We start from the raw sequence: 101,982 nt of genomic DNA, 5'->3' as shown, positions 1-101,982 counted from the left end.
TCGCGGGTATAGGTTTTTCGCTCTTGCATGGAACCTCCTGAATTGGGCGAATCATATCGCCCTTAAGAGGTGTCCGGGATCATTAGGCCAGTTCAAGCGCGCTCCTACAGATTCCGGGGGCGACGTGACCTGTGCATCTTCCCTAACCCATCGCCCAACAAAAAGCCCGCATCACTGCGGGCTTTTTTGTTGGGCGTGGCCCTTAGAAGCGGAACACTTCCAGATCGGTACGGATCGGCGAGGCCATTGGGATCTTTGGCTTGTCCTGATCGGTGCGGGTCTTGGCGGGCTGGGCGGACTTCTTCGGCTCGTCAGCGACCAATGGCTGCGCAGCCACCGGCTTGACCGCAGCACTCAACTGCTCGGCCAGACGCTGCAACAGCACGCCCTGAGCCTTGACCTGAGCAGCGGAAGTGCCGGCATGCGGCTCTTCCAGGTGCACCAGCTTGCTGTCACGCACGGTGCCGCGACGGTCCAGCAGACGCCATTGGGCATCGAGCACCGCAGGCTGGTTCTCGCCGGAGTCCAGACGGGTGATCGACAGCACCACCTGCACGTCAGGCGTGAAATTGGCCGCAGCCGGCGCCATCACCACGCGCTGGCTGTCGAGCTTCCACGCCAGTTGGCGCAGCAGCAGTTGGTCGATGTCGGCAGACAGACTGCCGGCCCAGCGGCCATCCTTCGAGGCAGTCAGGCTGCCATCGGGCTGACGCTGAAGTAATGTTTCCCGTTGCAGGTAATCAGCAACGGAAACCGGCCCGAGCACAACAGCCACGCCGGCACTTTGTTTTGGCTGGCCTGGTTCGCCGCTGTCCAATTGATAGAGCGAAGTAGGCTGATGAACACTGCACCCGGCCAAACCCAGAACGCCGGTTAACAACAGAACAAAAGGAACGCGTAGAAAATTCATCATTCCGTCCAAGTGGGCACCACACGACGGGCCCACAATGTCAAATACTCAGAGAACATAAAGGCACTCAGCCACGCTGGCGCCAAAGGACGTCATATCATCCGTGAATATGCCCGATGACTCCAGCGATTCTGCGTCGATCTTGGTGACAATACGAAGATCGATCGCTGAAAACGGCCGTTTACGTAGCGCTTTCCACTAACAATGCATCAACTCGCTGGAATCCGCGTGGTAGCTTATTGCCACGTCTGCCCCGCTCCCCTTTGTAATGCTCAAGATCGTCGGGTTTCAGAGACAGCGTGCGCTTGCCTGCCTGGAGCACCAGGGTGGCGCCATCAGGAATGACCGCAAGGTCAGTCACGTATTCTTCGCGGCTGGCCACGCGATCGCCCGGAATACCGATGATCTTGTTGCCCTTGCCCTTGCCCAGTTGCGGCAGGTCGCTGATCTTGAACACCAGCAGGCGGCCTTCGGTGGTCACCGCCGCAAGCCAGTTCTGCTCACGGTCCGGCACCAGGCGCGGCAGGATCACCTTGGCGCCCGCCGGGAGGCTCACCAGCCCCTTGCCCGCCTTGTTCTTGGCCTGCAAGTCTTCGCCCTTGACCACGAAACCGTAACCGGCGTCGGAAGCGATGACGTACAGCGCATCGTCGTCCGGCAGCAATACGCACTCGAAGGTTGCGGCTGGCGGTGGCGTCAGGCGTCCGGTCAGCGGATCACCCTGCCCACGGGCCGACGGCAATGTATGGGCCGCCAGCGAATAGCTGCGGCCGGTGGAGTCGATGAACACCGCAAACTGGTTGGAGCGACCGTTGGCCGCAGCCTTGAAGCCGTCGCCCGCCTTGTAGGAAAGACCAGTGGCGTCGATGTCATGGCCCTTGGCGCAGCGCACCCAGCCTTTTTCCGACAGCACGACCGTCACAGGTTCGGTCGGCATCAGTTCGTTTTCGGACAGCGCCTTGGCTTCGGCGCGCTCGACGATAGGCGAGCGGCGATCATCGCCATAGGTTTCCGCATCCTTGAGCAACTCGGTACGCACCAGTTTGCGCAGCTTGGCTTCGCTACCCAGCAGGGCCAGCAGTTTGGCCTGCTCCTTGAGCAACTCGTCCTGCTCGCCACGCAGCTTCATCTCTTCCAGGCGCGCCAACTGACGCAGACGGGTGTCGAGGATGTAGTCGGCCTGGATCTCCGACAGCTCGAAACGCGCGATCAGCTCGGCCTTCGGGTGCTCGGCGGTACGGATGATGTGGATCACTTCGTCCAGGTTCAGGTACGCAGTGAGCAAGCCTTCCAACAGGTGCAGGCGCTTCTCGACCTTGTCCAGGCGGAACTGCAGGCGACGACGCACCGTGGTGATACGGAACTGCAGCCATTCGCTCAGCAGTGCCTTGAGGTTTTTCAGTTGCGGCTTGCCGTCCAGGCCGATGATGTTGATGTTCACCCGGTAGCTGGATTCCAGCTCAGTGGTGGCGAACAGATGCTGCATCAGCTCTTCGGGATCGACGCGGTTGGAGCGCGGGATGATGACGATGCGGCACGGGTTCTCGTGGTCCGATTCGTCACGCAGGTCGGCGACCATCGGCAGTTTCTTGGCCTGCATCTGCGCGGCGATCTGCTCCAGCACCTTGGCCCCGGACACCTGATGAGGCAGCGCAGTGACCACGATGTCGCCGTCTTCGACGCGATACACGGCGCGCATGCGCACCGAGCCACGGCCGCTTTCGTAGATTTTCAGCAGGTCATGACGCGGCGTGATGATTTCCGCTTCGGTCGGGTAATCCGGGCCTTGAACGTGCTCGCACAGCTGCTCGATGGTGGCCTTGGGCTCGTCCAGCAGGCGCACACAGGCTGACGCGACTTCACGCAGGTTATGCGGCGGCACGTCGGTCGCCATGCCGACCGCGATGCCGGTGGTGCCATTGAGCAGGATATTCGGCAAACGTGCTGGCAACACGGCCGGTTCATCCAGCGTGCCGTCGAAGTTCGGCACCCAGTCCGCCGTGCCCTGCCCCAGCTCGGTCAGCAGCACTTCGGAGTAACGGGACAGACGCGCTTCGGTGTAGCGCATGGCCGCGAACGACTTGGGATCGTCCGGCGCACCCCAGTTGCCTTGGCCATCGACCAGCGTGTAGCGATAGCTGAAGGACTGCGCCATCAGCACCATGGCTTCGTAACAGGCCGAGTCGCCGTGGGGGTGGAACTTGCCGAGCACGTCGCCGACGGTACGCGCCGACTTCTTGTGCTTGGCGTCGGCGTCCAGGCCCAACTCGCTCATGGCGTAGACAATACGCCGCTGTACAGGCTTCAGGCCGTCGCCGATGTGCGGCAGGGCACGGTCCATGATCACGTACATGGAGTAGTTCAGATAGGCCTGTTCGGTGAAGTCAGCCAGCGAGCGGCGTTCTACGCCGTCCAGGCTGAGGTCAAGGGAGTCGCTCATGCGGGCCTCATCATTTTGTCGTCTGGCGCAGCAGCAAGGTGCCGCCGCGCTGGGTGAATTCGAGTTGTTTGATGGCGCTCATACCCAGCAGCACCTGATCGCCGTCCAGACCGGGCACCACCAGGGCGCGCACGTTGTCCAGGACGATATCGCCGATCTGCAGCCTGTTCAGCGTGGCCCGGAACGCCTCGGTGCGGCCATTGGCCGTGCTCACCTCGACCCGGGCACCACGCTCCAGGCGTAATGCGTCTGCCACCGCTTGCGGGATCGCGACGTTGGTCGCACCGGTGTCGAGCATGAACTGCACCGGGCGGGCATTGATCTGCCCCGTCATGACGAAATGCCCCTCGCGATTGCTCACCAGTTGCACCTCGACGTAACCGTCACCGTGCGACGAACTGACGCTGCTGTTCGGGTTTTCCTGACGCTGCTCCCACTCGCCGAAAAACCGCGTCGCCAGGAACAGCGCTGCGGCCCAGACGATGATCAGCATCAGGCGCCCGGCGCGCTTGCCGGGAGGTGCCTGGGTCAAGGCCTGGCGCTCCAGCCACCCTCAGGCGCCGCAAAGCGCCAGACAATGGGGCGTTTTTCGCCATCGGCGCGAGCACCGAAGTTGTTGTCAGTCCCGACCCAGGCGCCCTTGTCGTCAACGATCAGCGCCTCGGTCAGGCCGTATTTCTGATCGTAGAGCCGGTTGGGTTTCAATCCCTCCTTGGCGAAGGACCAGCAGGTTTCCAGTTGCCCGGTTTCCAGGGTACGCCGACAGATCCGGTACGCCGCCCGCTCCAGGGTGTACAGCTTGCCCTTGTACAGCGAGATGTCGGAGAAATCCTTGGCGACCGATTTACCGCCCAGTTCAGGCGGCAGGATGTCGTTGCCGGACTCGACCTTGAGGATGCAACTGGCATCACATTCCCAGCCGTCATTACCCAATTTCGCAGTCAGCAGCCCGCGCTTCTCGCGCTCGGCGGCCAGCCACAGCCGGTCGCCGGCAGGGTTGATCGCGATGCCTTCGAAAATGGCGTTGAAGTGCTGCAGCATTCCCGCCGACTGCGCCTCCTCGACCAGCGCCCTGGGCAGGTCGAGCCAGGTCGGCGCGCCGTCCACGGGCACTTTCAGCACCGTGGCATAGGCCTCGCTGACCAGATAACGGTTGCCGGCAGCGTCACAGCTCACGCCCTCGAAATCCAGATCGCCGCCACGCACCAGCGCCGAAGCCTTGGCCATGCCGCGCAGGGTCGCTGACAGGCCGCTGTCGGGAATGGGCGGAATCTCGAGGACCTGCGCCCGCGCCTTCCACACCGTCGCCGAAGTGTCGAGACGGTACAGCAGCGTGTCGTCGCGGTCGGAAACCGTCCACAGCACGCCATCGCACGAGGCCAGCCCCGAGAGATTGCCGCCCACCATGTCGTCCACCGGATGCTCGGACAACAGCTTGAGCTCCGGCAGCGGCGCGGCGAACGCGGGAGCGGCGGCCAGCAACAGGGCGGCCAGCCAGCCTCGCCTCAAACCATCACCTCGGCCAGGTTGCCTTTGGATTCAAGCCACGCCTTGCGGTCGCCCGCGCGTTTTTTCGCCAGCAACATGTCCATCATCTGCGACGTGGCTTCGATGTCGTCCAGCGTCAGTTGCACCAGGCGCCGGGTGTTCGGGTCCATGGTGGTCTCACGCAACTGTGGCGGATTCATCTCGCCAAGGCCTTTGAATCGGGTGACCTGTGGCTTGCCGCGCTTCTTCTCGGCCACCAGGCGGTCGAGAATGCCATCACGTTCGGCTTCGTCCAGGGCGTAGTAGATGTCCTTGCCCAGGTCGATGCGGTACAGCGGCGGCATGGCCACGTAGACGTGACCGGCCTCGACCAGCGGGCGGAAGTGCTGGACGAACAACGCACACAGCAGGGTTGCGATGTGCAGGCCGTCGGAGTCGGCGTCGGCCAGGATGCAGATCTTGCCGTAGCGCAACTGGCTCATGTCAGCCGCGCCCGGATCGACCCCGATGGCCACGGCGATGTTGTGCACTTCCTGGCTGGCAAGCACTTCGCCGCCATCGACTTCCCAGGTGTTCAGGATCTTGCCGCGCAACGGCAGGATGGCCTGGAATTCCTTGTCCCGCGCCTGCTTGGCCGAACCACCGGCCGAGTCACCCTCGACCAGAAACAGCTCGGCGCGCATCGGGTCCTGACCGGCGCAGTCCGCCAGCTTGCCCGGCAGCGCCGGCCCTTGGGTGATGCGCTTGCGCTCGACCTTCTTGCTGGCCTTCAGGCGACGACCGGCGTTGTTGATCGCAAGCTCGGCCAATTGCATGCCCATTTCAGGGTGCGCGTTGAGCCACAGGCTGAAGGCGTCCTTGACCACACCGGAGACGAATGCCGCCGCTTCGCGAGACGACAGGCGCTCCTTGGTCTGGCCGGAGAATTGCGGCTCCTGCATCTTCATCGACAGCACGAAGGCGATGCGTTCCCAGACGTCTTCGGGGGCCAGCTTCACGCCCCGTGGCAGCAGGTTGCGGAATTCGCAGAACTCGCGCATCGCATCCAGCAGTCCCTGACGCAGGCCGTTGACGTGGGTGCCACCCTGGGCGGTCGGGATCAGGTTGACGTAGCTTTCCTGAACGCTGTCGCCACCCTCGGGCAGCCACAGCAGCGCCCAGTCCACCGCCTCCTTGTTGCCGGCAAACACGCCGCAGAAGGGCTCTTCAGGCAGGCGCAGGAAGTCACTGACCGAGTCCTGCAGGTAGGAGCGCAGGCCATCTTCGTAATGCCACTCGACCTTCTCGCCGGTGCCTTTGTCTTCAAAGCTGACGGTCAGGCCCGGGCACAGCACGGCCTTGGCCTTGAGCACATGCTTGAGGCGGCTGACCGAGAATTTGGGGCTGTCGAAATACTTGGGGTCCGGGGCGAAATAGACGCTGGTGCCGGTATTGCGCTTGCCGACCGTGCCCACGACTGCCAGTTCGCTGGCCTTGAAGCCGTCGGCAAAGGACATTTCGTATTCGTTGCCGTCACGCTTGACCCGCACCCGCACCTGGGTCGAGAGCGCGTTGACCACGGAAATCCCCACGCCGTGCAGGCCGCCGGAGAACTGGTAGTTCTTGTTGGAGAACTTGCCGCCCGCGTGCAGCTTGGTGAGGATCAGTTCGACGCCCGAGACGCCCTCTTCCGGGTGAATGTCCACCGGCATGCCGCGGCCATCGTCGGCGACTTCCAGGGAGTTGTCGGCGTGCAGGATGACCTGCACCGATCTGGCGTGTCCGGCCAGTGCTTCGTCGACGCTGTTGTCGATGACTTCCTGGGCGAGGTGGTTCGGCCGCGTGGTGTCGGTGTACATGCCCGGCCGCTTGCGGACCGGGTCGAGGCCCGAGAGGACTTCGATGGCGTCTGCGTTATAAGAGCTAGCGCTGGGATTGGCCATGGGGTCTCGTCATCAAGTCGTTCATGAAATTTCGGAGTGACGCTATTGTTCCAAGCGTGTTCTACATATTTGTTGCAGCAAAGGCTTTGATCGGTCGCACATTCACAACGACGACAGATCGATGGCCTGGAGCAGTTCCGGGGCAAACCCGGCAAAGCTCAACAGGGTGGGCAGTTTATCGGCAAACCCCTGGAAACTGTGATCGCCACCGGCCTCGATGCGCAGCGCGCACGCCCGGTAGAAGGCCTGGGCGCGGCGGTAGTCCAGCGTTTCGTCACCCGTCTGCAGCCACACCTGGATACGCTGGGGGTCCTGCGGCGCCGGCACTTCTATCTCAGCCAGCGCAGCCACGTGATCGTGGGTCAGCTCCCAGGTTTCGCCGGTGTACAGGTTCTGTTGCGTGCCCAGGAAGCCGTCGAACAACTGGTGCGGATTGACCGCGGGGTTGATCAGCACCGCCTTCAGACCATGCCGCTCGGCAAGGTGAGTCGCATAGTAGCCGCCGAGCGAGCTGCCGACCAGTAATGGCCGACCGCCTAGTTCCTCGATGGCCGCCTCGAGCTGGGCGATGGCCTGGCGCGGGTGATGGTGCAACTCCGGCACGCGCAATTGCTCGCCAAGCCCCAGCGTTCGCATGAGGGAGGCCAGTTGCGTGGCCTTTTTCGACATCGCCGAGCTGTTCAGGCCGTGAATATAAAGCAGAGTCGAATGTTGCGGGTTCACGGGATCGTCTCCGTAAGCTGCGATTCAAGGGGCCGCCTGGGGCTGCCTCACACGGCAAAGCCACGCAGTTTACAGGGACAACGGCGTGAACACTCGTTTGTTGGCGGTGTGTGGCGAATTCAGGATGTTTCCTTCAATACCCGGCGCCACTCAGATCGACCTCGAACAGGTCCGGATCGATGCGCGACACACCGGTTTCAATCTGCCCGTCGTCGAACAGCCGCAGCCAGCGATACCCCGGAGCCTTCGCGTCGAGGGCGAAGTCTTCGCTGTTCGGCGCGAATTGAATGCAGGTCGAGGGCGAAGCCATCAGGCGCAGCCCATCGCGCATCTGGTCGAATTCCTGATGCACGTGGCCCCAGAGCAAAGCACGGGCCTGGGGAAAACGTTCCAGTACCGAGAACAGGGCATCCGGGTTGCGAAGACCGATGGGCTCCATCCACGCCGCGCCAATGGGCACCGGATGATGATGCAGACAGATCAAATGATGGCGTTGCGGCGCCTCGCTCAGGGCCTGGGCCAGCAGTTGCAGTTGCCTGTCTTCCAGATAACCGGGCACAGAACCCGGCACGGCGGAATCCAGCATCGTCACCCGCCAGTTGCCGATATCGACAACGGGGTCGAGCACGTCGCTCTGCTGCGCGGCAATCGCCATCTCCTTCAGTTCATCGTGGTTGCCCGGCAACCAGCGCTTGGGCGCATCCAGCCGCTCGCTCGCCTGGCGAAACGCCTGATACGACTCCACCGTGCCGTCCTGGGACAGATCGCCGGTGGCCAGCACCAGATCGATCTGCGGCTGCTCGGCCAGCACCCGGTCCACGACCGCCGTGAGGCTGTCGCGCGTGGTCATGCCCAGCAGCGCGCCGTCCGCTTCGGCAAACAAATGGCTGTCGGACAGTTGCACCAACAATACAGAGGACGAATGTGAGGATGCGCTCGGCAAAGGCCATCTCCTTGAGCGGGTATGGCCGGATTATGGTGTTTGATTGGAGCAACGGCAAACCCGGAAACAGGGTTGCAGTTCTCATTTGTGCAAGACAGAGCACGGCGCATGGGTGTAATCGGCCCCGTAGCAGTCCGGCTTGCCGACGACAGCGATCTTGAGGGCGCCTCGCCGGCAAGCCGGACTGCTACAGGGCGGTGGGGTGCTTTGGATTTTGATTTTGATCTTTGTGCGCGATGGTGCAGGCGACGCCGAACGCGACGTAAAGGCGCCAGGCCGAGCGCAGGTGTCGTGGAGGGGGATGAGCGGCAGGAAGCCGCGAAAGCCGTGCGGGCCATGGATGGCCCATCATGGCGTGCCCCCGGAACGACGCCGGAGTCGAGGGAAGTCCGAAGGACCCCAGCCAGGAGCAAATGGTTTGCCTACTTTCCCGAAAGAAAGTAGGTCGCCCGTAAGGGGCGAAACCCTCAGGTCCAGTGCACTCGATAACGGATCTGCCCCCAGTGGTAGTGGTCCAGATTCTGGTGAGCATATCCGTTCGCGATGTCGACTCGGAATCACCTTTGCGCCTTTACGGCGCGCTACTTTGTTTCGGCAAAGTAGCCAAACCATTTGCGACAGGCTGGGCCGCGACTTCGTCCCGGTTCCCTCACTCCGGCGCCGCTCCGTGGGTCCGCCGTGATGGGCCATCCATGGCCTGCACGGCTTTCGCGGCTTCCTGCCGCTCAACCCACTACGCGACACCTCCGTTCGGCCTGGCGCCTTGACGTCGCGTTCGGTGGCGCCTGTACCATCGCGTAAGAAGATCAAGATCAAGATCAAGAGCTTTGGTTGTACACCGCCCCGTAGCAGCACGGCTTGCCGGCGGGGGCGGTGTGTCAGGGACAGATGGGTTGACTGACACACCGCTCCCGCCGGCAAGCCGTGCTGCTACGAGAGAGAAGTGCGGATAAGGAATGCTCAGCGAACCGCTTCGAACTCGTGTCCGCAGGCCAGGCAGTGGCTCAGCCATTCGCCGAGGAAGATGTTGAGCTGGGCCTTTTCGTCGGGCTGGTGCATGTCGGCGTTGGGGTACGGGTAGATGCCGCGGAAACGCCGCGCGTGCTGGGCGCCGATGACTTCGGCCATGCGCGCATCGTGGTACACCTGCACTTCCAGGACAGGCACCGGCAGCCACGGCAGGCTGTGTTCCTGACGCACCAGCAGCGTCGAGGTGTACGGGCAGTTCTGCACGACTTCGACCGACAGCACGCCCAGCATCTGATCGCCCTGGGTGACGGCCACCCGGCGGGAGCGTTGTTCGTTGCGCATCTCGGGTAAAAGACGCATCAAGCGCGCGTAGTTCGCCTCGCAGGCTGCCTGCAGCCCGGCAAGGTCGACACGGTAGCGCTCGCGCAAAAGATTCACGACCACAGCCCCCTGATTTCGGCGCGATTGAGCGCCAGCCACTGTATTGCGATGATAGTTGCAGCGTTGACGATGCGTCCGTCTTTTACGGCTTGCATCGCGTCGTCGAACGACCAGACCGACACACGGATGTCTTCGGCCTCTTCTTCAAGCCCGTGGACGCCGCCCGCCCCCTCACTGTCGCATTTGCCCAGGTACAGGTGAACGAATTCATTGCTGCCGCCGGGCGACGGAAAGTATTTGGTGATCGGCCACAACGCGTTGAAGACAAGCCCAGCTTCCTCCTCTCCTTCGCGGTGAGCAACCTCTTCAGGCTGCTCTTTTTTGTCGATCAGGCCCGCGACCATTTCGATCAGCCAGGGGTTGGGGTGCTTGCCGATCACACCCACCCGGAACTGCTCGATCAACACCACTTCATCGCGTTTGGCGTCATATGGCAAGACACACACGGCATCGTGGCGCACGAACAGTTCGCGGGAGATTTCCGGGCCCATGCCACCGTCGAACAGCTCATGGCGCAGGTGCAGACGGTCCAGTTGGTAGAAACCCTTGAAGCAGGTTTCGCGCCGGGTGATTTCATGCTTTGTGGGCGTCGATTTCGCGGTATCGGTCATAGGTTTCTCACTGCAAGGCGCTCAGTTCATGGCCCCATCCTAACGTGCTGACGCGCCGGATGCAGCCCTTGCCGGGCGTTCAGACGCGCAAATCCGGCTGTAAAGGTAGACGACGGCAACCGAAAGGCACTCTAATCCGCCCAGTGGCGAACTGATTGCGCCAGACGCAGTCGAAGCCTGTTGCCGTTGCACCCAAGTGATGGCCCTTTATGTCAACGTCAAGGATCACCATGTCGTTTCTGAAGATCATTTCGATGGCCTGCCTGGCCCTGGTTCTGGGCGCCTGCCAGAGCCTGTTCCAACCCAACATGCGCAGTCCGCTGACCGTTCAGCGTGACGCCTCGGAGCTGGTCAAACCCGGCTGCACCGCCAGCGATTGCCCGCTGGTCAATATCGATACCGTGCATTTCCCGGACGAAGCCAAGCTCGATGCCATCGTGCAGCGCACCCTGCTGCAACTGACCCGCAGCGACACCGACGGCCCGGTGCCGCCGACCCTCAAGGCGTATCAGGAACAGTTCCTGGCCACGGCGCCGGCGCGCTACAGCAGCTATTTGCAGGCCAAGGTACGTGAGCAGCATGACGGAATCGTGGTGGTCGAGCTGTCCAGCTACCTGGACACCGGCGGCGCCCACGGCAATCCGGGCCGCGCGTTCATCAACTATTCGCGCCAGCAACAGCGCGTACTGACGCTGGCCGACATGCTGGTGCCAGGCCAGGAAGCAGCGTTCTGGGCGAAGGCTGAAATGGCGCACCAGGCCTGGCAGGTCAGCACCAAGCTGGACAAGGACACCGAGTTCCAGAAGATGTGGCCATTCAAGCGAACTTCAAACATCGCCCTGACGTACGGTGCAGTGATCCTGAAATATCCGGTCACCACCATCGCCCCGTACGCCATGGGCCACATCGAGCTGAAGATTCCTTACCCTCAGCTCAACGGCATCATCAAGCCGGAACTGTTCCCCGGCCGGAGCTGATCGCCTTGCCCAGGATCAGTTGCAACACGCCAGCGACGATCAGCGCTGGCAGTGTTGCGCCGATGTCCGGGTAGAGATTGGCCAGCAGGTGATAGGTGGAAATCCCGCCCAGCCAGGCCAGCAGCGTCATCCAGCGTAAACCCTCAGTCGCGGCGCCATGGCTGCGACGACGCAGGATGAAGTGATCCACCAGTACCACGCCAAACAGCGGCGCGAACACCGAGCCGATCAGCAAGAGGAAGTTCTGGTACTGCGCCAGCGGCGCGAGGCAGGCGATCAGCGTGCAGATGACGCCGATGGCCAGCGCCAGATGCTCGACCTTGATCTTCACCAGAATCCCGCTGGAAACCGCTGCCGAATGGATGTCGGCAAAGGCGTTTTCCGACTCGTCCAGCAGAATCAGCAGCAGCGGAATGCCCATTCCAGCACCGGCCAGCGCCAGCAGCAGCGCATTGGCTTCGCCGCTTGGGGCGAAGGCCAGGGTGTAGGCAACGCCCAGGGTCATCAGCCAGAAATTGCCGATGAAGAAACCCAGCACCGTGCCGCCAAACACGCCGGTAGCGCGCTTGCCGAAGCGTGAGTAGTCGGCGATCAGCGGCAGCCAGGACAGCGGCATGGCGATGGCAATGTCGAAACCTACGGCAAACGGCATCGAGCCATCTCCGGCCCGGGCCCACAGCGCCGCCAGATCAGCCTTGCTCAGCAGGTTCCAGGTCAGCCAGGCGCAAGCGGCCAGCAGCAGCCAGATGCCCCACTTGCGCAGGATCTGCCGCACGAAGGTCAGCGGGCCGCTGACGGCAAGCAAGGTGGCCAGGCCGCCGAACAGTAGCGTCCAGAGCAGCGGGCTTGTCCACAGGCTGCCTTCGGCAAAGGCGCCAGCGCTCAGCAGCGTGGCCGCGTCGCGCATGACGATGATTTCGAACGAACCCCAACCCACCAGTTGCAGCAGATTGAGGATGGCCGGCAACGCCGCGCCCTTGGTGCCAAGGCTCAGCTTGAGGGCGGCCATGGACGACAGCCCGGTGTCGCTGCCGATCACGCCAACGGCGGCCAGCAGCAGAACGCCCACCAGGGTGCCGAGGAAGATGGCCAGCATCGAGCCGGACAGCCCCAGCCCCGGTGCAAGCAATGCGCCGGTTTGCAGGACCATCAGGCCCACGCCCAGGGAAAACCACAGGGAAAACAGATCCCGACCGCCGAACACCCGCTTGGCAGCGGGGACGGGGATGTCGGGGGAGTAGGTGCCGGGTGTGTTCACGTTGTTATCTCGGAGGAGCATTGTTATTGGATTCATGCGCAAAGCCCCCTGTAGGAGCGCGCTTGCCCGCGATGGCGTTGGGTCAGAAACATCAGGTGTCAGACCCACCGCCGTCGCGGGCAAGCGCGCTCCTACAGAAGGGCGGGTGTGGTGTCAGACCTTCTTGTACAACTGGCTGCCTTCCTGCTTGAACCGCTCGGCCTGCTCGCGCATGCCTTCGGCCACAGACAGGTCCACCGCTTCGATCTTCTGGTTGGCCGCGTACTCACGGACTTCCTGGGTGATCTTCATCGAGCAGAACTTCGGCCCGCACATGGAGCAGAAATGCGCGACCTTGGCCGAATCCTTCGGCAGGGTTTCGTCGTGGTACGAACGCGCGGTGTCCGGGTCCAGGCCGAGGTTGAACTGGTCTTCCCAACGGAATTCGAAACGCGCCTTGCTCAGGGCGTTGTCGCGAATCTGCGCGCCCGGATGGCCCTTGGCGAGGTCGGCTGCATGGGCGGCGATCTTGTAGGTAATGATCCCGGTTTTGACGTCGTCCTTGTTCGGCAGGCCCAGGTGCTCCTTGGGCGTGACGTAGCAGAGCATCGCGCAGCCGAACCAGCCGATCATCGCCGCGCCAATGCCCGAGGTGATGTGGTCGTAACCCGGCGCAATGTCGGTGGTCAGCGGGCCGAGGGTGTAGAACGGCGCCTCGTCGCAGCACTCCAGCTGCTTGTCCATGTTCTCCTTGATGAGCTGCATCGGCACATGGCCCGGGCCTTCGATCATGCATTGCACGTCGTGTTTCCAGGCGATCTTGGTCAGCTCGCCGAGGGTTTCCAGCTCGCCGAACTGCGCTTCGTCGTTGGCGTCGGCAATCGACCCCGGACGCAGGCCATCGCCCAGCGAGAAGCTGACGTCGTAGGCCTTCATGATTTCGCAGATTTCGTCGAAGTGGGTGTAGAGGAAGTTTTCCTTGTGATGCGCCAGGCACCACTTGGCCATGATCGAACCGCCACGGGAGACGATCCCGGTGACGCGCTTGGCGGTCAGCGGCACGTAGCGCAGCAACACACCAGCGTGAATGGTGAAGTAGTCGACGCCCTGCTCCGCCTGCTCGATCAGCGTGTCGCGGAACAGCTCCCAGGTCAGGTCCTCGGCAACGCCATTGACTTTTTCCAAGGCCTGATAGATCGGCACGGTGCCGATGGGCACAGGCGAGTTGCGAATGATCCACTCGCGGGTTTCGTGGATGTGCTTGCCGGTGGACAGGTCCATGACCGTGTCCGAACCCCAGCGAATGCCCCAGGTCAGTTTCGCCACTTCTTCTTCGATGGACGAGCCCAGCGCGCTGTTGCCGATGTTGCCGTTGATTTTCACCAGGAAGTTGCGGCCGATGATCATCGGTTCCAGTTCGACGTGGTTGATGTTGGCCGGAATGATGGCGCGGCCGCGGGCGATTTCCTCGCGCACGAACTCAGGGGTGATCTCGTTGGGAATGCTGGCGCCGAAGCTGTGGCCGGCGTGTTGCTGCTTCAGCAGGCCGGCAGCGCGGGCCTCCTGCAGCTTCATGTTTTCGCGGATGGCGACGTATTCCATCTCGGCGGTGATGATGCCCTGACGCGCATAGTGCATCTGGCTGACATTGGCGCCGGCCTTGGCGCGGCGCGGGTTGCGCACGTGGGCGAAGCGCAGTTTGGTCAGTTCGGCATCGGCCAGGCGTTGTTGGCCGAAGTCGGAACTCAGGCCGCCCAGGCGTTCGGTGTCGCCACGGTCGTCGATCCAGGCCGAGCGCACGTCGCCCAGGCCTTTGCGCACGTCGATGATGACGTTGGGATCGGTGTAAGGGCCCGAGGTGTCGTACACGCAGACCGGCGCGTTGATCTCGCCACCGAAGTCTGTGGGGGTAACATCCAGGCTGATTTCACGCATCGGTACGCGGATGTCCGAGCGCGAACCCTGGACATAGATTTTCTGCGAGCGGGTGAACGGCTGCACCGACCCCGAATCGACCTGGGCGGATTCACTCAGATTGGCGTTTTTTAGTTTTGTACTCATCAACAGGCTCTCCGGACATCATGGTGCAGCGCATGGATTGTCGGAGCTTGAGCCTGAATCGAACGGACGGATGCACCCTGTGAGAATACGGATGCCGAGAATCGAAAAACGAGGACTGTTCAAAAAATGAACAAAAAAGACCCCGGACGATACTCAAGAGGACTCGCCGGGAGACGAGAAATCTTGTTCCCTACGCAGGCGCTAACCTGATCAGGTTCAACGGGATCCGGATTATCCGATCTCAGCCTCATAGCAAGGCACCCCGACAAGAACGGCGTCAGTCTAGACGCCACACCCGGCAAACGCCAAGCGCGGAATTCAAACGCTCGTTAAATGGCGCATCTGTCGGATTGTTGTCGCGATCTTGTGGAACTACACTCGCAACCGGCGCAAAGCGATCTTGCGGCCACGTCTTCACACAGCTGAATTACTAGGGAATGTCTATGCTGCGCAAACTCTCACTGGCCATTGCCGTTTCATGCGCATCCAACGCGATGGCCACAGCAGCGGATTTGCCACTGCCGACCAAGACCGGTCTGGTCAGCGTCTACCAGGAAGCTGTGAACAACAACGCCGACCTCGCCGCCGCCCGCGCCAGCTACGATGCGCAGAAAGAGATCGTGCCCCAGGCCCGCGCCGGTCTGTTGCCGAACATTTCCGGCGGTGCCGACATCAACAACACCCGCACCAAGATCGACGAACCTTCTGCGGTCATCAACCGCAGCGGCACGGTCTACCGCGCCACCCTGAGCCAGCCGATCTTCCGCGCCGACCGTTGGTTCCAGCTCAAGGCCGCCAAGGACGTCAACGAGCAGGCCATCCTGCAATTGTCCGCGACCGAGCAGAACCTGATTCTGCAAAGCGCCGAGGATTATTTCTCGGTGCTGCGCGCCCAGGACAACCTGGCCTCGACCAAGGCCGAAGAAGCCGCGTTCAAGCGGCAGCTGGATCAGGCCAACGAGCGCTTCGACGTCGGGCTTTCCGACAAGACCGACGTGCTTCAGGCCCAGGCCAGCTACGATACCGCCCGGGCGGCGCGGATCGTTGCCAAGCGTCAGGTGGACGATGCGTTCCAAGCGCTGGTGACCCTGACCAATCGCGAATACAACTCCATCGAAGGCATCGTCCACACCCTGCCGGTGCTGGCGCCGTCGCCCAACGATGCGAAATCCTGGGTCGACACCGCCTCACAACAGAACCTCAACCTGCTGGCCAGCAACTACGCCGTCAGCGCCGCCGAAGAAACCCTGCGCCAGCGCAAGGCCGGACACGCCCCCACCGTCGATGCCGTCGCCCAGTACCAGAAAGGCGACAACGACCCGCTGGGCTTCACCAACCCGAACTACACCGGGCAGGACTTCCACGGCAGCGTCGAGCAACGCACCATCGGCCTGCAGGTGAACATCCCGATCTACAGCGGCGGCCTGACCAGTTCGCAAGTGCGCGAAGCCTACGCTCGCCTGGGCCAGACAGAACAACAGCGCGAGGGCCTGCGCCGCCAGGTGGTGGAGAACACCCGCAACCTGCACCGTGCCGTGAACACCGACGTGGAACAGGTGCAGGCGCGCAAACAGTCGATCATTTCCAACCAGAGCGCGCTGGAAGCCACGGAAATCGGCTATCAGGTGGGCACGCGCAACATCGTCGACGTGCTCGATGCGCAGCGTCAGTTGTACGCATCGGTGCGTGACTACAACAACACCCGCTACGACTACATCCTCGACAACCTGCGCCTCAAGCAAGCGGCCGGCACGCTGAGCCCGGGGGACTTGCAGGATTTGTCGCGCTTCCTCAAACCCGATTACAACCCGGACAAGGACTTCCTGCCGCCGGATCTGGCGAGGGAAGCGGCGAAGAATTTCGAGCGTCCTTCAGAGCGGTAGATTCCCCCGTAGGAGCGCGCTTGCCCGCGATGACGTCGGCCCGTGACATTGATGGCGCCTGACCGAACGCGGTCGCGGGCAAGCGCGCTCCTACAACGGTCGCGTCTTTGAAAAAGCCGTGCTGCTCCGGAATCAGATCAACCGACCAATCCCGTCCAGCAACTTCTGCAACGCGCCCTGATTGGCCTTCATCACCGCCAATCCCGCATCGGCCATGGCTTTCGCCTGCTCAGGCCCCTCGATCAACCGCTGCACCACCGCTGCCAATCCCGCCGCATCGCTCACCTCCTCCAACGCCCCGGCACTGCGCAGCATCGCGGCGATTTCGAGGAAGTTGAACAGGTGCGGGCCGCTCAATACCGGCTTGTCCAGCGCCGCAGGCTCCAGCAGGTTGTGCCCGCCGTTGGGCACCAGGCTGCCACCGACGAAGGCGATGTCAGCCAGCGCATAGAGAAACAGCAACTCGCCCATGGTGTCGCCCACCAGCACCGAGGTTTCACGGGTGACCGGCTCGGCGGTCGAGCGACGGACACTGGCAAAACCCTCCTGGCGGCTCAACTCGAACACGCTGTTGAAGCGCTCGGGGTGACGCGGCACCAGGATCAGCAAGGCTTCGGAATGCTTTTTCAGCACCTCGCGGTGGGCCGCGAGAACCACTTCATCCTCTCCGGCATGGGTACTGGCAGCAATCCACACCGGCCGCCCGGTGGTTTGCCAATCCGCTCGTTGCTGCGCCGCACGCGCCAGCAATTGCGGGTCGATGGTCAGGTCGAACTTGATCGAACCGGTGACGGTTACGCACTCAGGGCGAGCACCCAAGTCACGAAAACGCTGGGCTTCAGTTTCGGTCTGCACGGCGATCAGGCTCATCTCGGCGAGCATCGGCCGCGTCAGGCTGGCGAACTTTCCGTAACCCCGCGCCGAACGCTCCGACAGACGCGCGTTGGCCAGAACTGTTGGAATACCCCGCATCGCACATTGATGAATATGGTTGGGCCACAGCTCGGTCTCCATGATCACGCCGACCCTGGGCTGGATATGATCGAGAAAACGCCCCGCCGCCCACGGAAAATCATATGGGAGGTAGCAATGCTGAATGCGCGGCTCGTTGGCGAACATCGACTGGATGCGTTCGGACCCGGTGGGCGTCATGCAGGTGATGGTGATCGGCAGCTGTGGATAACGTGCCAGCAGCGCGCGGATCATCGGCGCGGCAGCGATGCTCTCGCCCACCGACACGGCATGCACCCAGATGCCGCCCTTCTGCATGGGCGGCAGCCCGCGAGCGAACCGTTCACCGATACGTTGTGCATAAGCAGGGGCCTTGCGGGCCCGCAGCCACAGGCGCAGGGCAATCATCGGCAGGCCAAGATGAAACAGCAATGTGTAGAGAGTTCTATTCATGGGCGCGGAGTTTATCAGCCAATGGCCTTCAAATGATGGGTGAAGCATTCGGCCAGCCAGCGTGCGGCAGGCCCCAGGGGTTCGTCGCGGCGCCAGACCATTTCCACCACCAGCGCAGGCGGCGTCCATTCGCTGCTCAGTTCGATCATCTGGTTCTGATAGGCCGGGTATTGCACGACGTGGCGCGGCAGCCAGGCCCAGCCCAGGCCGCGCATCAGCAGTTCGGCCATGACGTAGAAACTGTCCGCGCGCCATACCTGCGGGCTCAACTGCTCGCCGCCGGGATAGCCACTCTGTTGCGGCGCGATGAGCAACTGCCGGTGCCGCGCCAACTGCTGGCGGGTGACCACCGGCGCGCTCGCCAGGGGATGATCGACAGCGCAGACCGTGACCATTTCCACACTGCCCAGCACCCGCCGCTCCAGGGCTTCGGGCATCTGGTCGTGATGAAACAGCAGGCCCAGGTCGGCCCGACGCTCCACCAGCTTGCGCGCCACATCGCCCTGCGCGCCGCTGGCCAGTTGCACCTCCACGCTGGGGAAGCGTTGATCCAGCGCGTCCAGGCTGTCGAGGACCGGCTGGTAGGGCATGGCTTCGTCATGGGCCAGGCGCAACCGTGCTTCCTGGCCGCGCATCAACGCCAGGGCGCGACCGTCCAGCCGCTCGCACTGGCGCAGCAGTTCCCGCGCCTCTTCAAGCAAAGCGCTGCCCGCTTCAGTCAGGCGCGGCTGGCGACCGCTGCTGCGATCGAACAGGCTCACACCCAGGTCGGTCTCCAGCATGGCAATCGCACTGCTGACCGCCGACTGCGCCCGCCGGGATTCTCGCGCTACGGCGGAAAACGAACGCTGCTCGGCGACGCTGACGAACAGCCTGATTTGTTCAAGGCTCCATTCCATGACTCGGCAACCTATCAGCCCCAGAGATAGGTAATGACTTTACCCCATCTGAGCGATCGCTAGAATCGGCAGCCATTGAAGACGTATCTGCAAAGAGGACTTTCATCATGTCTGCCTACTACCTGCTCGCCATCGCCATCTGCGCCGAAGTCATCGCCACTGTTTCGATGAAAGCCGTCAAAGGCCTGAGCACGCCACTGCCGCTGCTGCTGGTGATCGTCGGTTACGCCGTGGCGTTCTGGATGCTGACGCTGGTGGTGCGCAGCATCCCGGTGGGCGTGGCCTACGCGGTCTGGGCGGGCATGGGCATCGTCATGGTCAGCATCGCGGCGCTGATCATCTACGGTCAGAAACTCGACCTGCCTGCCATCGCCGGCATGGCGATGATCGTCGCCGGGGTGGTGGTGATTCAGCTGTTCTCGAAAACCGCAGGGCATTAAGCAGGTTACTCAAAAGCCTGTTCCCCTATAATGGCGCAATTCGTTTCGCCATTTGAGGTGTTCATGTCTTCCGCAATTTCCACTGACGTCCTGATTGTCGGCGCAGGCGTTGCCGGCCTCTGGCTCAACGCTCGCCTGCGTCGGCAGGGCTTCTCGACAATCGTTGTGGAAAACGCCAGCCTGGGCGGCGGGCAGACGGTCAAATCCCAGGGCATCATCCATGGCGGCGCCAAATATGCACTGCACGGCGCGCTGTCCGGCGCTTCGGAAGCCATCGCCGACATGCCCCGCCGCTGGCGTGAGGCGCTCGCAGGCAAAGGCGAGTTGAACCTGTCGGGCGTGCGGTTGCTGTCCGAGGCGCATTACCTGTGGTCGCCGGGCACCCTGGCGGGCAATCTCACCAGTTTCTTCGCCAGCAAGGCGGTGCGTGGCCGGGTCGATCAGGTCAAGGGCACGGACCTTCCGCCTGCACTGCAGGATCCGCGCTTCAAGGGCAAGGTCTACCGCCTGGCCGAGCTGGTCATCGACGTTCCCAGCCTGATCGAGAAACTGGCTGAACTGGCCGGCGACAGCCTGCTGGCGGGCGAGAAGATCGAGCCTCTGCTGCACGAGGGCGAACTGGTCGGCCTGCGTGTCGATGGCCGCGACATCCACGCCCAGCGCGTGGTGCTCAGCGCCGGCGGCGGCACGGCGGATCTGCTCAAGACGCTGAACGTCAGCCATCCGGCCATGCAGCGTCGTCCGTTGCACATGGTCATGGTCAAAGGGCCGACGCTCAAGCCGCTGTACGCCCACTGCCTGGGTGGCGGTCCCAAGCCGCGCATCACGGTCACCACCCATCCAGCGGCCGATGGCCAGTGGGTGTGGTACCTGGGCGGCGAAATCTCCGAAGCCGAGGGCGTGGCCCGCGAGCCTGCCGAGCAGATTGCCGCGGCGAAAAAGGAACTGACTCACCTGCTGCCCTGGATCGACCTGAGCCAGGCGCAGTTCGCAACTTTGCGCGTGGACCGCGCCGAGCCTCAACAAAGCGGCCTGGTGCGCCCGGACAATGCCTTCCTCGACGTCCAGGGCCGGCTGATGGTGGGCTGGCCGACCAAGCTGGCGCTGGCGCCGGACTTCGCCGATCGGGTATTGGCGTCACTGTCGCGGGATGACATCCACCCGATTCCACAACCGGCGCGCAAAGACCTGCCCCGGCCGGCGCTGGCCAAACCTGTGTGGGACGTGCTGCTGCCATGAAGACTCTGCACGATCTGCATCGCCCGCTGGGCGGCCTGGGCATCGACGTCTCCCCTATCGGCCTGGGTACGGTCAAGCTGGGCCGCGACCAGGGCGTCAAATACCCCAACGGCTTCACCATCCCCGATGACGACGAAGCGCGGATGCTGCTCAAGCAGGCGCGGGACCTGGGCATCAATCTGATCGACACCGCCCCCGCCTATGGCCGCAGCGAGGAACGCCTGGGCCCGCTGCTGCGCGGCCAGCGTCAGGACTGGGTCATCGTCAGCAAGGTCGGCGAAGAATTCGAGGCGGGTCAGTCCCGCCATGACTTCAGCCCGGCGCACACGCGCCTGTCTGTGGAGCGCAGCCTCAAACGCCTGGAAACCGACTTCATCGACCTGGTGCTGGTGCACTCGGACGGCAACGACCTGCATGTGCTCAATGAGTGCGGGGTGTACCAGACGCTGGCCGAGCTCAAGCGCGAAGGCAAGATTCGCGGCTTCGGCTTCTCGGGCAAAACTGTCGAAGGCGGCCTGCTGGCCTTGCAGGATGGCGACTGCGCCATGGTCACCTACAACCTCAACGAACAGGGCGAAAAGCCGGTGCTGGACTACGCTGCTGTTCACGCCAAAGGCATTCTGATCAAAAAAGCGCTGGCCAGCGGGCACGTTTGCGCAGGCGCAGGTGTCGATCCTGTGCAAGCCAGTTTCGAACTGCTGTTCGCACATCCTGGCGTCACCGGTGCTATCGTCGGGACCATCAACCCGCTGCACCTGGCCCATAACGTGGCAACCGCTGCCTCCGTGATCCGCCGTCAGAACTGAACGGGCGGCCGACCCCAACGCAAGAAGGAGCCGATATGCCGCGAACGCTGATCCGCAAGAACCCGAGCAACTTCAAGACCCTGCCGCTGTTCGTCGAAGCCACTCCCGAAGGCCTGAGTTACCAGAGCGTCGGGATGCCGCTGAATTTTTCCCAGACGCTGCAACGTCGTCGCAAGATCGAGGTGCAGGACAGCGAGCGGTTCTCCACTGAACTGGCCAACCTTGGGGTCTCGGTGCGCCTGACCCTCAACTGGCAGAACCGCGATTACTGGGTGCTGGTGCGCCAGCGACGCCAGGACCGTGGCGATGTGGTGCTCAAGCTGATTTCCGGTTACGTGCCGGCCCACGAGCTGAACCTGCCGCTGCACACGGCGATTCAGGAAGTGGCCGAGGAATGCCTGATCGAGACGCCCCAGGGCTGGCTCGGCGGGCGCTTCAACGACACCTGGCTGCCTGCGCCCTACGCCGCCGCCCTGCACTACCGCGAGGCCATGCCCTTTCGCCTGAGCCCGTTGTCCGGTGCTGCGCGCCCCGTGCGCTGCGGCAGCATGACCTTGATCGAACGCCCGCGCGCCTATGTGCACCTGCCGACCGCTTCGCTGCAGTTGATCTACGACATGCGCCTGGAAGTGCCCCGCGAAGCTCGGCCGCTGAGCCTGTTTCACGTCGATGAGACGCTGGAGAACGACCAGTTGGTCGCGAGGCTCAACCGCAGCAAGCCTGACCTTTACCTGATGCCGCTGGAAAATGGCGTGCCCTTGCCTGAGCTGTATACGCTCAAGAACGACAAGCTGTCACCGGCGGGCACCCGTGGTTTGTACCTGGCCGAAAGCTTCGCGGCGCAGGAAGGCTGGGTAGTGCGTGAGGAGCGGATTCGCTGGAAGGACTGGCTGATGGCGCAGGGGCTGACGCCTGCGAAAGCGAAGATGCCGGGCATCAAGCGCCGCTTGAAGGTGGGCGCCAAACAGCTGCTGCGCATGGCGCGCAAGACGCTGCATAAAACCTGAAATGCGGTTGGATCACGCGCTGATATCGGCTTGCCGGCGGGGCGTATTCAACTTCGCCACCGCCTGTAGGAGCGCGCTTGCCCGCGACGGCGGTGTGTCAGATATATGAATGTTGACTGACACACCGCCGTCGCGGGCAAGCGCGCTCCTACAGCGGTACGTGGTTTTGCGTTACTGCCCGCGGATCTTCTCGACAATCGCGGTGGTCGAGCTGTTCTCCACCAACCCCAGTACGCGCACTTCGCCGCCGTAGGCCTGGACTATCGGCGCGCCTACCACCTGATCGACGCTGTAGTCGCCGCCCTTGACCAGCACATCGGGCTTGACGTGGGTCAGCAGGTTTTCCGGTGTGCCCTCGGGGAAGCTGATCACCCAGTCCACCGCGCCGAGCCCGGCGAGGACCGCCATGCGCCGGTCGACGCTGTTGATCGGACGACCCGGCCCCTTGAGGCGGCTCACCGATGCGTCGTCGTTGACCGCGACGATCAGCCGGTCACCCTGGGCGCTGGCCTGTTCCAGATAGGTCACGTGGCCGGCATGCAGGATGTCGAAACAGCCGTTGGTGAACACGATCGACTCGCCGTGGGCCCGCGCATCTTCGACGGCCAGCAGCAGTTGATCGAGGGTCAGCACCCCACGTTCCGAACCTTCGGCACGCTGGATGGCGCGACGCAGTTCAGGGGCGCTGATGGCAGCGGTACCCAGCTTGCCGACCACGATGCCGGCGGCCAGGTTGGCCAGGGCCACCGCGTGGGGCAGCTCTTCACCGGCGGCCAGGGCGGCGGCCAGGGTGGAAATCACGGTGTCACCGGCGCCGGTCACGTCGAACACTTCCCGGGCGCGTGCCGGCAGGTGCAGGGCCTGCTGGTCGGGGCGCAGCAAGGTCATGCCGTGTTCGCCACGGGTGACCAGCAGCGCGCCCAGTTCGAGATCGGTCATCAGCTTCGCGCCCTTCGCCACCAGTTCGGCTTCGTCGACGCAATGGCCAACGATGGCTTCGAATTCGCTGAGGTTCGGGGTAATCAGGCTGGCGCCGCGATAGATGCTGAAATCCTTGCCTTTAGGGTCGGCGACCACGGGAATCCCACGGTCACGGGCGGACTTGATGAGCACCTGATGGTTTTTCAGCGCGCCCTTGCCGTAGTCGGACAGCACCAGCACCTTGACGCCGTCCAGCAGGGAGTCGACTTCCTCGCTCAGGGCGATGGCGTCGGTCGCGAAGGGTTCTTCGAAATCGATGCGCAGCAGTTGCTGGTGACGGCTCATGACCCGCAGCTTGACGATGGTCGGCTGGTGGGCAACGCGCTGGAAGCGGGCTGTCACGCCTGCGGCCTTGAGGCTGTTGTTCAGGCTGATGGCGGCTTCGTCTTCACCGGTCACGCCGACCAGCGAGGCCTTGGCGCCCAGGGCTGCGATGTTGAGCGCAACGTTGGCTGCGCCGCCCGGGCGATCTTCGATCTGGTCGACCTTGACCACCGGCACCGGGGCCTCAGGGGAAATTCTGGAGGTACCGCCATGCCAATAGCGGTCGAGCATGACATCGCCCACTACCAGAACTGGTGCCTGATCGAAACGCGGCATGGACAACTTCATCGAACAACCCGTAACTAAGAATGAACAAGGCCGGAATCTTAGCACAGGGTTTGGAAAGGCTTGAGGCCTTGGGGAAAAGTCGGCGTAACAGAACGTGAGGATGCCTGTGCCGGCCCCATCGCCAGCAAGCTCACTCCTACAGGTCTTGCGCAAATCCTGTAGGAGTGAGCTTGCTCGCGATAGGCGTCAAAGGTGATGCGTCGGAAAATCTGCTGCTATACCGCCCCGACCGGTGCGGGCTCATCCAGGCCCATGGCGTGCAGGCGCGAGTAGTAGCCGTTCTGTGCCAGCAACTGGGCATGGGTGCCGCGCTCGACGATACGGCCCTGATCCATGACAAGGATCAGGTCGGCGCGCTCGATGGTCGACAGACGGTGAGCGATGACCAACGTGGTGCGGCCTTTCATGACGTGATCCAGCGCCGCCTGAATGTGCCGCTCCGACTCGGTGTCCAGCGCCGAAGTCGCCTCGTCGAGGATCAACAATGGCGCGTTCTTGAGCAGCGCGCGGGCAATCGCCAGGCGCTGGCGCTGACCGCCGGAGAGCAGTACGCCGTTCTCGCCGACCTGGGTATCGAAGCCTTCTGGCAGTTGCTCGACGAACTCCTTGGCGTAGGCATCGGCTGCCGCCGCTTCGATGTCGCTGCGCGGCGCACCGGCCAGGTCACCGTAGGCGATGTTGTTGGCAACGCTGTCATTGAACAGGGTCACGTTCTGGTTCACCTGGGCCACGTGGCGGCGCAGGTTACGCAGGCGATAATCCTCGATCTCCACGCCATCGAGCAGGATCTGTCCGGCATTGTGGTGATAAAACCTTGGAATCAGGTTGGCCAGGGTGGACTTGCCACTGCCTGAACGGCCCACCAGCGCGATCATCTGCCCGGGCGCCGCCGAGAAGCTGATGTCGTGCAGCACCTCGCGCTCGGTTTCCGGGTAGGTGAAGCTCAGGTTGCGCACTTCCAGATGGCCCTTGACCCGATCCAGCTCCACGGTGCCGGTATCGACTTCAGGCTCCACATCCAGTTGTTCGAAGATGCTCTCGGCACCGGCGACACCCTTCTGGATGGTCGAGCTGACTTCCGACAGCTGGCGAATCGGCTTGGGCAGCAGGCCGGCGGCGGTGATGTAGGCCACCAGGTCACCTGCGGTTGCATCCCCGCGCAGCCACAGCACCAGGAACATCAGCACCGCCATGGCGGTATAGATGACCAGTTGCAGCATCGGCGTGTAGATCGCGCCGGTCTTGGTCATGCGCAGTTGTTTGTCGGTGTTGCTGGTGCTGGCGTTGGCGAAACGCTCTTCTTCGTACTTTTCGCCACCGAAGCTGCGCACCACCCGATAGCCCTGGATGGTTTCCGAGGCAACGTGGGTCACATCGCCCATCGCCACCTGGATCTTCTTGCTCTGCTTGCGGAATTTCTTGCTCGAACTGCCGACCATGACCGCGATCAGCGGCAGGATCGCCAGCATCACGATGGTCAGCTTCCAGTTCATCCACACTAGGTAAAGGAACAGGAAGACGATGGTCAGGCCTTCACGGATCACCACTTTGATCGCGTCGGTCGCAGCGCCGGTGACCATGGTCACGTTGAAGGTGATCCGCGAGATCAGGTGCCCGGAGTTGTGGGTGTCGAAATAGCGGTTGGGCAGCACCAGCAGCTTGTTGAACAGTTGCACGCGCAGGTCGTGGACCAGCCCCAGGGAAACCTTGGCCAGGAAGTAGTTGCCCAGGTAAGAGCCCAGCCCCTGCCATGCGGCGATCAGCACGATCAGCAGCGGCACGGCCTGCAGCAGCTGCAGGTCCTTGAGGTAAGGAGTGTTGGGGAACAGCGCAGCTTCAGGGTTGGTCAGGCCATCGACGAAGTACTTGAGAATGCCTGCCAGCATGGGCTGGGTGGAGGCAAAGATAACGAAGCCAACGATGCTGAGCAGGAAAATGCCCACGTAGGGCTTCACATAGTTCAGCAGTCGAAGATAGATCTTCAGACTGGAGCTCTGTCCTTTATCGGACCCTTTGTCACTCATCGTAAAGCTCACTGGTTGAATTGAACGCGGGATTTTACCACAGCATGGCGCGGCGCCCTTGCCCATACCAGAACGCAGGCCAGGCCGATCGGCAACCAGCTGATGAACCATTCGGCCCGGGGCGACCCGGTCAGGCTGGCGGCGTCGAACTGCATGGCCAGGGTCGAGAACACCCAGACACCGACCAGGCAGCGGCCCAGATCGGTATCCCGCGCTCGCCACGACTCCCACAGCACCGTCAGCCAGATGCCCGCCCACAACAGCATCCCTGGCAGCCCCAGCTCGATGGCGGTGTGGGTGAACAGGTTGTGGGAGTGGTCGAACTTCAGGCCCTCAGCCACGAAAACGTTGTACGGACTTCCGAGCCCCAGGCCGCCCCATGGATGCAGGCTGATCATCTTGATGGCCGCAGCGAAAATCTCGGGACGGAAGGAAGAACCGCGCGCCATCATCAACGCTTCCATCAGCCAGAAACCTGCCAGCGCCGCGATGATGAAACCGGCTGAAATCATCAGAGCGCGCCGGTCGCGCCACCAGACCGGCAGCAGCACCATCGTCAGCACCAGCGCCAGAACCGCTCCACGGCTCTGGGACATCACCACGAACGCCGCCGAAAACAGCAACCCCGCCGCCCACGCCACCTGCATCAGTCGCCCGCGTGGCGGCAAGAGCAGCGTCCAGACCGCCACGACGCCAATGACATAGGCGCCGAGAATCGGATGACTCAGCTCGCCGAGTCCTTCGGCCCGGGCAAACCAGGGGTTGTGACGAATCACGAAGAACTGGATCAGCGACACCAACGCTGCCAGCGCCATGCCAGCACCGCTCCACTGCAGCAAGCGAATTATCCGCTCTGGGCAACTCGCGGCCAGAATCGGAAAAAACAGGATAAAGACGGCGATGTACAACGTACGCTTGAACTCGCGGCTCAGATCATCGGCCTGGCTCCAGGACAGACTGATCGTCGCCCACGCCATCAAGAGCAGTAATAGCACGCACATGACACGCTGCCCGCGCCAGTATTCCCCGATCAGTGTGCGGGCAGGCCAGGCCAGCACCAGGGTCGGCAACCATACCAGTGCCACCAGCCCTTGCTGGTAGATCTTGTTGGCAGGAGCAAATGCAATAGCCAGTACAAACCAGAGAAAACCGAACGACAACAAGGCCTGGAGCCAGCGATTTGAATGCATCTTTTCTCCTTAAAATTTTTCGACCAGCCAGACCCGGCAATGGTTAAAACGCTCACTTTTGGGCATCATGGCCCGTCAATCCGCTCGCAATTTCCACAAGGCTGTCTACTGATGCAATGCTCTCGGCTCTCTGAAGCCGCCTTAAATCAACTGATAATCGGCGCCCAAGTACTGGAAGCCGACAGCTATGGCGCGAAAGTGTACAGGTTGCAGGACGGCAATATCCTTAAACTCTTCAGACGCAAGCGCTGGTTTTCGTCCGCCCTGCTGCGCCCCTACTCCAAGCGCTTCATCGATAACGCCAGCCAGCTGGAAAAACTGGGCGTACCGACGCTGAAAGTGGTCAGCTATCACACCCTGGATCAGGCAGGGATGACCGCCGTGCTCTACAGCCCGCTGCCGGGCGAAACCCTGCGCCACCTGGCGCAAAAGCCGGGGTTCAGCTGGGCACAGGCGCTCCCCGCGCTGACCGGACTGATCCGCGACCTGCACCGCTCAGGAATATATTTCCGCTCGCTGCATCTGGGCAATATTGTCGTCACACCCGATAACAAGCTGGGCCTGATCGACGTGGCCGACATGCGTTTTTTCAAGGCGCCGCTTTCCGAGAACCTGAAGAAACGCAACCTTCAGCACTTCGCCCGGTACATCGCGCGGGAAAAGCTCGACGACCATTTTCCGTTACAGGATTTGCAGAGCGCCTTGCTGAACGGCTGACCGCACGGTCAGCGCAGAGGAGACAACAACGCTCTGGAGTTCGTGCAGAACTGCTGCCACACCTGCTCCGGGGCCAGCGCACGATACTGTGATGTGGAAATTGCATCGCCCGACTGATCGGCAAATCGATCGATGGCCGCAGCCCAGGCCGAAACGTCGTCAACCGGGATGTAATGGCCGGCCGCCCCCAACTGCTCGCGAAACACTTCAAGATCACTGGCCAGCACTGGTACTCCGGCGATCACCGCCTCCTGCAGTACCAGCCCCAGCCCCTCTTCCCGCGAGGGGATGACCACCCAGTCGAAGCCGCGGTACAACTGCGCGAGGCCGGGTTTGTGCCCGGGCAGGAAGACTTTCCCCTGCAGGTTCAGCTGCCTGATCTTGTGTTCGAGCGCCTTGCGCTCGGGCCCCTCCCCAACGATCACCAGCTTCAGGTCCGGATGGCGTCCAGACGAACGGGAGAAGGCCTCCAGCAGATAGTCGAAACCCTTGTCCGGAACGAGGCGGCCAATAGCCCCGACAATCCGCGAGTCGACATCCGGCAGATCCATCAGGCGGCGAGCCTGTTGTCTCTCATGCAGCTCATGGGAAAACAGCGCGGGATCCAGCGCACTGCGCAGCACCTCGACGGGCAGGCCCAGAGACTGCCTCAAGGACTGGGCAAGCGTCATCGAAACAGCCGCCATCGTCAGTTGCTGCGCAGGAAATTGCTGGTAGAGCGCTTTCTGCTCGTCGCTGAAGCGCGTGGCGCCATGAAAAACCACCACCACCCGAAGCCCGGGCATGTTCTTGAGCACGGGCAACAACACCCGGGACGCGCCAAGGCCGTCGAGCAGCACCACTTCGGCGCGGCTGTCGGACAGGGCCTTGCGCAGGCGCGCGTGCAGGATCGGCATGTAGAGCCGCCAGATGTGGCGCCCCTTCAGTTGCCGCGAGGTGAAACCCCACTCGCGGACCTCACCGGTCGAGCGCGCGGACTCGCTGTGCCTCCCCTTGAGAAACCAGGTCTTGATTTCGGTCGAGGGGTCGAGCTGCGCGACGATCTGTTGGTGAACCTTATGGACTGAAGAAAACGGCGCGCCGCTCGACCACATCACGTTTACGAGGCTCATTTTTCGCCACGTCCCGATGAGTAGGTCGCTACATCCATGCAGACTGAATCAATAAATGGTAAAGCCAATGCGCCCCCCAGGAGAGCAGCTTAATCTTGCGTCACAGACTATCAGCAGCCTGTCATCCCTTGAAATCAGTCAAAATCCTAAAACCGCCCGCACCCGCTCGACCCAGCTCAATGGAGCCCGCTCACGCAACGCTGGTTCGAGCTCGCGCACGATCCGTGCACCGATAGCTGCGAAGCTGAACTGCGACACTGCCAGATCGCGACCATTGACTGCAATACGTGCAGCGCGTGCAGTATCGTTACGAAGTATCGCAAGCTTTTGCCGCAGCTGTGGAATATCGCTGTAGAACACCACGTTCTGCATGTCCTGCAGGCCCAACGCGCGATTTTCCGCATCGCCTTGATCATAGGCAAAGAGCACGCATCCGCATGCCATCGCCTCGAAATTCTTGATCATGTATTCGCCCATGCCGACGTCGGCACTGACGAAGAAGCGAATGCGGTTCAGGGTGTCGCAATATTCCTCACCGGATTTGGTGCGCGTGACCACCAGATTCTCGACCTGGCCCAGTTCATCGAGCAACGCCTTGCGCCCACTGTAGGCAACGCTGTTGGTGCTGCCAACGAACGCAAGCTCGATGTCGCGCTCGCGGCCCTGGTCGCTGAGCAGCGTCTGGTCGTAGCCCTTGGGCACGAAGACCGCGTCGAAACCTTCCTGGCGCAAGCGCTCGCTGACCACGAAGCCCGAGCTCAAGACCCGCACCCACGGCAGCTTGCGATAGTGCGCGCTGAACTTGCCGGTGTATTTGCAGGGGATGTAATTCTGGTAGGCGTCGTGCTCCAGGATCACCAGATTGGGCACGGTGCGAATGAAGCTGGCCTGACGGATCTCCTGCTTGAAGCGCAGGAAGAACACGATGCGGTCGTATTTCGTCACGTCCACGTGTTGGCGGAAATAGCGCCGCAGGTGGCGTTGCTCGTCGGAGCTCAGCCAGCGCAGGTCGCATTCGCAGTTGGCGGCGACCCCTTCATAGAGACGATCCAGAATCGCGCGCTGCTCTTTCTGGACCAGAAATAGAACCTTCATGGGCTTCCTTTTAACACCGGATCTTTGTCAGCCCGGCCGCTCGACTCCAGGGAGTCGAGGGCGATCAGAGCTCTCTGCGCCAGAACAATTCGTGGCGACGCACGGCTTTTCTGAAAAATTCGTTTTCACCTTCCGCAGGCCAGCGTCGGCCCGCAAGGACTTTCTGCAGCCACCTTCGCACGCGACGCTTGAGCGGCGGCGATGGTTGCAGGTCATGCATCATACCCAAGGCCATGGCCTTGTCTCGCTGCTGTTGAACATCGAGTTCGATACTGTAGGGCACCAGCGTCACCGATGCATCGAACACCGGAGGCAGCGCGACACCGCTGTAGGCATTGCCCATGGGCCAGCGGTCATTGTCGTGCAGGTGATTGGCGTAACCCAGGACCGTCTGCGGCTGCCATTCGAGGCCCTGCAACGCCTCGAACACCGCTGCCTGCGAGCAGATGTGGTCCGGGTGCGGGTCGATGGTGGCGTGGGGCATCACCACCACGTCCGGCCTTGCCAGCAGCAACAGGGCGCGCAGGTCGGCGATCAGGTTGTTCCACGTAGGCGCACCGTCGGCGTCACCCGGCAGGGTCATGCTGTTGAATTGGCGAAACAGCCGGGTATCGCTCAGCTCGGCTTCACGAGAGGCGATCGGCTGATCCGGCGCAACCTGCATGGCCGGCAATTGCAGGCAGAAGTAGCCCAGCTGCACACAGCGCGACTCCGGAACGCCCGCCCAGCGCGGCACGGTGATGCTGTCCCAGGCACGCAGGCGGCCCTTGATCCGCGCAGCATCCGCGCGGTTCATGCCCATCTGCTGATAGTGCTCGGCTTCGATTTCGCCGGCGGTCAGCGTGACGATCCAGCTTTCGTCAGCCTGGCTGTACAGGCCGAACGCAGCCAGCTCAGCGTCATCGGCATGGGGTGCGATCACCATCACCCGCTGGCGGCGAGCGTCAGCGTGCTGGAACGACCACAATTGCGGCGTGCCTTGAATCACACAGCGGCGGCCCCGAAGGCGCAACTCCCCGGCGCTCACCTGCGCAGCCAGACCTGTGAGATTGAGATAACGCAGGCCATTCACGCCCCGCTCGAAAGCCTGGCTATCGCTCACGCCGTCGCCTGTCAGCTCGATGGCAGGGTCGAAGAAACGCCCCAGCAGCGTGGCTTTCACGCGCACGGCCAGAACCAGGGTCTGCGATGGATCCTGCGCCAGGGGCTGGTCCAGGCACAGCCGGTCACCTTCAAACCGAACGCCGGGCACCAGGTTGCTCTCGGCGAACCGGTACTGGTAATCGTCAGCCGGCGAGTAGAACAGGTGATCGGAGAACCAGGCTTCGTGGGCAACCCAGCCCAGGATCGCCAGCACCAGCGGCAACCACCAGGCGACCAGAACACCGACCAGCACCAGAATGACCAATGCCAGCAGCAACGCCACCCGCTTGTTGCGGCGGTGGCGCTTGAGCAGCTCCTGTTTGCGGCTCACACCTGAAACACCGGCACGGGGTTGCACCAACGATCCTTGTACTCACGATCGGCGCGACCAAAGGAGAAACGCAGCGTCTTGCCACGGGCCCGGGCATCTTCCCAGGCGCTTTGGGTGTTGAGAAAGCTCAACACGCTGCCGGGGCTGAAGTCGCGGGTTTCGGGGTCAACGCCACCGTTGATGTATTCGATGCTGACCCATTCCGGCGCTTCGACGCGGTAGATCAGTTGAATGGCAATCGGCGCATCGTTGAGGAAGATCACCGAACCGATCAGCAATTCGCGCAGCAGTTCGACCACCTCGGCCATGCGCTCGGCACCCGTGGCCGCGAAGCCCCAGCGGCGCTGGAACAGGTCGCAGTACATGCGCGCGATGTCGGCGCTTGAGAAATCGGTGATTGGCCGCACCACTCCGCCCGCCTCTTCCAGAAGGCGCAGTTCGCGGCGCTGGTTGTAGCGGAATTTCTTCGACAGGTCTTCCGGGGTGCGGGCCATCGCCAACGACTCGGCCTGCGGCTTGAGCTCGGCGAAGCGCCCCTGATTCAACTCCGACAGATAGCGGCTGCGATGGCGCAGCGGTGCCTGGGCATCGACGGCCGCCGGCAGGATCAGCTCGGCATTGCCCAGGTCGAACAGGCCTTTCTTGCCGTGGCTCTTGAGCACGTCCTTGGACAGCGCCAGCGAGCGGCCCCAGGTCGGGATCGCGGCTTTGAGCTCGCCACCCTGTTCAAAACCCAGGTAACGCACGGGGATATCGGCCAATGCCGCCAGACGCTCGACCACCAGCGGGTGAGTCGCGACGCTGCCGCCGAAACGTTGCCAGGCCTGTGCATAAGCAGGCGCGTCGATTTGCGTCCAGCCGCGTTCACGAATGGCTTGAAAACGATTGAACATCAGGACTCCGCAGTCAGGTCGGTGACTTGCGGCAGACGCCAGAACACCTTGCGCACGGCCTCATCGGAGAACCGCTCGCGCAGACGCTCCAGCATCATGTCGGCGCAGGACTGACGCTGTCCGGCATCGAGCCGCGACAGGTGCACCAGGCCCTGGGCCAGATGCTCGGCATCGCCGAGCGGGAACAGGATGCCGACCCCCTCGACCACTTCTTTCGCGCCGCCCGCCGAGGTGGCGATCAGCGGCACGCCGGCGACCATGGCTTCAAGCAGGACCATGCCGAACGGTTCGTGGTCCGAGCTCAGGGCAAAGGCATCGAACGCCTTGAAGTAACGGCTGGCCTCCGGCACCTGGCCCAGCAGCATGACCTGGCGACCGATCGCCAGCTCCATGGCCTGCTCCTTGAGGTCCTGCTCCAGACGCCCCTTGCCCATGATCACCACCAGGCTGTCGGCCGGCAGTTTGGACTGGGCCCGGGCAAAACCGCCGAGCAGCGTGGCCTGGTCCTTGTCCGGATGCAGACGCCCGACGTTTCCGACGATCCAGGCATCCTGCGGCAGCCCCAGCACTTCCCGGGCCTGCTCGCGGGGCAACTGGGTCTTGGCCAGTTGATCGACGTCGATGCGGTTGTACAGCGTCTGGATGCGCCCGGTCGGCCACTTGGGCAGGCACTGGCGCATGTCGTCGCGCACGGCGTCGGACACGCCCAGCAGGCTCAAGCGCTGGCGGAACAGATGGGCAAACAGTTTGCGGCTGCGACGCTGGTAGTCGCCAAAGGCGTGGTGAACGCCGATGACGGGCAAGCGGGTACCGAGCAGCGCGATGTAGATCGGCTTGAAGCGGTGGGCGATGCAGAAGGTGAAGTTGCGCGAAGCGACGATCTTGCGCAGATCGCGGATGGCGCCCAGCTTCAGGCCGCGAATGGCCTTGGAGCTGTACTCCAGGAACAGCACCTCGTCCGAGGCGCAACCGTCCGCCACACCGGCGTCAGCCGCGCCGGTCAGGAATACCGTGGTGACACGGTACCCCTTGCCCGCGAACAGGCTGGCGTATTGACGGGCGCAGTCGAGAAACGGCCCGTCATAGCCGTGGCAGAACTGCAGCACATGACGCTCAGCCGAGCGTGTCATAGGTGTCCGCGCCGTCTTTGACCACCAGGATGTCTTCCATGATCAGGTATTGCAGGTCCGAGCCGAAGAACATGTTCAGCGCGTCGGTCGGCGAGCAGATCATCGGTTCGCCACGACGGTTGAGCGAGGTGTTCAGCGACACGCCGTTGCCGGTCAGGTTTTCCAGCGCTTTCATCATGTCGTAGTAGCGCGGGTTGTATTCGCGCTTGAGCACCTGGGCACGGGAAGTGCCGTCTTCGTGGACGACTTCCGGCACGCGGGTCTTCCACTCTTCAGCCACTTCGAAGGTGAAGGTCATGAACGGCGCCGGGTGATCGATCTTGATCATCTGCGGTGCGACGGTGTCGAGCATCGACGGGCAGAAAGGCCTCCAGCGCTCGCGGAACTTGATCTGATGGTTGATGCGGTCAGCCACGCCAGCCACGCTCGGGCAGCCGATGATCGAACGACCACCCAGTGCGCGCGGACCGAACTCCATGCGGCCCTGGAACCAGGCCACGGGGTTGCCATCGACCATGATCCTGGCGATCTGCTCGGGCATGTTGTCCAGCTTGCGCCACTTCGGCGCGCTCGGGTGACGGGCGCAGGCCGCGATCACGTCTTCGTTGCTGTACGAAGGGCCGAGGTAGACGTGTTCCATCTTCTCGACCGGCACGCCGCGAGCGTGGGAAACATAGGCCGCGGCACCGACTGCGGTGCCGGCGTCACCGGAGGCCGGCTGCACGAACAGCTCCTTGACCTCAGGACGGGCGATGATCTTCTGGTTCAGCTTGACGTTCAGCGCGCAGCCGCCAGCGAAGGCGATCTTGCCGGTTTCCTTGAGGATGTCACCCAGGTAGTGATCCATCATCTGCAAGGCCAGCTTCTCGAACAGCGCCTGCATGCTGGCCGCGTAGTGGATGTACGGCTCGTCGGCGATGTCGCCTTCGCGCTTGGGACCCAGCCACTCGATCAGCTTCGGCGAGAAGTAGAAACCCTTGCCCTTCTCTTTGTAGCGGCGCAGGCCGATGACGTTGGCGTACTCGGTGTTGATGACCAGTTCGCCGTTTTCGAAGCTGGCCAGACGCGAGAAGTCATACTTGCTGGCGTCGCCATACGGCGCCATGCCCATGACCTTGAACTCGCCGTCGAGCATTTCGAAACCCAGGAACTCGGTGATCGCGCCGTACAGGCCACCCAACGAATCCGGATCGTAGAATTCCTTGATCTTGTGGATCTTGCCGTTCTCGCCATAGCCGAAGAACGTGGTGGCGTACTCACCCTTGCCGTCGATGCCCAGGATCGCGGTCTTCTCTTTGAAACCGGAGCAGTGGTAGGCGCTGGAAGCGTGGGCCAGGTGGTGCTCGACCGGCTCGATCTTGATCTTCTTCGGATCGAAGCCCAGTTGCTCCAGGCACCAGACGATCTTGTTACGGTAGCGCTTGTAGCGGCGGTTGCCCATCAGGATCGCGTCCAGCGCACGGTCCGGGGCGTACCAGTAACGCTTGGCATAGTGCCAGCGTGCCTCGCCGAACAGGCTGATCGGGGCGAACGGAATGGCCACTACGTCAACATCGGACGGCTTGATGCCGGCCTGCTCCAGGCAGAACTTCGCCGACTCGTACGGCATGCGGTTCTTTGCGTGCTTGTCGCGCACGAAGCGCTCTTCTTCGGCGGCGGCAACCAGTTTGCCGTCGATGTACAGGGCCGCGGAAGGATCATGGCTAAGGGCGCCGGACAGGCCAAGGATCGTCAATGCCACTAGGGTCTAGCCTCTTAAGTCTGCTGGCAGGCGTCGTGCGCCTGATCAATAAGTGTGCCCGGCACAACGGCGGCGGGCAGCTAAAGGGCGGGATTATAGCGTAATGAAGACCGATATGGCGCTGGGCGAACAAAACCTGCGCCCGCAGCCTGGCAATACATAAGTACCGCACTGACATGACGCGCACGTGATTGATTAGAGGCCAATCACGCGGACCGTTCCGCGCCATACATGCCCATGGCAAATGGGCCCGTCAGGAAGTACCGAACATGCAAACATCTGATCCAGACAACGTCATAACGCTAAGCCCTCCGCAGGATGCCGCAGCCGCGCTGCAATCGCTCAAGCGCTGGCAAACCGAACTGTCCACCGAACTCGCAAATCTGCCAAAGGCGCCCCAGGCGCTGCTCGATGCCTTGAAAGCGAAAGACGCCGGCCAGATCGAAACACAGGTCGAAGCGTTCCTCCAGCAACTCAACGAATTCTGGCTCGCTCCCAGCGCCTTCAACAGCCCGCGGCGCAGGTGGTTCGCCACCTCCCTGGCCCGGAGTTTTCGCGATGAAGTCGCGTTCAAGGCCCATGAACGGGAATTGAGCCGGGACGCCGCGCAGTGCCTGCCCGCTTTGCAAAAGGTCGGGCAGGAACAGCCGCAAGACTCGATAAACAGCCATTCCCTGCACATCAGAGTCAACGACCAGACCCAGGCCGAAATCAAGGGTGCACTGGTCATGAGTGCAGAATCCGGGAAGACCCTGCTGGCACTCCCAGGCAGCGGCCTGATCGAGTTCGCGACCCGAGACGCCATGCTGGAAAAAGTCGTCGCCTGGCTCAACAACCCTGTGCTGCGCTGGGCATTGCTGGTGAATGCCGATCAACGCCATCAGGAAGCCGCCCTGGCGGTGATCGAGGACAGCCAGCTGTTCATTGAGGCCTTCAGCCTGTCAGACGTGCAACTGCAGGCCATCACTGTCGATCCCTATCGTCACGCGCTGGCCCGCCAGGCCAGCAAGCAGCGCAAGGACGTCCGTTACGTGTGCGGCGAAGGGCTGCTCGCCGATGCGGCTCTACATGCCCGCCAGATCGAGAGCGCCGCGGCCATGGACGGGCTGTTCGGCCCCTCGGGCATGCTCGTGCGCTGGCAGCAGGTGCTCGACGAGCGCGAACTGAGCAAGAGCCTGCCGGACTGGATCAAGCTGGCCTCCCTGGATGACCGCAAAGCGTACATGGCCCGCATGGAGCGCTACGACCTGGCGCGACTTGCCCTGTCGGGCGCCCTGAACGGCGCAGGTTCAGCCACTGAGTACGCGCAAGTCACCCTGCGCACTCACCTGGCCAGCGACCTGGGCTACGACCTGGCACCCGAGGCCATCACCGTCAGCACCCACCGCACCCTGCCTGTCACTGGCGAGGACTACGTCGTCAGCAATAACCTGCTGCAACTGGCGCTGCATGGCCTGCATCCCGGCGATGAGCAGCCTGGCTCGGCATTTCTGACGCGAACCACCCTGAGCATCGGCAATGCACCGGCCGATGCCAGCCATCCCGCTCTGACCCCGACCTACATCGCCCGCCTGATCAACCAGCTCAAGCTGCGCGTCAGCTTCGGCCAGTACCAGCGTGCAGCCTACGCGAAGCAAGCCAACCAGACACTGTTGGCCGAGCAGATGCGCCTGCAACTGGGCGAGTCGATCCTCGCTGCAAAACTGCAGGGGCATATCACCCCTGAGGATTTCGAGCACATCGAGCAGTTCACGGCGTCCGCCGGCAAAAGCGCAAGACAGGTGACCGCCGAGCAGATCCGCATCAACGGCACTGACATCATGGGGCGCATGCTGGTGTTCAGGATTGCCGACAGCCAGGGCAATCTCGAACGACTGGTCATGTTCACTTCCCACTCGCCAAAGCAGCAGTTCCATGGCTTCCACAACCAGACACAGTTGCTGCACGAACTGGTCGGCTGGACAGCCAGCCCCGACATGAGTCAGTACCTGCTGCAACAGGCGGCCGCTACCAACCGCCCGGCGCTGGAGGCGACACTTGAATCGCTGCGCAACAAACCCTTCCCCGAAAAGGAATTCCTCGAGCTCGTCCCGCTGGACAGCTACGACGGCGCTTTGCAGGCACAGGTCAATGAACTGATCGGCGTGATGCATTCCAATCAGGAAGCCCACACACCGGACTGGCTGATCACGGCAGACGACGCCCAGCGCCAGGAACTGGTGGCTCTGGAGGATGCGGTCAAAGGCGCAATCGATAACTACGCCGCCAAGCCCCACACCCATGTCGAGGCCTTCGAGGCCTACGTGCACCGGCGCGCCAGCGAGAGCATCAACAGACTGCTTAACACGCCGACAGGCTCAGTGGACCCCGACCAGATCATCATCACCTCGGAACGCGAGACGCTGACCTACACCCAGATGATCCGCGACGGCTACGACGACTCCATCGGCCCGCTCACCCCCACCGCCGACACCGTGGCGACGTTCAGCGGCCCCGAAGGCGTCGATCTCAGCCCCCTGACGCCGGCCATCGTTGCAGGCTCGGTGCGCGGCCGGTGGCTGGCCGACGGCTACATCGAGCACATCAGGAGCACCCTGCTCGATCCCGTCTCTGCCGGCTACCTTTATCGCCGCCAGGCCAGCACCCTGATTACCCAGTTGCAGATGAAGGCCGCAGCGCTGCGCAGCGTTCTCAAAGGGCACATCGATGCAACCCACTACCAATGGCTGCTGCCGTCGCTGCAAAACCTGCACGACGATGAACCGTCCACCCGCGAAAGCCATCCGGTCTACCCGCTGCAGATTCATATCGACAAGCCGTTCATCGCCTCACGTACGCACCTGTTCGAGCATCTGGTGATCCCGGACACCGACCTGAGCTACGTAGAGACTGTGCAAGGTTGCTTCGCCCTGCTGCCGACCAGCATCAACCTGGCGGCCCTGCTCTACACCCCGCAAGCGCCTGACGGGCACGAATTCCGGCTGTTCAGCAGCTTCGAGCAGTCCCTCGCCCAGCCGGGGATGATCGATTACTACAAGGACCGCTGCCGGGTCGACGCGCGCCGCATCCTGTCGTTCTTCCTCAATGACATGAAACAAGGCAACGCCACCAAGGCTCCGCTGCTCAAGGACGCGATTCCGGAGTTTGCCCGGGCGTGCTTCGACCGCCCCCTTGAGCGCAAGCTGCGTGATGTGGCCGACACCACCACCGGCCGCAGCGACATGCTCGAACGCCTGATCTGGAACAGCATCGATGTCATCGCCACTGTCCTGACCCTGCCCTTTCCGCCTGCCAGCTTCGCGGTCGGCATTGCCCTGTCCCTGCGCGACAGCCTGCGTGCACTCAAGGCGCTGACGGGGTCGAATCCCGAAGAGGCCGGCATGCACGTCATCGCTTCGGTCTTAAACAGCGTGGGTGCCATGGGCGACCTTGCCAGCGGCTTGAAAGGCTTTGGTGGCGTCATGCGCAAACTGTCGAGCGAGCCCTCTGCGGCGCCCCTGCCCGTCACGCTGCAACGCGCTTCGAGCCTGCCGACCTATGACGAACTGTTCCCGGTCCAGCTTCAGGATGAAGTGGCGTACGTCACCCGGCCCAACGTCAATCGCCACGTCGAGGTCTACAAACCATTAGGTTCCGGTTCCGACGAGGCCTATGCCACCCGGCACTACGCGGTTATGGATAACAACGGCGCATGGCACCCTCTGGGCCAGGCCCCCGCTATGCCACGCCCCCAGGGGCCGAGGGGGATCAACGCTGACCGTGTAGTGGACATCTCGCTGGAAGGTTTGCCTCGGATCACCGAAGGCCACGCCCGAGGTGTCAGCCTGGGGATCAATGGCAAGTCCTACATCGAGCTGGACGGCCTGGTTTATCAAGTCAACTACGACACTCATCTGCGCAGCTGGTACATCGTCGACCCTGCCAACCCCTATGCCTTTTTCGGTCGCCAGCCGGTGAGCCTGAACGACCAAGGCGGGTGGCATTTGCGCCAGGCCCCGGCGCTGCGCGGTGGCGTCAACGGCAGGCATGGCACCTATCGCGCATTGGCCCAGGACAGCGCTGGCGATCAGGCAGCCGGCGTCAGTCGGGTCGAGTATGAAATGCCGGCCGACGTCCGGCGTGATCTTGATGTGATCCTGAAAACAGTCGAGGACGATCCGCTGGGGTTGGGACTGGGTGAGTTTTTCGCGATCTATTACGGAGAAATGCGCCAGGTCTACGCCAGACTCAAAGGCAATCTCTACCGCGATGCCCAGGCGTTTTTCTCAACACCCCCCGTGCTGGCGCCACGGCCAACGCTGCCTGCCGTCGAACCGTCGACCTCCGTGGGTAGCCTTCTGGAAAACCTGTTTACCCACAGCAACGGCCTGGTGCTCAGTGAGGGGCCCAAGTCCGTTGCCAGCAAACGCCTGCTGATCAGCCACATGCAGACACTGGTGGAGCAACGCGTGGAGGTTATCTACCTGCCGCATCTGTTCACTGACAAACATGTGAAAAAGCTGGCCAAATACCGCGCAAAGGGCAGCAAATTCCGCTCCGGATCCCATGAGCTCAGGAATCACCTGGCCTCCATCAACGATGGAGCGCTGGACAACCTCAGCCAGGAATTCGACTACTACCACCTCATCAAACAGGCGCACCGTCACAACATCGAGATCCGCCCGCTGAGCGCTTCGACGAGCTACCCGGTGGACGCACTGCCTCTCGCTGCCGCCGCCGATGACAGCACTGCGACGCAGAAGATGAGCAACTATTACGCTCACAGGGTCATCAGCGATGATGTCGCCAGCAATCCCGATCGGCGCTGGGTCGCGCTGCTCGAGCACAAGTTTGCCAACACCCGGGATAACGTGCCGGGCGTGGCAGAACTGGAAGGCGCAATCAGCGTCCACATCGCCGACCTGCCTGCCGACAGCGCGACGCTTATCCGCCGTGAAGCCGACCGGGCCCTGCCCGATGGCGGATTGATACGCAGTGACTACACCATAGGTTACGCCCGGTCAGTATCGGCCGAAGCGCCGCAATCCACCCTCGTGCAGGTGGAACACGCCGTGCAAGACACCCGCATCACCGACGGTGGCATGCGCTGGGACGGTATGTCAGGCTGGCAGCGCATCGCGCCTCAGGAGTGGGTACCCGTGGGTCCGCAAACGCCACTGCAACTGTCGCTGGCCGACGCTGCGTACGAAATGCCGGTGACCTCCAGGGACACACTTTACGAGCTCACGCTCTACAACCGCCGCGGTATGGACACCCGCTACATGTCTACCGATGAGCGCCTGCGCATCGTCGAGGACCAGTTCGCCACCTTGCGCGACAAACTTCGCGAAGACGCCGGGCAGGTCCTGACCGTCGAGCTGGCACCTCGCCCGACGATGCCAGTCATCGAGCCGCAGATCAGCACGCCGACCTTCATCGAGCGCCTGTATCAGCAAACCGACGGCATGGTCATCGGCGAGTACCACAGTTCCATCGGCAGCAAGAAACTCATCATCGACAACATGCCGCTGCTGGCTGAGCAGAAAGTCCAGACGCTGTATCTGGAGCACGTGCTCACCGACCTGCACCAACTGGATCTCGACCGTTTCGCCGAGACCGGCGTGATGAACAAGCACCTGCTGCTAACCCTGCAAAAACTCGACACCGGCCATATGACCGATCCGGCCAAGGTGTATACCTTCGAGAGGCTGGTGGTGAAGGCCCGCGAGCACGGTATCGAGGTGCGCGCCATCGATTGCGCGGCCAGCTACCATCTCAAGGGGATGCGCAACGCGACAACGACCGCTCGCCAGGAAATGTTCAGCTACTTCGCCTCACGCACCATCCGCAAGCACCAGGCAACGGTAGGGACGCACAAATGGGTAGCGCTGGTGGGTAACAGCCACAGCAATACGTTCGCCGACACCGTGCCGGGTCTGGCCGAACTGGAGGCTGCAATTGGCGTGCGGGTCAACGATGTGCCCCTCGGTTCACCTTCTGGTGTTTCCGTGGACGCCGGCGAGAACGTCGGAATTCACCTGAGCCTTCAGGAGCAGTTCATCAAGGGGGATTTCGAAGTGCGAGTCGAAGTGATTGAAACGCCCATTCCCGCACCGGTGGACGCATTCGTCAGGGCGCAGAGCAAACTGCCGCTGCCTGGCATGTTCATGCTGGACCGTCAGGGCGATGTGCAGCTCATCGTTCACCGCTCACGGGATCTGGCGATTCATACCACGCCAGTGAAGATTGACGACGCTGGCAAGCTCTTCCTGGACCGCCCGACCTGGACAGCCGTGCATATGCAACCCTATGACGACATCGACGCACTGGTGCAGGCCCTGCAAGGCATGAACCTGACCCTCATCAAGTAACCCACCAGGGTGGCGACCCTCACGGGCGGCCACCCACCCCTCAAGGAGCCTTGGGCAGGCGCTGTTCCAGCAATTGGTGCAGCGCGCTGTCCGCCGGCCAGTTGCGCATGAAGCGTGCGCGATCCCTGGCGAAGGCCGCAGCGAAAGTGCTTTGGGAGCCGTGCTGACACATCGCATCCAGATCGATCAGCGCCCAGCGGTCCTGATGCCAGAACACGTTATGCCCCTTCAGATCGCCATGGCTGATTCGCTCGCGCAGCAATCTCGCGAACAGCTCGTCGAGCGCCTGCAACTCGCTTTCCGGTGCATCGCCCTGTGCGACATAGGGCGCGAAGCGCTCGATGATGTCCGGCCCCGGCAGGTACTCGGTGACCAGGTACGCCTTGCGCCGCAACCAGAAGAATCGCTGTTCCAGCAACGCAAGCGGCCTGGGCGTGGCGATACCGAGAAACATCAGGCGGTTGCCTTCGCGCCAGGAGTGCCAGGCACGGCTGGGGCGCCAGAAACGCTTGAGCCAGTGAGCGAAATTCTTGATGTTGTAGCGTTTGATGACCAGTTCACGCCCGGCCACGTCGGCCTTGGCGACGCTGGCGGCACCGCCGGTCTTGTACAGGTGGCCGCCGTCGATCAGCGCATCGGCCTGGTCGAGCACCGGCAGCATCGCGGGCTCTTCCTCACGGCGAATGGCGCGCAGGGCGAACGGGCCATCGGCCACGCTGAACAGGCTGCAGTCGCGGCCAACCTTGGTCAGGAAATCCTTCAGGCGCCAGCTGCTGACCTTGTCGATCTGCTTTTGCAGGGCCTCGACCGGCAGCGCATGCTCGCCGTTGCCCAGCAGGTAATAGACCAGCAGTTCTTCGGTGAAGGGCTCAAGTGACTTGGGCAACTGAGCGAAAAACACGCCGAGGTTTTCCAGCACCTTCTGCCGGGACAGCGGCTTGCCTGCCGCTTCAGCCCGGATGCCGGCGCCGTCGATCAGGTACAGCTTGCCGTCATGGCGCAGCAGGTTGTCCAGGTGCAGGTCTTCCTGCCACAGGCCCTTGGCGTGCATCTGCGCAACGGCGCCCAATGCCTCGCCAATCACCGCCTGTTGCTCGTCAGCCAGGGGCGGCAACGATTCGACGGACTTCCAGGCATCGCCCAGGCTTTGCGCCTGATCGAGAAACTCGAACAGTAGCCAGCCACCTTCGCCTTCCTGCAACCCTTCGGCCAGCAGCAGTGGCGTGGTCAGGCCTTGCTCGGCCAACAACTGCACACCGGCGCGCTCACGCTGAAAATGCCGGGACGCCTTGCTGCCCACCAGCAGTTTGGCCAGCACCGGGCGACCACGCCAGACACCGGCGCCCACGTAACGCTGCCCCGGCAGTACACGCAGCAAGCTGAGCAGTTGCAACTGCGCAGGACCCGCCGCATCGGCCAGTTCGATGCTCAACGGCAGCGCTGGCGTACGACCGGCGTTTTTCAGTTCAGACAAACGCATCGGCGTCCTCTTCGATCAAACATGAAAGTGACTACGGGCCATTCACAATTTACCCCGTAGCAGCACGGCTTGCCGGCGGGGGCGGCCGCAAGATCGCTCCCGCCGGCAAGCCGTGCTGCTACGGATCGGCGGCGTCAGTCTATCGGCCGCTGCGTTTATGGCTGCCGCGCCTTGCCAGACGCTGCCACCAGGAATCCACCAGCCCGCTGTCACTCGGCGCATGCAGATAAGCGGCGAGCAGTTCGCGGATTTCGGCTTCGTTCCACATCGGCGCCCGGCGCAGCAGCGGCTCGATGTCCTTGACCCGGTCACGCTGGCCGAAGATCGACTTGCGGGTTTTCTCAAGGTCGATCAGTTGCGCCAGGTATGCACCGCCGCGGGCCTTGAGAAAAATGTGCTTGGGATAGAAACAGCCATGCACCTGCCCGGCCTTGTGCAGCGTGCGCGCCAGTTGGCCGCAGGCCTGGAGGATCGCCAGGCGCTGGGTCGCGGACAGTTCGGCCCACTGCGTCAGCAGCGCATCCAGGTCGGTCCAGCCGTCCAGGGCGCGGGTCATCAGGATCGCGCGGCGCTCGCCGTTGACCTTTTTCTCGCCGTAGAACACCGCATGCAGCGCCGGAATACCGAGCTTCTGGTACAGGCTGATATTGCGAAATTCGCGGGAGAACGACGGCTCGCCGAACGGATGATGCAGCGTGTGGGTCAGGTAGTTGCTCTGGCGCTTGAGGTAATACCCCGAGCCCTCGAGCTCCAGACGAAACACGCTGCTCCAGCCGCCACGGCCGGTGTTGGGCTCATCGACGGCATCGAGCTCGACGTCCCACAGTGAATCGAAATCCGCCAGGCCATGGCGCTCCAGCAGCGCACGGTCGGCGTCGGCAATGAACAGGCTCATTCGCGCCCCTCGAAAAAGCTGACGATATGACGAATGCGCTTCTTGTCCGAGTCATTCAGGCGCTCGCGCCCGCGGTATTGCAGATAGAAACGCAGGCGCTGGGTGGCGGACAGGTGATATTTGGCCACCTTGTCCAGACACGCCAGGTCCTTGGTGATCCGGTAGCGCAGCATGAAGCTGACCCAGAAAGCCCCGTTGGGGCAGTCGATCAGGAACACCGTGGACTGATCGTCCACCAGCAGGTTGCGCCACTTCAGATCGTTATGGGTGAAGTGATTGTCGTGCATGGTGCGCGTGTAACGAGCCACCTGCTGACTGATGCGGTTGACCCACGAACGGTCCTTGAGACGCTCATCGTGATGCCGGGCAATTTCCGACAAATCCTCGGTGCGTGGCAATTCACGGGTAATCAAAGCCCCGCGATCATAGGACGCGCCATTGCGCTCCAGCCCCCAGGCCACCACTTCGGCAGTGGGAATGCCCCACTTGGCGAAGCGCTTGAGGTTCTGCCACTCGGACTTGACCCGAGGGCGCCCCAGATAGCGGCGCAGGCCCTTGCCCGCCGCGACGTAGCGCTTGACGTAGTAATTCACGCCACCGCGCTCGACGCGAATCACCTCGGACAGCGGGTCACGGGTCAGGCGCTCGCCCTGCAAGGCAAACACCGCATCCAGCGAGCCGAAGTCCTCGGCGAGCCCGGCGTATTCAGGTTCAAGGTTCCAACCCGCCATCAGAGCGCGTCCCCGTAGCGGAGTTTGCGCTGATACAGCTTCTCGGCCTTGGCCTCCAGCCACACCAGCAGCGCCGACTCCTCGGCGAGGATCTTGCGCAGCGGCTGCTGGAAGTAGCCCTTGAGAAAACGCAGCTTGTCGCGGCGGGTCAGGCCGATGTCCAGCGCCGAGAAATACAGCGCGGCCAGGTCCTTGTTGCGCCAGCGCATGGTGATCGCCGGGCGGGTCTGGGCACGGTGCAGGTCGATCACAGACAGCTTGAAGCTGCCAGGGGTGACCGGCGTGTCGGTGTGCAGCAGAAAGTGGCACAGGTAGCAGTCGCGGTGGTTGACCCCGGCGCGGTGCATCATGCCGACCAGGCGCGCCACTTCGGCAATATAGGCCCGCTTCATGCGCGGCTCGGGCGGCTCTTTGACCCAATTGATGCTGACGTCTTCCATGCTGACAGTGGGCGCCAGCTCTTCGGTGACGATGAACGAATGCTGCGCCGCCGGGTTGCTGCCACGCTCGCCGTAGGCCACGGAGGTCATGGTCGGCACGCCGACTTCGGTGAGGCGGTTGATCGCTTCGAATTCCTTGCCCGCACCCAGCACCGGCAGCTTGGCCGTCAGCAGGTTCTTGGCGACTTCGCCCCAGCCGATGCCGCGATGGATCTTGACGAAATAGCCACGCCCGTCGATTTCGGTACGCAGGGTGCGGCGGTTTTCCAGCTCGCGATAAACCTCGCCCTGCAACTGCTCCACGGCTTCGAACGCATCGCGCCCGGCCCAGAGCGACTTGAAGGGTTCAGCAAGGATCAGTTTCATCCGTTGTGCTCCGCCAGAATCACATCCGCAGCGTGCTGCGGCATGCTGTAAAGATCAGCCGTGTCGGCGAATGCCAGGCCGTTCTGGCCCCAGGCCGTACGCGCGGCATCGTCGGTGAGCATGCGCGCCAGGTACTGGTTGAGCTGGTTCTGTTCGAACGGCTCGTCGAGCACCAGACCGCTGTCGGCTTCGGCGATGTAATGGGCATAGCCGCAGACTGCGCTCACCAGCACCGGCAAACCGGCCACCAGCGCTTCGAGCAGCACGGTACCGGTGTTTTCGTTGTAGGCCGGGTGAATCAGCACATCGGCGCCCAGCAGGAAGCGCGGGATGTCACTGCGCCCCTTCATGAAGGTCACATTGTCACTCAGGCCCAGCGCGGTGCTTTGCAGCTGGAAGACCTTAGGGTCGTCCTGGCCGATGACAAACAGACGAGTGCGCTTGCGCAACGCCTGGGGTAACGCCGCCAGCGCCTTGAGGCTGCGGTCCACGCCCTTGGTCTTGAAGCCCGAGCCGATCTGCACCAGCAGCAGGTCATCGTCGCCCAGCTTGAACTCACGACGGAACTCGGCACGAATCTCGGCGGCATTGGCCGGCGCGCGACGGTCCTGGGAAATCCCCGGCGGCAGCAGATGGAAGCGCGAAAGCGGGGTGTCGTAATGCTTGATGAACAGCGGCTGCTGCACTTCGGAAATCATCAGCACTTCGGTTTTCGCATCCTTGGCGAACACCGCGCGCTCGTAGTCGGCGAAGTGGCGATAACGGCCCCAGTACTTGTACAGGCCGTGACGCAGGTTCTGCGCCTTGTCTTCATAGCAGCCGTCGGCGGCGTAATACACGTCCAGCCCAGGCATCTTGTTGAAGCCGATCAGACGGTCAACCGGGCGCCTGGCCAGGTCGGCGTTCATCCAGTCGGTGAGCTTTTCGTTGCGGCGGTGGTTGAAGATCGCCTTGACCGGCGCCACCAGCACCTCGAAGCCAGGCGGCACGTCACCTTCCCAGATCAGGGTGTAGACGCGGATCGAGTGGCCGCGCTGCTGACACTCCAGGGCGATGCGCATGAAATCGCGCTGCAAGCCGCCGAAGGGAAAGTATTTATAAAGCACGAATGCCAGTTGCATCAGGGATGTTCCTTTGCCGGCAGCAGCGCAACCAGTTCGGTCGCGACGCGCTCGGGAGAAAGGCGAGTGAAGCACAGCGGCCACTCGCGTTCGGTATCGAACCGGCGCTGGTCGGAAGCGTCAGGCCGATAGGTGCATTTCTTTTGCAGGCACGGCGCGCACGCCGGGTAATCGCCTGCCAGGTGAACCTGGGACTTGCCATACGCGCCGCTCAACCCCGGGTTCGTCGGGCCGTAGAGCGACAGGGTCGGCACGTCCATCGCCGCGGCCAGATGGCCAAGCCCGGTGTCCACCGCCACGCAACCCTGGGCACTGGCCAGCACTTTGGCGACGCCGGCCAGGTTCAATTTGGGGAGCACCTGGGCTTTATCAAGGCCCTGGGCGATACGCTCGGCGCGGGCCTTCTCCACCGGGTTGCCCCAGGGCAGGCGCACTTCAAGGCCCTGGGCGATCATGCGCTCGGCCAACTGACGCCAATACAGCTCGGGCCAATGCTTGGTCGCCCAGGTGGTGCCGTGCAGGAACAGCACGAACGGCGCTGCGCGTTCGGCATCCAGCAAACGGCTGCGGTCCAAGCCGTAATCGCCCACGCCCTGGGGCACCTGATAGCCCAGCGCCTGGGCGAATAGCTGGCGGGTGCGCTCAACGGCATGCTGCCCGCGAGCGACTGCATAGGTCCGGTCATAGAACCGCGCGGCCAGTGGCTCGCGGGCGGAATCCTTGTCCAGCCCGGCAATCGGCGCCTTGACGTAGCGGGTCAACCAGGCGCTTTTCAGCAAGCCTTGGGCATCGATCACCAGATCATATCGGGTGTCGCGCAGACGCTGTTTGAACTGGCGCCACTGGCCGTTCTTGAAGGTCTGCCACAGGTTCTTGCGCCAGCGACGGATCGCCACGGGCACCACCCCGGCCACCGCCGGGTGCCAGGTCGGGATCTCGGCAAAGCCCTCTTCCACCACCCAGTCGAACTGGATGCCGGGGATCGCCCGCGCGGCATCGGTCAGGGCAGGCAGGGTATGAATCACGTCACCCAGCGACGAGGTCTTGATCAGCAGTACCCGCAAGTCAGGCAACCTCGACCGGCGTGCCGCCCAACTGGCCCAGCGCGTTGATCACCGAATCAGGCTCCAGCAGGCGCAGGCAGTTGTAGTGGCCGAACCGGCAGGTGCGTTCGAAGCACGGGCTGCACTCGATGCCCAGTTGCACGATCTCGACGTGGTCGGCCAGCGGCGGGGTAAAGCCCGGCGACGTCGAACCGTAGACCGCCACCAGCGGGCGGTTCAGCGCGGCGGCCACGTGCATCAGCCCTGAGTCGTTGGACACCACGGCATCGGCGCAGGACAACAGGTCAATGGCTTCGGCCAGCGAAGTGCCGCCGCTGAGGTTCACCGACTCTTCGCGCAGGCCCGGAATCAAGCGGTCACGGATGCTCTCGCCCACCGGGAAGTCGTTCTTGGAGCCGAACAGCCAGACCTGCCAGCCTTCGCGAATTTTCGCCTCGGCGACCTTGGCGTAGTGCTCGGACGGCCAGCGCTTGGACTCGCCGAATTCAGCGCCTGGGCACAGCGCCAGCACCGGGCGATCCAGCGCCAGGCCGAACTTGGCCAGGGCGGCATCGCGGCTGGCGGTTTCGATCTGAAGGCTGGGTTTGGGATAAGGACGCGGAATCTCGGCGCCCTTGTCATAGGCCAGGGCCATGAAGCGCTCGATCATCAACGGGTACTGCTGTTTGTCCAGGGTGCGCACGTCATTGAGCAGGCCGTAGCGGAACTCGCCGCGCCAGCCAGTGCGTTTGGGGATCCCCGCGAAGAACGGCACCAGCGCCGATTTCAGCGAGTTGGGCAGCAGGATGGCCTGGTCGTACTGGCCCTTGAGCGATTTGCCGATGTTGCGGCGGGTCGCCAGTTCAAGCGCGCCGTGGCCGAGCGGAAAGCTCAAGGCGTTGCGCACCTCTGGCATGCGCTCAAGGATCGGCCGGCTCCATTCGGGGGCCAGCACATCGATTTCGCACTGCGGGTGACGCTGTTTCAGGCACTGGAACAGCGTTTGCGCCATTACCATGTCACCGACCCAGCTGGGCCCTACGATCAGAATTCTCATGCTCAATCCAAAAACCACCAGAAACGAGCAGGGAGGCCTATCAGACTGCGTGACGCTTCCACACAGCCTGACGCCTCCCTGTCATAGCTTTATATAGATCCACATTGTTCGGATCTTGCTTTGGCCCCGTCGCGGGCAAGCGCGCTCCTACAGATACCGCGTTCTACTGTAGGAGCGCGCTTGCCCGCGACGAGGCCCGATGCGTCAACTCAACCCCAACTGCGCCCAGATCCGCATCACCTCATGCCGCTCGTCAGCGAACTGATCGCCACTGACCACCCCCGGATTCTTCTGCAGGGCCTGCTTGTGGGCGGCTGAACGGTACGCCTTGTACACCTCGCGCAGCAGGCTGGCATCGGCGGCGGGCATCAGTCCGACCTGCTCGAGACCTTCCAGAATGCGGATGTTATCGGTGTAACGGGACAGCTCGGGGTGCTCTCTGGACCACGCTAGGGCCGCGTATTGCACCATAAATTCGATATCGACGATACCACCGGCGTCTTGCTTGAGGTCGAACGACGACGTGGCGTCGAAGGCATTCGGGCCTTTGCCGGCCGCCGTACCCTTGGTGCCGAGGTTGTCGCGCATCTTGGCGCGCATCTCGCTGACTTCCACCCGCAGGGTGTCCGGGTCCCGCTCGCGGCCCAGCACGGCAGCGCGCACTTTCTCGAAGCCCTGGCCCACATCCTGGCTGCCCACCAGCACCCGCGCCCGCACCAGCGCCTGATGCTCCCAGGTCCAGGCCTCGTTCTCCTGATAGCGCGCAAAGGCCCCCAGCGAACTGACCAGCAGGCCCGAAGCGCCCGAAGGCCGCAGGCGCATATCCACCTCGTAGAGCTGGCCGGAGTTGGTCTGAGTGGTGATCAGATGAATGATGCGCTGCCCCAACCGGGTGAAGAACTGCGCGCCGTCGATGGGCTTGGCACCGTCGGTCTCGGCCTGGGGGTCGCCATCGTGGACGAACACCAGGTCCAGGTCCGAACCATGCCCCAGCTCGATGCCACCGACCTTGCCATACCCGACAATCACAAAGCCCGGATCGCACAGGGTGCCGTCCGGACGCCGCGGCGCGCCGTGGCGTGCAACGGTGTGTCGCCAGGCCAGCGCCAGCACCTGCTCCAGAATCGCCTCGGCCAGCCAGGTCAGGTAGTCGCTGACTTTCATCAACGGCAGGCTGCCGGTGATTTCGGACGCCGCCACCCGCAGGCTGTGGGCCAGCTTGAAGTGCCGCAGCGCTTCCATCTGCTGTTCCAGATCATCCTCGGGAATGCGCGTCAGACGCTCGCGCAGTTCGGCGCCCAGTTCCAGCGCCTGGGGTGGGCTGAACAGGCGACCTTCATTGAGCAATTCGTCCAGCAACAGCGGGAAGCGGGCGATCTGCTCGGCGATCCACGGGCTGGCTGCGCACAAGGTCAAAAGTCTGCGCAATGCACCCGGGTTTTCGGTGAGCAGCACCAGATACGCCGAGCGCCGGGCCACGGCTTCGACCAGTGGCAACACGCGCTCAAGCACCAGGTCAGGGTCGGAATGCTCCACCGCCTGTGCCAATAACCGGGGAATGAAGGCATCGAGCCGCTCACGGCCCAGACGCTGCATCGAGCGCAGTTGCGAGCTGTTGCGCAGGTTGTTCAGATGATTCAGCGCCTTTTGCGCGTCGGCGAATCCGCCCTGCTGCAACTGACGGCAGGCGCTTTCTTCATTTTGGGATTCTTCCCACAGCGGCAGCCACTCGCCACCGACAACCTCTTCGCCACCGTCCTGAGGATTTTCCTCTTCGTCGGGGTCGGCGATGACCTGGCGGAAATGCCAGTCCACCCGGCCGCGCCAATACATCAGCTTTTCATGGAAGCTGTCCCAGTCGACAAAGCCCATGATCAGGGCAATCCGCGCCTGATCCTGCGGGTCATCGGGCAGCATCTGGGTCTGGCGGTCGGCGATGGCCTGGATGGCGTGCTCGGTGTAGCGCAGGAATTCATAACCTTCGCGCAGCTCGCCCACCACCGCTGGCGGCAGGTAGCCCTGCCCTTCGAGGGTTTTCAGCACTTTGAGCAAGGGACGCTGTTGCAGGCTCAGGTCGCGGCCGCCGTGGATCAACTGGAAGGCCTGGGCGATGAACTCCACTTCACGGATGCCGCCCGAACCCAGCTTGATGTTGGCGGCCATGCCCTTGCGCCGCACTTCCTGCTGGATCAACTGCTTCATGGTGCGCAGGGCTTCGATGGCGGAGAAGTCCAGATAACGCCGATAGACGAACGGTCGCAGCATTTCCAGCAGTTCCGCGCCCTTGGCCTGGTCGCCGCCGACCACCCGGGCCTTGATCATGGCGTAGCGCTCCCAGTCGCGGCCCTGATCCTGGTAGTACTGCTCAAGCGCATTGAAGCTGAGCACCAGCGCACCGGACGAGCCGTAGGGGCGCAGGCGCATGTCGACGCGGAACACAAACCCGTCCACCGTGACCGGATCCAGCGCCTTGATCAGCCGCTGGCCCAGGCGGATGAAGAACTCCTGGTTGTCCAACGGGCGCTTCACGCCCTGGGTTTCGCCGCCCTCGGGGTAGGCGAAGATCAGGTCGATGTCCGAAGACAGGTTCAGCTCCACCGCCCCCAGCTTGCCCATCCCGAGGATGACCATCTGCTGCGGCTCGCCGCTGCGCCGCCCGGCCGGGGTGCCGAATTGCTGGCAATGGCGCTCGTACAGCCATTTATAAGCAAGGTCGATACTGCCATCAGCCATGTCGGAAAGGTCACGGCAGGTTTCGACCAGATCCGCCTGGCGGGTCAGGTCGCGCCAGATAATTCGCACTTGCTGGCGCGTGCGTTGACGACGTAGATTACGCCCCAGCTCATCGTCGCTGGTGGCAAGATCCACTGCCGCGGCGATCTGCCCACGCAACTCCCCGGGCGCGAAACTGCGCTCCAGCTCGCCGGATTCGGCCAGCTCCAGCAACATGTGCGGATCACGGATGATGTGCTCGGCAACAAAGTCACTGGCCGCACAGACGCGGTCGAACGCACCACGGCGCTCGACGGGCCAGGCAGCGAAAGCCGCCTGATCCGAGTCAGTCATGGATTCAAGAGCGACACTAAAGGATTGTTGTGCCCGTGTGACCAACGGCAGCAGGATGGCCGGCAGGTCAGCCAGCAAGGGAAGGCTCATGGTCTATCCTTGATCGGCGTTCAAAAGACTACCCGATGTGGTGGTTTTACCTACATAACAGGCTGGACTGTCGAACAAAGGTTAAAAATTGCTGACTAAAGATATTTATTGGTTGTCAGCATAACGTTTCACTTGATCTGTTTGTTGTTTCAACCAAAATCAGCGATTCGTTTCACAGCTTCACACGAGCGAAAACATCGTTCAGCTGTAGTTTTACTACTGTATATACAAGTCGAAAAGCTGAAACGGCCAAAGATTTGTAGTAAAACTACACAACGCCGGGTACAACGCCGGCGATCCAAGAATTTTTATACCGTCTGCCCACAAGGCCAGTCGCAACAAACTCAGGCGACCGATTCTGGAAGCCTTTCCGCCCTGGAGCAAGCCATGCAAGACCTCGATCCCGTCGAAACCCAGGAATGGCTGGACGCCCTGGAATCGGTTCTCGACAAAGAAGGCGAAGACCGTGCTCACTATCTGATGACCCGTATGGGTGAGCTGGCCACACGTAGTGGTACACAGCTGCCGTACTCCATCACCACGCCATATCGCAACACTATCCCGGTTACCCGCGAAGCGCGTATGCCAGGCGACCTATTCATGGAACGCCGCATTCGCTCGATCGTTCGCTGGAACGCCCTGGCGATGGTGATGCGCGCCAACATGCAAGACCCCGATCTGGGCGGCCACATCTCCACCTTTGCCTCCAGTGCGACGCTGTACGACATCGGCTTCAACTACTTCTTCCAGGCTCCGACCGAAGAACACGGCGGCGACCTGATCTACTACCAGGGTCACGCATCGCCAGGCATCTACGCTCGCGCCTTCCTGGAAGGCCGCTTGAGCGAAGAGCAGATGCTCAAGTTCCGTCAGGAAGTGGACGGCGGCGGTCTGTCTTCGTACCCGCACCCGCACCTGATGCCGGACTTCTGGCAGTTCCCTACCGTTTCCATGGGTCTGGGCCCGATCACCGCGATCTACCAGGCACGCTTCATGAAGTACCTGGAAAACCGTGGCTTCATCCCGGCCGGCAAGCAGAAAGTATGGTGCTTCATCGGTGACGGCGAGTGTGACGAGCCGGAAACCCTGGGCGCCATCTCCCTGGCTGGCCGCGAGAACCTGGACAACCTGATCTTCGTCATCAACTGCAACCTGCAGCGCCTCGACGGCCCGGTTCGCGGCAACGCCAAGATCATCCAGGAACTGGAAGGCGTGTTCCGTGGCGCCGCCTGGAACGTCAACAAGGTCATCTGGGGCCGCATGTGGGACCCACTGTTCGCCCAGGACGAAGACGGCCTCATGCAGCGCCGCATGGACAAAGCCATCGACGGCGAGTACCAGAACTACAAGGCCAAAGACGGCGCCTACGTGCGCAAGCACTTCTTCGGCGACGATCCAGAGCTGCTCAAGCGCGTCGAGAACCTGTCCGACGACGAGATCTGGAAACTCAACCGTGGCGGCCACGACCCGTACAAGGTCTACGCAGCGTACCACCAGGCGGTCAACCACAAAGGCCAGCCTACCGTCATCCTGGCCAAGACCATCAAGGGTTACGGTACCGGTGCGGGCGAAGCGAAGAACACCGCGCACAACACCAAGAAAGTCGATATCGAGTCGCTGAAGAAATTCCGCGATCGCTTCGACATCCCGCTGAACGATTCCGAACTCGAATCGCTGCCGTTCTACCGTCCGGCCGAAGACAGCGCGGAAATGAAATACCTGCGCAAGTGCCGCGAGAAGCTGGGCGGCTCCCTGCCACAGCGTAACCGCGGCAACATCAGCATCCCGACGCCTTCGCTGGATACCCTCAAGTCCGTCCTGGACGGCTCGGGCGACCGCGAAATCTCCACCACCATGGCGTTCGGTCGTATCCTGGCCTCGATGGTCAAGGACAAGGAACTGGGCAAGCGCATCGTTCCGATCCTCGCCGACGAAGCCCGTACCTTCGGTATGGAAGGCATGTTCCGCCAGTTGGGTATCTACTCGCCTGTCGGCCAGCTGTACGAGCCAGTCGACCGCGACCAGGTCATGTACTACCGCGAAGAGAAAGACGGCCAGATCCTGCAGGAAGGCCTCAACGAGGCAGGCGCGTTCTCCTCGTTCATCGCGGCGGGTACTGCCTACAGCAACTACAACACCCCGATGCTGCCGGTCTACATCTTCTATTCGATGTTCGGCTTCCAGCGTATCGGCGACCTGGCCTGGGCGGCTGGCGATGCCCAGACCCGCGGCTTCCTGCTGGGCGGCACCTCCGGGCGTACCACGCTCAACGGTGAAGGCCTGCAACACGAAGACGGTCACAGCCACATTCTGGCCAGCACCATCCCGAACGTGCGCAGCTATGACCCTGCCTATGCCTACGAGCTGGCAGTGATCATGCAGGAAGGCACGCATCGCATGATGACGCTGCAGGAAAACGTCTACTACTACATCACCGTGATGAACGAGAACTACCACCAGCCAGCAATGCCGGCCGGTGTAGAGCAAGGCATCATCAAGGGCATGTACCTGCTCGAGGAAGACAAGCGCGAAGCGGCTCACCACGTTCAGCTGATGGGCTCCGGCACCATCCTCAACGAAGTGCGCGAAGCAGCGAAGATCCTGCGCGAGCAATTCAACATCGGCGCCGATGTGTGGAGTGTCACCAGCTTCAACGAACTGCGTCGCAACGGCCTGGCCGTTGAGCGCAGCAACCGCCTGAAGCCAGGCCAGAAGCCACAATTGAGCTACGTTGAAGAGTGCCTCAATGGCCGCAAGGGTCCGGTGATCGCGTCGACCGACTACATGAAACTGTTCGCTGACCAGATCCGTCAGTGGGTTCCTACCAAGGAATACAAGGTCCTGGGCACTGACGGCTACGGCCGTTCGGACAGCCGCAAGAAGCTGCGTCACTTCTTCGAAGTCGATCGTCACTTCGTGGTGCTGGCCGCTCTGGAAGCCTTGGCTGATCGTGGCGATATCGAACCTAAGGTCGTGGCTGAAGCCATCACCAAGTTCGGCATCGATCCTGAGAAGCGTAACCCGCTGGACTGCTGAGCCGTAAATCGAGAAGAGCGCTGAAAGCCATGCGCGAAACAGCCGCCGATGCGGAATTTACTTCGGTAAATGAGCATCTCCGGCTGTTTCGTTGCTGGTGCACCAGCGCAGTCGAGTGAACAGGTTCTCCTGAGGAGAGACATTGTGAGTGAGTTAATTCGTGTACCCGACATCGGCAGCGGTGACGGTGAAGTCATTGAGCTGTTCGTCAAGGTTGGCGATCGCATCGAAGCCGACCAGAGCCTGCTGACCCTGGAGTCGGACAAGGCGAGCATGGAAATCCCGGCGCCGAAGGCCGGTATCGTCAAGGCGCTGAAAGTGAAGCTGGGCGACCGTCTGAAAGAAGGCGACGAACTGCTGGAGCTGGAAGTGGAAGGCGAAGCCGCCGCTGCTCCTGCTGCTGCCGAGCCTGCTGCTGCCGCACCTGCACCAGCTGCTGAAAAGCCTGCAGAAGCTGCTGCTGCCCCGGCCGCTGCTCCAGCCCCGGCTGCTGCTGCGTCCGTTCAAGACATCCACGTGCCGGACATCGGCTCGTCGGGCAAGGCTCGCATCATCGAGCTGCTGGTCAAGGTGGGCGACAGCATCGAAGCTGATCAATCGCTGATCACCCTGGAATCCGACAAAGCCTCGATGGAGATCCCGTCTCCAGCCGCTGGCGTGGTCGAAGCCATCAGCGTCAAGGTCGAAGACGAAGTCGGCACTGGCGACCTGATCCTGAAACTGAAAGTGGCTGGCGCCGCGCCTGCCGCTGCACCTGCTCAGGCTGCCGCCCCGGCTCCGGCCAAGGCTGAAGCACCTGCCGCAGCACCGGCTGCAGCTCCAGCGCCGAAAGCTGAAGCAGCACCTGCTCCTGCCGCTGCGCCAGCCAACAACGGCGCCAAGGTTCACGCAGGCCCGGCTGTTCGTCAGCTGGCCCGCGAGTTCGGCGTCGAGCTGAGCGCAGTCACAGCTACCGGTCCTCACGGCCGCGTGCTGAAAGAAGACGTGCAGGTGTACGTCAAGGCCATGATGACCAAGGCCAAGGAAGCGCCTGCTGCTGGCGGCGCTACCGGCGGCGCGGGCATCCCGCCGATTCCGGAAGTCGACTTCAGCCGTTTCGGCGAAATCGAAGAAGTGCCGATGACCCGCCTGATGCAACTGGGCGCGTCCGGTCTGCATCGCAGCTGGCTGAACATCCCGCACGTCACCCAGTTCGACCAGGCCGACATCACCGACCTGGAAGCTTTCCGCGTTGCGCAGAAAGCCGTCGCCGAGAAAGCCGGCGTCAAGCTGACCGTGCTGCCACTGCTGCTCAAGTCCATCGCGCACCTGCTCAAGGAACTGCCGGACTTCAACAGCTCCCTGGCGCCAAGCGGCAAGGCTGTGATTCGCAAGAAGTACTTCCACATCGGTTTCGCGGTGGATACTCCTGACGGCCTGCTGGTTCCGGTCATCAAGAACGTCGACCAGAAGAGCCTGCTGCAACTGGCAGCCGAAGCGGCCGAGCTGGCTGAAAAAGCGCGCTCCAAGAAGCTGTCGGCCAACGACATGCAAGGCGCCTGCTTCACCATCTCGAGCCTGGGTCACATTGGCGGCACCGGCTTTACGCCGATCGTCAACGCGCCGGAAGTCGCGATCCTGGGCGTGTCCAAGGCCACCATGCAACCGGTCTGGGACGGCAAGGCCTTCCAGCCACGCCTGATGCTGCCGCTGTCGCTGTCCTACGATCACCGCGTGATCAACGGCGCCGCAGCTGCCCGCTTCACCAAGCGTCTGGGCGACCTGCTGGCCGACATCCGCACCATCCTGCTGTAAGCCGTACAAGGCCCGTTTCTCGCGAGACGGGCCTTCGCTGTTTTTCGAGCTGCCACGCTCGTACCTCAACCCCGCTCATATGGCGGGGCTTTTTTTGGCTTTTTTTTGTAGGAGCGCGCTTGCCCGCGACCGCGTCGGCCGATCCAACATCGTTGGCGACTGACACCCCGCCGTCGCGGGCAAGCGCGCTCCTACAGAGAATGGCGTCTCTGCCGATAACCAGAAGCTCCAAAAACAACCACTTACACCTCTTTCCCGACAAATCCGACCAATAACCTTCAGTTAATCCCCGATTTGCCGACAGATTTATAGCACTAAGCCATCGCGCTCACTTGTCAGCCCGTTCGCCATGATGCAACCTTGCGACACGCGATTTAACGATGGGCTCCTTGCCCACGCGCGACCGTACTCTTAAAGCGAGTTCCTTCATGAAAAGCCAACCTGATGCTGCCGCCCGATCGGCAGCCGAGGTCGTGACGCAATTGCCGGTGCCCTCGCGGCTCGGCATGCTGCGTTTCGAGCGGCTGAATGAACCCAGCTGGGCCATGCTGTACCTGGACCCAAGTTGCGAAAAGCAGTTCGACATGCCCGCCATCGAGCTGTGCGCCCTCATTGGTGCGCCCTACGCCAGCCTGATGGAGCCCGAGGCCCGCTACCAGTTGCACGACGCCATCGCGCAGCAACTGGCCAGCAATTCCCATTACGTGATCCGCTACACCCTGCACACCGCCCGTGGCCCCTTGGGGCTGATGGAAATCGGTGAGGGCTATCGCCAGCACAATCGCGACCTGCTGCGCGGCTACCTGATGGTGGTCGACGATGTGTTCGAAGCCAGTGGCCTGAGCTTCACACCTGACCTGGAAATCCAGAACTCGCGCCTGCAGATGGCGCTTGAGTTGAACCAGCGCGCCCAGTACGAGCAGTTGCAGCATCTGGAGCGAGTACGTGCCCAGCAGAGCCTGATCCTGCGCCTGGCGCGGCACCGCTACAGTTCGAGCAACTCGCTGCAGGAAGCCGCCGAGCTGATCACCAAGAACGCCTGCGAAATCTACGACATCGCACGGGCGGCGATCTGGAACCTCAACGGCAAAACTCTCGAGCCCATCGCCGAGTACCGGCGAGAGACCGACGAATACCTCAAGCCCGCGCCGATCGACATCAGCCATTTCCCCAGCTACCTGGACGCCCTGCACACCAGCCGCGCGATCGATGCCAACGACGTGGCCCAGGACCCGCGTACCCGGGAGCTGGCCGAACGTCTGCTGCCACGTGACATCAACGCCATCCTCGACGCCAGCGTGCGCATCGATGGCCACGTGGTGGGGGTGTTGTGCCTGGAACAGACCGGCACGCCACGGGAATGGCAGGCGGACGAGATCGCCTTCGCCGGTGAGCTGGCCGACCAGTTCGCCCACGCGATCAACAACCACAATCGCCGTACCGCCACCAGCGCCCTGCACCTGTTCCAGCGGGCCGTCGAGCAAAGCGCTAACGCCTTTCTGCTGGTCAATTGCGACGGCGTGGTGGAATACGTCAACCCAAGCTTCACCGAGATTACCCAGTACAGCGCCGACGAAGTCCACGGCCACCGCCTGTCGGAATTGCCGGCGCTGGAAAATCTGAGCTCCCTGCTGCTCGATGCCAACTCCAGCCTTGCGACCAGCAACAGCTGGCAGGGCGAATTCAAGAGCCGGCGCAAGAACCTGGAGCCCTACTGGGGCCAGTTGTCGATTTCCAAGGTCTACGGCGACAACCGCGAACTGACCCATTACATCGGTATCTACGAAGACATCACCCAGGCCAAGCTCTCCCAGCAGCGGATCGAGCGCCTGGCGTACACCGACAACCTGACCAATCTGGGCAACCGGCCGGCGTTCATTCGCACCCTGGACGAGCACTTTGCCCGGGACATCGAAACGCCCATCAGCCTGCTGCTGGTCGACATCGACAACTTCAAGCGCATCAACGACAGCCTCGGCCACCAGACCGGCGACAAGCTGCTCATCAGCCTGGCCCGGCGCCTGCGCAACAGCCTGAGCCCGACCGGCATTCTGGCGCGTTTCGCCAGTAACGAATTCGCCGTGCTGCTGGACGACACTGGCCCCGAAGACGGCCAACGCATTGCCAGCCAGGTGCTGACCACCCTCGACAAGCCGATGTTCGTCGATAACCAGTTGATCAGCGTGACTGGCTCCGTGGGCCTGGCCTGCGCGCCCCTGCACGGCCGCGATCCGCAGACCCTGATGAAAAACGCAGGCCTTGCGCTGCACAAGGCCAAGGCCAACGGCAAGCATCAGGTACAGGTGTTCACCGAAGCGCTCAACGCCGAGGCCAGCTACAAGCTGTTCGTCGAGAACAACCTGCGCCGCGCCCTGACCCAGAACGAACTGGAAGTCTTCTATCAGCCTAAGCTGTGCCTTCGTACGGGCCGTTTGCTGGGCATGGAAGCGCTGCTGCGCTGGAACCATCCGGAAAAGGGCATGATCCGCCCGGACCAGTTCATCAGCGTCGCCGAAGAAACCGGCCTGATCATCCCCATCGGCAAGTGGGTGGCGCGCCAGTCTTGCCGCATGAGCAAGCAACTGACCGCCGCCGGTTACGGCAAGCTGCACGTGGCGATCAACGTCTCGCCCAAGCAGTTCTCCGACCCCGAGCTGGTCAGCTCCCTGGCCAATATCCTGCGCGAAGAACAGCTCGACCCGTCGCTGCTGGAACTGGAACTGACCGAAGGCCTGTTGCTGGAGGCGACCGAAGACACGCGCCTGCAACTCGAATCGCTGAAAACCCTGGGCCTGACCCTGGCCATGGATGACTTCGGAACCGGCTACTCGTCGTTCAGCTACCTGAAGAAATTCCCCATCGACGTGATCAAGATCGACCGCAGCTTCATCCGCGACATCCCGGATGACCAGGACGACATGGAAATCACCTCGGCGGTCATCGCCATGGCGCACAACCTCAAGCTGACGGTGGTCGCCGAAGGCATCGAGACCGCCGAGCAACTGGCATTCCTGCGCCGCCACCGTTGCGACGTGGGCCAGGGCTACCTGTTCGACAAGCCGATTCCCGGCGAAGAGCTCATCAGCAAGCTGCGCCGCTACCCGAAAGCCTCCCAGGCCTGACGCCCCTTCCCCACCCAGGCGATGTGCGGCACACTGCCGTTCTTTGATTTGTCATCGCTGCCCCCATATACCTTTTTCACTGACAAACCCTGTCGGTCATCCTGCCCCTTGAGGATTTGCCCCATGGTCTTGCGCTCGGAAATTCTTGTGAACAAAACTGAACTGCCTAACGCCCAGCAGGCTTTGCCGGGCCGCGAAACACCGATGGCCTTGCCGGAGAAGCACTTCGTCAACGACACCCCGCTGCTCGGCCCCTTCTTTGAAGACGTCGAATTCGCGATTTTCGGCCTGGGTTGCTTCTGGGGCGCCGAGCGTCGTTTCTGGCAACGTGATGGCGTTGTCAGCACAGTCGTCGGCTACGCGGGCGGCTTCACGCCGAACCCGACTTATGAAGAAGTGTGCTCCGGCCTGACCGGCCACAGCGAAGTGGTACTGGTGGTGTACGAGCCTGCGAAAGTCAGTTACGAAGAGTTGCTGGCGATGTTCTGGGAACTGCACAACCCGACCCAGGGCATGCGCCAGGGCAATGACATCGGCACTCAGTACCGTTCGGTGATCTACGCCACCACGCCGGAGCAACTGGAAGCGGCCAAGGCCAGCGCCCAGGTGTATCAGGCTGAACTGACCAAGGCCGGGCTGGGCGACATCACCACCGAAATCGACCAGGCACCGACCGTGTACTTCGCCGAGGCGTATCACCAGCAATACCTGGCGAAAAACCCGCAGGGTTATTGCGGCATCGGCGGCACCGGCGTGTGCATGCCACCGAGCCTGAATCCCTGATTATCCTGTAGGAGCGCGCTTGCCCGCGACGGCGTCGGCATATCCAACATCGTTGGCGACTGACACTGCGCTGTCGCGGGCAAGCGCGCTCCTACGGATCCAGCCGGGTGAATCCAACCCTTTCAAACAGCCCAAGACCCCGTAGCAGTCCGGCTTGCCGGCGACAGCGCCCTCCAATCCGCCACAGCCTCAAGCCTCGGCAATCAACCAATCCAGCCGCCAGTCACCACCGGTCTGCGCCAATGTCTTGGCCAGCCACGGCAGCAACTCGCGCAGCTCCTCTTCCAGCCCCCACGGCGGGTTGGCAATCGCCAGGCCCGAGCCGGTCAGGGTGTTGGGCGTATCCACCGGATGCACCAGCAGCTCCACACGCAGCAGCTTGGGCGCGCCGGTTTCGGCCAGTTCCTGATAGAAACGCTTGAGCGCGCGCTGGTCCTTGATCGGGTACCAGATCGCCGCGACGGTCTGGCGCATGCGGCCGATGGTTTCCTTGAGCGCCACCGAGCAGCGCTTCATCTCGTCCAGTTGCTCGAACGGCGGGTCGATCAACATCACGGCACGCTTTTCCTGCACCGGCAGCAAGGCACGGGGCACATGCCAGCCTTCGCCCAGGTGCACGGCCACGCGCTTGTCGTATTTCATGTTGTCCTTGAGCAGCGCGCCGTCTTCGGGGTGCTTCTCGTTGAGCAGCACGCGGTCCTGCTCGCGAGTCAGGCGCCGGGCCAGCTCCGGGGAACCCGGGTAGTAGCGCAGCTCGCCGGTCTTGCGGTTCATGTGCCGCAGCACATCCAGATAGCCCTGGGCCATGGCCGGCACATCTTCAGCGTCCCACAGGCGGCCGATCCCTTCGATCCACTCACCGGTGCGCGTGGCCTGGTCGCCCTGCAGGTCGTACAGGCCCAGCCCTGCGTGGGTGTCGAGGTAGGCGAACGGCTGCTCCTTGCGCGACATCAGTGCGATCAGGCGAGTCAGGACGATGTGTTTCAAGACGTCGGCGTGGTTGCCGGCGTGGAAGGCGTGACGGTAGTTCATGGCGGCTCCTGGAAGGCCGGGCAGTTTAACAAAACCGCCGCGCCTGCGCAGACCGCTCATGCCCCTTGGGCCTGACAAAAAACCCGGGCAAAAAAATCCCCGGTTAAGCCGTTACAAAACCGGGGTTGAGGGAGTTGCGTGGGCTAGAGGGTGACCAAACCATGGCCCGCGCAAGTATGAATGGGGCCATTATGCCCAGTTAACTAAACGGTTACATAGCCAAAACCGACACACTGATGTGCATCCCAGACATTGCCGACGGCAGGTATTGCCGAGCGTGCGGCGCGCTACCAGAATCGGCCCAACCCCAATAAAAGGAGCGAGCCTCATGATGCATGCAGACCTGATCGACCAGGACGATCTTCTCGGTCAACTCAGATCCATCGGCTTTGAAATGCCATCAGGGGCCACCGCCGAACAAGCCTGCGCCCAGGCCGTCTGCGGCCTGAACGACGACCGCGCCCGAGCATTGCGCCAACTGGTGGAGAGACTGCTGAGCGGCGGCGCGACCATCCTTCCGGCCGTGCGCCAGGCCATTGACCAGCAGTTGCTGCCGGCGTTGGCGACCTACAACAAAAGCAAGACTCACTGACTCCCCTGTAGGAGCGCGCTTGCCCGCGACGGCGTCGCCATGTCCAACATCGTTGGTGACTGACACTTCGCTGTCGCGGGCAAGCGCGCTCCTACAAGAGGGCGCTGCTTCCCTTCTCTTACAACCTCACACTCGCAAACGTCGACTCGTTACGCGCCTGGCTCAACGCCGACAGCGGGCCTGAGAGCGGCGCCAGCACCATGGCCTGCGGAATCGGCAGCATCGCCACCTGTTGCGCGGTGTTGGAGCCTACGCGCTCGTCACGTGGCGGAATGCCGAAGTATTCGCGGTAGCACTTGGAGAAGTGCGGCGTGGACACGAAGCCGCAGACCGACGCCACTTCGATGATCGACATCGGCGTCTGCTTGAGCAACTGACGCGCGCGGATCAGGCGCAGCTTGAGGTAGTAGCGCGACGGCGAGCAGTGCAGGTACTTCTGGAACAGCCTTTCGAGCTGCCTGCGGGAAACCGAGACATAGACCGCCAGTTCGTCGAGGTCGATCGGCTCTTCGAGGTTGGCCTCCATCAGCGCGACGATTTCCTGCAGTTTTGGCTGGTTGGTGCCGAGCATGTGCTTGAGCGGCACGCGCTGGTGATCCTGTTCGTTACGGATGCGCTCGTACACGAACATTTCCGAGATGGCGGCGGACAGTTCACGGCCGTGATCGCGGCTGATCAGGTGCAGCATCATGTCCAGCGGCGCGGTGCCACCGGAGCTGGTGAAACGGTTGCGGTCCAGGGTGAACAGGCGGGTGCTCATGGCCACACGAGGGAAAGCTTCCTGCATCGCTGCCAGGCATTCCCAGTGCACGCTGCAATCGAAACCGTCCAGCAGGCCTGCGCACGCCAGCGCCCAACTGCCGGTGCACACAGCGCCCAGGCGGCGGGATTGACGGGCCTGGCTTTGCAGCCAGCTCACGTGCTCACGGGTCACGGTGCGTTGAATGCCGACACCGCCGCAGACGATCACGGTGTCCAACACCGGTGCCTTGTGCATGGCCGCATCCGGGGTGATTTGCAGACCGTCGCTGGCCCAGACCTGGCCACCGTCGACGCTCAGGGTGGTCCAGCGATACAGCTCGCGACCGGACAACTGGTTCGCCATGCGCAGTGGCTCTACCGCAGATGCGAGAGAGATCAGTGTGAAATTGTCCAGCAGCAGGAAGCCGATGGATTGAGGCGCACGGTTCTGGGGTTGGGCCCCGGAGTTGAACGAAGTCATCACAGTATCTCCTCACACGAAAGCGGCTGATGGCCCCAATCAGGGCTCTTGTTGTTCTGCCCTCTCACTGGAGAGCTATGGCTATTGCAACGCAAATGCCATGCCTAAAGTTGAATGAGCATTCAATTACTCTCGTTTGCGACGTCGTGATGCGTCTATTCGGGAGCGACATGGCCGTTCAGTTAGCGACCTATCGATTCAAAAGCCGCGCAGGCATTGGAGAGGTGAGCAAATCGGTAGCACTTGTGGGACACGCCGAAATATTTGCCAACAGGAGAGTGTCACCCTATGCACGGGTGACGGGCGGTCGTGGGGTTTACACAGGTGTGGCATGGCGTTGCGCTATGCCACAGGGTTCACGCGCCAAAACGTGGCGAAGGCTCTAGGCCGTGAGCTAAAAGCGAGCAGGACTAAGATTACGTCCGTAGCAGCACGGCTTGCCGGCGGGGGCGGCCGCAAGATCGCCCCCGCCGGCAAGCCGTGCTGCTACAGGTGCTCAAGCGCAGACAGGGCGCTCAACACTCCACCGCGCTGACCGCCAACCCGCCGCGCGACGTTTCTTTGTATTTGTCGTGCATGTCGGCCCCGGTGTCGCGCATGGTGCGGATCACCCGGTCCAGGGAGATGAAGTGCTCGCCGTCGCCACGCAGGGCCATCTGGGCGGCGTTGATAGCTTTCACAGCCGCAATTGCGTTGCGCTCGATGCAGGGCACCTGCACCAGCCCCGCGACCGGGTCGCAGGTCAGGCCCAGGTTGTGTTCCAGGCCAATCTCGGCGGCGTTGCACAATTGCGCAGGCGTGGCGCCGAGAATGTCAGCCAGTCCGGCCGCAGCCATGGCACAGGCCGAACCGACTTCACCCTGGCAGCCCACTTCGGCGCCGGAAATCGAGGCGTTCTTCTTGCACAGGATGCCGATGGCTGCCGCGCCAAGGAAGAAGTCCACCACGTTGGCTTCGCTGACTTCATCACTGAACTTGACGAAATAATGCAGCACCGCCGGGATGATCCCCGCCGCGCCATTGGTCGGTGCAGTGACCATGCGCCCGCCGGCGGCGTTCTCTTCGTTGACCGCCAGAGCGAACAGGTTGACCCATTCCATGGCGTTGAGCGTCGAGCCGATGACATTCGGCTTGCCCAGTTCCTGAAGGCTGCGATGCAGACGCGCCGCGCGGCGTCGAACGTTCAAGCCGCCTGGCAGCGTGCCTTCATGTTTCAGGCCGTGGTCCACGCAGTCCTGCATCGCACGCCACAGGCGCATCAGGCCTGCGCGAATTTCCTCTTCGCTGCGCCACACCTTCTCGTTGGCCAGCATCAGTTCCGACACCCGCAAGCCGTGTTGCTTGCACAACCGCAGCAGTTCGTCGGCGCTGGAGAAGTCATAAGGCAGCACGGTGGTGTCGGCATCCAGCACGCCGCTGGCGGCCTGGGCTTCATCGACGACGAAACCGCCGCCGACCGAGTAATAGGTGTCGCGATGAATCTCGCCTTCGGTGGAGAAGGCAATCAGGCGCATGGCATTGGGGTGATACGGCAGGTTTTCGTCGAGCAGCAGCATGTCGCGCTGCCACATGAACGTCACGCGGTGATCGCCGCTGAGTTTCAGGGTGTCGGTTTCACGCAGCTCGGCGATGCGCTGGTCGATCTGGGTCGGGTCGATTGCGTCCGGCCACTCACCCATCAGGCCCATGACGACAGCCTTGTCGCTGCCGTGCCCGACGCCGGTGGCCGACAGCGAGCCATACAGCCGCACTTCGACACGATTGACCTGCGCCAGCAGGTCGCGCTCACGCAGGGTCTGCACGAACAGTGCTGCGGCACGCATGGGGCCGACGGTGTGTGAGCTGGAAGGTCCGATACCGATTTTGAACAGGTCGAAAACGCTGATAGCCATTAACCGCAAGCCTCCGAAAACAGGGGGTTTCCGGCGCGCCAGGCGGCCGGCGACGGAGCTGCTACGCTTCTAGCTGCGGTCCGTCGAGATAGGGGCATCATCAGCCTTTTATCGCGAGGGGCGGCGTCTACAACCGACTCAATCATGCCCACAAACGCCGCGCCCCGACGCTGGCGCACAGGAGCACGTCCCCCACAAAACCTGTCACTGTTTTCGACACTTTTTGCCGTAAAGCCACTCGAAAACCATCCGGCGAACGGGGAAAAAAGCTGGAAGCGACGTCACACACACTGGATGCGACTCCCTCTGTACTGGTTACGACGCACCCTGTAGGCGTTTGGTTTTCGCTGTTCCATGATCGTTAGCGACTCGATCGCCAACGCAGTGATAGAGCTGTTTTCCCTTTTGACTCGCCGACACCAAGAAAGCGCATCAGCCAAAAAGGTTGATGACGAGAAGAAAACACCTGAGGAGTCCCAACCATGAAAGGTTCACAAAAGCTGTTGCTGGGCGTCGCGTTGAGTCTGCCGATGCTGGCACAGGCCGCAGAGCCGGCAGCATGCAAGATGGTCAATTTCTCGGATGTCGGCTGGACCGACATCACCGCAACGACCGCCGTGACCAGCGCCGTGCTCCAGTCGCTGGGCTACAAGACCAAGACCACGATGATTTCCGTGCCCGTGACCTACAAGTCGCTGGCCGATGGCAAGAACATGGACGTGTTCCTCGGCAACTGGATGCCGACGATGGAAAACGACATCAAGGCCTATCGCGATGCCGGTACCGTCGAGACCATCCGTCCCAACCTCGAAAACGCCAAGTACACCCTCGCCGTTCCCGAAGACCTCTACAACAAGGGTCTGAAAGACTTCGCTGACATCGCCAAATTCAAGGACGAGCTCAAAGGCCAGATCTACGGCATCGAGCCCGGCAACGACGGCAACCGCACCATTCAAAGCGTGATCGACAAGAACCAGTTCGGCCTCAAGGATGCAGGCTTCAAGGTCGTCGAATCCAGTGAAGCCGGGATGCTGGCGCAGGTCGACCGCGCCATCAAGCGCAATCAGGCCATCGTGTTCCTGGGCTGGGAACCGCACCCGATGAACACCCGCTTCAAGATCAAATACCTGACCGGCGGCGACGACTCCTTCGGCCCCAACTTCGGCCAGGCCACGGTCTACACCAACGTACGCAAAGGCTACGCCACAGAGTGCCCGAACGTTGGCCAACTGCTCAAGAATCTGTCCTTCACCTTGCCAATGGAAAGCTCTCTGATGGGCAACATCCTCGACGACAAAATGAAACCTGAAGCCGCCGCCAAGGCTTGGCTGAAGAAGAACCCGCAAATCCTCGACACCTGGCTGGCGGGTGTCACCACAGTGGACGGTAAACCTGGCCTGGAAGCCGCTAAAGCCGAGCTGACTAAGTAAACAGACACCCAGGCGGGTTCGCGCCCGCCTGCTGTCCTCTTTTCATCCCGCACGCGGACAATCGATATCATGCTGACTGATCATAAAATCCCCTTAGGCCAGTACATCGCCGGCTTTGTCGAATGGCTGACCCAACACGGCGCCAGCACCTTCGACGCCATCGCTTCGTCACTGGAAGCCATGATCCACGGGCTGACCGCAGGTCTGACCTGGTTCAATCCTTTCGTCCTGATCGGCCTGATTGCTCTGCTTGCTCATTTCATTCAGCGCAAATGGGGCCTGACTGCCTTCGTCGTGGCCTCCTTCCTGTTGATCCTGAACCTGGGTTACTGGCAGGAAACCATGGAAACCCTCGCCCAGGTGTTGTTCGCCACCCTGGTGTGCGTGGTCATCGGCGTGCCGCTGGGCATCGTCGCGGCGCACAAGCCGTGGTTCTACACCGCGATCCGCCCGGTCCTTGACCTGATGCAGACCGTCCCGACTTTCGTTTACCTGATTCCGACCCTGACCCTCTTCGGGCTGGGCGTGGTGCCAGGCCTGATCTCGACTGTGGTGTTCGCGATTGCCGCGCCCATCCGCCTCACGTACCTGGGCATCTGCGATGTCCCGCAAGAACTGCTCGACGCCGGCAAGGCCTTCGGCTGCTCCCGTCGTCAACTGCTGTCCCGTATCGAACTGCCCCACGCCATGCCAAGCATCGCGGCCGGTATCACCCAGTGCATCATGCTGTCGTTGTCGATGGTGGTGATCGCAGCACTGGTTGGCGCCGACGGTCTGGGTAAACCCGTGGTCAACGCACTGAACACTGCTGATATCGCTCTGGGCTTCGAAGCGGGCCTGGCGATCGTATTGCTGGCGATCATGCTCGACCGTATCTGCAAACAACCCGACGCTAAAGTGAGGGCTGACGCATGAGCATCATCAAATTCGACCAGGTAGACGTTGTCTTCTCCAAAGACCCGCGTGAGGCACTCAAGCTGTTGGATCAAGGCCTTGCGCGGCCAGAAATCCTGAAGAAAACCGGCCAGATCGTTGGCGTGGAAAAAGCCAGCCTGGAAATCAACAAGGGTGAAATCTGCGTACTGATGGGCTTGTCCGGCTCGGGCAAATCCAGCCTTCTGCGCTGCATCAACGGCCTGAACACCGTTAGCCGCGGATCGCTGTTCGTCGAGCACGAAGGCAAGCAGATCAACATCGCCAATTGCACACCGGCAGAGCTGAAAATGATGCGCACCAAGCGTATCGCCATGGTGTTCCAGAAGTTCGCGCTGATGCCCTGGCTGACCGTTCGCGAGAACATCAGCTTCGGCCTTGAAATGCAGGGTCGCCCGGAGAAGGAACGTCGCCAGCTGGTGGACGAGAAACTCGAACTGGTGGGCCTGACCCAATGGCGCAACAAGAAGCCCGACGAGCTGTCCGGCGGCATGCAGCAGCGTGTGGGCCTGGCCCGTGCGCTGGCGATGGACGCCGACATCCTGCTGATGGACGAACCCTTCTCGGCACTCGACCCGCTGATTCGCCAGGGCCTGCAGGATGAACTGCTGGCACTGCAGAAGAAACTCAGCAAGACCATCGTGTTCGTGAGTCACGACCTGGACGAAGCCCTCAAGCTCGGTACCCGGATCGCGATCATGAAGGACGGCCGGATCATCCAGTACAGTGTGCCGGAAGAAATCGTGCTCAACCCGGCGGACGAATACGTGCGTACCTTCGTGGCCCACACCAACCCGCTGAACGTGCTGTGCGGTCGCAGCCTGATGCGCCCGATCAACGATTGCACCCGCATCAACGGCTCCCAGGTGTGCCTGGACCCGGGCAACGATTCGTGGATCGATCTGGCCGACGGCAACACCATCAAAGGCCTGCATCAGCACGGCGCACCCGTTGACCTGCAAAGCTGGGAACCGGGCCAGGCGGTGGAAAACCTGGGTCGCAAACCGACGGTCGTGCACTCGAACATCGGCATGCGCGAAGCCCTGCAGATCCGTTACCACACCGGCAACAAGCTGGTGCTGCAAGAGAACAACCAGCTGGTCGGCATTCTTGGCGACAGCGAGCTGTATCACGCGCTGTTGGGCAAGAACCACGGTTGATCGCAACACAGGCTTCAACGCAATACCTGTAAGAGCGCGCTTGCCCGCGACGGCGTCAGACCTTCAATACGAAGGTGTCTGACACAACGCATTCGCGGGCAAGCGCGCTCCTACAGGTGACCGTTTTCAACCTTTAAATCGGTGGTGTTAGCAGCTTTTCCGCACGCCCATGATTTTTTGTTGATTGAACGTTCAATTAAAAAGCACTAGACTGAAGGCCGTTTTTCAGTCGTTCACGATCACCCGGCGAGCCAAGGAGACTCACAGATGCCCAAGGTCGGTATGCAACCCATTCGTCGTCAACAGCTGATCCAGGCCACCCTCACGGCGGTCGATCAGGTCGGGATGGGGGACGCGAGCATCGCGCTGATCGCCAAGCTGGCGGGAGTCTCCAACGGCATCATCAGTCACTACTTTCAGGACAAGAACGGCCTGATCGCAGCGACCATGCGCCATCTGATGAATGCACTGATCGTCAATGTCGCCGAACGCCGTCAGGCGTTGGGCGATGACAGCCCCAGGGCGCACCTGATGGTCATCATCGAGGGCAACTTCGATGCAAGCCAGGTCAACGGCCCGGCAATGAAAACCTGGCTGGCCTTCTGGGCCACCAGCATGCACTCGCCGTCGCTGCATCGTTTACAGCGCATCAACGATCACCGCCTGTACTCGAACCTGTGCTGCCAGTTCCGCCGCGTACTGCCGCTGGATCAGGCACGCACCGCAGCCCGCGGCCTGGCCGCGCTGATCGACGGTTTGTGGCTGCGCGGCGCGCTGTCAGGCGACGGCTTCGACACCCAACAGGCGCAACAGATCGCCTACGAATACATGGACATGCAACTGGCAAAAGCGGCGCGCTGCTCCTGATACAGACGGCAGGCCGCCGAACATCGATCCCGACAGCGCCCGGCGCCCGGGATCAACGCCCATTACAGACAACTGCGAGGACTCTATGGCCCGTTTCGAATTGCAAAAACTCTACATTGACGGTGGTTACGTCGACGCCAGCAGCGACGCAACCTTTGAAGCCATCAACCCGGCCACCGGCGAAGTCCTCGCCAAGGTTCAGCGCGCCAGCAAGGCAGACGTCGAACGCGCCGTGGAGAGTGCGGAAAAAGGCCAGAAAATCTGGGCCGCCATGACCGCCATGGAACGCTCCCGCGTCCTGCGTCGCGCCGTCGACATCCTGCGTGAGCGCAACGATGAACTGGCCGAACTGGAAACCCTGGACACCGGCAAGGCGATTTCCGAAACCAAATACGTGGACATCGTCACCGGTGCCGACGTGCTCGAATACTACGCAGGCCTGGTGCCGGCCATCGAAGGCGAGCAGATTCCGCTGCGCAGCTCCTCCTTCGTCTACACCCGCCGCGAGCCGCTGGGCGTAACCGTGGGCATCGGTGCCTGGAACTACCCGATCCAGATCGCCCTGTGGAAATCCGCCCCGGCACTGGCCGCAGGCAACGCGATGATCTTCAAGCCAAGCGAAGTCACTTCGCTGACGACCCTGAAACTCGCTGAAATCTACACCCAGGCCGGCCTGCCGGACGGCGTGTTCAACGTGCTGACCGGCAGCGGCCGCGAAGTCGGCACCTGGCTGACCGAGCACCCGCGCATCGAGAAAGTCTCGTTCACCGGCGGCACCGACACCGGCAAGAAAGTCATGGCCAGCGCTTCGAGCTCGTCGCTCAAGGAAGTGACCATGGAACTGGGCGGCAAGTCGCCGCTGATCATCTTCGACGATGCCGATCTGGATCGCGCCGCCGACATCGCCATGATGGCCAACTTCTACAGCTCCGGTCAGGTCTGCACCAACGGCACCCGGGTGTTCGTGCCGAGCGCACTGAAGGCCGCGTTCGAAGCGAAAATTGTCGAGCGCACCAAGCGCATCCGCGTCGGCAACCCGCAGGATGACAACACCAACTTCGGCCCGCTGGTGAGCTTCGCCCACATGGAAAGCGTGCTGGGCTACATCGCCAAGGGCAAGGAAGAAGGCGCGCGCCTGCTGATCGGCGGTGATCGTCTGACCGAAGGCGAATTCGCCAACGGCGCGTTCGTGGCACCGACCGTGTTCACTGATTGCACCGATGAGATGACCATCGTCAAAGAGGAAATCTTCGGCCCGGTGATGAGCATCCTCAGCTACGACACCGAAGAAGAAGTGATCCGCCGCGCCAACGACACCGAGTTCGGCCTGGCAGCAGGCCTGGTCACCCGCGACATCAACCGCGCGCACCGGGTCATTCATCAACTGGAAGCCGGTATCTGCTGGATCAACGCCTGGGGCGAGTCCGACGCCAAGATGCCGGTCGGTGGCTACAAGCAGTCGGGCGTCGGCCGCGAAAACGGCATCAGCTCGCTGGCGCAGTACACGCGGATCAAATCGGTACAGGTCGAGCTGGGCGATTACGCCTCGGTGTTCTAACCCGCCCCACTCTCCCTTGTAGGAGCGCGCTTGCCCGCGACGACGTCAGCACCTTCAACATGGAGGTGACTGACATGACGCGGTCGCGGGCAAGCGCGCTCCTACAGTCGCCACCCCTTTTCTGAACGGAGGATCTCATGCCTCAGGAATTCGACTACATCATCATCGGCGCCGGCTCGGCCGGTAACACCCTGGCAGCCCGTCTCACCGAAGACGCGGGCGTCACCGTGCTGTTGCTCGAAGCCGGCGGTCCGGATTACCGCGCTGACTTCCGCACGCAAATGCCCGCCGCACTGGCCTTCCCGCTGCAGGGGCGTCGCTACAACTGGGCTTACGAAACCGAGCCCGAGCCGCACATGAACAACCGCCGCATGGAATGTGGCCGGGGCAAGGGCCTGGGCGGCTCGTCGCTGATCAACGGCATGTGCTACATCCGCGGCAACGCCATGGACTACGACGGCTGGGCGAAACACCCAGGGCTTGAAGACTGGTCCTACCTGGATTGCCTGCCGTATTTCCGCAAGGCCGAAACCCGCGACATCGGCGCCAACGACTACCACGGCGGCGAAGGCCCGGTCAGCGTGACCACGCCCAAGGCGGGCAACAATCCGCTGTTTCACGCGATGGTCGAAGCCGGCGTACAGGCCGGTTACCCACGCACGGACGATCTCAACGGCTACCAGCAGGAAGGCTTCGGCCCGATGGACCGCACCGTCACCCCAGCGGGCCGTCGCGCCAGCACCGCCCGCGGCTATCTGGATGAAGCCAAGCAGCGTGACACGCTGACCATCGTCACCCACGCCCTGACCGACCGCATTCTGTTCGACAACAAGCGCGCGGTCGGCGTGGCTTATCTGGTGGGCGACAGTGACACCCGCATCGAGGCCCGTGCCCGCAAGGAAGTGCTGCTGTGCAGCGGCGCCATCGCCTCGCCGCAGATCCTGCAACGCTCTGGCGTCGGCCCTGCCGATCTCCTGAAGAAGATGGACATCCCGCTGGTACACGACCTCCCAGGCGTAGGTGAAAACCTGCAAGACCACCTGGAGATGTATCTGCAATACGCCTGCAAGGAGCCGGTGTCGCTGTATCCGTCGCTGCTGTGGTGGAACCAGCCGGCCATCGGCGCCAAGTGGATGTTCCTGGGCAAGGGCATCGGCGCAAGCAACCAGTTCGAGGCCGGTGGGTTCATTCGTTCCCGCGAGGAGTTCGAATGGCCGAACATTCAGTATCACTTCCTGCCGGTGGCGATTAACTACAACGGCAGCAATGGCGTGAAAGAACACGGTTTCCAGGCCCACGTCGGTTCCATGCGCTCGCCGAGCCGTGGTCGCGTGCAGCTCAAGTCGAAGAACCCGCGCGAGTACCCGAGCATCCTCTTCAACTACATGGCCACCGAGCAGGACTGGCAGGAGTTTCGCGACGGCATTCGCCTGACCCGCGAAATCATGGCCCAGCCCGCGCTGGACCAGTACCGTGGCCGCGAGATCAGCCCGGGCCTGGACGTGCAGACCGACGAGCAGCTCGACGCCTTCGTGCGCGAACACGCCGAGACCGCCTTCCACCCTTCGTGCTCGTGCAAGATGGGCACCGATGAGATGGCAGTGGTCGATGGTCAGGGCCGGGTTCACGGGTTGCAGAACCTGCGGGTGGTCGATGCGTCGATCATGCCGATCATCACCACCGGCAACCTCAACGCACCGACGATCATGATGGCCGAGAAAATCGCCGACAAGATCCGTGGCCGCCAACCACTGCCGCGCAGCACGGCGAAGTACTTCGTGGCAGGCGATGCACCAGCGCGTGGCAAGCCGATGCGTGAGGTTGGCGAGAACGATCGCTGATCCCGCAAACACCTCCGCCCGTAGGAGCGCGCTTGCCCGCGATGGCGTCGTGTCAGGCACCGTCTTGATGTCTGACCCACCGCCGTCGCGGGCAAGCGCGCTCCTACAGAGTGATGATCGTTCCCGCGCTGCGCGTCACCCCACGATGCGTTACCAAGGGCCGCGCTAGTCGGTGTATCCGCGCTATGATTCTGCCCATTGCCCGTCCGAATTCAGCCAGGAGCCTTCGCGCATGTTCGATTTCTCCGCTCAGCTCAAGCAGCAGTTCGCTGCGTTGAAGAGCAGCGCACAGTTCTTCTCCCTGCGTTACGTCAAACAGACCAGCCAGCACCTCTCGGTGCGCAAGAACGTCGCCGAACCGCCGCAACTTAGCAGCGATGAAGGCGCGATGCTGACGGCGCGGGTCAATGGGGTCGAAGCCTACGCCGCCACCAACGACATCTCCCAGCGCGGCCTGCAAGCGGCCCTTGAACGCGCCGAAACCCTCGCGCGCATGCTGGCGCCCCACGCACTGCTCGACCTGAGCGAGCAGCCGGTGGCAACCGCTCGCGCCGATTACCTGTCACCTAACCTGGACAGCCCCTTCGCCTCCCTGGGCGACTGCTATGCCCTGCTCGGCAGCGAGTCGGCGGCGGTGCCCAAGGACGAGCGGCTGGTGAACTGGCAAGTCAGCCTGGGGCTGGAAAACGTCGAGCAGATCTACCTCAACAGCGCCGGTGCCGAACTGCGTCAGGCCCAGCGCTTCGTGTTCCCGGGATTGAGCGTGACCGCCTACGACGGCCAGGACAGCCAGACCCGCAGCCTGGGCCGGGAAAACTTCGGCCAGCAAGGTGGCGCGGAAGTCATCACCTCCTGCGGGATCATTGGCGCGGCGGCCAACGTGGCCGATCAGGCGCTGCAACTGCTGATGGCGCCCAACACGCCGACCGGTGCCCGCGACCTGCTGCTGACCCCGGACCAGATGATCCTGCAGATCCACGAATCCATCGGCCACCCGCTGGAACTGGACCGCATCCTGGGCGACGAGCGTAACTACGCGGGCACCAGTTTCGTGAAGGCCAGCGACTTCGGCAGCCTGCAATACGGCTCGAACCTGCTCAACGTGACCTTCGACCCGGACATCCCCGAACAACTGGCCAGTTACGCTTTCGACGACGACGGCACCCAGGCCAGCAAGCAGTTCCTGATCAGGGACGGCGTACTCGAACGTCCGCTGGGCGGTGCGCTGTCGCAGTACCGCAGCGGCATGGACGGCGTCGCTAACAGCCGCGCCTGCAGCTGGAACCGCGCGCCGATCGACCGCATGGCCAACCTCAACATCGAACCGGGTCACCGGTCGATGGAGCAACTGATTGGCGGCATCGAACACGGCATTCTGATGAGCACCAACCGTTCCTGGTCGATTGACGATGCCCGCAACAAATTCCAGTTCGGCTGCGAGTGGGGCCAGTTGATCGAAAATGGCGAACTCAAGGGCGTGGTGAAAAACCCGAACTACCGCGCCATCTCGGCGCAGTTCTGGCGCAACCTGAGCGCCGTAGGCGATGCCAGCACCTTCAAGGTGCTTGGCACGCCGAACTGCGGCAAGGGCGAGCCCAACCAGGTGGTCCGCGTGGGGCACGCCTCGCCTGCGTGCGTGTTTTCCCGTGTCGACGTTTTCGGAGGTGACGCCTGATGTCCCATCAAGATCAGTTCCACCGCCTGGTTGACTGGCTGCGCAGCGCGGTCAGCGCCACGCAACGCTTCACCCTCAGCTACAACGCCGAGGCATCGGACTTCATCCGCTTCAACCACGCAAAGGTGCGGCAGGCCGGGCAGGTTCAGCAGGCCAGTGTCTATTTCAAGCTGATCGAAGACGGCCGCCACGCCGACCTGAACCTGACACTGTCGGGCGACAGCGAAGTGGATCGCCAACGCCTGAGCGATGCCCTCAAGCAACTGCGCGAAACCCTGCCGCTGCTGCCAGCCGATCCCTGGCTGCTGCTCAACGACGACGCCTGGCAAAGCAGCAACGTGCAGGACCTGCCGCTGCCTGACAGCGCCCATGTGGTCGAGCAGATTGCGCAACTGGGCGAAGGCCTGGATCTGGTGGGCATCTACGCCGCCGGGCCGATCTATCGCGGCTTCGCTAGTTCGAGCGGTGCGCTGGGCTGGCATCAGGCGAACAGCTTCAACTTCGACTGGAGCCTGTTCCACGAAAACGGCCAGGCGGTGAAAGCCAACTACGCCGGCCACCAGTGGGATGACGGCGCGTTCAGCAGCCGCTTCGCCCTGGCCCGCGAGCAACTGACCTTTCTCGGTCAGCCAGCCCGCACCCTGGCACCCGGCCAATACCGCGCCTACCTGGCCCCGGCTGCACTGGAAGAAGTCACCGGCATGCTGTGCTGGGGCGGTTTCTCCGCGCAGTCGCTGGCCGACAAGACCAGCCCCTTGCAGCGCCTGTACGACGGTCAGGCCGCGCTCAGCCCGCTGGTGAGCATCGATGAACAGGTCAGCGGCTCGCTGTCGCCTGCGTTCTCCGGCGAGGGCTACCCGCGCTCGGACCTTGCGCTGGTAGCCGAAGGCGCAGCCCGTGATCGCCTGGTGGACTCGCGCAGCGCCGCCGAATACGGCCTGGCCGCCAACGGCGCCGGCTGGGGAGAATCGCCCAGCGCACTGAGCATGAGCGGTGGCTCGCTGGCACTGGACGACGTGCTCAAGGAGTTGGGCACGGGGCTGTACATCAGCAACCTGTGGTACCTGAACTTCTCCGACCGCACCGCCGGGCGCATGACCGGCATGACCCGCTTCGCGACGTTCTGGGTCGAAGACGGCAAGATCAAGGCGCCGGTCAGCACCATGCGTTTCGACGACAGCGTCTACAGCCTGCTGGGCAGCGCACTGGAACAATTGACCACGCAGAGGGAACTCATCCTGTCGACGAGTACCTACAGTCAACGTCAGACAGCCTCGAACCTGCTGCCGGGGGCGCTGGTCAGCAAGCTGACGCTGACGTTGTAGAACCCGTAGGAGCGCGATTGCCCGCGACCGCGCTGTGTCATGCGACATTGCGTTATCTGACACACCGCCATCGCGGGCAAGCGCGCTCCTACAAGGCTGCGTTCGCCAAATATAATCACAAGGACCCAGGACTCACATGCCGACCTCGACGCCGCAACTGGACGCCCGCACCCTGCGCTGGATGCCCTGGGTGATCGCCATCGCGTTTTTCATGCAAAGCCTGGACGGCACCATCCTCAATACCGCGCTGCCGTCCATGGCCCGTTCGCTGTCCGAAGACCCGCTGCGCATGCAGTCAGTCATCATCGCCTACATGCTGACCATCGCCCTGCTGATCCCGGCCTCGGGCTGGATCTCCGACCGTTTCGGGATCAAGCGGATTTTCTTCAGCGCCATCCTCTTGTTCAGCTTCGGCTCGCTGCTTTGCGCGGCGGCCAATTCCCTCGGCATGCTGGTCGCGGCGCGAGTGGTCCAGGGCCTGGGCGGCGCATTGATGATGCCGGTCGGCAGGCTGATCGTGCTGCGCGCCTACCCGCGAACCGAGCTGGTGCGTATCCTCAGTTTCATCACCATGCCTGCCCTGCTCGGCCCGCTGATGGGCCCCACCGTGGGCGGCTGGCTGGTGGAAATCCTCAGTTGGCACTGGATCTTCCTGATCAACATCCCGGTCGGCATCCTCGGCTGCTTTGCCGTGCGCAAGTTCATCCCGGACCTGCAGGGCGGCGGCCGTACGCCGTTCGATCTGGTCGGCTTCACGCTGTTCGGCGCGTCGATGGTGCTCATCACTATCGCCCTCGAAGGCCTGGGCGAACTGCACCTGCCACATTTGCGCGTGGTGATGCTGCTGTTCGGCGGCATGGCGTGCCTGGCGGCCTACTGGCTGCGCGCAGGGCACGTGGAGTCGCCGCTGTTTTCCGCTTCGCTGTTTCGTACCCGCAGTTTCGCGGTGGGCATCATGGGCAACCTGTTCGCCCGCCTGGGCAGCGGCGCGTTGCCGTTTCTGGTGCCGCTGATGCTGCAGGTGGCGCTGGGGTATTCGCCGTCCCATGCCGGGATGAGCATGATCCCGCTGGCATTGGCGGCCATGTTCGCCAAACCGCTGGCGACCCGGGCCATCGAACGCCTGGGCTATCGCATCGTGCTCACCGGCAACACCCTGCTGCTGGGCGCGCTGCTGGCCAGCATGGCGCTGATCGATGCCGACACGCCTTACTGGGTGCTGCTGATACACCTGGCGTTCCTCGGCGGGGTCAACTCACTGCAGTTCTCGGCCATGAACGCCGTGACTCTGATCGACCTGGACGATGCCAGCGCCGCCAGCGGCAACAGCCTGCTGTCGGTGGTTGCGCAGTTGTCCCTGAGCCTGGGCGTCGCCTGCGCGGCGGCGTTGCTGGGCGGCTTTACCGATGACGTCGCCACCGGCGAAGTCAGCAGCGTGCTCGGTGCGTTCCAGATGACCTTCCTTTGCGTGGGCGTGCTGGCGATGCTGGCCGCGTCGATCTTCCTGCAACTGTCACCGCGCATGCCCCCGGAAAACCCGCCACGCAAGCCCCAGACCGAGCCCGAGATCGAAGCGTAATGCTGTTGCTTTTGTAGGAGCGCGCTTGCCCGCGACGGCGGTATGTCAGACATGCCCACGGTGCCTGACATACCGCCGTCGCGGGCAAGCGCGCTCCTACGGGAGTATCGCCGGAACTGTCAGTCCAACCATTTATCGCCCGCGGCCCCAAGACAGGGGCTGCGACCTGATACACTGCGCGACATTTTGTTTTGCAGGCCACCCTTGTGACTAACACCGCGTTCAACTCATTGCCCCTTTCCGCCGCCATGCTGGCTAACCTGGAGTCCCTTGGTTATGCCCAGATGACGCCGATTCAGGCGCAGAGCCTGCCGGTGATGCTCAAGGGCATGGACCTCATCGCCCAGGCCAAGACCGGCTCGGGCAAGACCGCAGCCTTTGGTGTCGGCCTGCTCAATCCGATCAACCCGCGCTACTTCGGCTGCCAGGCCCTGGTGCTGTGCCCGACCCGCGAGCTGGCGGATCAGGTCGCCAAGGAAATCCGCCGTCTGGCCCGTTCCGAAGACAACATCAAGGTGCTGACCCTGTGCGGCGGCGTGCCGTTCGGCCCGCAGATCGGCTCGCTGGAGCATGGCGCGCACATCATCGTCGGCACGCCGGGGCGCATCCAGCAGCATTTGCGCAAAGGCTCGCTGGTGCTCGACGGCCTCAACACCCTGGTGCTGGACGAAGCCGACCGCATGCTCGACATGGGCTTCTACGACGCCATCGAAGACATCATCCAGCAGACCCCAGAGCGCCGTCAGACCCTGCTGTTCTCGGCAACGTACCCGGTGGGCATCAAGCAACTGGCGTCCAAGTTCATGCGTGACCCGCAGACCGTGAAGGTCGAAGCGCTGCACGCCGACAGCCAGATCGAGCAGATCTTCTACGAAATCTCTCCGGAGCAGCGCCTGGAAGCGGTGGTCAAGGTCCTCGACCACTTCCGTCCGCAGTCCTGCGTGGCGTTCTGCTTCACCAAGCAGCAGGTGCAGGAAGTGGTCGATCACCTGACCGCCAAGGGCATGTCGGCTGTCGGCCTGCACGGTGATCTGGAGCAGCGTGACCGCGACCAGGTGCTGGCGATGTTCGCCAACCGCAGTACTTCGGTGCTGGTCGCCACTGACGTTGCCGCCCGAGGTCTGGACATCGACGCGCTGGACATGGTGATCAACGTCGAGCTGGCCCGGGACTCGGAAATCCACATCCACCGCGTCGGCCGTACCGGTCGCGCAGGCGAAACCGGGATTGCCGTCAGCCTCGTCGCACCCGGCGAAAGCCAACGCGCCCGCGCCATCGAAGAACTGCAGAAAGCCTCGCTGAACTGGCAGCAGATCGACGACCTCAAGCGCAAGGAAGGCGGCAAGCTGCTCCCGCCGATGACCACCCTGTGCATCGGTTCGGGCCGCAAGGACAAACTGCGTCCGGGCGACATCCTCGGCGCGCTGACCGGCGAAGCGGGCATCCCCGGCACCCAGGTCGGCAAGATCGCGATCTTCGACTTCCAGGCCTACGTGGCCGTGGAGCGCAGCATCGCCAAACAGGCGCTGGAGCGTCTGAACAACGGCAAGATCAAGGGCAAGTCGTTGCGGGTGCGGATTCTCTAAGCACGCCGCCCTTCCCTTGTAGGAGCGCGCTTGCCCGCGACGACGTAGTGCCAGACGCCCTCGATGTGTCTGACCTGCCCCGTCGCGGGCAAGCGCGCTCCTACACGTCCAGCCTCAATACCCTTCATACCCCGAGGACACCGCTTTGCCCGTTACTGACGTTGTGATCATCGGCGCCGGCGCCGCCGGTTTGATGTGCGCCTTCACCGCCGCCAATCGTGGCCGCAAGGTGATGCTGATCGATCACGCCAACAAGCCGGGCAAGAAAATCCTCATGTCCGGTGGCGGTCGCTGCAACTTCACCAACATGTACACCGAGCCTGCAAACTTCCTCTCGCAGAACCCGCACTTCTGCAAATCGGCACTGGCCCGCTACACCCAGTGGGATTTCATCGAACTGGTGGCCAAGCACGGCGTGCCGTACCACGAGAAGAAACTCGGCCAGCTGTTCTGCGACAACAAGTCCAGCGACATCCTCGGCCTGCTGCTCAGCGAGTGCGATGACGCAGGCGTCGCGCTGCACATGGACACCTCGGTGCAGACCATCGAGAAGACCGACGCCGGCTACCTGTTGCAAACCACCCTGGGCGACATCAGTTGCCAGTCGCTGGTGATCGCCACTGGCGGGCTGTCGATTCCGACGCTGGGCGCCACAGGATTCGGCTATCAGGTTGGCAAGCAGTTCGGTCACACCCTGCTGCCCACCCGAGCAGGGCTTGTGCCGTTCACCATTACCGACCAGTTGAAAGAGCTGTGCACCGAGCTGACCGGCACTTCGGTGGACTGCCTGGTGAGCTGCAACGAGATCAGCTTCCGCGAGAACATCCTGTTCACCCACCGCGGCCTGAGCGGCCCGGCGATCCTGCAGATTTCCTCGTTCTGGAATCCCGGTGACGCAGTTGAAATCAACCTGATGCCCGACCACGATGCCCACGCCTGGCTGACCGAACAACAGGCCCAGCGCCCCAACAGCGAACTGAAAACCCTGCTCGGCGAGATCTTCACCAAGAAGATGGCCAACCTGATTGCCGAGCAATGGTTCGTGTCCAAGCCAATGAAGCAGTACACCCACGCGGAACTGGCCGACATCGCCGAAAAACTGGCGAGCTGGCAGGTGGTTCCGGCCGGTACCGAAGGCTATCGCACCGCCGAAGTGACGCTGGGCGGCATCGATACCCGTGAAGTGTCATCCAAGACCATGGAATCGCTGAAATCGCCGGGGCTGTATTTCATTGGCGAAGTGCTGGACGTCAGCGGGCACCTGGGCGGCTTCAACTTCCAGTGGGCCTGGGCCTCGGCGTACGCGGCGGCGCAGTACGTCTGATTCAGCGGCGAAACTCTGTAGGAGCGCGCTTGCCCGCGACTGCGGTGTGCCTGTGACAGATGGGTTGGCTGACACGCCGCCGTCGCGGGCAAGCGCGCTCCTACGATTTCGGTGCGCAGAGGATCGCGGCACGGAATAAATTTTGCTAAGCAGATGTACAGCGCTCATCAGGCGCTGTACATATCTCTGTGCAGATTGACTAGCGAACAGGCCGTCGGCGTACATGGCATCGAAATCGTGGCGTAACACCTTCCGCCGCCTCTGGGCGCTGGACAAGTTTTCCTACAGCGTGCGGGTATTCATCGCACTCACCGGCAGCATGGCCCTGTGCTGGTACCAGAACGAAATGTCGCTGGTCATCCCGCTGTTCCTGGGGATTATCGCCAGCGCCCTGGCCGAGACCGACGACAGTTGGCAGGGCCGTCTCAACGCGCTGGCCGTGACCCTGGTGTGCTTCAGTATCGCCGCGCTGTCGGTCGAGCTGCTGTTCCCCTACCCCGTCATCTTCATTTGCGCCTTCGCCCTCGCGGCATTCTGCCTGACCATGCTCGGCGCCCTGGGCGAACGCTACGGCGCCATCGCCTACGCCACTCTGATTCTCTCGGTCTACACCATGATCGGCGTGGACCAGCGCGGCGGCGAGGTGACCGATTTCTGGCACGAACCCATGCTGCTGGTGGCGGGCGCGGCCTGGTATGGCCTGCTCTCGGTGCTGTGGCAGATGCTGTTTTCCAACCAGCCGGTGCAACAGGCGCTCGCCCGGCTGTTCCGCGAACTGGGCTTGTATCTCAAGCTCAAGTCCGAGCTGTTCGAACCCATCCGCACGCTGGACGTCGAGGCCCGGCGCCTGGAGCTGGCCAAGCAGAACGGCAAGGTGGTCGCCGCGCTCAACGTGACCAAGGAAATCATCCTCAACCGGGTCGGCAGCGGTCGCCCCGGGTCCAAGGTCAGCCGCTACCTGAAGCTGTACTTCCTGGCCCAGGACATTCACGAGCGCGCCAGCTCGTCGCACTACCCCTACAACTCGCTGGCCGAGGCGTTTTTCCACAGCGACGTGCTGTTCCGCTGCCAGCGTCTGCTGCGCCAGCAGGGCAATGCCTGCCGTGATCTGTCTGTGTCGATCCAGCTGCGTCAGCCCTTCGTCTACGACGACAGCTTCGCGCACGCGCTGGATGATTTGCGTGCGTCCCTGGAGCACCTGCGCATTCAGAGCAACCCGGCCTGGCGCGGCCTGCTGCGTTCGTTGCGGGCGCTGGCCAACAATCTCGCCACCCTTGACCGCCTGCTCAGCGACGCCAGCAACCCCGACGCCCTGGCCGATGCCACCGACAGCAGCCTGCTGGACCGCTCGCCGCGCAACCTCAAGGATGTCTGGACCCGCCTGCGGCTGCAGCTCACGCCGACGTCCCTGTTGTTCCGTCACGCCTTGCGCCTGCCTCTGGCCCTGGTGGTCGGCTACATCATGCTGCACCTGATCCATCCCTCCCAAGGCTACTGGATCATCCTGACCACGGTATTCGTCTGCCAGCCCAGCTACGGCGCCACTCGGCGCAAGCTGGGGCAGCGGATCATCGGTACGGCCATCGGCCTGACGGCGGGCTGGATTCTGTTCGACCTGGTCACCTCACCGATTCTGCAATCGATGTGCGCGGTGCTGGCCGGGGTGGTGTTCTTCGTCAACCGCACCACGCGCTACACCCTGTCCACGGCGGCGATCACGGTGATGATCCTGTTCTGCTTCAACCAGGTGGGCAACAGTTACGGCCTGTTCCTGCCACGCCTGATGGACACCCTGCTGGGCAGCCTGATCGCAGGCCTCGCGGTGTTCCTGTTCCTGCCGGACTGGCAAGGCCGGCGCCTGAACAAGGTGCTGGCCAACACGCTCACCTGCAACAGCATTTACCTGCGTCAGATCATGCAGCAGTACGCCCGCGGCAAGAGCGACGACCTCGCCTATCGCCTGGCCCGGCGCAACGCCCACAACGCGGACGCCGCCCTGTCGACCACCTTGGCCAACATGCTGATGGAGCCCGGGCATTTCCGCAAAGAGGCCGATGTCGGCTTTCGCTTCCTGGTGCTTTCCCACACGCTGCTCAGCTACCTGTCAGGCCTGGGCGCGCATCGGGGCACCGAGCTTCCGGACGAGGTGCGCGAGCAGTTGATCGAAGGCGCCGGGGCGCAGTTGGCGTCGAGCATCGACGAAATCGCCCAGAGCCTGGCCAGCCGTGAAGCGGTGGCCGTACAAAGTGACGCCGAAGAGGCGCTGGCGGTGGATCTGGAGCAGATGCCCGAGGAGATCGACGAAGGTCAGCGCCTTGTGCAGACCCAGCTTGCGCTGATCTGCCGCCAGCTCGGGCCGCTGCGCACCCTCGCTGCACACCTGATCAAAGACCCGGTCAAAGAACCGCAGATTACAGACCGTGCAGCTTGAGCAGCTTGTCGTAGCTGCCGTCGGCCTTCATCGCGGCGATGGCCTTGTCGAAGTCGGCCACGATCTTGTCGTGGCCAGGGGTTTTCAGGCTGACGAGGATGAACAGCCCGTTTTCGCTGAGTGAGCGTGGCAGGAATTCGACGTTGTCACGGACTTCGGCGGGCTCGCGCCCCAGCGCCACCTTGGCCGCGTATTCGTCCTCGACGGTCAATTCGACCCTGCCCGCCGCCAGCATCCGAACTGCCGTCGAGAAGCTCGCCACCGGCACTTTCTTCAGATTGGTGTCGTTATCGAACGCAGGCGAGTAAGCATAGCTGCGCACCACCGCGATGGAGTACGGGTGCAGTTGGGTGAGGTTCTGATAATCGACGGTCGATTCCTTGCGCTTGAGAAAACGCAGGCGGTTGACGAGGTACTCCTGTGAAAACTCACCGATCTGCTCGCGATCTTCGCTGTACCAGGCGTTGATCAGCACGTCATAGCGGCCCTCGCCCACCCCATGAATCGCCCGCGCCCACGGCACCTGTTCATACTCGGTGGTGTAGCCGGCGCGGCCCAGTGCGGTGCGAATCAGGTCGGTGGAGAGGCCGTCGTTAAGCAGCGACACATCGGCGTAAGGCGCCCATGCATCACCCACCAGGCGGAGTGTCTGCGCCGCCGCGCCATGGGCGATCAGCAGCATTCCCAGCAGCACCACGGCTCGCACCAAACGCGACATGCTCAGAATCCTTCAGGCAACGGATGGCAACTGGCCTTCATTGAAGACCTGTTCGGTCGATTTCACAACTCACAAGAACATGAACTTTGTGCGGCAGTTCAAGAATTACAACTCCCCTGCTCCTGTAGCCCGCGACCGCGGTATTTCATGCAACATTGCGCTGTCTGGTCCACTGCAATCGCGGGCAAGCGCGCTCCTACGGCTGTTCAAGGCAGACTGTGGATTTGGGGTTGGCGCATTAAGCGTTTAGTATCCGGCATGGACTTTTTTTCGTGAGCCGGCTTCATGTCTATCAACTGGATTTGCAAACACCACACCGCCCTGACCAAAGAGCAGTTGTACGCCATTTTGCAGCTGCGCGCGCAGGTGTTCGTGGTGGAACAGAAATGTTGGTACCAGGACGTCGACGGCCAGGACCTGGTGGGCGATACCCGCCACCTGATGGCCTGGCAAGGCGATGAACTGGTCGCGTACCTGCGCCTGCTCGACCCGATCCAGCAGGACGGTGACGTGACCATTGGCCGGGTGGTGACTGCCCCTTCCATGCGCAACAAGGGCATGGGCCATGAACTGATGGTGCAGGCGCTGGAACATGCCGAACGCAACTGGCCCGACCAGCCGATCTACCTGTCGGCGCAGGCCCACCTGCAAGGCTATTACAGCCGTTACGGCTTCAACCCCGCAGGCGAGGTGTACGTCGAGGACGGCATCCCGCACATCGGCATGCGCCGCGACCTGGACTGAGTCAGGGATACCCCAGCACCGCCTTGATCCGCGAGAGGTTCGCGTCGATCCACTGCCGGTCGATGGCGCCCCAGTCGCGGATCCGGTAGCTGCCGGCATGATTGCGCCCGCCGTCCTGTTGCTCGAATTCACAGACGATATCCAGATCCGCCAGCGCCGCGATGGTGTCCTGGGCGGTGCGCCGCGGCATGCCGGTGACGTCGGTCAGGGCCGGCACGCTGCTGGCGATTTCGCTGTCGATCAGATACGCCACGTACAGGCGCCGGTAGAAGCTGCTCTTGGTCTTGCTGACATCCATCGTCAGGTCCTTGTGGATGAAGAGTGCATTGTCGTTATACAGCCCCTGTAGGAGTGAGCTTGCTCGCGATTACGGTTTACCAGACGCTGCACTATCGACTGACACACCGCAATCGCGAGCAAGCTCACTCCTACAGGTCAGCGGCGGATTCTAATTCTGCATATCCCGCCACGTCAGGTACACCCGCAGGTCGAACTCCAGCTGGTGATACCCGGGCTGCATGTACTCACACAATTTGTAGAACGCCTTGTTGTGCTCGCTCTCTTTGAAGTGCGCAAGCTCGTGCACCACGATCATCTTCAGAAACTCCGGTGCCGCATCCTTGAACAGGGACGCCACGCGGATTTCTTTCTTGGCCTTGAGCTTGCCGCCCTGCACCCGCGACACGGTGGTGTGCAGCCCCAGCGCGCGGTGCGTGAGGTCCAGGCGGTTGTCGAACAGCACCTTGTCGATGGTCGGCGCATTGCGCAGGTGTTCCTGCTTGAGGGCCAGGGCGTAGGCGTACAGCGCCTTGTCGCTCTGTACGTCATGCCGCCCGGGATAGCGCTGTTGCAGGTAGGCGCCCAGCTTGTCCTGGGCGATCAACTGGCGAACCTGATCCTGCAGCGACGCCGGATAGGCCTGCAGGTACTTGAGTGGCGTGACGGCGGTAACGGTCATGGTGAGGTCAGGAAACGGAAAAGGCGCCAGTCTAGCGCTTCAATCATGGCCAAGCAGCGGATCTTTGCCCGGCAGCACGGTCGGCTCGACGAAACGCAGCGCGTCGTCCGGCGTCTGCGGGTGCGCCAGCAAAAAGCCCTGGATGATCTGGCAACCGTTTGCGACCAGCCACTGATACTGCTCCAGCGTTTCGACACCCTCGGCTATCACTTCGATATTGAGCAAGCGGCACATGTCGATAATGCTGCGCGCCACCGCCAGGTCCCTTGGCGAACTCATCATGCCACCGATGAAATGCCGGTCGAGCTTGAGCGTATCAAGATCCAGGTTGCGCAAGTGCGCCAGGGAGCTGTCCCCCGCGCCGAAGTCATCCAGCGAGACCCGCACGCCAATGTCATGCAGTTGCTGGAGCTGTTTGCGGCTGTGCACCAGGTTATGCACCAGCGACGGCTCGGTGATCTCGACCTCCAGTTGCCGAGGCTTCAGGCCGTGCAGGTGAATGGCCCGTGAAAGCTCCGCCGCCAGGTTGGGCATGCTGAACTGCGCAGGACTTACGCTGACACTCATGACCAGATCATCGGGGAACACGTCCTGCCAGCGTTTGCGCTGCGCGGCCCCCTGCTCGAAAATCCAGCTGCCGAGCTTGTTGATCAGACGTGTCTCTTCCAGCAGCGGAATGAACAGGCTCGACGGCACGTCGCCGGCGTCCGGGTGATTCCAGCGCAACAGCGCCTCGAAGCCGCGAGTGCAGCCGGTGACCACGTTGATCTGTGGCTGATAGACGATGGAAAAATCCTTGCCCTCGATGGCCGTGCGCACACTTTCTTCGAGCATCAGGCGCGAACGTGCGCGACCGTTCATGTATTGGTCATAGAAGCGATATTGCTGGCGCCCCGCCCGTTTGGCCTCGTACATGGCGATGTCGGCTGCGCGCAACAGGCCATCCAGGTTGGTGCCGCAATCGGGATACACCGCAATACCGATACTGGCGCCAAGAGTCGCCTCGATTCCGTCGACGTGACGCCGGGCCGAGACGCGCTCGATGAGTTTCTCCGCGACCTTGGCCGCGTGCTCGGGGAAGTCCAGGCCGTCGATGACCACCACGAACTCGTCGCCACCCATGCGCGCCAATACGTCGTAGGGGCGCAGACATTCCTTGAGCTGCTCAGCGACCCAGACCAGCACCTGATCGCCGGCGTCGTGCCCCAGCGAATCATTGACGTGCTTGAAGCCGTCCAGATCCAGATAGAGCACCACCAGGTATTTTCCGGCGTGCTCGTTGCGCGACAGCATGCCTTCGACAGTCTGGTAGAAACCACGGCGATTGAGCAGCCCGGTCAGCGAATCGGTCACGGCCTGATGTTCGAGCTGGCGGTACAGGTCGCGCACCACCGACATGTCGAGCACGCTCAACACCATGGCTTTCTGTTCTTCGGGCAACGGCGCGCAGGACAGCGCAACCGGCACCTGGCGGCCTTCCGGCGTGCGCAGGATCGCGTCGTGCACGCGATAAGTGTCGGCGCGGCGATAGTGGTGATAGAACCCCGAGTCCATCCATTCGCTGACGTAGGGTTCTTGCAGGTAGCCGCACAGCGAGGTGCCGCGCAGCTCGCCGTCGGTCATGCCCAGCAGCCGGCAGATCGCGGGGTTGGCAAAACTGATGTTGCCATCTTCGCCGACCACCAGAATGCCCTCGGCCACATTGGCCAGCACCGAGGCGTTGAACGCCCGCGCCGACTCAAGCTCACGGCTGAGTTTCTGCAGGGCGCGGCGATTCTGCTGATGCTCCAGCAGCGCCTGAACCTTGGGCTTGAGGACGTTGGGGTCGAACGGTTTGAACAGGTAGTCCACCGCGCCGCTGGCGTAGCCCTTGTGCACGGCATCGCGAGACTGCTCGTTGGCGGTCAGGAAGATGATCGGGGTCAGCCGGGTTCGCTGGCTGCCGCGCATCAGCCGCGCGACTTCGAAGCCGTCCATCTCGGGCATCTGTACGTCGAGCAGGACGATGTCGACATCGACATCCAGAAGCAGCCCCAGGGCTTCCATACCCGAACTGGCCGTGACGATTTCCCAGTCCTGTCGTTGCAGGACCGCACGCATCGTGACCAGGTTTTCAGGGTAGTCATCGACTACCAACAGGACTGATTTGCCATTAGGTGGCTGTGGTTGCACGCATTCCATGCTGCTACTCATTTCACGTTACTGCCTGGTGAAAGGGCTCCGCCCGTGAATCGGATCGCCTTTACTCTAGCCCCGAATGCGGAAAAGAGAAGCAGCGCCACCGTTATGCCATCTCTAAATAATACACAAGCCGACTAACGGTATCTCCTCTAACAGCCCCACCCAAACGGATAGAGCGAGGAAATAGCGGCCTTTTGACTGTATCCGTTCGACGGAATCACATTAACAAAGCAGGCCCCCATACGTATAAGGAGCACCCCTGAAACCCTTGCGCCAGACACGTTTACTGGCAATGAGACATATCGGACAGCATACACAATGATTGATCTGGGATCGTGGAATCTGAGCATTCCAGTGGGCTCGCCCCCCGCTACCATCGAAACGAAGAAGCTCGTCCAGGGATACGACGACAAATATTTCAAATCCGGCTCGTCGAACGTCACTTTCTGGGCTCCGGTCACCGGCGCCAAGACTGCCAACGCCATCTACCCGCGTACGGAACTTCGCGAAACCTTCTCTGACGGCACCCTGCGCAACTGGTCCTACACCGACGCCGACAATTTCCTCAATGCCAAGCTCAAGGTGCTGCAGGTGCCCTCCTCGGGGCGCGTGGTGATCGGCCAGATTCACGTCTACGAAAGCACCCAGCCACTGCTGAAGATCGAATACCAGTACCGCGACGCCACCAAGGACGGCGCCATTGTGGCCAAGGTGCGATTTCATCCCACCGACAAGAAAGCGCGGATTTTTACCGTGGCCGAGGGCATCCCCCTCAATGAAACCTTCAATTACGAAATCCACCTGAACAAGGCCGGCTTGTTGACCGTCAAGGCAGGGAACATGGCCTGGTACGACCGCATCAGCGCGACCTGGAGCAAAGAACAGCTGTATTTCAAAGCCGGCGTGTACACCCAGGACAACACCGGGTATACCAGCGAAGGCGGAAAGACGATGTTTTTCAACCTGGATATCGACCACCGCAAGACCTGAAAACACCTCATGCCCCGTAGGAGCGCGCTTGCCCGCGATGGCAGTGTGTCAGGCCACTCATGGATATCTGACACACCGTAATCGCGGGCAAGCGCGCTCCTACAGCAAAGAAAAAAGCCCGCGCTCCTTGCGAAGCGCGGGCTATCCTTTATAGGCAGGTTTTTACGCCGCCTTGTACTCTTTCTCAGCCGCTTCGAATCGCGCCTGCATACCCGGCGTCGGCCCTTTGCCCATCAGGCTGAACACCACGATGGCAATGCTGGCGAAGATGAAGCCCGGAATGATTTCGTACAGCCCCAGCAGTTCGAAATGCTTCCACAGCACCACCGTGATCGCACCCACCAGAATCCCGGCCAGGGCACCGTTGCGGGTCATGCCTTTCCAGATCACGGAAATCAGCACCACCGGCCCGAACGCTGCACCGAAGCCAGCCCAGGCGTAGCTCACCAGGCCCAGCACGCGGTTTTCCGGGTTGGCGGCCAGCGCAATGGCGATCAGCGCCACCAGCAACACCATCGCCCGGCCCACCCAGACCAGCTCAAGCTGCGAAGCGCCTTTGCGCAGGAAGGCCTTGTAGAAGTCCTCGGTCAGGGCACTGGAGCACACCAGCAACTGGCAGCTCAGGGTACTCATGACCGCCGCCAGAATGGCTGACAGCAATACGCCAGCGATCCACGGGTTGAACAGGATCTTCGCCAGCTCAATAAACACCCGCTCATGGTTTTCGGTTACCGGAACCGCCATGTCCGGGTGCGCCGAGAAGTAGGCGATCCCGAAGAAGCCCACCGCCACAGTGCCGCCCAGGCACAGGATCATCCAGGTCATGGAGATACGGCGGGCGTTGGCAATCGACTTGACCGAATCCGCCGCCATGAAGCGCGCCAGGATATGCGGCTGGCCGAAGTAGCCCAGGCCCCAGCCCATCAGCGAAATGATGCCGATGAAGGTGGTGTTCTTGAGCATGTCGAAGTTGGCCGGATCTTTCGCTTCGATGGCCAGGAACGTGGTGTCGACGCCTCCGGTGGCCAGCAGGACGATGATCGGCGTGAGAATCAGCGCGAAAATCATCAGGGTGGCCTGTACGGTATCCGTCCAGCTTACGGCCAGGAAACCGCCGATGAAGGTGTAGGCAATGGTCGCCGCAGCGCCCGCCCACAGGGCCGACTCGTAGGACATGCCAAAGGTGCTTTCGAACAGGCGCGCGCCTGCGACGATGCCCGAAGCGCAGTAGATGGTGAAGAACACCAGGATCACGATCGCCGAAATCACCCGCAACAGACCGCTGTTGTCCTCGAAACGGCTGGAAAAGTAATCCGGCAGCGTCAGCGCGTCACCGTTATGCTCGGTCTGCACCCGCAGGCGCCCCGCCACGAACAGCCAGTTCAGGTAGGCACCGACGATCAGGCCGATGGCGATCCAGCTTTCCGACAGGCCGGACATGTAGATTGCGCCGGGCAAGCCCATCAGCAGCCAGCCGCTCATGTCGGAGGCACCCGCCGACAACGCAGTGACGACGCTGCCCAGGCTGCGGCCGCCGAGGATGTAGTCCGAGAGGTTATTGGTGGATCGATAGGCCATCAGTCCGATCAGGACCATTGCCGCGATGTAGATCACGAAGGTGATCAGGGTTGGGTTACTGACGCTCATTGGGTGTCCATGCTTTATATTTTTATGGCAGGGGGCAACGGGTTGCACCAAGGGCGCGCATGCTAGACAGAATGGCAACCCAGGCGCAACCAGAAGATGAGAATCAGTTGCACCCGAATGGACAAAAAATGTAACCAACTGGTTTTATTAGGCTTTCGGAAAAGCGCCGCAGCACGCCGCAACGCCTGATTACTGGGGGCCTTCGCCCCACTTCGGGGCATGCGTGACGCTTTCTGAAATATTCGGAAAAAACAGGTTGCACCCGGTTGCACCCCGTCCGATGCGCAGATAATCTTGGCGGCAACGATAGCCACGCGAACAGTGGCTCCTATGAGGACAAGAAATGGCCACCACTACTCTGGGCGTCAAACTCGACGACCCGACCCGCGAGCGTTTGAAGGCAGCTGCGCAGTCCATTGACAGGACCCCGCACTGGCTCATCAAGCAGGCAATCTTCAATTACCTGGAAAAGCTCGAGAGTGGTGCAACCCTCAACGACCTCAATGGCCTGACCGGCAAGGATTCCGACGATCAGGGCGACCTGCCGGCCGACAATGGCCACCAGGCGTTCCTCGAATTCGCCGAAAGCATCCTGCCGCAGTCGGTGCTGCGCGCCGCGATCACTTCCGCCTACCGCCGCCCGGAACCCGAAGTGGTGCCGATGCTGCTGGAACAGGCTCGTCTGGCCCAGCCGATGGCCGACGCCACTCATAAACTGGCCGCCTCCATTGCCGAAAAACTGCGCAACCAGAAGAGCGCCGGTGGCCGTGCCGGCATCGTGCAGGGCCTGCTGCAGGAATTCTCATTGTCGTCCCAGGAAGGCGTGGCGCTGATGTGCCTGGCCGAAGCGCTGCTGCGCATCCCGGACAAAGGCACCCGCGATGCCCTGATCCGCGACAAGATCAGCACCGGCAACTGGCAACCGCACCTGGGCAACAGCCCATCGCTGTTCGTCAACGCCGCCACCTGGGGCCTGCTGCTGACCGGCAAACTGGTCAGCACCCACAACGAGGCGGGCCTGACCTCTTCACTGAGCCGCATCATCGGCAAGTCCGGCGAGCCGATGATCCGCAAGGGCGTCGACATGGCCATGCGCCTGATGGGCGAGCAATTCGTGACCGGCGAAACCATTGCCGAAGCCCTGGCCAACGCCAGCAAGTTTGAATCCAAAGGTTTCCGCTACTCCTACGACATGCTCGGCGAAGCCGCACTGACCGAGCACGACGCACAGAAATACCTGGCCTCGTACGAACAAGCCATCCACTCCATCGGCAAAGCCTCCCACGGCCGTGGGATCTACGAAGGTCCGGGCATTTCCATCAAGCTGTCGGCACTGCACCCGCGCTACAGCCGCGCCCAGTACGAGCGCGTCATGGAAGAGCTGTATCCACGCCTGCTGTCGCTGACCCTGCTGGCCAAGCAGTACGACATCGGCCTGAACATCGACGCCGAAGAGGCCGACCGCCTGGAGCTGTCGCTGGACCTGCTCGAACGCCTGTGTTTCGAACCGCAACTGGCGGGCTGGAACGGCATCGGCTTCGTGATCCAGGCCTACCAGAAGCGCTGCCCGTACGTGATCGACTACGTCATCGACCTGGCTCGTCGCAGCCGTCACCGCCTGATGATTCGCCTGGTGAAAGGCGCCTACTGGGACAGCGAGATCAAGCGCGCCCAGGTCGAAGGCCTGGAGGGCTATCCGGTCTACACCCGCAAGGTGTACACCGACGTTTCCTACATCGCCTGTGCTCGCAAACTGCTGTCGGTGCCGGAAGTCATCTACCCGCAGTTCGCGACTCACAACGCCCACACGCTGTCGGCTATCTACCACATTGCCGGTCAGAACTATTACCCCGGCCAGTACGAATTCCAGTGCCTCCACGGCATGGGCGAGCCTTTGTACGAGCAGGTTGTAGGCAAAGTCGCCGATGGCAAGCTGAACCGTCCGTGCCGTGTGTACGCTCCGGTCGGCACCCACGAAACGCTGTTGGCCTACCTGGTGCGTCGCCTGCTGGAAAACGGCGCCAACACCTCGTTCGTCAACCGAATCGCCGACCAGTCGATCTCCATCCAGGAACTGGTGGCCGATCCGGTGTCCAGCATCGAGCGCATGGCCACCCAGGAAGGCGGTTTCGGCCTGCCGCATCCGCGCATTCCATTGCCGCGTGACCTGTATGGCAGCGAGCGCGCCAACTCGGCGGGCATCGATATGGCCAACGAACACCGTCTGGCGTCGCTGTCCTCGGCCCTGCTGGCCACCGCCCACAACGACTGGAAAGCCCTGCCGATGCTGGCGCACCCGGTCAGTGCGGGCGCTGAAACCCCGGTGCTGAACCCGTCCGACCTGCGTGATGTGGTCGGTCATGTGCAGGAAGCCAGCATCGAAGACGTCGACAACGCCCTGCTCGGCGCACTGAGTGCCGGTCCGATCTGGCAAGCCACGCCGCCTGCAGAGCGCGCCGCGATCCTGGAGCGTGCCGCCGACCTGATGGAAGCCGACATCCAGCCGCTGATGGGCCTGCTGGCCCGCGAAGCCGGCAAGACCTACGCCAACGCCATCGCCGAAGTGCGCGAAGCCGTGGACTTCCTGCGCTACTACGCCGTGCAGGCGCGCAACGATTTCAGCAACGACGCCCATCGCCCGCTGGGCCCTGTGGTGTGCATCAGCCCGTGGAACTTCCCGCTGGCCATCTTTAGCGGCCAGGTGGCTGCGGCACTGGCTGCGGGCAACCCGGTCCTGGCCAAGCCTGCCGAACAGACCCCGCTCGTCGCTGCCCAGGCCGTGCGTTTCCTGCTCGAAGCCGGTATCCCCGAAGGCGTGGTGCAACTGTTGCCCGGCCGTGGCGAGACCGTCGGTGCGCGCCTGGTCGGCGATGATCGCGTCAAGGGCGTGATGTTCACCGGCTCCACCGAAGTCGCCCGCCTACTGCAACGCAACATCGCCGGTCGCCTGGATTCTCAAGGCCGTCCGATTCCGCTGATCGCCGAAACTGGTGGCCAGAACGCAATGATCGTCGACTCCTCGGCGCTGACCGAACAAGTGGTCATCGACGTGGTGTCCTCGGCGTTCGACAGCGCCGGTCAGCGCTGCTCAGCCCTGCGCGTACTGTGCTTGCAGGAAGATTCCGCCGACCGTGTCATCGAAATGCTCAAGGGCGCCATGGCCGAAAGCCGCCTGGGTAACCCTGAGCGCCTGTCCGTGGACATCGGCCCGGTGATCGACGCCGAAGCCAAGGCAGGCATCGAGAAACACATTCAGGCCATGCGCGACAAAGGCCGTAACGTTTACCAGGTCGCCATCGCCGACAGCGACGAAATCAAGCGCGGCACCTTCGTGATGCCGACCCTGATCGAGCTGGAAAGCTTCGACGAGCTGCAGCGTGAAATCTTCGGCCCGGTCCTGCACGTGGTGCGCTACAAGCGCAAGGAACTGGATCAGTTGATCGCCCAGATCAATGCGTCGGGCTACGGCCTGACCCTGGGTGTACACACCCGCATCGACGAGACCATCGCCAAGGTGATCGACTCGGTGAACGCGGGCAACATGTACGTCAACCGCAACATCGTGGGTGCGGTGGTCGGGGTGCAACCGTTCGGCGGCGAAGGCCTGTCGGGGACCGGCCCGAAAGCCGGTGGCCCGCTGTACCTGTATCGTCTGCTGTCGACGCGCCCTGCCGATGCCGTGCAGAAATCCTTCGCGCTGCGTGAAGCCGGGACTACACCGGACACCCGCATGCGCGACGTGCTGCTCAAGCCACTGACCGCCCTGCAAGCCTGGGCTGCGAGCCAGCAACTGGCGGATCTGGAGGCGGTGATCTCGCAGTTCGCCGAGCAATCGCAAAGCGGCGTCACTCGCCAGCTGGCAGGCCCGACCGGCGAGCGCAACAGCTACAGCATCTTGCCCCGCGAGCACGTGCTGTGCCTGGCAGAAGATGAGGCCGACTTGCTGACGCAACTGGCTGCGGTCCTGGCGGTTGGCAGCACTGCCATCGTGCCGGACAACGAGCTGAGCAAACCGCTGTTCAAACGCCTGCCAAAAGAAGTTCAGGCGCGGATCAAGCTGGTAGGCGACTGGAACAAGGACGACGTACTGATCGAAGCCGTACTGCACCACGGCGACTCCGACCAGTTGCGCGTCATCTGCGAGCAAGTCGCCCAACGCAACGGCGCCATCGTGGGTGTGCACGGCCTGTCCAAAGGCGAAACCAGCATCGCGCTGGAACGCCTGGTGATCGAACGCGCGCTGAGCGTAAACACCGCGGCAGCAGGTGGTAACGCAAGCCTGATGACGATTGGCTAACCCCCCCCGATAAAACGCAATAACACCGTAGCAGTCCGGCTTGCCGGCGACAGCGCCCACAAAATCGCCCCCGCCGGCGAGCCGTGCTCCTACAGGTGACCTAAACCAACCTCTGTAGGAGCGCGCTTGCCCGCGACAGGGCCAGGTCAGGTCCCCTGCGTTGTCCGCCCCGACGCAATCGCCGGCAAGCGCGCTCCTACACACCCTGCGGCGCTTCGACCATTCGCGCCCAACCCCACCCACCGTAGCAGTCCGGCTTGCCGGCGGGGCCACCCTCAAAATCGCCCCCGCCGGCGAGCCGTGCTGCTACGGATCATCTACCTCAACCTCTGTAGGAGCGCGCTTGCCCGCGACAGGGCCAGGTCAAATACCCCTGCGTTGTCTGCCCCGACGCAATCGCGGGCAAGCGCGCTCCTACACGCTCTGCGGCGCTTCGACCATTTGCGCCCAACCCCACCCACCGTAGCAGCACGGCTTGCCGGCGGGACCACCCTCAAAATCGCCCCCGCCTCCAAGCCATACTCAGATAGACAATCGGCCCCGATCGCTGTGGGAGCGCGCTTGCCCGCGATTGCGTTGGGTCAGACGCCATTGCGGAATATGTGTTGACGCAATCGCGAGCAAGCTCACTCCTACAGGTTCTGCGGACGTTCGACCATTTGCGCCCAACCCCACCCACCGCAGCAGTCCGGCTTGCCGGCGACAGCGCCCTCAAATCGCCCCCGCCGGCAAGCCGTGCTGCTACAGGTGACCGAAACCAACCTCTGTAGGAGCGCGCTTGCCCGCGACAGGGCCAGGTCAGATCCCCCTGCTCCTACACACCCTGCGGCGCTTCGACCATTCGCGCCCAACCCCACCCACCGTAGCAGTCCGGCTTGCCGGCGACAGCGCACTCAAAATCGCCCCCGCCTCCAAGCCATACTCATATAGACAATCGGCCACGATCTCTGTGGGAGCGGGCTTGCCCGCGAAGGCGTCGTGCCAGCCATCATTGCAATACATGTGTTGACGCAATCGCGGGCAAGCGCGCTCCTACGGGTTTGGCGGTGTTTGAGCGGCCTGCGTTCTACCCCCCCATCACCCAAATCAATCTTGCTACCCACCCCACTCTCACCCTCCTAGACTCGGCAGCACTTCAATGAAAGGTACGCCGCCATGTCCGAGATGCTGCTCAGTTCCCGCAATCTGGCTTTCGAGCTGTATGAGGTGCTGGACGCCGAGGCGCTGACTCGGCGGGGGCGTTTTGCCGAGCACAGTCGGGAGACGTTCGACGCGGCGATCACGACGGCGCGGACCATTGCCGAGAAGTTCTTTGCCCCGCATAACCGCAAGAACGATGAAAACGAGCCGCGCTACGAGAACGGCGAGGCGGTTTTGATTCCTGAGGTCAAACCTGCGGTGGATGCGTTTCTCGAGGCGGGTTTTCTCAATGCCGCTCGCGGTTTCGAAGACGGCGGTATGCAGCTGCCGACGCTGCTGTCTCAGGCCTGTTTTGCGCACTTTCAGGCGGCCAACGCGGCTTCTGCGTCCTATCCGTTTCTGACCATGGGCGCGGCGAACCTGATCGAGAACTTCGGCAGCGAGGAGCAAAAGCGTCGCTTCCTGCAGCCGATGATCGAGGGCCGGTTCTATGGCACCATGGCCCTGACCGAGCCCCACGCCGGCTCGTCCCTGTCGGACATCCGCACCCGTGCCGAGCCCGCAGCAGACGGCAGCTATCGCTTGCGGGGCAACAAGATCTTTATCTCAGGCGGCGACCATCCGCTGTCGGAAAACATCGTCCATCTGGTGCTGGCCAAGCTGCCGGACGCGCCTGCCGGGGTGAAGGGGATTTCGCTGTTCATCGTGCCGAAATTTCTGGTCAACGACGACGGCAGCCTGGGGCCGCGCAACGATGTGCTGCTGGCCGGGCTGTTCCACAAGATGGGCTGGCGTGGCACCACGTCCACCGCGCTGAATTTCGGCGACAACGGCAACTGCACGGGATATCTGATCGGCAAGCCGCACCAAGGCCTGAGCTACATGTTCCAGATGATGAACGAGGCGCGCATCGGCGTCGGCATGGGTGCGGTGATGCTGGGTTACGCCGGCTACCTGTACTCGCTGGACTACGCCCGCGAGCGTCCGCAAGGCCGGCTTCCCGAGAGCAAGAACCCGGAAAGCGCGCAGGTTTCGATCATCCAGCATGCCGACGTCAAACGCATGCTGCTGACCCAGAAAGCCTATGTCGAAGGTGGGTTCGATCTGGGCCTGTATGCCGCCCGTCTGTTCGACGACACGCAAACCGGTGAGACCCCGGAGCAGCGCACCCAGGCTCATGAACTGCTGGACCTGCTCACGCCCATCGTCAAATCCTGGCCATCGGAGTTTTGCCTCAAGGCCAACGAGCTGGCGATCCAGATCCTCGGCGGCCACGGCTACACCCGCGAATACCCGGTGGAGCAATACTACCGCGACAACCGCCTGAACCCGATCCACGAAGGCACCCACGGCATTCAGTCGCTTGACCTGCTGGGGCGCAAGCTGGCGCAGAACGGCGGCGCCGGGCTCAAACAACTGCTGCGTCTCATTGCAGCCACCTGTGAGCGTGCGCAGCAGCACCAGAACCTCGACTCGTTGCGTGAGCCGCTGGAAAAGATCGTCGCCAACCTGCAAGTGGTCACGCTGGCACTGCTGACCGACCTGGCCCAAGGCAAAGTCACGAGCACACTGGCCAACTCGGCGCTGTATCTAAAAGCCTTCGGCCATACCGTGATCGGCTGGCGTTGGCTGGAGCAGGCGATTCGCGCTCAGGAGGGTCTGAATGCAGGCAACGAAACCGACGCCGACTTCTACCGGGGCAAGCTGCAAGCGGCGCGCTACTTCCTGACATGGGAAGTGCCAGCCTGCCACCACGAGCTTGCGATTCTGCAAGCCCGTGACGATGTCTGCCTCTCAATGCCGGACAGCGGTTTCTGACCCTGCGCTATGGCTGGAGCGGAAAGAACCTGTCCACCAGCCCCTTCGCGTCGGGCCCTAGTCTCGCGGCATAGTGCGCCCGGTTGAAAGGCAGGCCGGTGCGCATGTCATAGACAGTACCCGCCACTCGTTCCGGAGTGATCTGTTTGAGCTGCACATTTACAAAGCGATAGCGGTTGCCGGCCACTTCCTGGATACGCTGGATTTCAAAGTAGTTGCCGGGCACGAACACCGATTCGACTTCTTCAGGGCTGACAGAAAAGGGACTGATCGGCGTGGCGGTGAGGTATTGCCGTTCAGGAAGCTCGAAGACCACTGAGGTGTCATCGAAGGTAATGCTGCCATGATAGGTGTCCGAGGCGGCGCCGCCTTGGCTGCTGGAAAACACCCGGGCGATGTACGGATTTTCACTGAACGAGGTGATGTCGGTGTTGACCAGCACATCGCCGGGCTTGAACCTGCCGTCGCGAAAGGCTCGGCCTGACGTTCCCCGTTGACCGCTGCCGCCTCGATAGAGCGCGACATCGTTGTTGGGCGCGATCTCCGAAAGATCCTCCAGCAGACGGCTGAGCGCGCCGATCTGATCCCGCCCCGTACCCGTCCCGGTGCGCAGGAAAATGTTGTAGGCGTCTTCATCCTGGGTGTATTGCGAGATGACTCCGCCATACCAGTCGTTCCCGGCCCTGAACACTCGGTGTATCTCGCCGCTGCGATCAATCACGGCGCTCTCGCCGTCGGTGTCGGAAAAGACTATTTGCCAGTGTTCGGCATCGTAGACATCGATCACCGATGCCTGACGCTGGTTACCCAGTGCAGACAAGCGACGCTCTTGCGGCAGGTTGAACTGCATGTGGACGTCCCAGAAATCCGACGAGACTGTCTCGAAAGATCGAGCTACGGCGCGAGCTTGCCCCGCATGCGCGGTGCCTTCCATCCCGCCCTTCAAGCCTAGCGGTGAGACCAGTTCCCATTGGTCCGCGTCATTCAGGCGCACCATCTGTGCGCCGCGAAACGAAAACGGCTCCTGCGGCCTGACGATGTACCAGAGGTTCAGGTCCGCAACGTGCTGCACCCGAAAGGATCGACCATTCAGACGGATCCAGGTATCGCCGTTATCCATCACGTGAACGCCACGATAGCGGCTGTCACGGTGAGCAGCAGGGGCGTCCTCCAGAAGGGCGTCGCCTTCCAGGCTGTCGAGCGACACAACCTGATCCTCAACCTCATCCGGAATCGCCAAAACCGGCCGACGCAGGTCCGTCAGCAACGGCAGGTTGAGGAGTAGGTAAATCGAATTGGCGATGGCACCCACCACGCCCGCCTTGCGTAAACGCGGCGTGCGTCCATCGATTGCCTGGTCAATGTTCAGCCCGACATTCGCAATCCCCGCCCCCACCATGCTCAAGGCCAAGGGCCAGCCGATAGGTGCAAATGCACCAAGGACCTGGATGAACGCGCCCAGGTAGCCGATCCACATTTGCTTGCGCAGGCTGGCATTGCTGGTCAATTGTTGATGCACGTCTTCGCGCATTTCCTGACGCGCACGGTCCCGCAGCTGCGAGAACACGTCCGCCGATCCAGTGGGCACGACGCGCTCCTGACCCAGCGCCCGATCTCCCAGCCCTTTGAGTATTTTCGTAAATGACGCCCGGCCCGCTTCATCCCGTACAAAACGCGACACCAGCGCCGCCTTCGTCGTCGGGTCGGCCAACTGCGCCTTCAACCATCGGGTCAGGGCCAGATCATCGTCGAAGTACAAAAAGGCCGGCTGTTCGTCGGGGCAGTACAGGATTCGTCGCCCCTGTCGGGTCTTTATGCACAGCGTGTTGCGTGAAGGCGTGCCAGCAAGCTCGAACAGCCGGATCGACACCCCGTCCGCAGGGCGCGTGCCGGGCCGCAGCATCGTCTTGGTCACGTGGGTATTCGTACCACCGGTGACCGCCATCAAGACCGTTCGGAAGTCTTGCGGTGTCATTTGCCGGTGACTGAGCGCCAGTCCCGCTGAAGACAGCAGCCGGGTCTTGACGAGCAGACTGAAACGCTCGGCGTGCTGATGCCAGAACACCTCCACTCGGTGCCTGCAGTCTGCGGCGAAATCCATCCTCCAGAAGTCCTGCAGTACCTGGCTGGGCAGCATCGGAACTTCGTTGCGCTCGTCGTATACCTGCTCATCCGGCCCAACGGTGTAGAACCCGCCGTAGAGGTCAAGCTCGTCTGGGGCCTCCTGGTCGGCGGCATCGAAGCGATGCATCACCAGCTCGATCAGGGTAAGCGACTGATCGGGGCGACCGCTGTGCTGCCAGCCAGTAAAGGCTCGAGCGCTGTTCATCGCACTCTTGAAGCGATGCCAGTACAGGGTCGTCGGGTCCAGGCTTTGCCCGGTGTGTTTATGGATGATCGTGCGCGCAGCCTCATACGCCAGCGCACGAATATCGGGGTAGTTTTTCATGAAGGCTGCAGCGTCCTGATGGAGCTGCTGTCCGGCCCGGTTTTCGATTGGCTGCAATGGCAGGGCTGGGTTGATGCCAGTATCGGACTGCATGACTTGTCATCCTTGTTGGAGAAAGTCATGCACGTAATCAGTTTGTGCAGATCAACATGCGGTAACTATTTACTTTGACTGCCGCTGTCGGACGCTGAGCACCGCACCTATGCCCCCACAACCAAGGGACGGTCGACAAAGCTTTGACAGCCAGCCGATTCAACGGGTTAAATCCCTTGGCACGCGGACTGCATGGTCGGTCACCGGCTTATGTGTATCGCGTTTTGCATTTATTTCTGCTTTTGTCTGGAGTACCGCCCTTGGATGCCACGACCATCAACAGCCTGTTCCTGATCGGCGCGTTGCTGGTGGGCGCAAGTATTCTGGTCAGTTCGCTGTCATCGCGGCTGGGCATCCCGATTCTGGTCATCATCCTGGCGGTCGGCATGGCGGCCGGTGTCGATGGCGGCGGCATCATCTTCGACAATTACCCAACGGCCTATCTGGTCGGCAACCTGGCACTGGCGGTGATCCTTCTCGACGGCGGATTGCGCACGCGGGTGGCGAGTTTCCGGGTGGCGCTGTGGCCTGCGCTGTCGCTGGCGACGGTTGGCGTGCTCATTACCACCGGGCTGACCGGGATGATCGCAGCCTGGCTGTTCGACCTGAACATCATCCAGGGCCTTTTGATCGGCGCCATCGTTGGCTCCACGGACGCGGCGGCGGTGTTCTCGCTGCTCGGCGGCAAGGGCCTGAACGAGCGGGTCACGGCCAGCCTTGAAATCGAATCCGGCAGCAATGACCCGATGGCGGTGTTTCTCACCGTCACGCTGATCGACATGCTGTCCAGCGGCCAGACCGGCCTGCACTGGAGCCTGCTGGGGCATCTGATTCAGGAATTCGGCATTGGCAGCATCCTGGGCCTGGGCGGCGGCTGGCTGATGCTGCAACTGGTCAACCGTATCAACCTGGCCAACGGCCTGTATCCGATTCTGGTGATCGCCGGGGGCCTGGCGGTCTTCGCGTTGACCAACGCCATTCACGGCAGCGGCTTTCTGGCCGTCTACCTCTGCGGCCTGGTGCTGGGCAACAAGCCGATTCGCAGCCGCCACGGCATCCTGCACATGCTCGACGGCATGGCGTGGCTGGCGCAGATCGGCATGTTCCTGGTGCTGGGCCTGTTGGTCACGCCTCACGATCTGCTGCCGATTGCCGTGCCTGCGCTGGGCCTGGCCCTGTGGATGATTCTGGTGGCGCGGCCGCTGTCGGTACTCGCCGGCTTGCTGCCGTTTCGGGTGTTCCATGGCCGCGAAAAAGCCTTTATCGCCTGGGTCGGCCTGCGCGGCGCGGTGCCGATCATTCTGGCGGTGTTCCCGCTGATGGCCGGGCTGCCTCAGGCGCAGCTGTTCTTCAACCTCGCGTTCTTTATCGTGCTGGTGTCCCTGCTGGTGCAGGGCACGAGCCTGCCGTGGATGGCCAAGTGGCTGAAGGTGACGGTTCCGCCTGATCCTGCTCCGATCTCCCGCGCGGCGCTGGAAGTCCACGTGACCAGCGAGTGGGAACTGTTCGTTTATCGACTCGGTGCGGAGAAATGGTGCATCGGCGCGGCCCTTCGTGAGCTGAAAATGCCCGAAGGCACCCGGATCGCCGCCCTGTTTCGCGGCCAGCAACTGCTCCATCCGTCGGGTAGTACGGTGCTGGAGACCGGTGATCTGCTGTGCGTGATCGGCCACGAACACGACCTTCCGGCACTGGGCAAGCTGTTCAGCCAGGCACCGCAGCGTGGTCTGGATCTGCGCTTCTTCGGTGACTTCGTC

Annotated in this window: 69 protein-coding genes and 1 riboswitch (1 of these 70 running past the window's edge); of the genes, 30 read left to right on the top strand and 39 right to left on the bottom strand. The window is 62.4% G+C overall.

Going from position 1 to position 101,982, the window contains the following annotated elements; all coding sequences use genetic code 11:
• Positions 1–202 precede the first annotated feature (202 nt).
• From ACIPO9_RS05455 to ACIPO9_RS05415, 9 genes are all read right to left on the bottom strand, one after another.
• The gene (locus tag ACIPO9_RS05455) at positions 203–910 is read right to left on the bottom strand and encodes a membrane integrity-associated transporter subunit PqiC (RefSeq protein ID WP_274131698.1); all 708 of its coding nucleotides are present in this window, start codon (positions 908–910) and stop codon (positions 203–205) included.
• A gap of 181 nt (positions 911–1,091) precedes the next feature.
• Positions 1,092–3,350 carry a DNA topoisomerase IV subunit A gene (parC, locus tag ACIPO9_RS05450; RefSeq protein ID WP_400605613.1) on the bottom strand — a complete coding sequence of 753 codons (2,259 nt, stop codon included), beginning with the start codon at positions 3,348–3,350 and terminating at the stop codon, positions 1,092–1,094.
• A 10-nt stretch (positions 3,351–3,360) separates the two neighbouring features.
• Positions 3,361–3,843, bottom strand: coding sequence for a TIGR02281 family clan AA aspartic protease (locus ACIPO9_RS05445; protein WP_274131815.1), 483 nt, complete (start codon positions 3,841–3,843; stop codon positions 3,361–3,363).
• Between the two features lie 35 nt (positions 3,844–3,878).
• Positions 3,879–4,859 (bottom strand): esterase-like activity of phytase family protein, encoded by a 981-nt coding sequence (locus tag ACIPO9_RS05440; protein WP_400779229.1) that lies wholly within the window; start codon positions 4,857–4,859, stop codon positions 3,879–3,881.
• Entirely contained in the window at positions 4,856–6,760 is a 1,905-nt protein-coding gene (gene parE / locus ACIPO9_RS05435) for a DNA topoisomerase IV subunit B (protein ID WP_274131701.1), read from the bottom strand. Before parE ends, ACIPO9_RS05440 begins: the two co-directional genes overlap by 4 nt.
• Positions 6,761–6,862: 102 nt before the next feature.
• Positions 6,863–7,429 (bottom strand): YqiA/YcfP family alpha/beta fold hydrolase, encoded by a 567-nt coding sequence (locus ACIPO9_RS05430; protein ID WP_400606330.1) that lies wholly within the window; start codon positions 7,427–7,429, stop codon positions 6,863–6,865.
• Positions 7,430–7,616: 187 nt separating this feature from the next.
• A complete protein-coding gene (gene cpdA, locus ACIPO9_RS05425) occupies positions 7,617–8,426 on the bottom strand; it encodes a 3',5'-cyclic-AMP phosphodiesterase (RefSeq protein ID WP_400779227.1) in 810 nt (269 codons plus the stop codon).
• 960 nt (positions 8,427–9,386) lie between these two features.
• On the bottom strand, positions 9,387–9,839 hold the full coding sequence (locus ACIPO9_RS05420; RefSeq protein WP_400779226.1) for a DUF1249 domain-containing protein: 453 nt from the start codon (positions 9,837–9,839) through the stop codon (positions 9,387–9,389).
• Positions 9,830–10,447: an NUDIX domain-containing protein gene (locus ACIPO9_RS05415; protein ID WP_400779224.1), complete on the bottom strand. Its 618-nt coding sequence runs from the start codon at positions 10,445–10,447 to the stop codon at positions 9,830–9,832. Before ACIPO9_RS05415 ends, ACIPO9_RS05420 begins: the two co-directional genes overlap by 10 nt.
• A gap of 230 nt (positions 10,448–10,677) precedes the next feature.
• On the opposite strand from ACIPO9_RS05415, the gene ACIPO9_RS05410 reads away from it, so the two are divergent.
• The gene (locus ACIPO9_RS05410; protein WP_400779222.1) at positions 10,678–11,424 is read left to right on the top strand and encodes an RsiV family protein; all 747 of its coding nucleotides are present in this window, start codon (positions 10,678–10,680) and stop codon (positions 11,422–11,424) included.
• On the opposite strand, the gene cytX is transcribed toward ACIPO9_RS05410, so the two are convergent.
• Both cytX and thiC read right to left on the bottom strand, forming a co-directional pair.
• Positions 11,393–12,682, bottom strand: coding sequence for a putative hydroxymethylpyrimidine transporter CytX (gene cytX / locus ACIPO9_RS05405; protein ID WP_400779220.1), 1,290 nt, complete (start codon positions 12,680–12,682; stop codon positions 11,393–11,395). The genes ACIPO9_RS05410 and cytX overlap by 32 nt on opposite strands.
• Before the next feature lie 153 nt (positions 12,683–12,835).
• Positions 12,836–14,722 carry a phosphomethylpyrimidine synthase ThiC gene (gene thiC / locus ACIPO9_RS05400; RefSeq protein ID WP_400779219.1) on the bottom strand — a complete coding sequence of 629 codons (1,887 nt, stop codon included), beginning with the start codon at positions 14,720–14,722 and terminating at the stop codon, positions 12,836–12,838.
• Positions 14,723–14,892: 170 nt separating this feature from the next.
• Positions 14,893–14,997: riboswitch (TPP riboswitch) on the bottom strand.
• Positions 14,998–15,165: 168 nt separating this feature from the next.
• On the opposite strand from thiC, the gene ACIPO9_RS05395 reads away from it, so the two are divergent.
• Positions 15,166–16,605: a TolC family outer membrane protein gene (locus tag ACIPO9_RS05395; protein WP_400779217.1), complete on the top strand. Its 1,440-nt coding sequence runs from the start codon at positions 15,166–15,168 to the stop codon at positions 16,603–16,605.
• Positions 16,606–16,737: 132 nt separating this feature from the next.
• Here the strand turns inward: ACIPO9_RS05395 and waaA are convergent, their stop codons facing one another.
• Both waaA and ACIPO9_RS05385 read right to left on the bottom strand, forming a co-directional pair.
• Positions 16,738–18,009: a lipid IV(A) 3-deoxy-D-manno-octulosonic acid transferase gene (gene waaA, locus ACIPO9_RS05390; RefSeq protein ID WP_400779215.1), complete on the bottom strand. Its 1,272-nt coding sequence runs from the start codon at positions 18,007–18,009 to the stop codon at positions 16,738–16,740.
• Positions 18,010–18,023: 14 nt separating this feature from the next.
• Positions 18,024–18,908 carry a LysR family transcriptional regulator gene (locus tag ACIPO9_RS05385; RefSeq protein ID WP_400779213.1) on the bottom strand — a complete coding sequence of 295 codons (885 nt, stop codon included), beginning with the start codon at positions 18,906–18,908 and terminating at the stop codon, positions 18,024–18,026.
• Positions 18,909–19,015: 107 nt separating this feature from the next.
• Here ACIPO9_RS05385 and ACIPO9_RS05380 point away from each other — a divergent pair, with 107 nt between their 5' ends.
• The 4 genes from ACIPO9_RS05380 (at position 19,016) to ACIPO9_RS05365 (ending at position 22,400) form a co-directional block, all read left to right on the top strand.
• Positions 19,016–19,348 carry a multidrug efflux SMR transporter gene (locus tag ACIPO9_RS05380; protein WP_274131715.1) on the top strand — a complete coding sequence of 111 codons (333 nt, stop codon included), beginning with the start codon at positions 19,016–19,018 and terminating at the stop codon, positions 19,346–19,348.
• 63 nt (positions 19,349–19,411) lie between these two features.
• Positions 19,412–20,587 carry an NAD(P)/FAD-dependent oxidoreductase gene (locus ACIPO9_RS05375; RefSeq protein WP_400779211.1) on the top strand — a complete coding sequence of 392 codons (1,176 nt, stop codon included), beginning with the start codon at positions 19,412–19,414 and terminating at the stop codon, positions 20,585–20,587.
• Positions 20,584–21,393 carry an aldo/keto reductase gene (locus ACIPO9_RS05370; protein WP_400779209.1) on the top strand — a complete coding sequence of 270 codons (810 nt, stop codon included), beginning with the start codon at positions 20,584–20,586 and terminating at the stop codon, positions 21,391–21,393. Before ACIPO9_RS05375 ends, ACIPO9_RS05370 begins: the two co-directional genes overlap by 4 nt.
• A 35-nt stretch (positions 21,394–21,428) precedes the next feature.
• Positions 21,429–22,400 carry a metal ABC transporter ATPase gene (locus tag ACIPO9_RS05365; RefSeq protein WP_400779207.1) on the top strand — a complete coding sequence of 324 codons (972 nt, stop codon included), beginning with the start codon at positions 21,429–21,431 and terminating at the stop codon, positions 22,398–22,400.
• Between the two features lie 171 nt (positions 22,401–22,571).
• Here ACIPO9_RS05365 and hldE read toward each other — a convergent pair whose 3' ends face one another.
• The 3 genes from hldE to ACIPO9_RS05350 all read right to left on the bottom strand — a co-directional run bounded on the left by hldE (position 22,572) and on the right by ACIPO9_RS05350 (position 27,207).
• Entirely contained in the window at positions 22,572–23,993 is a 1,422-nt protein-coding gene (gene hldE / locus ACIPO9_RS05360) for a bifunctional D-glycero-beta-D-manno-heptose-7-phosphate kinase/D-glycero-beta-D-manno-heptose 1-phosphate adenylyltransferase HldE (RefSeq protein ID WP_274131719.1), read from the bottom strand.
• 215 nt (positions 23,994–24,208) lie between these two features.
• Positions 24,209–26,017: a lipid A export permease/ATP-binding protein MsbA gene (msbA, locus tag ACIPO9_RS05355; RefSeq protein ID WP_274131720.1), complete on the bottom strand. Its 1,809-nt coding sequence runs from the start codon at positions 26,015–26,017 to the stop codon at positions 24,209–24,211.
• A gap of 8 nt (positions 26,018–26,025) precedes the next feature.
• Positions 26,026–27,207 (bottom strand): O-antigen ligase family protein, encoded by a 1,182-nt coding sequence (locus ACIPO9_RS05350; protein WP_400779205.1) that lies wholly within the window; start codon positions 27,205–27,207, stop codon positions 26,026–26,028.
• Positions 27,208–27,318: 111 nt separating this feature from the next.
• Here ACIPO9_RS05350 and ACIPO9_RS05345 point away from each other — a divergent pair, with 111 nt between their 5' ends.
• Complete coding sequence (locus tag ACIPO9_RS05345) at positions 27,319–27,924, top strand: lipopolysaccharide kinase InaA family protein (protein ID WP_400779245.1); 606 nt, start codon at positions 27,319–27,321, stop codon at positions 27,922–27,924.
• An 8-nt stretch (positions 27,925–27,932) separates the two neighbouring features.
• On the opposite strand, the gene ACIPO9_RS05340 is transcribed toward ACIPO9_RS05345, so the two are convergent.
• From ACIPO9_RS05340 to ACIPO9_RS05315, 6 genes are all read right to left on the bottom strand, one after another.
• Positions 27,933–29,036 (bottom strand): glycosyltransferase, encoded by a 1,104-nt coding sequence (locus tag ACIPO9_RS05340; protein WP_400779203.1) that lies wholly within the window; start codon positions 29,034–29,036, stop codon positions 27,933–27,935.
• A gap of 138 nt (positions 29,037–29,174) precedes the next feature.
• A complete protein-coding gene (locus ACIPO9_RS05335; RefSeq protein ID WP_274131723.1) occupies positions 29,175–30,131 on the bottom strand; it encodes a glycosyltransferase in 957 nt (318 codons plus the stop codon).
• 64 nt (positions 30,132–30,195) lie between these two features.
• The gene (locus ACIPO9_RS05330) at positions 30,196–31,605 is read right to left on the bottom strand and encodes a PIG-L deacetylase family protein (RefSeq protein WP_400779201.1); all 1,410 of its coding nucleotides are present in this window, start codon (positions 31,603–31,605) and stop codon (positions 30,196–30,198) included.
• A complete protein-coding gene (locus tag ACIPO9_RS05325) occupies positions 31,602–32,498 on the bottom strand; it encodes an antimicrobial resistance protein Mig-14 (RefSeq protein ID WP_400779199.1) in 897 nt (298 codons plus the stop codon). Before ACIPO9_RS05325 ends, ACIPO9_RS05330 begins: the two co-directional genes overlap by 4 nt.
• Positions 32,498–33,628, bottom strand: a complete 1,131-nt coding sequence (locus tag ACIPO9_RS05320; protein WP_274131726.1) for a glycosyltransferase — start codon at positions 33,626–33,628, stop codon at positions 32,498–32,500. The genes ACIPO9_RS05325 and ACIPO9_RS05320 overlap by 1 nt, the downstream gene beginning before the upstream one ends.
• Positions 33,612–35,369: a carbamoyltransferase gene (locus ACIPO9_RS05315; RefSeq protein ID WP_274131727.1), complete on the bottom strand. Its 1,758-nt coding sequence runs from the start codon at positions 35,367–35,369 to the stop codon at positions 33,612–33,614. Before ACIPO9_RS05315 ends, ACIPO9_RS05320 begins: the two co-directional genes overlap by 17 nt.
• 269 nt (positions 35,370–35,638) lie before the next feature.
• Between ACIPO9_RS05315 and ACIPO9_RS05310 the strand changes: the two genes are divergently transcribed.
• Complete coding sequence (locus tag ACIPO9_RS05310) at positions 35,639–41,719, top strand: dermonecrotic toxin domain-containing protein (protein WP_400779197.1); 6,081 nt, start codon at positions 35,639–35,641, stop codon at positions 41,717–41,719.
• 40 nt (positions 41,720–41,759) lie between these two features.
• Here the strand turns inward: ACIPO9_RS05310 and ACIPO9_RS05305 are convergent, their stop codons facing one another.
• The 8 genes from ACIPO9_RS05305 to glnE form a co-directional block, all read right to left on the bottom strand.
• Complete coding sequence (locus ACIPO9_RS05305) at positions 41,760–43,199, bottom strand: lipopolysaccharide kinase InaA family protein (protein WP_400779196.1); 1,440 nt, start codon at positions 43,197–43,199, stop codon at positions 41,760–41,762.
• A gap of 139 nt (positions 43,200–43,338) precedes the next feature.
• On the bottom strand, positions 43,339–44,094 hold the full coding sequence (locus ACIPO9_RS05300; RefSeq protein WP_274131731.1) for a lipopolysaccharide kinase InaA family protein: 756 nt from the start codon (positions 44,092–44,094) through the stop codon (positions 43,339–43,341).
• Positions 44,091–44,825, bottom strand: coding sequence for a lipopolysaccharide kinase InaA family protein (locus ACIPO9_RS05295; RefSeq protein WP_400779194.1), 735 nt, complete (start codon positions 44,823–44,825; stop codon positions 44,091–44,093). Before ACIPO9_RS05295 ends, ACIPO9_RS05300 begins: the two co-directional genes overlap by 4 nt.
• Positions 44,825–45,631 (bottom strand): lipopolysaccharide core heptose(I) kinase RfaP, encoded by an 807-nt coding sequence (gene rfaP / locus ACIPO9_RS05290; RefSeq protein WP_400779192.1) that lies wholly within the window; start codon positions 45,629–45,631, stop codon positions 44,825–44,827. Before rfaP ends, ACIPO9_RS05295 begins: the two co-directional genes overlap by 1 nt.
• Positions 45,628–46,752: a glycosyltransferase family 4 protein gene (locus tag ACIPO9_RS05285; RefSeq protein ID WP_400779190.1), complete on the bottom strand. Its 1,125-nt coding sequence runs from the start codon at positions 46,750–46,752 to the stop codon at positions 45,628–45,630. Before ACIPO9_RS05285 ends, rfaP begins: the two co-directional genes overlap by 4 nt.
• On the bottom strand, positions 46,752–47,816 hold the full coding sequence (gene waaC / locus ACIPO9_RS05280; RefSeq protein ID WP_400779188.1) for a lipopolysaccharide heptosyltransferase I: 1,065 nt from the start codon (positions 47,814–47,816) through the stop codon (positions 46,752–46,754). Before waaC ends, ACIPO9_RS05285 begins: the two co-directional genes overlap by 1 nt.
• A 1-nt stretch (position 47,817) precedes the next feature.
• Entirely contained in the window at positions 47,818–48,852 is a 1,035-nt protein-coding gene (waaF, locus tag ACIPO9_RS05275; RefSeq protein WP_400779186.1) for a lipopolysaccharide heptosyltransferase II, read from the bottom strand.
• A gap of 204 nt (positions 48,853–49,056) precedes the next feature.
• Positions 49,057–52,008 carry a bifunctional [glutamate--ammonia ligase]-adenylyl-L-tyrosine phosphorylase/[glutamate--ammonia-ligase] adenylyltransferase gene (glnE, locus tag ACIPO9_RS05270; RefSeq protein WP_400779184.1) on the bottom strand — a complete coding sequence of 984 codons (2,952 nt, stop codon included), beginning with the start codon at positions 52,006–52,008 and terminating at the stop codon, positions 49,057–49,059.
• Positions 52,009–52,395: 387 nt separating this feature from the next.
• On the opposite strand from glnE, the gene aceE reads away from it, so the two are divergent.
• The 4 genes from aceE (at position 52,396) to msrA (ending at position 60,743) form a co-directional block, all read left to right on the top strand.
• Entirely contained in the window at positions 52,396–55,044 is a 2,649-nt protein-coding gene (gene aceE / locus ACIPO9_RS05265) for a pyruvate dehydrogenase (acetyl-transferring), homodimeric type (RefSeq protein ID WP_274131739.1), read from the top strand.
• Between the two features lie 144 nt (positions 55,045–55,188).
• A complete protein-coding gene (aceF, locus tag ACIPO9_RS05260) occupies positions 55,189–56,838 on the top strand; it encodes a dihydrolipoyllysine-residue acetyltransferase (protein ID WP_400779183.1) in 1,650 nt (549 codons plus the stop codon).
• A gap of 428 nt (positions 56,839–57,266) precedes the next feature.
• A complete protein-coding gene (locus tag ACIPO9_RS05255; protein ID WP_400779181.1) occupies positions 57,267–59,960 on the top strand; it encodes an EAL domain-containing protein in 2,694 nt (897 codons plus the stop codon).
• A 123-nt stretch (positions 59,961–60,083) separates the two neighbouring features.
• On the top strand, positions 60,084–60,743 hold the full coding sequence (gene msrA, locus ACIPO9_RS05250) for a peptide-methionine (S)-S-oxide reductase MsrA (RefSeq protein ID WP_400779179.1): 660 nt from the start codon (positions 60,084–60,086) through the stop codon (positions 60,741–60,743).
• 189 nt (positions 60,744–60,932) lie between these two features.
• On the opposite strand, the gene ACIPO9_RS05245 is transcribed toward msrA, so the two are convergent.
• Positions 60,933–61,775, bottom strand: coding sequence for a 23S rRNA (adenine(2030)-N(6))-methyltransferase RlmJ (locus ACIPO9_RS05245; RefSeq protein ID WP_274131744.1), 843 nt, complete (start codon positions 61,773–61,775; stop codon positions 60,933–60,935).
• A gap of 328 nt (positions 61,776–62,103) precedes the next feature.
• Between ACIPO9_RS05245 and ACIPO9_RS05240 the strand changes: the two genes are divergently transcribed.
• Positions 62,104–62,367, top strand: coding sequence for a hypothetical protein (locus ACIPO9_RS05240; RefSeq protein ID WP_400605681.1), 264 nt, complete (start codon positions 62,104–62,106; stop codon positions 62,365–62,367).
• Between the two features lie 118 nt (positions 62,368–62,485).
• Here the strand turns inward: ACIPO9_RS05240 and ACIPO9_RS05235 are convergent, their stop codons facing one another.
• Together ACIPO9_RS05235 and ACIPO9_RS05230 are read right to left on the bottom strand one after the other, a co-directional pair.
• Positions 62,486–63,589: a GlxA family transcriptional regulator gene (locus ACIPO9_RS05235; RefSeq protein ID WP_274131748.1), complete on the bottom strand. Its 1,104-nt coding sequence runs from the start codon at positions 63,587–63,589 to the stop codon at positions 62,486–62,488.
• A 515-nt stretch (positions 63,590–64,104) separates the two neighbouring features.
• Positions 64,105–65,481, bottom strand: a complete 1,377-nt coding sequence (locus tag ACIPO9_RS05230) for an L-serine ammonia-lyase (RefSeq protein WP_400605683.1) — start codon at positions 65,479–65,481, stop codon at positions 64,105–64,107.
• 482 nt (positions 65,482–65,963) lie between these two features.
• Between ACIPO9_RS05230 and ACIPO9_RS05225 the strand changes: the two genes are divergently transcribed.
• The 12 genes from ACIPO9_RS05225 to yccS all read left to right on the top strand — a co-directional run bounded on the left by ACIPO9_RS05225 (position 65,964) and on the right by yccS (position 83,190).
• Entirely contained in the window at positions 65,964–66,911 is a 948-nt protein-coding gene (locus ACIPO9_RS05225) for a choline ABC transporter substrate-binding protein (protein ID WP_400779178.1), read from the top strand.
• 66 nt (positions 66,912–66,977) lie between these two features.
• Positions 66,978–67,826 carry a choline ABC transporter permease subunit gene (gene choW / locus ACIPO9_RS05220; RefSeq protein ID WP_274131817.1) on the top strand — a complete coding sequence of 283 codons (849 nt, stop codon included), beginning with the start codon at positions 66,978–66,980 and terminating at the stop codon, positions 67,824–67,826.
• Positions 67,823–69,004, top strand: a complete 1,182-nt coding sequence (gene choV / locus ACIPO9_RS05215) for a choline ABC transporter ATP-binding protein (protein ID WP_274131753.1) — start codon at positions 67,823–67,825, stop codon at positions 69,002–69,004. The genes choW and choV overlap by 4 nt, the downstream gene beginning before the upstream one ends.
• Positions 69,005–69,271: 267 nt before the next feature.
• Positions 69,272–69,871, top strand: a complete 600-nt coding sequence (gene betI / locus ACIPO9_RS05210; protein WP_274131754.1) for a transcriptional regulator BetI — start codon at positions 69,272–69,274, stop codon at positions 69,869–69,871.
• 85 nt (positions 69,872–69,956) lie between these two features.
• On the top strand, positions 69,957–71,429 hold the full coding sequence (gene betB / locus ACIPO9_RS05205; protein ID WP_400779176.1) for a betaine-aldehyde dehydrogenase: 1,473 nt from the start codon (positions 69,957–69,959) through the stop codon (positions 71,427–71,429).
• A 137-nt stretch (positions 71,430–71,566) separates the two neighbouring features.
• The gene (gene betA, locus ACIPO9_RS05200) at positions 71,567–73,270 is read left to right on the top strand and encodes a choline dehydrogenase (protein WP_400779174.1); all 1,704 of its coding nucleotides are present in this window, start codon (positions 71,567–71,569) and stop codon (positions 73,268–73,270) included.
• Positions 73,271–73,502: 232 nt separating this feature from the next.
• Positions 73,503–74,945, top strand: coding sequence for a TldD/PmbA family protein (locus tag ACIPO9_RS05195; protein ID WP_400779172.1), 1,443 nt, complete (start codon positions 73,503–73,505; stop codon positions 74,943–74,945).
• Positions 74,945–76,270, top strand: a complete 1,326-nt coding sequence (locus ACIPO9_RS05190) for a TldD/PmbA family protein (protein ID WP_400779170.1) — start codon at positions 74,945–74,947, stop codon at positions 76,268–76,270. Before ACIPO9_RS05195 ends, ACIPO9_RS05190 begins: the two co-directional genes overlap by 1 nt.
• 136 nt (positions 76,271–76,406) lie before the next feature.
• Entirely contained in the window at positions 76,407–77,849 is a 1,443-nt protein-coding gene (gene mdtD / locus ACIPO9_RS05185; RefSeq protein WP_400779168.1) for a multidrug transporter subunit MdtD, read from the top strand.
• A 206-nt stretch (positions 77,850–78,055) separates the two neighbouring features.
• On the top strand, positions 78,056–79,435 hold the full coding sequence (dbpA, locus tag ACIPO9_RS05180) for an ATP-dependent RNA helicase DbpA (protein ID WP_274131761.1): 1,380 nt from the start codon (positions 78,056–78,058) through the stop codon (positions 79,433–79,435).
• Positions 79,436–79,580: 145 nt separating this feature from the next.
• Positions 79,581–80,759 (top strand): NAD(P)/FAD-dependent oxidoreductase, encoded by a 1,179-nt coding sequence (locus tag ACIPO9_RS05175; protein ID WP_400779167.1) that lies wholly within the window; start codon positions 79,581–79,583, stop codon positions 80,757–80,759.
• 223 nt (positions 80,760–80,982) lie between these two features.
• On the top strand, positions 80,983–83,190 hold the full coding sequence (gene yccS, locus ACIPO9_RS05170) for a YccS family putative transporter (protein WP_400779165.1): 2,208 nt from the start codon (positions 80,983–80,985) through the stop codon (positions 83,188–83,190).
• Here yccS and ACIPO9_RS05165 read toward each other — a convergent pair.
• Complete coding sequence (locus ACIPO9_RS05165; protein WP_274131767.1) at positions 83,171–83,908, bottom strand: ABC transporter substrate-binding protein; 738 nt, start codon at positions 83,906–83,908, stop codon at positions 83,171–83,173. The two genes, yccS and ACIPO9_RS05165, sit on opposite strands and share 20 nt — an antisense overlap.
• 285 nt (positions 83,909–84,193) lie before the next feature.
• Between ACIPO9_RS05165 and ACIPO9_RS05160 the strand changes: the two genes are divergently transcribed.
• Complete coding sequence (locus ACIPO9_RS05160) at positions 84,194–84,652, top strand: GNAT family N-acetyltransferase (RefSeq protein ID WP_400605706.1); 459 nt, start codon at positions 84,194–84,196, stop codon at positions 84,650–84,652.
• 1 nt (position 84,653) lies between these two features.
• Here ACIPO9_RS05160 and ACIPO9_RS05155 read toward each other — a convergent pair whose 3' ends face one another.
• The 3 genes from ACIPO9_RS05155 to ACIPO9_RS05145 all read right to left on the bottom strand — a co-directional run bounded on the left by ACIPO9_RS05155 (position 84,654) and on the right by ACIPO9_RS05145 (position 87,791).
• On the bottom strand, positions 84,654–84,950 hold the full coding sequence (locus tag ACIPO9_RS05155; RefSeq protein WP_400779163.1) for a helix-turn-helix domain-containing protein: 297 nt from the start codon (positions 84,948–84,950) through the stop codon (positions 84,654–84,656).
• A 150-nt stretch (positions 84,951–85,100) separates the two neighbouring features.
• A complete protein-coding gene (locus ACIPO9_RS05150; RefSeq protein ID WP_274131771.1) occupies positions 85,101–85,610 on the bottom strand; it encodes a YgjP-like metallopeptidase domain-containing protein in 510 nt (169 codons plus the stop codon).
• Between the two features lie 39 nt (positions 85,611–85,649).
• Positions 85,650–87,791 (bottom strand): putative bifunctional diguanylate cyclase/phosphodiesterase, encoded by a 2,142-nt coding sequence (locus tag ACIPO9_RS05145; protein ID WP_400779161.1) that lies wholly within the window; start codon positions 87,789–87,791, stop codon positions 85,650–85,652.
• A gap of 318 nt (positions 87,792–88,109) precedes the next feature.
• On the opposite strand from ACIPO9_RS05145, the gene ACIPO9_RS05140 reads away from it, so the two are divergent.
• Positions 88,110–88,781 (top strand): polysaccharide lyase family 7 protein, encoded by a 672-nt coding sequence (locus ACIPO9_RS05140; RefSeq protein ID WP_400779159.1) that lies wholly within the window; start codon positions 88,110–88,112, stop codon positions 88,779–88,781.
• A 162-nt stretch (positions 88,782–88,943) separates the two neighbouring features.
• Here the strand turns inward: ACIPO9_RS05140 and putP are convergent, their stop codons facing one another.
• Positions 88,944–90,428, bottom strand: a complete 1,485-nt coding sequence (gene putP / locus ACIPO9_RS05135) for a sodium/proline symporter PutP (protein WP_400779158.1) — start codon at positions 90,426–90,428, stop codon at positions 88,944–88,946.
• Between the two features lie 343 nt (positions 90,429–90,771).
• On the opposite strand from putP, the gene putA reads away from it, so the two are divergent.
• Positions 90,772–94,725: a trifunctional transcriptional regulator/proline dehydrogenase/L-glutamate gamma-semialdehyde dehydrogenase gene (gene putA / locus ACIPO9_RS05130; RefSeq protein WP_400779156.1), complete on the top strand. Its 3,954-nt coding sequence runs from the start codon at positions 90,772–90,774 to the stop codon at positions 94,723–94,725.
• 1,155 nt (positions 94,726–95,880) lie between these two features.
• Positions 95,881–97,683 carry an acyl-CoA dehydrogenase gene (locus ACIPO9_RS05125; protein WP_400779154.1) on the top strand — a complete coding sequence of 601 codons (1,803 nt, stop codon included), beginning with the start codon at positions 95,881–95,883 and terminating at the stop codon, positions 97,681–97,683.
• Positions 97,684–97,690: 7 nt separating this feature from the next.
• Here ACIPO9_RS05125 and ACIPO9_RS05120 read toward each other — a convergent pair whose 3' ends face one another.
• Positions 97,691–100,225 carry a dermonecrotic toxin domain-containing protein gene (locus tag ACIPO9_RS05120; RefSeq protein WP_400779153.1) on the bottom strand — a complete coding sequence of 845 codons (2,535 nt, stop codon included), beginning with the start codon at positions 100,223–100,225 and terminating at the stop codon, positions 97,691–97,693.
• A gap of 260 nt (positions 100,226–100,485) precedes the next feature.
• Here ACIPO9_RS05120 and ACIPO9_RS05115 point away from each other — a divergent pair, with 260 nt between their 5' ends.
• Positions 100,486–101,982, top strand: the 5' portion of a protein-coding gene (locus ACIPO9_RS05115; RefSeq protein WP_274131779.1) for a potassium/proton antiporter. The gene runs 246 nt beyond the window's last position; 1,497 of the gene's 1,743 nt are visible here — the first part of the coding sequence; it begins with the start codon at positions 100,486–100,488; its stop codon lies beyond the right edge, outside the window.

It is taken from the genome of Pseudomonas sp. NPDC090203 (assembly GCF_044746765.1).
Classification (GTDB): Bacteria; Pseudomonadota; Gammaproteobacteria; order Pseudomonadales; family Pseudomonadaceae; genus Aquipseudomonas; species Aquipseudomonas putida_AD.
Note: the sequence above shows the minus strand (reverse complement) of the source record. Positions and strands in the feature narration are given on the sequence as shown.

What these genes read in the sequence shown, in the direction of transcription:
- ACIPO9_RS05195 (WP_400779172.1), top strand. Translation starts at nt 73,503, where the DNA reads ATGTTCGATTTCTCCGCTCAGCTCAAGCAGCAGTTCGCTGCGTTGAAG.
- choV (WP_274131753.1), top strand. Translation starts at nt 67,823, where the DNA reads ATGAGCATCATCAAATTCGACCAGGTAGACGTTGTCTTCTCCAAAGAC.
- betI (WP_274131754.1), top strand. Translation starts at nt 69,272, where the DNA reads ATGCCCAAGGTCGGTATGCAACCCATTCGTCGTCAACAGCTGATCCAG.
- msbA (WP_274131720.1), bottom strand. Translation starts at nt 26,017, where the DNA reads ATGAGTGACAAAGGGTCCGATAAAGGACAGAGCTCCAGTCTGAAGATC.
- thiC (WP_400779219.1), bottom strand. Translation starts at nt 14,722, where the DNA reads ATGAGTACAAAACTAAAAAACGCCAATCTGAGTGAATCCGCCCAGGTC.
- ACIPO9_RS05240 (WP_400605681.1), top strand. Translation starts at nt 62,104, where the DNA reads ATGATGCATGCAGACCTGATCGACCAGGACGATCTTCTCGGTCAACTC.
- waaA (WP_400779215.1), bottom strand. Translation starts at nt 18,009, where the DNA reads ATGAATAGAACTCTCTACACATTGCTGTTTCATCTTGGCCTGCCGATG.
- ACIPO9_RS05340 (WP_400779203.1), bottom strand. Translation starts at nt 29,036, where the DNA reads ATGAGCCTCGTAAACGTGATGTGGTCGAGCGGCGCGCCGTTTTCTTCA.
- yccS (WP_400779165.1), top strand. Translation starts at nt 80,983, where the DNA reads ATGGCATCGAAATCGTGGCGTAACACCTTCCGCCGCCTCTGGGCGCTG.
- ACIPO9_RS05415 (WP_400779224.1), bottom strand. Translation starts at nt 10,447, where the DNA reads ATGACCGATACCGCGAAATCGACGCCCACAAAGCATGAAATCACCCGG.
- ACIPO9_RS05395 (WP_400779217.1), top strand. Translation starts at nt 15,166, where the DNA reads ATGCTGCGCAAACTCTCACTGGCCATTGCCGTTTCATGCGCATCCAAC.
- ACIPO9_RS05430 (WP_400606330.1), bottom strand. Translation starts at nt 7,429, where the DNA reads ATGTCGAAAAAGGCCACGCAACTGGCCTCCCTCATGCGAACGCTGGGG.
- ACIPO9_RS05230 (WP_400605683.1), bottom strand. Translation starts at nt 65,481, where the DNA reads ATGGCTATCAGCGTTTTCGACCTGTTCAAAATCGGTATCGGACCTTCC.
- ACIPO9_RS05295 (WP_400779194.1), bottom strand. Translation starts at nt 44,825, where the DNA reads ATGGCGGGTTGGAACCTTGAACCTGAATACGCCGGGCTCGCCGAGGAC.
- ACIPO9_RS05125 (WP_400779154.1), top strand. Translation starts at nt 95,881, where the DNA reads ATGTCCGAGATGCTGCTCAGTTCCCGCAATCTGGCTTTCGAGCTGTAT.
- betA (WP_400779174.1), top strand. Translation starts at nt 71,567, where the DNA reads ATGCCTCAGGAATTCGACTACATCATCATCGGCGCCGGCTCGGCCGGT.
- ACIPO9_RS05160 (WP_400605706.1), top strand. Translation starts at nt 84,194, where the DNA reads ATGTCTATCAACTGGATTTGCAAACACCACACCGCCCTGACCAAAGAG.
- putP (WP_400779158.1), bottom strand. Translation starts at nt 90,428, where the DNA reads ATGAGCGTCAGTAACCCAACCCTGATCACCTTCGTGATCTACATCGCG.
- msrA (WP_400779179.1), top strand. Translation starts at nt 60,084, where the DNA reads ATGGTCTTGCGCTCGGAAATTCTTGTGAACAAAACTGAACTGCCTAAC.
- parE (WP_274131701.1), bottom strand. Translation starts at nt 6,760, where the DNA reads ATGGCCAATCCCAGCGCTAGCTCTTATAACGCAGACGCCATCGAAGTC.
- ACIPO9_RS05380 (WP_274131715.1), top strand. Translation starts at nt 19,016, where the DNA reads ATGTCTGCCTACTACCTGCTCGCCATCGCCATCTGCGCCGAAGTCATC.
- ACIPO9_RS05225 (WP_400779178.1), top strand. Translation starts at nt 65,964, where the DNA reads ATGAAAGGTTCACAAAAGCTGTTGCTGGGCGTCGCGTTGAGTCTGCCG.
- ACIPO9_RS05325 (WP_400779199.1), bottom strand. Translation starts at nt 32,498, where the DNA reads ATGTTCAATCGTTTTCAAGCCATTCGTGAACGCGGCTGGACGCAAATC.
- ACIPO9_RS05255 (WP_400779181.1), top strand. Translation starts at nt 57,267, where the DNA reads ATGAAAAGCCAACCTGATGCTGCCGCCCGATCGGCAGCCGAGGTCGTG.
- ACIPO9_RS05310 (WP_400779197.1), top strand. Translation starts at nt 35,639, where the DNA reads ATGCAAACATCTGATCCAGACAACGTCATAACGCTAAGCCCTCCGCAG.
- ACIPO9_RS05350 (WP_400779205.1), bottom strand. Translation starts at nt 27,207, where the DNA reads ATGCATTCAAATCGCTGGCTCCAGGCCTTGTTGTCGTTCGGTTTTCTC.
- ACIPO9_RS05235 (WP_274131748.1), bottom strand. Translation starts at nt 63,589, where the DNA reads ATGACTTCGTTCAACTCCGGGGCCCAACCCCAGAACCGTGCGCCTCAA.
- rfaP (WP_400779192.1), bottom strand. Translation starts at nt 45,631, where the DNA reads ATGAAACTGATCCTTGCTGAACCCTTCAAGTCGCTCTGGGCCGGGCGC.
- ACIPO9_RS05190 (WP_400779170.1), top strand. Translation starts at nt 74,945, where the DNA reads ATGTCCCATCAAGATCAGTTCCACCGCCTGGTTGACTGGCTGCGCAGC.
- ACIPO9_RS05320 (WP_274131726.1), bottom strand. Translation starts at nt 33,628, where the DNA reads ATGACACGCTCGGCTGAGCGTCATGTGCTGCAGTTCTGCCACGGCTAT.
- ACIPO9_RS05245 (WP_274131744.1), bottom strand. Translation starts at nt 61,775, where the DNA reads ATGAACTACCGTCACGCCTTCCACGCCGGCAACCACGCCGACGTCTTG.
- ACIPO9_RS05300 (WP_274131731.1), bottom strand. Translation starts at nt 44,094, where the DNA reads ATGAGCCTGTTCATTGCCGACGCCGACCGTGCGCTGCTGGAGCGCCAT.
- waaF (WP_400779186.1), bottom strand. Translation starts at nt 48,852, where the DNA reads ATGAGAATTCTGATCGTAGGGCCCAGCTGGGTCGGTGACATGGTAATG.
- ACIPO9_RS05150 (WP_274131771.1), bottom strand. Translation starts at nt 85,610, where the DNA reads ATGACCGTTACCGCCGTCACGCCACTCAAGTACCTGCAGGCCTATCCG.
- ACIPO9_RS05410 (WP_400779222.1), top strand. Translation starts at nt 10,678, where the DNA reads ATGTCGTTTCTGAAGATCATTTCGATGGCCTGCCTGGCCCTGGTTCTG.
- ACIPO9_RS05445 (WP_274131815.1), bottom strand. Translation starts at nt 3,843, where the DNA reads ATGCTGATCATCGTCTGGGCCGCAGCGCTGTTCCTGGCGACGCGGTTT.
- ACIPO9_RS05385 (WP_400779213.1), bottom strand. Translation starts at nt 18,908, where the DNA reads ATGGAATGGAGCCTTGAACAAATCAGGCTGTTCGTCAGCGTCGCCGAG.
- betB (WP_400779176.1), top strand. Translation starts at nt 69,957, where the DNA reads ATGGCCCGTTTCGAATTGCAAAAACTCTACATTGACGGTGGTTACGTC.
- ACIPO9_RS05155 (WP_400779163.1), bottom strand. Translation starts at nt 84,950, where the DNA reads ATGGATGTCAGCAAGACCAAGAGCAGCTTCTACCGGCGCCTGTACGTG.
- ACIPO9_RS05285 (WP_400779190.1), bottom strand. Translation starts at nt 46,752, where the DNA reads ATGCAACTGGCATTCGTGCTTTATAAATACTTTCCCTTCGGCGGCTTG.
- mdtD (WP_400779168.1), top strand. Translation starts at nt 76,407, where the DNA reads ATGCCGACCTCGACGCCGCAACTGGACGCCCGCACCCTGCGCTGGATG.
- ACIPO9_RS05335 (WP_274131723.1), bottom strand. Translation starts at nt 30,131, where the DNA reads ATGAAGGTTCTATTTCTGGTCCAGAAAGAGCAGCGCGCGATTCTGGAT.
- ACIPO9_RS05370 (WP_400779209.1), top strand. Translation starts at nt 20,584, where the DNA reads ATGAAGACTCTGCACGATCTGCATCGCCCGCTGGGCGGCCTGGGCATC.
- ACIPO9_RS05365 (WP_400779207.1), top strand. Translation starts at nt 21,429, where the DNA reads ATGCCGCGAACGCTGATCCGCAAGAACCCGAGCAACTTCAAGACCCTG.
- ACIPO9_RS05165 (WP_274131767.1), bottom strand. Translation starts at nt 83,908, where the DNA reads ATGTCGCGTTTGGTGCGAGCCGTGGTGCTGCTGGGAATGCTGCTGATC.
- ACIPO9_RS05145 (WP_400779161.1), bottom strand. Translation starts at nt 87,791, where the DNA reads ATGGAATGCGTGCAACCACAGCCACCTAATGGCAAATCAGTCCTGTTG.
- ACIPO9_RS05305 (WP_400779196.1), bottom strand. Translation starts at nt 43,199, where the DNA reads ATGCGTTTGTCTGAACTGAAAAACGCCGGTCGTACGCCAGCGCTGCCG.
- glnE (WP_400779184.1), bottom strand. Translation starts at nt 52,008, where the DNA reads ATGAGCCTTCCCTTGCTGGCTGACCTGCCGGCCATCCTGCTGCCGTTG.
- ACIPO9_RS05455 (WP_274131698.1), bottom strand. Translation starts at nt 910, where the DNA reads ATGAATTTTCTACGCGTTCCTTTTGTTCTGTTGTTAACCGGCGTTCTG.
- ACIPO9_RS05345 (WP_400779245.1), top strand. Translation starts at nt 27,319, where the DNA reads ATGCAATGCTCTCGGCTCTCTGAAGCCGCCTTAAATCAACTGATAATC.
- ACIPO9_RS05120 (WP_400779153.1), bottom strand. Translation starts at nt 100,225, where the DNA reads ATGCAGTCCGATACTGGCATCAACCCAGCCCTGCCATTGCAGCCAATC.
- hldE (WP_274131719.1), bottom strand. Translation starts at nt 23,993, where the DNA reads ATGAAGTTGTCCATGCCGCGTTTCGATCAGGCACCAGTTCTGGTAGTG.
- ACIPO9_RS05140 (WP_400779159.1), top strand. Translation starts at nt 88,110, where the DNA reads ATGATTGATCTGGGATCGTGGAATCTGAGCATTCCAGTGGGCTCGCCC.
- parC (WP_400605613.1), bottom strand. Translation starts at nt 3,350, where the DNA reads ATGAGCGACTCCCTTGACCTCAGCCTGGACGGCGTAGAACGCCGCTCG.
- ACIPO9_RS05375 (WP_400779211.1), top strand. Translation starts at nt 19,412, where the DNA reads ATGTCTTCCGCAATTTCCACTGACGTCCTGATTGTCGGCGCAGGCGTT.
- aceE (WP_274131739.1), top strand. Translation starts at nt 52,396, where the DNA reads ATGCAAGACCTCGATCCCGTCGAAACCCAGGAATGGCTGGACGCCCTG.
- putA (WP_400779156.1), top strand. Translation starts at nt 90,772, where the DNA reads ATGGCCACCACTACTCTGGGCGTCAAACTCGACGACCCGACCCGCGAG.